A 113,854-nucleotide genomic window follows, 5' to 3' on the forward strand; every position below is an offset into this window, starting at 1 on the left:
GGCCCGCGCCCCTCCGCGGACGTGCTCTCGGCCGATGGCGAGGCCGCCGCCGATGTGCGCACGATCGAGCGGAAGGCCGGTCGGTGAGCGGCCGTCGCCGGGCAGCGGAGCCTGCGGCGGGCACGCCGCCGTTCGCGGTGCTCATGCCCATGTGGGGAAAGGACCTGCCGGAGCGGGTCGAGCTGGCGATCTCCTCGGCCACCGTGGACCAGCAGCTGCGCCCGGACCGGCTGATCCTCACGATCGACGGTCCGCTGCCGGTCGCGCTCGAGGAGCTGGTCGCTCGGGTCGCCGACGGAGCCTTCGGCCCGGCCCAGGTGCTCCGCCACGACACGCATCGGGGGGTCGCCGCCGCTCTCCAGGACGGTCTGCAGGCCTCGCCGTACGAGCTGGTCGCGCGCGCCGATGCGGACGACATCTGCCGTCCCGAGCGCTTCGCCCTGCAGATCCCGCGGATGGATGACCCCTCTGACCCGCTGGACCTGCTCGGCGGGTCGATGCGCGAGTTCGACGACAGCATCGCGCCGGGCACCGGGCCGCTGCGCGAGCGGCCGCTGACCCACGACGCGATCGTCGAGTACCTGCCCCATCACAGCCCCTTCCACCATCCCGCCGTGGTGATGCGCCGTGCGGTCGCGCTCGCCGTGGGCGGGTACCGGGACCTGCCCCTGCTGGAGGACTACTGGCTGTGGGAGCGGATGATGCTCGGGGGCGCCCGCATGGGCAATCTGGAGCAGGTGGTGGTCGACTACCGCGTGGACCAGGACCTGTTCGCGCGCCGCGGGGGATGGCGGCTGTACGCGAGCGACCTCCAGCTGCAGCGCCGCTTCATGCTCGACCGGGTCACCACCCCTACCCAGTTCCTGCGCAACGTCGTGATCCGAGGCGCATACCGCTTCGCACCGGGGAGCCTGCGACGATTCGGCTACCGAAAGTTCATCGAGAGTTCGACATGAGTGTGACGTCCTCGTCGTGCCCGCCGACAGCGGCCTGAGAACGGCGCCGGGCCTGCGAGGCTCGGCTACTGTGATTCCCCGGTGGACCACTGCCCGCTTCGAAAGGATTGCCTGTGTCGACTCCTGACCTCCTGATCGTGGGTTCCGGCCTGTTCGGTCTGACCATCGCCGAACGAGCCGCCGTCGAGCACGGCGCCAAGGTGACCATCATCGATCGGCGCCCGCATGTCGGCGGCAACGCCTACTCGGAGATCGACGAGCAGACGGGCATCGAGGTCCACAAGTACGGTGCGCACCTCTTCCACACCTCCAACGAGCGGGTCTGGGAGTACGTCAACCGCTTCACGACGTTCACCGGCTACCAGCACAAGGTGTACACGACGCATCAGGGCGAGGTGTTCCCGATGCCGATCAACCTCGGCACCGTGAACCAGTTCTTCCGCGCCGCGTACACGCCCGACGAGGCACGCGAGCTGATCGCCGAGCAGGCCGGAGAGCTCGCGGGCACCGACCCGGAGAACCTCGACGAGAAGGGCATCTCCCTCATCGGCCGCCCCCTGTACGAGGCGTTCATCAAGAACTACACGGGCAAGCAGTGGCAGACGGACCCCAAGGATCTGCCCGCCTCGATCATCTCGCGGCTCCCGGTGCGCTACACCTACAACAACCGGTACTTCAACGACACCTTCGAGGGCCTGCCCACCGACGGCTACACCGCGTGGCTCGAGCGGATGGCGGACCACCCGAACATCGAGGTCCAGCTGGAGACCGACTACTTCGACACCTCCCAGCCGCTGAACAAGGACTCGACCCGAGGGAACATCCCGGTGGTGTACACCGGTCCCGTGGACCGCTACTTCGACTTCGAGCTCGGGGAGCTGGGCTGGCGCACGATCGACCTGGAGACCGAGCACCTCGACGTAGGCGACTTCCAGGGCACCTCGGTGATGAACTACGCCGACGAGGAGGTCCCCTACACGCGGATCATCGAGCCGCGCCACTTCCACCCCGAGCGCGACTACCCCAAGGACCGCACGCTGATCCAGCGCGAGTACTCGCGCTTCGCGGACTCGGGGGACGAGCCGTACTACCCGATCAACTCCGGTACCGATCGCGAGCGGCTGAAGGCCTATCGCCGGCTCGCCGACGCCGAGCCGCGCACCCTGTTCGGCGGGCGTCTGGGCACCTACCAGTACCTGGACATGCACATGGCCATCGGATCCGCCCTGTCCATGGCCGACAACAAGCTGCCTGACCTGCTGCGGGCCTGAGAAGACCGCCCCGCCGTGCAGCACGGGGCCTCCGCAGACCGCCGACGAGGAGCATCATGAACGCCGCCACCGCCGAGACCGCAGCCACCACCGCATCGCGAGAGTCCGGCAGCACGCCCGAGATCGCGCCGCAGCGTCTGCTGCAGCGGCTGATCCTTCCGTACGAGGCCTCCCCGGACATCGTGCCTCTGTACATCGAGGCCGAGGACGCCCGTTCGGGCGCCACCGGCGGAGCCTTCGGCCTGGGTGGGGCCTCGGACCGTGACATCGCGGATCCCGGCGGCTCGCCGCGCGGGGCCAGTCCCGCGCAGGTGGACGTCAGCGAGCTGAGCGACCGCCATGCCGCCCGGATCCCCGCGCACTCGATGCGGTCCTTCGGCACGTACTTCAACGCCTTCCCGGCGAGCTACTGGCGCCGTTGGACCCCGGTGCGCCGGATCCGGCTGACGATCCGCACCGCCGGCAGCGGCCACCTGATCGTCATGCGATCCACCGCCCGTGGCACGCTGCAGCGCCAGGAGTCGCGAAACGTCTCGGGCGGTCCCGCGGACCAGGTCTTCGATCTGCCGCTGACCGCCTTCGGCGACGGCGGCTGGTACTGGTTCGACGCCTACGCCGGCCAGGAGCCGCTGACGATCCTCGGTGCGGAGTGGACGGCCGACGCCGATCTCGCCCGCACCGACGGCACCTTCTCGATCAGCATGACGACGATGAACAAGGTCCCGTACTGCCTGGACAACATCCGCACGATCGCGGAGGATCCGGACCTGCGCGAGCTGCTGGACGTCATGTACGTGATCGACCAGGGCTCGGATCGCCTGCGTGATCATGCGGGCGAGCTCGACCCGTTGCAGGAGACGCTCGGGGAGCAGCTGCAGATCATCGAGCAGGGCAACATCGGTGGCTCCGGCGGCTTCTCCCGCGGCATGTACGAGGCCTCGACCGGCGGTGCCTCGACCTACGTGATCAACTGCGACGACGACATCGTGCTCGAGGCCGAGTCCCTGATCCGGATGACCACCTTCGCGGACTTCGCGACCCGGCCCACGATCGTCGGCGCCCACATGTTCGACCTCAACAACCGCAGCGTGCTGCACACGTTCGGCGAGGTCGTCGATCCCTGGCGCATCCAGCCGGCGCTCGCGAATCCGGGCGCGGAGATGGGCCACGACTTCGCCCTGGACCCGCTGCGGTCGACCCCCTGGCTGCACCGCCGTGCCGATGTCGACTACAACGGCTGGTGGAGCTGCCTGATCCCCACCGAGACGGTGCGGGCGATCGGCTTGAGCCTGCCGGTGTTCATCAAGTGGGACGACGCCGAGTACGGCCTGCGCGCGAAGAAGGCGGGCTATCCGACGGTGTCGCTGCCCGGCGCCGGCGTGTGGCACATGAGCTGGGTCGACAAGGACGACCTGGTGGGCTGGCAGGCCTACTTCCACGAGCGCAACCGCATCATCACCGCCCTGCTGCACTCCCCGTACAGCCGCGGCGGCCGGGTGATCAAGGAATCGCAGTTCATGGACGTCAAGCACCTGATCTCCATGCAGTACTACACCGAGGCCGGGCGCCTCATGGCCCAGCGCGACGTGCTCGAGGGGCCTGATGCGCTGCACCCGTCGATCGGCACGAAGCTCCCCGAGATCCGGGGGATGGCCGCGGGCTTCGACGACGCGGTCTCCCGGAAGGATCAGGACCTGTATCCACCGGTCCAGATCGACAAGCCGCCCCGCAAGGGGAGGCCGTTCAGCGAGCCCGGGCGCCTCAAGCTGCCGGTGTGGACCGTGAAGGCCCTCGCCAAGCAGCTGGTGAAGCCGACGAAGGCGCAGGCGGAGGAGAACCCGCAGGCCGCGATCGCGCACATCGACGCCAAATGGTGGCGTCTGTCCGCCTATGACAGCGCCCTGGTCTCCAACGCCGAGGGCACGCAGGTCTCCTGGTACAAGCGCGATCCGCGCCAGGTGCGCGAGATGCTCACCGGTGCCATCGGTGCCCACCTCGATCTCCACCGTCGCTGGCCCGAGCTGCAGAGCACCTACCGTCGCGCCGCGGCGCACCTCACGTCCTTCGAGGCGTGGGAGCGGACCTTCGCCGAGAACCCCGCGCCGGTGCGCGCTCAGGACGCCGAGCAGAGCGGGTCCTCCGGGGCAGGCGCCACGACCACCGGAGGCTCGCCCGCGTGACCGAGCACGGCGACGCCTCCCGCCCGGACGCCCTGACGGTCCCCACCCGCGCCGAACAGGCGCAGGGGTGGAGGGCGCCCGGTCAGGACGCCGGCTGGCTGAACCCGATCCGGGAGCGCTTCCTGCTGCGACTGCTGGTGCGCAAGGAGCTGCGGGTGCGCTATCGCGGCAGCATGCTCGGCATGCTGTGGAGCTACGTCAAGCCCGCGGTGCAGTTCATCGTCTTCTACATCGCGCTGGGCGTGTTCCTGCAGCTGTCGAAGGCGACCCCCGCCTATGCGGTGTACCTGTTCAGCGGCATCGTGGTGGTCAATCTCTTCGGCGAGATCTTCGGCAACGCCACGAGATCGATCTCTGGCAACGGCGCGCTGGTCGCGAAGATCTATCTGCCCAGTCAGCTGTTCCCCTGGTCCAGCATGATCGTCGCCCTCGTGCATTTCGTGCCCCAGCTGCTGGTGCTGGTGGTGGGTGCGCTGCTGTTCGGCTGGCTGCCCTCGCCCACGGCACTGGTCGCCTTCGCGCTGGGCATGATGATCCTCGTGATCTTCACGATGGGTCTGGGCATGCTCACGGCCGCGCTGAACGCCGCGTTCCGGGACGTGGAGAACTTCGTGGACCTCATCGTCATGGTGGCCACCTGGCTCTCCCCGGTTCTCTACCGGATCTCGATGGTCCAGGAGGCGATCGACGGCACGATCTGGTGGTGGCTGTACCAGCTCAATCCGCTCACGATCGTCGTGGAGCTGTTCCATGTCGCCTTCTGGCGGTTCTCGCCGGAGGTGGTCGAGGCGATCCCGGCGGACCCGTCGCTGGTGCTGCCCGGCGAGCCCTTCGGTCTGTGGTGGGCCGGACTGCTGATCGCGGTGGCCACCTTCGTCATCGGCACGGTCGTCTTCGAGCGCTCCAAGCGGCGCTTCGCGCAGGAACTGTGAGGGGAGCAGAACGATGAGCCCGAACCTCAAGGATGTTCCGGAATCCGCCGCGGTCCCCACCGACCGCGAGATGGTGCGCATCCAGCACGTGTCCAAGCAGTTCTCGCTGCGCCACGACCACTCGCTCAAGGAGCTGGTGTTCTCCGCGCTGCAGAAGAAGAAGCTCGCGGACACCTTCCTGGCGCTGGACGATGTCGACCTGACGGTGCATGCGGGGGAGACCGTGGGCCTGATCGGTTTCAACGGCTCCGGCAAGTCCACGCTGCTCAAGACGATCTCCGGAGTGCTGTTCCCCGATCACGGCCGGGTGCTGCTGCGGGGCAGGGTCGCGGGTCTGATCGAGGTCGGTGCCGGGTTCCATCCCGATCTCTCCGGTCGCGAGAACGTCTACCTCAACGGGGCCATCCTCGGGATGACCCGGGAGCAGATCGATGCCAAGTTCGACGAGATCGTCGCCTTCAGCGAGATCGAGGAGTTCATCGACACCGACGTGAAGTACTACAGCTCGGGCATGTTCCTGCGCCTGGCGTTCTCGGTCGCGGTGCACACCGAGCCGGACATCTTCCTGGTCGACGAGATCTTGTCGGTGGGCGACGAGCCGTTCCAGCGCAAGTGCCTGGAACGCATCCGGGAGCTGCAGGCCGCCGGCCGCACGATGGTGGTCGTCTCGCACGAGCTGGAGATGCTCCAGAAGCTGTGCACCCGCATCGTCGTGATGCGCTCGGGGAAGGTCGTCTTCGACGGCGATCCGCGCGAGGCGGTCGCGACGCTGCGCGCCAGCTGACCTCGCATTTGGTGGGCCGAGGCACGGGGCGGGGCCGGTCCGCGCAGGCCCGTCCGTGCGGACTGATCCGGCGGCGCCGCCCGCACTCGCGGCGAACGAGCTCGCTCAGGCGCGCCCGGTGACCGATTCGTCGGCAGCCCGGCGCTCATCCACCGCGCCGGCCGGGGCGACGATGCCGCCCCCGGCGAGCAGCGCCTCAAGGACATTCGGCACGGCGGTGAGTCCGTCCTCCTGCGCGAGCAGACGCGGCGGCGCAGCCGCCGACGGCTCCGACGGGTCGCTCGGAGGGAGCTCCACCGACGGGGAGGGGCCGCTCCAGCCCGGCAGCGGGACTCCGAGCTGATCGGGGTGGGCGCGCACCTCGCCCACCCAGTCGTGAGCGAGCGGCGGGAGCTCGCCGTCGAACCGGGGCGCGAGGGAGACGGGCTGCACAGCGAGCACCTCGTCCGCGTCCGCCGCGAGCGGTGAGTCCGGGCGGTCGGTGGCGACGACGCGAGGGGACGGCGGCAGAGCCGGTGAGCTCTCGGCAGCCCCGCCCTCCGGGCCGTCCTCGCCCTCCGACCCGCGGTCCAGCACGGTGACCTCGGCGCCGAGCGACCAGGCGGCCAGGGCCAGGACCAGTCGCTTCCAGTGCGGGGGCAGGTCGAGCACGACGGCGTCGCCCGGCTCCAGGGCGATCTCGTCATGGAAGTGTCCGATCGACTTGATCACCCAGTTCGCGAGCACATGCCCGGACAGCTCGATCCGCGAGGACTCGCCGTACCAGGCGAGGGCGGGCTGGGGTCCGGTCCGCTCCAGGGCGGCGAGGAGCTGGACGCTGGTCTGGGGGGTCATCGGGAGTCCTCCTGACCGTCCGGACGGACGATCTCGACAGTCAGCAGGTGCAGCGGCGCCCCGAGGGCTTCCGCGCCCAGCGCCGTCCGGATCCGTTCGGCGAGGGTGCCGGCGGCGATCCAGGCGTCGGGGCCCGTCCCTGCGGGCGTGACCAGGATACGGCCCGATCCGCTGGTGCCAGTGCCAGTGCCGGTGCCGGTGCCAGTGCCAGTGCTGGTGCCCACGCCTGTGCCTGTGCCGGCGGTGGTGCTGGTGCCGGGGTTGGAAGCGATTCCGGCCCTCCCGTGAGAGGCGTCCTCGGGCGCTGCGGGCACCCAACGGGCCGTGGCGTCGCGGCCGGTCTCGTCCTTCCGGGGGAGTGCGGCGACCGCGAGGGCCCTCTCGATTCGCTCGGCGGCCGGCTCCGGGGACATCCGGGCGACCGGCTCCTGCGCTGCGGTGAGGCCGAGGGCGACCCAGACCGACTCCAGGCTGGGGCGTCGGAACCAGTCATCCTCCCCGGTGCGCGAGAGGGCCCGTGCGGGCACGTCGTCCGTCGTGGCCCCGGGGACGCCGCGCACGATCGCCGCCGGCACGCCGCCGGCCTTCCCTTTCACGAGGTCGGAGGCCGCGGCCAGCTCGTCGGCCAGGTTACGCACGGTCACCGTGAGCGCGCGTCCGTCGGCATCCGTGCCCCCGCGCAGGTCCTGCAGGGAGGCCACCCCTGCGGCGCCCAGGGCGATGTCGCCGACGCCGACGCGCCAGATCCGCGAGGAGGTGTCGGTCAGGAGGACGCCGAGGCGGACGCCGAGCATCGTCACCAGTCGATCGCGCAGGTCGAGGGCGCAGCCGTCGGGGTCCTCGGGCAGGAGAAGCGGGCCGTCGGGAGCGTTGGAGGAATCGACGCCGGCGGCGGCCATCACCGGGCCCGAGGGAATCTGGACCACCGAGGTGACCAAGCGGGTGTGGCGCCGGCGGGCCACCGTGCGCACCGCGGCGGCTTCGATCGCGGCGTCGCGCTCGGCGGGGTCCACCCGCAGTCCGAGGGACTTCGAGACGATCTTGGTCGAGATGCACAGCACATCGCCGTCGCGCACCTCGAGAGCGCACAGAGAGGGTGCGAGGATGGCGGCGAGGTCGTCGCCGTGACGGATCTCGGGGATCCCGGTCACGGGAAGGACCTGGACTGTGCCTGGTCGCGTGCTCGGGGGGTCGGCGAGGCCCGATCCCGGTGGGACCTGCGATGATTTCTCGATGCTCACAGGATCCTCCCAGATCAGTGATTCGGTGCGGCTGGGGGCCGCGACGCGCCGGTCCCGCTTGACGGGCCATAACTACACGGGTGTATTTTAGAGCGGCAACAGGCCTTCGGTGGTCCCCGCAGCGGAAGGAGAGGTGACGATGGACGAGCAACCCGTCAAGGATGACGCGCGTGCAGAGCTGTCCTTGCTCGATCTCGCCGGTCAGGATGTCAACGAGACCGGGTTCTCGTGGCAGGACGTCGAGGACGATGCCGAGCTGTCATGGCAGGAGCGCGCCCTGTGCGCGCAGACGGATCCGGAGGCGTTCTTCCCCGAGAAGGGCGGCTCCACCCGCGAGGCGAAGAAGGTGTGCGTGTCCTGCGAGGTCCGCGCAGAGTGCCTCGAGTACGCCCTCGAGAACGATGAGCGTTTCGGTATCTGGGGCGGTCTGTCCGAGCGCGAGCGTCGCAAGCTCAAGCGCCGGGCGGTCTGACATCCTTCCTCGGTGAGCACCCGTCACGTCACGGCTGTCGTCCTGCTGAGCGGGCCGGCTGCTGAACGTTCCCCTCAGGGCGTCATCGAGGCCGTGGCCGGGCAGACCCGGCCCCCCGACCAGCTGATAGCGGTCGCCACGTCCGAACTCTCCGCTGACGTCCTCGGCGTGCTCGAGCAGCACGTCGGCGACGGGCGTCTCGACGAGCTCCAGACCGTCTCCGCGAGCGCCGGACGCGCCGGTGCGGTCCGCGAGGCGCTGGACCTGCTGGAGAGTCGCGCACGGTCCCAGGTCGACGAGACCGCGCAGAACAGCCCCGTCCACGGCGCCGACGGCGATGGCTCCGACGGCGACAGCTCCTCCGCCGAGGCGTCCTCCGCCGAGGCGTCCACCGCTGATAAGTCCTCCGCCGACGAGTCCGCCGTCGGCGGCACGGACCCCACCGGCGGCGACGCGCACCGTCACGGCGCGCAGGTCGTGAGCAGCCAGGAGCGTCGCTCCTCCGGGCGCTCGGGCCGCCGTGCCCGAGCAGTGGACAGCGCGATCGTGGAACGCGAGCGCACCCAGCGGGCCGAGGACCTGGCGCGGGTCCCGCAGCGACTGCGCGAGGACCGCCACCGTCCCGGCCGCCGGATCGGTCAGGTCGCCGACGGCGAGAGCTGGCTGTGGTTCGTCGTCGCCGGAGCGACCCCCGAGCCGGATGCGCTGGAGCGTCAGCTGACGATGGCCGCGGAATCCCCGAACACCGGGGCTGTCGGCGCGAAGCGCGTGCGTCCTGTGCTCGCACCCTCCGCGCACGACGGCGTCCCGTGGGAGGACCATGCGCAAGTCGGCGCCGACGCGCTCGTCGACGTCGGCCTCACCCTGACCCACGGCGGGCGCATCATCACCGGTGTCGACCCCGGGGAGATCGACCAGGGCCAGGCCGACTGGCGCCAGGACGTCCTCGCCGTCGCGCTGCCCGGCATGCTCGTGCGCGAGGAGGTCCTCCGTGAGGTGGGCGGGCTGGATCCCGACCTTCCCGAGCCGTGGGCCGAGATCGACCTGTGCCGACGGATCTGGCGCTCCGGCGAGCGGGTCGCGGTGCAGTCCGCCGCCCGAGTGCTCTCCCCGCACCCGACGCGCCCTCGTCTGGAACGGCTGCAGGAGCAGCGCACCGGGCAGATCCTGCTCCGGCTCAAGCATCGTCCCCTGCTGATGGCGCTGCTCATGCTCGTGGCGCTGCCCGTCGCGACACTGCTGCGGATGCTCGGTGCGATCGCGGCGTCGCAGCCGCGCAGCGCCATGATGGAGCTGCGGGCCTGGGCGGCGGCGATGCCGCGGGTGCCCAGGGTGCTGTCCCGCGGGCGAGCGGATCGTCGCCGCGCGCGCGTGCCGAGCGGACGCCTCGCGCCGCTGTACCTGCCGCTCGGGGACAGCGCCCGCCGTCGACTCGGAGATGCCTGGACGCGTCTGTTCGCCACCGATGACCACACCCGCCGCATCCGCCGCACGACCTGGGGGATCGCCGGTACCCACCATGGGGCCGACGATGCCGACTACGGCCGGCACGTGATGTGGACCGTGCTGGTGGGCCTGGTCTCGACCGTGCTCGGCCTGGTCGCGCTGCGCGGGGTGTTCGGCCGGGGCGAGCTCGTCGGGCCCGGCCTGCGCGCCCTGCCCCGGACCTGGCAGGACGGCTGGGAGGCCGCCTGGGCCAGCTGGGTCCCCGGCGGCCTCGGGGAGCGCGGCCCCGGTGACCCGCTGGTCAGACTGCTGGGTTCCCTGCCTCTCGCGGGGACCTCCTTCGTCGAGGCCGTCATCATCGCCGCCGTCCCGCTCAGCGCCCTCACCGCCTGGTGGGCGGCCGGCGCGATCACCCGTGCCGTCGGCGCCCGCCTCACGATCGCGACCGTATGGGCTCTTGCGCCCGCCCTGATCTCCGCCCTCGCCATCGGCGCCTGGCCCCTGCTGCTCGTCCACGCCCTGCTGCCGCTGCTCGCGCTCGCCGTCGGCCGCGCCGTGGGCCTGCCCCACAAGGCCTCCCAGGCGAGCGTCTCCGGGGCTGCCGCCGGTGGTCTGCTGCTGCTCGTGCTCGGCGCCGTGGCTCCGGTGCTCGTGCCGCTGAGCGCTCTCGCGCTGGTGCTGATCGCGATAGCGGTCCCCGGTCGCCGACTGCGTCTGCTGTGGGTGCTGGTGCCGTCGCTGGCCCTGCACGCCCCTTATCTCCCCGTATATCTCGGCCACCCGGAGACCCTGCTCGCCGTGGGCGGCGTCCCCGCCCACGAGGGCGGGGCCACGACCACGGATCTGCTCTCCCTGTGGCCCGTCTCGCCGGGTCTGCAGGACCAGCTCGCGCCGCTGATGGGATCGACTGCCGCGCTGCTGCTGCCGATGCTCCCGGTGGCTCCGGTGGTCCTCGCCGCGCTCGTCTCCCCGCTGCTGGCAGGCAACGCCGGTCGTGCCGGTCGGTTCAGCCTGCTGATGGCCGCCGTCGGCCTCGTCCTGGTGCTGGTCACCCGCGCCACAGGGCTCGGTGCCGACGGCGACCAGCTCGCACCGCCCCCCGTCCATGCTCTGGTCAGCGCCGTCCAGCTGGCCCTCTCGATCGGTGCCGCGGCGAGTTTCGACGCGTTCGCCCGCCGGGACGAGACGGATGGTCGCGTGCGCCGAGGGGTCACCGCCGTGGTCGGCGCGCTCGTCGCCGCGGTGTGCGTGGTGACGGTGACCGGGTGGACCCTGCTGCTGCCCGGTCAGCTCCGTCTCGACCGTGCCGAGAGCGGTGAGGTCTCGGCCGCCGCCGCGGACCAGGGCCGCACCGACGCCCGGTCCCGCGTCCTCGTGCTCGAGCAGCAGGACGACGCAGCGGTGCAGGCGCGGCTCGTCGTCCACGGCGGCGACAGCGTGATCCAGCACGCCGCGGTCGTCGATGCCCGCAGCGCGGAGACCGCGCGAGCCGGCGAGACCGTCGACGGCGACCCGGCCGACGACGCCCTGCGCGAGGCCGTCGCCCGGATGCTCTCCACCGACGCCGGCTCCAGCGGGTCCGACGAGGTCGAGCAGACCACCGAGGCCCTCGCGATCGCCTATGTCGTCGTCGAAGGGGACGTCGAGGAGCAGGCGTCGCTGATGGCGTCCCTGGATTCCTCCTCGACGCTCGAGAAGGTGACCGAGGGGACGCGCGGAGGCATGTGGCGCGTGATCGAATCGGCGCCTCGCGCCGTCGTCGTCGGCGGTGAGGAGCCTGTGGCGCTGTCCAGCGGCGTCATCGATGCCTCCGGTCACCTCCCGGCGTCGGACCAGGAGCGCACGGTGATCCTCTCCGAACGGGACGACGGGCAGTGGCGCGCCACGCTCGACGGCGCGGAGCTCACGCCGGTCACGGTCGACGGCTGGGCGCAGGGCTTCGAGGTCCCCGCCGGCGCGGAGGGCGAGATCGACCTCCATCGCGAGCAGCCCGCCCGCCTGGTCTGGCAGATCCTGCTCGGAGCCGCGCTCGCCCTGACCGCGCTGATCTCGATCCCCTGGCGGCCGCGCAGCCGGGATGCGGAGGAGATGTATGGCTGACGACGACACCCCCACCCCGCAGGATCCCGGGGCGGCCCACGGGCCGCAGCCCCGACTGGGCCCGGCTCCCGAGCGCGCCCAGCGTGCCGGGAACGATCAGCGTGCCGGGAGCGACGCGGACGACGGCTCGGGGCACGGCGCGAAGGCCGGCGCGGAAGCCGGCGGGGAGCGCAGCGACGACAGGCGGGCGAACCGGCCGCAGAGGCCGCGCGACGAGCACCGCGGCCCGGTGCGTCCGCTGCTCGCCCTCGCCTCGCTGCTCCCGCTCGCGGCCGCCGTCGGCGTCATCGCGATGACGCCTGCCTCCGAGCCGACCGCCGTCACCCGGGCGGAGACCGACTCCCGTCCCGGCGCGATGTCCAGCCGGTGCCCCGGGCCGCTCCAGGTGCCCGACGCCCTGCTCGAGGAAGCAGGCGATGCCGAGCTGTCCGTCGAGCCGCCCTCCACGAGCGTGGGGATCGGCTCCGTCGCCCTCGAACCCGACTCCTCCGTCCTGTTCGGGCGGGTGAGCAGCTCCGAGACCCTCCAGGAGGACGACGGCACCGTCCGCGCCCCTGTGCTCACCACAGAGGACTCCGAGGGCGACGTCGTCGAGGACACCACGGCCTCGGCCGATCTCGGCGTCGGCGTCCAGCAGGTCCCCACGCTCGAGGACTCCGCCGTGGTGCGCGCCGCCTCCGCCGAGGGGGGACGCCCGGTCGCCGATACGGCGCAGTCCACCGCGACCACCAGCGGCGACTTCCGGTCGCTCGCCCTGACCCGCTGCGCCGAACCGACCACGGACGCGTCGTTCCTCGGCGCCTCGACCGCCTCGGGCGACAGCTCCGTTCTGGTGCTGCGCAATCCGACCCAGCGCCCCGCGACGGCCTCGGTCCAGGTGTGGACCGAGGACGGGCCGGCGTCGATGGCGGGCCGCAGCCAGGTCGTCGTCGCACCCGGCGACGAGGAGCGCGTGCTGCTCGAATCCGTCGCCGGCGGGCACGAGGCCGTCGGCGTGCGGGCCTCGGTGCTCGGCGCGCCGCTGTCGATGCACATCCAGACCACCGAGCGCGACGGCCTCACCCCCGGCGGGGCCGAGATCCTCGACCCGCTCCCCGGGGCGGGCGTCGAACAGGTCATGCCGGGGGTGAACGTCCTGGGCACCGAGCCCGAGCTCGTGCTCACCAACCCCCAGGGCAGCGACACCACCGCCTCCGTCGCGGTCTCCGGGGCGGACGGCCCGATCGCCGCCGCCGGGCTCGAGGACGTCGAGGTGCCCGCGGGCACTGTGGTGCGGGTCCCGCTCACGGGGCTGAAGGACGGCTCCTACACCGTGAGCGTCACCGCGGCGGATCCCGTGCTCGCCGTGACCCGCAGCTCCGCGCTCGGCGCAGAGCTCTCGGGGGACACCCTCGGCACGCCCGTCGATTTCACACTGGTCTCCTCGGCTCCCGCACTGGGCACCAGCGGAGTCCTGGCCCTGCCGGCCGAGGGGGCAGCCGGTGGGCTGACGCTCACCGCCGAGACGGCCGGGTCCGTGAGCATCGTGCCGCTGGCCGCGGACGGCTCCGCCGGGACCCCGGTCGAGGTCGATCTCGCGGCGGACGCCTCGGTGTGGGTCTCCTCCCGGGCCCTCGCGGTCGATGGCGCCCCGGCCAGCGGACTCACTGTGGTCCCCGAGGTGCCGGGCGCCGTGCGGGCCTCCTGGATGCAGCGCGAGAGCGATGGCGCCGACGGGGTGCTGCTCTCCTCGCTGCCCGTGCTGTCCGCGCAGCAGAGCGGCGAGACGCTCACCGTGCGGGTGCAGGACTGACTCTCCCGGTCCGCAGTGTCCGCAGCGTCCGCCGGGACCGGCAGCATCCCACCGGCACCATCCACCGGGCGTGCGGTCCGCGTCCCTACTCGCTCCAGGCGCCGGGGTCGACGTCCTCCGGCTCGATGTGCAGCAGGGAGCCGATCTGCTCGGAGAGCACCTGGCGCACCAGGGTCTCCAGTTCCAGATCATCTGCGCAGCGGGTCTGGATCGGGCGGCGGTACACGATCACCCGCGCCGGATGCTCGCGGCTCGGCGGCAGCGCACGGCCCAGCAGCACCGTCGCGTCCTCCCACGGGGCAGGATCCGTCGGTGGGACCTCCTCGACCAGCACCTGGAGATGGGCCAGACGACGGGGGAAGCGTTCAGCGAGGGCCGCACCGGAATCGGCGACCAGGTCGTCGAACTGCTCCCGGCGGGTGCGATACCCGGGCAGATGCGGAGGGATCAGGTCCCAGCGGCGACCACGGCCCCGTCGATCGCGACGGCGCGGACCCTGGCGCGGGCCCGGCGACCCCGGGCGGAGAGGCTCGACATCCATGCGTTCACAGTAGCGGTCTGCGCCACGTCCGGACCGGTCAGGGCGCGCCGCCGGAGGAGCGACGCACCTCCTGAGTAGACTGCTGGGCGTGCCAGCCCGTGAATGCTCCCGAACCGCCTGCTCGCGGCCTGCCGTGAGTTCCTTGACCTTCGTGTACGAGGACTCCACCGCGGTGCTGGGCCCGTTGTCACGGGTCAGCGAACCTCATGCCTATGACCTCTGTCGCGAGCACGCGGCTGGGATGACCGCGCCGCGCGGCTGGGAGCTGCTGCGCGTGGCCGGCGGCGAGGAGGTCAGCGACGACCTGCTGGCCCTCGCCGACGCCGTGCGACCGCCCCGCGCGACCCCGCCCTCCTCACCCGCCGCCGCGTCGTCGGCGACGACCAGACCTTCCGGGGCGTCCGGCGCGGCGCACCGTGCACGCGAGAACGCGGAGACGGGGCCGAGGCACCTGCATGTGCTCAGGGGGTCGGATGACTGACCTCCGCTCCGAGCGGCCCGAGGCCGGAGGTGCCGACCTCTCGCGACTGGTGAAGGCCTACGATGTGCGCGGCATCGCCGGCGAGGAGCTGAGCGTGGACGTCGCCCGTGCCCTCGGCGCGGCCTTCGCGGACTTCCTCGAGGCGCCCGCCGTGATCGTCGCCCACGACATGCGGGTCAGCTCGCCCGAACTGGCCGACGCCATGATCGACGGTGCCGTACGACGCGGAGCCTTCGTCGCCGACGCAGGTCTCGCCTCGACGGACCAGCTCTACTGCGCCTCGGGGCTGCATCGCGCCGCCGGGGTGATGGTCACCGCCTCGCACAACCCGCCTGCCGACAACGGCCTCAAGCTGTGCCTGCCCGGAGCCGCTCCGATCAGCCGCGACACGGGCCTGGACGAGATCCGCCGCCGCGCCGAGGCCTACCTCGCAACGGGCGAGATCCCCGCCACCGGCGGGGGCCGGGTCCAGGTGCTGGACACGCTGCCGGACTACGCCGGCACCCTCCACGATCTCGTCACGATCCCCTCCGAGCGTCCGCTGCGCCTCGTCGTCGATGCTGCCAACGCCATGGCGGGCCACACGGCGCCCGCCGTGCTCGGACGCCTCGATCAGCTGGAGCTGCTCCCGCTGCACTTCGAGCTCGACGGGACCTTCCCGAACCACCCCGCCGACCCCCTGAACCGTGAGAACCTCCACGACCTGCAGGCCGCCGTGGTGCGCGAGGGAGCGGACCTCGGCCTCGCCTTCGACGGCGACGCCGACCGCTGCGTGGTGCTGGACGAATCCGGAACCCTGGTGCCGCCCTCCGCGATCACCGCGCTCATCGCCCGCCGCGAGGTGGCCCGCGCTCAGCAGGCGGGCCAGGAGCGTCCCGCCGTCGTCGCGAACCTGGTCTCCTCGCGCCATGTCGCAGAGACGGTGGCCGCAGCCGGGGGAGAGCTGGTGCGCTCACCCGTCGGCCACTCCTTGATCAAGGCGATCATGGCCGAGCACGATGCCGTCTTCGGCGGCGAGCACTCCGCGCACTACTACTTCCGGGACTTCTTCTTCGCCGACTCCGGCATGCTCGCCGCCCTGCACGTGCTGGCAGCGCTCGCCGAGACCGACGGACCACTCTCCGCCCTGGTCGCCGAGCACGACCCCTACCCCTCGAGCGGGGAGATCAACTCCCGCGTCGAGGATGCCGTCGCGGCCCGCGAGCGGGTGCGCGCACACGTGCGCGAACTGCCCGGCGCGAGCACGGATGACCTGGACGGCCTGACCGTCGTGCACTGGGACGAGGGTGCCGCACCGGAGGACCGCTGGTGGTTCTCACTGCGGTCCTCGAACACCGAGCCGCTGCTGCGACTGAACGTCGAGGCGCAGCGCGAGTCCACGATGATCCGCATCAGGGACGAGATCCTCGTGATCGCGCAGGACGAGGACCTCGCCCGGGCCGTCTCCGTATGGACCACCGACGGCGAGGATCCCGCGCACGACGGCGACGACGCGCCCGTCGAGGACGAGACCGGTGGGGCCGACGGCGAAGGCCTGTCCGCGGAGGGCGGTGCAGCGCGTGCCGACGGCACCGCCCCGGTGGTGGAGAAGACGGCCACGGAGGATCCGCGCCGACTGCCGGCCGGTGCGAGCGGTGCGGACGTTCCCGCCTGGGTGCGGTCGCTGCTGCGCTGTCCGGACTGCGGCGGCGAGCTGCGGGACGTGGATGCCGCCCTGCAGTGCGAAGGCTGCGCACGATGCCACCCGGTCCAGGACGGCATCCCGGTGCTGATCGCCGGGCGCTGACCTCCTGCGCTTGCTGCCAGCGCTGGTCTCCTGCGCTGACGTCCCGAGCGCGTCTTCGCCCACGAGGCCTGCGGGCCCTCGGCGTGCGCTCCCGCTGACCTGCGGCCCCTGAGCCGCGCGGGGTCAGGCGCTGAAGGGGAACGCGCGGACTTCGTCCGCCAGCTCCTGGCGCCGGGTCTGCGCTCGGCGCAGCCGCTCCTCGTCACGGCGGGAGCGCTCGGCGAGCACTGCGGCCAGGAACTCCTCAGGAGCCGTGCCCGGTGGCGGCGCGGGAGCGACGAACGGGAGCGTGCGCCGCAGCAGATCGCGCGAGAGCTGCAGACGCGACTCGGGGTTGATCCGGGCCGCGCGGGGCAGGAACGAGCGGATGTCCTGCAGCAGCGTCACCGGAAGCCGTCCGACGTCAGCAGACTCCGCCCACGGCAGCAGGCACTCGGGCACATCGGGGCGCTGCGGCTCGAGGGCCGCCATGCGCTCCTGGATCACGATCGTCCCGGCCAGCAGGTCGCCCAGGCGACGAGACTTGCGGTCGAGCACCGCGCAGGTGAGCGCGAGCGAGCCAGCGGTCGACCAGATCTCCAGCATCGCCATCACGGCGCGCAGCAGGCTCTGACGCACATGGACCGGCCCGCCGTCGTCCCGTACCACGCGGGTGCCCAGCGCGAGTCGGCCCACCGAGCGGCCGCGCATCAGCAGTTCGCACAGGACGGGATAGCCGACGTAGGCGGTGACGGACACCGTGATGACCGCGGCGGTGATCAGCCCGTCGTCGAGATCCGCGCGGGCGGCGGTGGCGACCACCGCGACGGTCCCGAGCGTGAGGAGCACCAGCTGGATCGCTCCGTCGATCGCCGCCGCGAGCATGCGCGAGGGGAAGGACGCGGTGCGCAGATCCAGCAGCACGGCGTCCCCGGTGATCATCGCGTCTGCCTCGGTGCGGTGCAGGACCGGTGCGGCGGAGCCCATCGTTGCCATGACCCCATCCTGTCAGCAGCGCGCCCGGGCAGTGAGCACCGACCGTCGGCTTCCGGAGCATCGGCCTCCGACTTTCGTCGGCGGTCGTGGGCGTGGCGAGAACCTACGCTGAGGTGGTGGACACCGACGCATTCATCGCCGTGCACCGACCGCAGTGGGAGCGGCTCGCGACCCTGACACGAGCCCGCCGGCTCGATGCGGCCGGCATCGACGAGCTGCTCGCCCTGTACCAGGAGACGTCCACCCACCTGTCGACCGTGCGCTCGACGAATCCGGACCCGGCGCTCACGGCCCGGCTCTCGCTGCTGCTGCACCGGGCTCGCCTTCGCATCACGGGTGCCCGGACCCCTCTGTGGAAGCACGCCCGCACGTTCCTGTGGGAGGACCTCCCCGCCGGGCTGTACGAGGCTCGCTGGGCGGTGGCGCTCTCCGCAGCGATCTTCCTGGTCTCGGCGGTCCTGACCGGCGTGTACTTCGGCACCGATTCCGTCGCCCGCAGCCTCGTGCTGCCCGAGGAGGCGCAGCGCTCCCTGGCGGAGCGCGATTTCGTCTCCTACTACTTCGAGGGGCAGGCCTCGGGGTTCGCCGCCCAGGTCTGGACGAACAACGCCTGGATCACCGTGCAGGCCGTGGTGTTCGGCGTGACCGGGTTCTGGCCGCTGATCATGCTGGTGCAGAACGGCCTGAACGTGGGGCTCTCCGGTGGCGTGATGGGCGCTTACGGCGGACTGGACACCTTCTTCGTGTACCTGCTGCCGCACGGCCTGCTCGAGATCACCGCGGTGCTCGTGGGTGCCGGCGCCGGGCTGCGCACCTTCTGGGCCTGGGTGCGCCCCGGCTCTCTGCCACGACGGTGGGCGCTGTCGCATGCCGCGCGGGCACTGGTGACGGTCGCGATCGGTCTGGTTCCGGTGCTGCTGATCTCCGGCGTGCTCGAGGCGTTCGTGACCCCCAGCTCGCTGCCGCCCGCCGTGCGCATCGGCCTGGGCGTTCTCGCATGGGCGGCCTTCATGGTCTTCATGCTCGGACGCGGCCGTCAGGTGCATCGTCGCGGAGTCACCGGAGACCTCTCCGAGGAGCTGGTGGGCGACAGCGTCGCCACGGCCGGCTGACGGAGACCCGAGGCTCGCGCCGCGCCACGCCACGGCCGGCTGACGAGTACCTGTGGCTCGCGCCGCGCCGCGCCGCGCCGCGCCGCGCTTCGCCTCGCCGCGCCGCGCTTCGCTTCGCCTCGCCGCGCCGCGCCGCGCCGCGCCGCGCTTCGCCTCGCCGCGCCGCGCTTCGCCTCGCCTCGCCGCAGGCTCTCAGAGCCGCCCGGCGGCCTTGAGGGCGAGGTAGGTGTCGGCGAGGGCCTGGGGTGCGTGGTCCGGGGCGGCATCGACGACGTGGGCACCCACCCGCTCGAAGGCGCGGGAGACCCCGGTGCGCTCGGCGCGGGCGCGCTCGGCGGCCGCGGCACGATAGACCGACTCGATGTCCCCGCGCCCCGCCGCGAGCTGCTCGAGGGCCGGGTCGGCGACGGAGGCCACCACCAGCGGATGGTCCTTCGCGATCCGGGCGGCGACCGGAAGCAGGCCGGTGTGCATCACGGAGGCCTCCACGGGCGTCACCAGCACCACGAGGGAACCGCGCCGGGAACGCTCGGCGATGGCGGCGGCAGCGAGCTCCCAGTCCGTCTCGACCAGCGCCGGATCCACCGCCGCGGTGGCGGCGACGACGTCGTGGAGCACCTTCGTGCGGGTCGAGCCGAGCACCGAGACGTGGGCGATGCGGTCGATGCACAGCAGATCCACGCGGTCGCCGGCCTGGCCCGCGAGGGCCGTGAGCAGCAGGGCCGCGTCGAACGCGGCGTCCAGCCGGGTGGACTCGCCCAGCCTGCTCGCCGACGTGCGGGAGGTGTCCACCACGATCAGCACATGCCGGTCGCGCTCGGGGCGCCACGTGCGTACCACCACGCTGCGGCGTCGGGCGGTGGCTCGCCAATCGATCGAGCGCACGTCGTCGCCGTCCACGAAGTCCCGCAGCGAGTCGAACTCGGTGCCCTGACCGCGCTGGTGGACCGCTGCGAGACCCTCGATCTCGCGCAGCCGCTGGACGCGGGAGGGCAGATGGCGTCGGGAGCCGAAGGGGTGCAGGGCGAGAAGACGGCCCTGGGCATCGGCCGGAGCAGTGCGTCGGGCCAGCCCCCACGGCCCGCGGGAGCTGATGAGCAGCGCGCGCGAGGAGTGCTCGCCGCGGCGGGCCGGGGTGAAGGTCTGCGCGATCGCACGGCGCTCGAGGGAGGGGACCAGCACGGTCGAGCGCTGTGCGGCGAGCCCCGCGGTGGGGTTCCAGGCATCGCGCACCTCGAGCCGACCCAGGCGCGAGGTCGGGTTGGTCAGCAGCAGCCGGCCCGTCGCCGACCTGCCGAGCCTGACCTGCACCGGGGACTCGCGGCGCACCCGGATCGACGCCGGGTTCGCGGCACGGAAGGCGTCAACGAGCACCACGAGAGCCCACAGCACGAACATCGCCAGCAGCGTCCACCATCTCGGCCACAGCACGATCACCGGCAGCGCCAGGAGCGCGACCAGGGCCGCGCGCGGAGTCAGGGAGATCCTCATGGACGGGGCCTCAGCGGGGCACCGGCACGGAGGCGAGGGTCGCAGCCAGCACGGACTCGACCTGGGTTCCTTCGAGCTCGGATTCGGTGGTCAGACGGACGCGGTGGGACAGCGTGGCCGGGGCCATCATCTTGACGTCGTCCGGGGTGATGAAATCGCGCCCGGTGAGGTACGCCCAGGCCCGCGAGGTGCGCAGCAGCGCGATCGCACCACGGGGCGAGACCCCGAGCGACAGGCTGGGCGAACGACGGGTGGCGCGGCACACGTCGACGATGTACTGCACGACGGGATCCTCGGCGACCACCTGGGAGACGTCCTGCTGGGCGCGGTGCAGCGACGGCACGTCCACCACGGGACCCAGTCCCATCGCGGCGAGGTCGGTGGTGTCGAAGCCGTCCGCATGCCGGCGCAGCACTCCCACCTCGACCTCGCGATCGGGCAGGGGCATGACGGCCTTGAGCAGGAAGCGGTCCAGCTGTGCCTCGGGCAGCGTGTAGGTGCCGTCGAACTCGAGCGGGTTCTGGGTGGCGATCACCAGGAACGGATCGGGCAGCGGGCGGCTCGCACCGTCGACGGTGACCTGCCGTTCCTCCATCGCCTCCAGGAGGGCCGACTGGGTCTTGGGCGGGGTGCGGTTGATCTCGTCGGCCAGCAGCAGATTCGTGAACACCGGACCCTCTCGGAAGACGAGATCGCTCGTGGTGTTGTCGTAGATCAGGGAGCCGGTGATGTCGCCGGGCATCATGTCCGGCGTGAACTGCACGCGACGCATCGTCACGTCGAGGGCGGCAGCCATGGAGCGCACCAGCAGCGTCTTCGCGACGCCGGGCACGCCCTCCAGGAGCACGTGGCCACGGCACAGCAGCGCGACGACGAGGCTGGTCACCGCCGCGTCCTGACCCACCACGCCCTTGTGGATCTCGGTCGAGAGGCGCTGCAGGTCGGCGCGGGTGTCCTGATCGACGGACGGACCGTCGACCTCCTGCGGGTCGACCGCCTGCGCATCGGCTCCGTGCGCGCCGATTCCCTGCGCGGGGCTCGGGGCGGGGGCGCTGCCGGCCGGTTCGGGGGTCGGGGAGGCACCGGGGGTGGTGTCGGTCATCGGTCGATCTCCTTCTCGAGTACGTCGAGGTCCTGCGCCAGGCGCACGAGGGACTGGTCGTCGGGGACGGGGGTGGGGCCGAGCAGCGTGCGCAGCTGCTCGGGCGAACGGTCGACATGGGGGGCCAGCGCCATCACCAGGCCGTCGAGCGCGGATTCACGGCGCAGGCCGAGCCGGTCCGCGAGACGGGTGGCCGTGGCCGAACGCAGGGACGTCGCGGCGGCGTCCCGGGCGTCGGCCTGCTGCAGCAGCCGGGCGCGGCCCAGCACGATCTCCTGCGGGCGCACCGTCACCGGCAGCGGTTCGACGACCACCGGCCCGAAGCGGCGCGCGACGGCGATCACCGCGATCACGGCGGTCAGCAGGAGCCACAGCAGGAGGGGACCGGCCCAGTCGGGCAGGTAGGTCAGCAGGTCCTGTCCGTCGGATCCCAAGGGGTCGCCGGCGGAGGGGACGTACCAGGTGAGCTCGCCGTCGACCCCGAGTGTGTTGAGCACCAGCGCGGAGTTGTCTCCGTTCGCGACCCCGTCGTTGGTGAGCAGATCGGCGCTGCCCAGCACGACGAGTCGATCGGCACCGGCCACGAGGCCGCCCTTCTCCGCGGCGAAGCACGACCGCGCCTCCCCGCTCGCGCGGTAGAGGCTCGAGGAGCCGCGCAGCCCGTCCTCCCCGGGCACGTGCAGCGTCCGAGCTCCCTGCGAGAGATCCCCGCACTCGGGGCCCGGGGACAGATCGCTCGCGGTGCTCAGCGAGCCGGACCGCGTGATGTCCGGGGCGAGGGCATACAGCGCCTCGTCATCCGGTTGGACCAGCACGAGCCGACCCGGGCCCTGCTCGTGGGCCTCGGCGAGCGCGGCGAGCTGCGTCGACGAGAGCCCGCGCGGGTCGGTGACCAGCACCGTGCGGCCCGCACGCAGGTCCGCCGCAGCATCCGCGGTGTGCCGATCGACCTCCACGTCGACGCTGAGCCCTTCGAGCACCTGCACCACGGCCTTGGATCCCTGCCCGGTCGGGGCGTCCGGCTCGAGGGGGCCGTCGCGGTAGTAGCCACGGGCCACGGAGGCCAGCACCGCACCGAGCACCGCGAGAACCACCAGCACGGTCAGCCAGGGCCGACGCTGCTCGGTCTGTGGGGAGGAGCCGGCGGCGCGATCTGGCGACGGGGACGAGGCGGCAGCGCCCGCGGTCGACGCGGCTTCCGGGCCCCCGGTCGCGGCGGGGGCTGAGGGGAGGGGAGGGGTGCTCACGCGCCGACCTCGTTCCGGGTCGAGTCCTCGGGCGTCGAGTTCTCGGCGGCGACGTCGTCCGCAGTGGAGAGGTCCGGGGCGGATTCGGCGATGTACTCGGCGAGCCTCAGCAGATCGTCGGCCGCCTTCGCCGTGGCGGGCCGGTGCGAGTACGCGGCGGTGTCGAAGGCATCGGCCCCGCGCAGGAGGCGACCGCGCAGATCAGGATACGGAGCGGCGGCGCGGGCGGCCGCTTCGTGCGCGGTCATCCCGGAGGTGACGTCCAGCAGGGTGCGGACCTCGAGGTCCCTGACCAGGGCGCGCAGCGCGAGCACGGTGCCGTCGTCGAAGCGTCCGGCGTTCAGCGCCGTGCGAGCCTGCTCGCGCAGGTCGTGCGCGCTGAGCACGGGGTCGGCGTCCAGACCGGGAGCGACGGCCAGCGTGTGGCTGCGCCGGATCAGACCGGTGCGTCGCAGCACGAGCACGACCACCACGAGGAGCACGGCCATCAGCGCGATCGCGAGGCCCACCTGCACGGTGGAGGTGCCGTCGACGCTGTCGAAGAGGTCGGTGAGCCAGCGCTCGATCACGCCGAGCAGCCATTGGACGAATCCGGGGGAGTCGTCGTACTCGGCCTTGGAGAGCTCATCGAAGACGCGCGAGCGCGCCTCGTCCGGATCCGGGACCGGAGGGCCTGCGTAGACCGGAGGGCCTGCGTCGATCATCGGGTGCTGTCCGTCGACCAGTTCTCGCGCGAGCTGCGCATCAGGTCGATGTCCCAGGCCTCATGACGCATGCGGTTGTCCGCGTAGACCGCGGCGAATCCGGCGGAGAGGAACGGGGCCAGCAGCACGGTGGCGAGGTAGGAGCCGATCATCATGATGATCGTCATCAGGACGAGTCCCAGGACCAGGCCCTGCATGCTCGACGCCAGCAGAATCGCCACGTAGACGATCATCGCGACGACGCTGAACACGCCGGAGACCACCTGCGTGCCGAGCGTGTAGCACACGTAGAGCAGCACCCCCACGCCGAGGACCCGCCACAGCTTGCGACCGGCGGTCATGCGGAAGGATCGTGCGATGGAGCCGAACACTCCGGTGCGCTCGACCACCAGGGCGGGGATCGCCAGGAGCATGCGGGCCCAGATCCACAGGGCGAGGAGGATCCCGATCAGCACGCCGACGACGAGCGCGCCGATCGTGAGCACCGTCGGCTCCTGGAGCAGGAGGAGCGGCAGCGTGCCGAGGACGGTGGGCAGTGCGAAGGCCACCGTGCCGAGCACGCCGAGCAGCAGGCTCACGCCGATCGCGGGCAGTGCGAGACGCCGGACCGTCGCCCACATCTGCGACGTGCTCGCGCCGCGTCCGGTCGCCTCACCGATCGCCACGTGCGTCAGCGCCACCGTGACCAGGGAGGAGGCGACCATCGTGAAGATCCCGGTGATCAAGGAGGAGACGACCGTCAGGAGCATCTGCGAGGTGCCGTAGTCGCTCGAGCCCGACGCCTCGGGATCCTCCATCAGCGCCTGCACGTCCCCGAAGACGGGGATCATCCCGGCCCCGGTGGTGGCGGTGATGAGCACGAAGGCGACCCCGTAGACGATGGCGGCCAGCCCCAGCACGGTGCGAGCCCGCAGTCGATAGATGCGCAGGGCGGCGCCGAAGACCTCGCCGACGCTGAGCGGACGCAGCGGGAACAGCGGGATGTCCTGCACGAGCTCACGTCGGGGCCCCTGCGGCGCAGGAGCCCCCGACGGTGCTCCCTGCGACGGCGCGGGGTGCGGATCGACGGAGCCCTGGGGCGCCGTGGGGTCGGGCTGGGAGCTTCCCTCGGTCGCTCCCGGTGCGGTCCAGCCCGTGCTCATCTGTCCTCCTGCTGTCCGTCGGCACCCGGGATCCGGCGGCGGCCGGTGGGCGGGATGCGATGTCCTCCAGGACAACCTACGGACTCCTGGGCCCTGCACCGATCCGACGAACGTCGATGGTCATGCGTCTTCCGGACACCCCACCATCCGGGGATGCGCTCGGAAAGTGAGTGCCGGTGGCACAATGAGCCGTATGACGACGCCTTCTCGGATCCTCGTGGTTGACGACGACCAGGCGATCGCCGAGATGGTCGGGATCGTCCTGCGCGGCAAGGGCTACGAAGTGGCCACCTCGCCCGACGGCGCCTCCGCGCTGGAGACCTTCCCGCGACTTCGGCCCGATCTGGTCCTGCTCGACCTCATGCTGCCCGGAATGGACGGCATCGAGGTCTGTCGGCGCCTGCGCAGCGAGTCCGGGGTCCCGATCATCATGCTGACCGCCCGCACCGATACCGCTGATGTGGTCGAGGGGCTCGAGGCCGGAGCCGACGACTACCTCACCAAGCCCTTCGAACCCGAAGAGCTCGTGGCACGGATCAAGGCGCGGGTGCGCCGCGTGGAGCCGCCCACCACGGAGCAGCTGGCGATCGGGGACCTCTCGATCGACGTCGACGGTCACGAGGTGCGTCGCGACGGAGAGCTGATCGCCCTCACCCCGCTCGAGTTCGATCTGCTCACCCAGCTCGCGCGCAAGCCGTGGCAGGTGTTCACGCGTGATGTGCTCCTGCGGGACGTCTGGGGCTACCGCCACAGCGCGGACACCCGTCTGGTCAACGTGCACGTCCAGCGCCTGCGCTCGAAGATCGAGCACGACCCCGAGAACCCGCGCATCGTCGTCACCGTCCGCGGGGTCGGCTATCGCGCCGGGGGCGCGTCCTGAGAACGACGGACCGTCCGTGAGCACAGTGGCCGAAGGGGCGGCGGAGGTGCCCGCCTCCGTACGGCTCGCTCGCGCCGCCGACCCGCGCGGCTGGCCGCTCGCGCTGAGGGTCGTGCTGGTCACGACGCTGCTGTCGATCCTGGCCATGCTCGCCGTCGGCGCCTATCTCTCCTCCGTGATCGCCGACGGGCTGTACGAGCAGCGGCGCGACCGGGTGCTCGAGGAGACCGTCGAGGTGCGCCGTGACCTCTCCGACAGCCTCACCCAGCTCTCCAGTGCCACCAGCACCCAGCGCCAGGATGCGGTGAACGCCTTCGTCCAGTCCGCAGGCGGCCAGGGCGGCGGTGACCGCCGGGAGGTCGCCCTGCTCCCGGTGGAGACCTCCGAGACGGTCTTCCCCGTCGCCTCCTCCGACCGCACGCTGTTCGACGAGGTCGACGACGAGTTCTCCGCCGCAGTGGCCGCGAGCCCGGACTCGGTGTCCTGGCGCTCGATCGGCCGGGAGGACCCCCAGGGGCGCACGGTGCCGGCGCTGCTCGTGGGCACCCGGGTGATGGTCCCCGGGGTCGGCTCCTATGACCTCTACCTCGTGTACTCCATGCAGGAGGAGCAGGAGACCCTCGGCTTCGTGCAGAGCGTGCTCTTCGGCGGCGGCGGAGTCCTGCTGGCTCTCGTCGTCGGCATCGCGATCGCCGTGGCCCGCCTGGTGACGACCCCGCTGAAGCATGCGGCGCGCGCGGCCGAGCGCATCGCCGGCGGAGATCTCGACAGCCGCGTCGAGGTCTCCGGGGCCGACGAGCTCGCCCGGGTGGGGGAGTCCTTCAACGACATGGCGCGCAGCCTCGCGCAGAAGGTCGACGACCTCACGGAGCTCTCCCGCCTCCAGCAGCGGTTCGTCTCCGATGTCTCCCACGAGCTGCGCACTCCGCTGACCACGATCCGGATGGCCTCCTCCGTGCTCGACAGCCGTCGCCCCGACCTGCCCGGCGACCTGCAGCGCACGGCAGAACTCCTCTCCGCGCAGGTGGAACGCTTCGACGTGCTGCTCGCAGACCTGCTGGAGATCTCGCGCTTCGACGCCGGGGCCGCGGAACTGGAGGCGCATCGCGAGGATCTCGACGCCCTCGTGGTCCGCGCGATCGACGACGTACGGCCGCTGGCCGGAGCGCGCGGCTGTCTCCTGGATGTGCATCTGGCAGGGCGCGAGATGAGCGCGGTGGTCGACGCCCGACGGGTCGACCGGGTGCTGCGCAATCTGCTCACCAACGCGATCGAGCACGGCGCGGGCGGACCCGTCCTGGTGCAGACCTCCTCGAACGAGGACTCCGTCGCGGTGGTGGTGCAGGACTACGGCCACGGCATCTCCCCGAAAGATGCGCAGCACGTGTTCGACCGCTTCTGGAGAGCGGACCCCTCCCGTGCTCGGACCCTCGGCGGGACGGGCCTGGGGCTCTCGATCTCCGCGGAGGACGCGCGACTGCACACCGGATGGTTGCAGGCCTGGGGCCAGGAGGGCCGCGGTGCTGTGTTCCGCCTGACCCTGCCGCGCCGACCCGGCGGCACGATCACACGGTCCCCGCTGCGTCTGGAGCGACGTTTCGACCGCGACCTGACCGGCACCTACTCGGTCACTCCGACCGGCGAGATCCCGATCGGTCCGGGCAATCTGCCCGATTTGTCCGATGTCGCGCCGGACGCCGAACCGGACGGCGAGAACCCGATGCCAGGAGGACGAGGATGAGGCCCCCACGTCGCACCGTGCTGCACGCCGCCGGCGCCGTCACCGTCCTGGGACTCGGTGCGGCGTGCGCGCGCATCCCCACCGGCTCCCCGATCGACAGCAGGCCGCTGAGCGGTCGTGTCCAGCCCGGGGCCCCGTACGTGCAGGCGCTCCCGCCCGCGGAGGACGCCACCGCGCAGCAGGTGGTCTCCGGATTCGTGCAGGCAGGTGTGGGCTCGGAGGAGGACTTCGCCGTCGCCCGCTCCTATCTCACCGATGAGCTGAGTGCGCGCTGGCGGCCCGCCGCCGGGATCACGATCTACTCCAGCAGCCAGGAGCTCGAGGTCAAGGAGGTCGACGAGACCTCGATGGTGCTCGTGCTCCAGGTGGTCGCCGTGGTGGACGGCTCGGGTGTGCGCAGCGTCCTCTCAGGCCCTGTCTCCCAGAACGTGGAGGTCACGATGGAGCAGGTCGAGGATCAATGGCGGATCGGTGAGGTGCCGGATGGGATCTTCCTGTCCGAGGCGGCGTTCGAGACGCTCTTCGCGCCCGCACGTCTGTACTTCCTCGACGCCCGCGGTCGCCATCTCGTCCCCGACCACCGCTGGTTTTCCCTGCAGCGCGGTGCTGCCGCCGTGCTCGAGGCGCTCGTGGCAGGGCCGGCGCTCTTCCTCAAGGGCGCCGTGCGCAGCGCGGTGCCCGATGCTCCCGATGTCGCCGACGCGGTCGTCACCACCGCCGCGGACGGCACGCCGGAGGTCGACGTGCCCCGGTCGGTCCTCGCCCTGCGCCTCGAGGAGCGGGCCCAGGCCCTGGCACAGATCGAATCCTCACTGCGTTCTCTGCGCTCACTGTCGGGAATCCGCCTTGTGCGCAACGGTGAGGAGTACTCGGCCGGTGAGGAGCACACGATCGAACGGGCGCTTCCCGGACACCGCCCGATCGCGGCCGGCCCCACCGGCATCATCTCCCTCAACGATCCCAGCATGGACGCGCCGGCCGCCCAGCTGGTGCCGGACCTCGCGGAGCAGGCCCTCACCTCTCCGGTGATCGCGCAGGAGGGCGGGCTCGCCGCCGCGCTCACCGATGACGGCACCGTGGTGCTGCTCGCCTCGACCGACGGCTCGGTCCCGCCCCGAGAGGCCGCGACCGGCGGTGAGTTCGTCCCGCCGCGTGTCGATGACGCCGGGCTGGTGTGGACCTCGACCGTGCGCAGCGCGGGCGTGATGCTCGCACTGGCCGGCAGCGGGCCGGGCCAGGACGTGAAGGTCGACGTGCCGTGGCTCCGTGGCCGTGAGGTGAGGGCGCTGGACATCGCCGCCGATTCGACCCGGATGATGGTGCTCTCGACCGATTCGGCCGGATCGCAGCTGGACCTGTGCGCCGTGATCCGGGATGCGGACGGGGTGCCGAGCTCCCTCACCCAGCCGGACCAGGTGCGCACCTTCCTCTCGGACGTCACCCAGGCGAGCTGGTACGACGAGGTGGGGCTCATCCTGCTCGGCTCCGACCCGGGCACCGGGGAGCTGCGCGGGCAGATCCTCGATCTCACCTCCGGTCGCGACCCGCTGCCCTCCGTCCGGTCGACGACCGATCGCATCGCAGGCACCGTCGTGGGGGAGACCATCTGGGCCGGGACATCCGACGGGGATCTGCTGCGCAGTGATGGCAGCCGGTGGTCCGTCGTCGATCTCGAGGCCCACGACCCGTCGTTCTACTGAGCCGTCCCGAGCGCTGCAGCGTCGCTCGTCGCTCGTCGCTCTTCACTCGCCCCTTGTCTCTCGCCCTTCGCCCTTCGCCGCTCGCCGCTCGCCGCCTCGTCCCGCGTCTCTTGCCTTCGTCCCGCGGCCCGGCTCGACCGTTCCTCCCCACGGGCCCGGCATCAACACTCGCGGGCAGCTCGAGCACGTGGCGCCCGCGACCTGCTGGAATCCGGTCATGGACGAGCAGGGCTACGCGAACGGAGCCGGCGGCAGGGGCGAGGCCGCGGGCCGGAGCCCGACCCCGCCCACGGGCGGGCGCAGAGACCGGCGTCCGGGCAGGCGCACAGACGCATATCCGGGCAGGCGCAGAGACGGTCCTCCGGACAGGCGCCGAGCGGAGCCTCCTCTGTGGTGGGAGATCATCGCCCAGACCTGCTCGCTCATCGCTCCTCGGCAGTGTCCCTGCGGCGCGGAGGGCTCCTGGCTGTGCCCGGACTGCACCGCGCTTCTCGCAGCCCCGCCGATCCGCGTCGACTCCGCATGCGACGCCCTGCAGCATCTCACCGCCGCACGAGTCCACGAGCAGGAGCGCGACGGCCTGCTCCTGCCGGCCGGGGTGGACCATTCCCCAGTGCTTCCGGTGCTCGCTCTGGGGGAGTACAGCGGGCCCCTGCAACGGCTCGTGCTCGCCTGGAAGAACGGCGGGATGCTCCACCTCGGGGCGCCGCTGGCACGGGCCCTGGGTCCGGCGGTCGCAGCGCTTGCCGAGGACGCCGAGGTGTCCGAGCCGGCGCTGGTGCCGGTCCCGTCCCGTCTCGGCGCCCGCCTGCGACGGGGCGAGGACCATACCGTCGAGCTCGTGAGAGGCCTCAGCCGTGCGGGGAGCGGCACTCCGCTGCTGCTGCGCTCCGCACCCACCACCGCTCAGGAGGGGCAGGGTGCCCGGCAGCGAAGGACGCGGGAGATCCGCGTGACCGGTCGCAGAGCTCACCGCGCCGGGCAGAGCGCCACCTCTGTCGTCATCGTCGACGACGTCGTGACCACCGGGTCCACACTGCGCGGGACGCATGAAGCGCTCACCGAGGCGGGGATGGACGTGCTCGGGGCAGCCGTCATCGCGTCCGCAAGGATCCCACCCGCCCACAGCGCACAGCTGCCCGCCTGACCATGCAGGTCGCGTCGATCCGGTCGCAGTCCCGCGAACCCGTCCCGAGGCGAGGGCATCGTGACTCCACGGGGCGCACGAGCAGACACCTCGTGAATCCACAGGACGGACCACCAGACAACTCGGAGGAAAACATGGCATGCTGACGTGACCCGGCACAGTCCGCCGGTCATCCTCTCCCCAGGAGGTGCGCACCCCAGCCGAAGAGCCACTGCGGCCGGGCTCAGAGCGGCCGCACCCGGATAGGAGGAGAACACCTCATGGAGATCAATGTCGTCGGACGCCATATGGACGTCCCGGACCGATTCCGTCGTCATCTCACCGACAAGCTCGATAAGGTCACCCAGCTCGCGCCCGCAGCGCTGAGGGTGGACGTGGAGATCTCACAGGAGAAGAACCCCCGGCAGGCCGAACTCAGCGACCGCGTCGAGCTCACCGTTCACGACAGCGGCTCCATCGTCCGTTCGGAAGCCCGCGCGGATGACCTCTACGGAGCCCTCGACATCGCTTACGGGAAGCTGCTCGAACGTCTGCGCCGCGCACGGGACAAGCGCAAGGACCACCGTCGTGGTCGGGACCGCTCTCGTCAGGGATCGGGCGAGAGCCTGCGCACCCTGCCCGCTGATCAGGAACTGCCGGCCGCGCTCCAGGAGACCCCCTCGGAGCCCGCCGCGGAGACCTCGGACCCCACCGCGCCGCACGAGACGGACCTCGCCGATTCCGGCAGCCCGGTCGTGATCCGCGAGAAGAAGCACGCGGCGAAGCCGATGAGCATCGACGACGCGCTCTACCAGATGGAGCTCGTCGGCCATGACTTCTTCCTCTTCGTCGACGGGGATTCCGGGAATCCCAAGGTGGTCTACCGCCGCAAGGGCTGGAACTACGGCGTGATCGAGCTCGACGCCGAGCTCCCGTCGTCCTCCTGACCCTGCTCGACCGGTCCGGGTGGGAGATGCGCACGTGCTCTCCCGCCCGGACCTCGGTCCGTCCCGATCCGACCGGAGCCCACCACTGATGACCGCGACCCTCAGCTGGACGAACGCACGGCGGATAGCTCTGCGTGCCCAGGGCATGGGACGGGCCCGACGTATGGCGCTCCCGTCCGCCGCGGTGAGCCGACGCGCACTGCGCGCCACGCTCGAACGCACCCATTTCCTCCAGATCGACTCGGTGAACATCTTCGAGCGGGCCCATCACCTGCCGGTGTTCACCCGCACTGGCAGCTGGGACACGGCCGCCCTGGAGCGCGCCTCACGACCCGGCCGATCCCGCCTGGTGAAGGAAGCGCTCGCCCATGAGGCCACCTTCGCCACCGAACACGTCCACGATCTGCTGGATTTCCGGCGGCGCGCCGCCGCGACGCGAGACTGGGGCCGCATCCGCGAGGCCGCGGCCTCCTCGCCCGACCTGTTCGCCCGGATCCTCGCTGCGTGCGACGAGCTGGGGCCGGTCAGCGCGGCCGCCCTCTCGCGGCATCTGGGGGACACCGAGCGCGGCGAGGGCTGGGGGTGGCGGCGCACCGCGAGCCAGTGGACCGTCGAGTACCTGTTCCGCGCCGGGATCCTGGACTGCGTGGGCCGCAACAGCCAGTTCGAGCGGCTCTACGTGCCGGTCCCCGGCGCCTTTCAGCGGCTCGACGAGCTCGCAGCCTTCGACCCCTCGTCCCCCACGGCGCCTCACGACCGGCAGGACCGGACGAGCCACGAGCAGCTCATGGCGCTCGCAGCCCGCTCCTCGGGCATCGCCGAGCCCGCCTCGCTCGCGGACTATTTCCGTCTTCGCCTGCGGGATGCCCGCCCCGCGATCGAGCAGCTGCTGACCTCGGGTGAGGTGACGGAGGTGCAGGTCGAGCATCCGGCAGGCCGGCGCACGATGCTGCTGCACCGCGATGCTCCCGCTCCGACACCGCTGCGGACGGCCGCGCTGGTCAGCCCCTTCGACCCGATCGTCTTCCATCGGCCGCGCCTGGAACGACTGTTCGACGTGGACTACCGGATCGGGATCTATACGCCCGCCGCGAAGCGGACCAGCGGCTATTACTCCCTGCTCTTCCTCCTCGGTGACGTGTTCCCCGCCCGCGTGGACCTCAAGGCGGACAGGACCCGGGGAACGCTCGAGGTGCGCGGGGTCTTCCGGGAGGAGCTTCCCCATCTGCCCACCCGCCAACGCCCGGCCGACGAGGCCGTGGTCGCAGCGCTGGCCGTCGAGCTGCGCCGTGCCGCCACCTGGCAGGGCCTGGAACGGATCGAGGTCGACGCGGCGAGTGGGGACCGGGAGCTCTCGGCCGCGCTCGCGGCCCACACCGAGGCGGCGAGCGAGCGCGGAGACGCGGCCGCGAGCCACGCGTCAGCGTGAGGATGCGCGCACGTCGTCACCTCTGAGCGAGGTGACGCTTACGATGGGTCAGGCACCAGCCGTCCGTCAGGACACATTCCAGAACTACGGGAGCACGAGTGGTCAACCTCTTCGACAAGATCCTGCGCGCCGGCGAAGGCCGTGAGCTGCGCCGGCTCGAGTCCATCGCCAAGAAGGTAGGGGAGGCCGAGGACGTCTTCACCGACCTCACCGACGATGAGCTGCGCGGGGAGACCGACAGCTTCAAGGCCCGGCTCGAGGACGGCGAAACCCTTGACGACATCATGGTCGAGGCCTTCGCCGCTGTCCGCGAGGCGGCCCACCGCACCCTGGGCCAGCGTCCGTACGACGTGCAGGTCATGGGCGGCGCCGCGCTGCACCGAGGGCGCATCGCCGAGATGAAGACCGGTGAGGGCAAGACCCTGGTCGCCACGCTGCCGGCCTACCTCAACGGGCTCTCGGGCAAGGGCGTCCATGTGGTCACCGTCAATGACTACCTCGCCGGCTACCAGAGCGACATCATGGGGCGCGTCTTCCGCAGCCTCGGGCTCACCACGGGCGTGATCAAATCCGGGATGACACCGGAGGAGCGTCGCGAGCAGTACGCGGCGGACATCACCTACGGCACGAACAACGAGTTCGGCTTCGACTATCTGCGTGACAACATGTCGCTCTCGCCCGATGATCGCGTCCAGCGCGGCCACAGCTTCGTGATCGTCGATGAGGTCGACTCGATCCTCATCGACGAGGCCCGCACCCCGCTGATCATCTCCGGACCCGGTTCGGGCGACGCCAACAAGTGGTTCAGCGAGTTCGCGAAGGTCGTCAAGCTCCTGCGTCGTGACCGCGACTACGAGGTGGACGAGAAGAAGCGCACCGTGGGCGTGCTGGAGAGCGGCATCGACAAGGTCGAGGACCACCTCGGCATCGAGAACCTCTACGAGTCCCTCAACACCCCGCTGATCGGCTTCCTCAACAACGCCATCAAGGCCAAGGAGCTCTTCAAGCGCGACAAGGACTACGTCGTGCTCAACGGCGAGGTCATGATCGTCGACGAGCACACCGGCCGTATCCTCGCCGGCCGTCGCTACAACGAGGGCATGCACCAGGCGATCGAGGCCAAGGAGGGGGTGAAGATCAAGGCGGAGAACCAGACCCTCGCCACGATCACCCTCCAGAACTACTTCAAGCTCTACGACAAGATCTCGGGCATGACCGGTACGGCCGAGACCGAGGCCGCCGAGTTCATGAACACCTACGACCTCGGCGTGGTCCCGATCCCCACGCACCGCGAGATGCAGCGCGCGGACGAGCCGGACCGGATCTACCGCACCGAGAAGGCGAAGTTCGATGCGGTCGTCGAGGACATCGTGGAGCGCCACGACCGCGGCCAGCCCGTCCTCGTGGGCACCACCAGCGTCGAGAAGTCCGAGTACCTCTCCAAGATGCTGACCGCGCAGGGTGTGGACCATGAGGTCCTCAACGCGAAGAACCACGCCGGCGAGGCCGCGATCATCGCGATGGCCGGCGCGAAGGGCTCGGTCACCGTGGCCACCAACATGGCCGGCCGAGGCACCGACATCATGCTCGGCGGCAACGTCGAGTTCATGGCGCACGCCGCTGTCGAGAAGCGCGGTCTGGACTCCGAGGAGGATCCCGAGGGCTATGAGGCCGCCTGGGACGAGGAGATCGAGAAGGCCAAGGCGGCCGTGGCGGAGCAGCACGACGAGGTCGTCGAGCTCGGCGGTCTGTACGTGCTGGGCACCGAGCGTCACGAGTCGCGTCGTATCGACAACCAGCTGCGCGGCCGTTCGGGACGTCAGGGCGACCCCGGCGAGTCCCGCTTCTACCTCTCGCTGCAGGATGACCTCATGCGGCTGTTCAACTCCGGGGCCGCCGAGTCCCTGCTGGCCCGCGGCGGCGTCGACGAGTCGATCCCGCTGACCGGTCGCATGGTCTCCGGCGCCATCCAGCGTGCGCAGAACTCGATCGAGTCCCGTAACGCCGAGATCCGCAAGAACGTCCTGAAGTACGACGACGTCCTGACCAAGCAGCGCAAGAAGCTGTACGAGGAGCGTGCGCGCATCCTCGAGGGCGAAGACCTCGATGAGCACGTCGAGCGGTTCATCGACGAGGTCATCGGCGGCACCGTCGACTCCCACACCAAGGGGAAGAACGCCGAGGACTTCGACCTCGAGGAGCTGTGGGGCGCCCTGCGGCCCGCCTTCCCCGTCTCGATCACGGCGGAGGAGCTCGTCGACGAGGTCAACGGCCAGGAGAACCTCGGAGCGGACCTGCTCCGCGAGGAGATCCTCGCCGATGCTCGCGTCGCCTACGAGAACCGTGCTGAGGAGCTCGGCGAGGACGGCATGCATCAGCTGCAGCGCCGCGTGCTGCTGTCGGTGATGGATCGCCGTTGGCGCGAGCACCTCTACGAGATGGACTACCTCAAGGAGGGCATCGGTCTGCGGGCGATGGCCCAGCGTGATCCGCTCATCGAGTACGAGCGCGAGGGCCACCTGATGTTCAACGAGATGATCGCGGGCATCAAGGAAGACGTGGTCGGCTACATCTACAACCTCGAGGTGCAGGTCCAGAAGGCGGAGCCCGTGGTGCCGAAGGCCGTCAGCGACCTGCTGCGCACCACCACCGCGACCGGTGCGGCACTGGCTGCCGCGGCACAGCGGGTCGGCGAGCAGAAGACGGCCGATGGCGCCGTCGAGCCCGCCTCCGCGTCGGAGCCGGGCTCGGACGAGGAGGACCCCGTCGACGAAAACGGCATCGTGCTGACCGCCAAGGGACTGGATGACGGTCCCCGCTCGGGGCAGCTCCGCTACTCCTCGGCCGAGGGCAGCGGTGTGCAGGACGAGGGCAGCCTCTCCCGCGCCGAGCGCCGTCGACGAGCCAAGCAGGCCGGTTCCACAGGGGCCTCCGCTGCGGGCAGCACGACCTCGGACAAGCCAGAGGGCGCTCCGGCAGAGAACCGCGGCCCCCGCGGGGCCCGCCGGCGCAAGGGCTGACCCCTCGGACCGGCGACGAGCCAAGCGCTGATGCCGGGACGGGCGGATGCGTCAAGCGTCGGCGCCGGGGACGGGCGATGAACCACGCGCTGACCGGAGGACTGGCGAGGTGAACGGCCCCGCCGGGTGGGCTGCACGTCGCCCGGCTCCCCGATTGTCCTTATGACGTGCAGACGCACGGTGCCGGCACAGGATCATCTGTGGCGGCACCGTGCGTCTCTGCGTCTCTGCGTCTCTGCGTCGTGTGTTCGTAGTGCGTCTGTTTCTCTGTGCGTCGTCCGAACGGCTGACGTCACCCGATCTCGAGCACCGTGACCCGCCAGCCCGAATGGCGCAGTTCCCACCGCATCGCGAGGAAACGGGCACGGCCGGGCTCGCGCAGCACACAGCTGGCCTCGACCGTCTGCTCGTTGACCACGCAGGTGCGCACCCCGCTCACCTGCATGCGCTGAGGCGGCGCATACCCCGTGGTCGCCCGCAGGCGCCGCGTCAGCGCGGCGCGCCGCGACAGCAGCTTGCCCACGTCCGGTGTGACGATCCGGGCCAGGGCGTTCTCGGGTCGCATGTCCCGGACGATCTCCACGGCCCGCCGAGCCACTGGAGCGACCATCCGCTCCACGATCCGCGGATCGTCGAGGTCCAGGTTCTCCGTCGACTCACCACCGGTGACGACGCGCTGATCGGTGGTGGTCATGACGACTCCTGAGAGGTGAGGGGTGCGGGCACGGTGAGTTCCTGTCCGGGTTCGAGATGGTCGGGGTTGTGTCCGATCACGTCGCGGTTGGCCTCGTGGAGAAGTGGCCAGGCCGCAGCGATCTCGGACGGGTCCTCCGGAGCCGGACCGAGCAGATCGTCGGTGATGCTCCAGAGTGTGTCCCCGGCGTGCACCACGACGGTGCCCGGGGAGGAGGGAGCATCGGCCTCGTGCAGAGGGCCCTGCTGTTCGGCCGATGCTTCCTGCTCGAGGGGTGCTGCGCCGGGGGTGCCGGTGCCCTCCGTGGGGTCGTCGGCGAGGTCCGCGGCGAGAGGCTGCTCCTCGGGTTCGGGCACGCCGGCGGCACTCTCACCCCAGCCGAGGCCGGGGCGCGGCGCCTCGGCATCGTCCGGGCTCACGGTGGGAGCTGAGGCTTCCGGGTCCGGATCGGATCCGACGGGCAGGGCGGGCGTCAGCTCGGAGGAGATGGCCACGGCGTCGACGCTCCGACCCGAGCCGGCCGACGGCCCCGTGGTCGAGGCACTGGCCGGGACGAGCGCCAGACCGGTGGCCGTGGTGGCCAGGACGGTGCCGACGAGGATCCGTCGTGCCAGCTGCGGTGCGAGGATCCGCAGCGCGCCGAGCAGGGCAGTGCCTGTTCGGCTCGCCGGCCCGATCATGAGCACGAGGCCCGCCAGAGACCAGATCACTGCCAGATACAGGCACAGCGCTGCGCCCGTCGTCGCCGCCGCGACGAGCACCCAGGCGATCAACCCGGCCTGTCCGTGTCCGTCGATGGCGGCTGGCCAGAGCGCCGAGGCCGTGGCGGCCATGGCGAGTGCCCCGGCGCCTGAGAACCCTCCTCCGCACAGCGCTCTCGCCGGATGAGCGGCGCGGACCGCTTCCGTTCTGCTCTCCATCGATCCCCCTCGTCGTGCCCCTCACACCCCGCACGCTGTCATTTGATGCAGTTTGATGTCGTTGGCTTCTGAGAGAGAAAAGTAATGTGCGGTGGGTCATAACGCAAGGGGCGTCCGGAGGTGTGTGGACGAGTCGTGCGGGGGAGGAGAGGTGCGCTCCTGTCGCCGTGTCGTGCGGGTGTGGCGGGCGAGGGCACTGCCCGTTGGGGGCGAATCGGCCCTGCGCAGCAACGATGCGCCTACAGTGACGGCATGCGATTCGAGCGGATCTTCGACGACCTGGAGGGTCGATTCGAGCACCAGGAGCGGGAGGAGATGCGTGCGGTTGCGGAGGATCTTGCACGCGCCGAACGTGCGCAGCTGTCCCTGGCGGACCGTCTGCGCGGCGCCGGGCGCTCGGTCCTGACTCTTCACGTCGGGACGGATCTGCGTCTCGAAGGGCTCGTCGAGGAGGTCGGAGAGGCCTGGGTGGCGTTGCGAGACCCGGAGAGCTCTCAGAGAGCGGTCATCCCGATGCCTGCGGTCTCCTTGGTCCAGGGGCTTCCCGCGCGTGCGCGCCCGGCGGAGGAATCGCTGCTCTCTCCGCTCGGCCTGGGATCAGTGCTGCGGGCGATCGCGCGGGATCGCAGCATCGTGCGTCTGGAGACCGCAGCCGGCAGGATCATGGGACGGATCGCCGCGGTCGGCGCCGACAGCCTGGACGTGCAGTCCCTGCCCACCGGCGAGCACGGGGCGGTTCCCGGGTCGGTCAGAGTCACCGTGGCGATGGCCGCGCTGCTGGCCGTGATCCCTCGCTGAGACGAGAGGGACCGTGAGATCGCACTGTGGCTGACCCGCAGCCGCGGGAACTGCTGCGGGAAATCGAGAATTCGGGACGCTGACAGGGGCGCGGCGGGCGCGGCGGGCGCGGCGGGGGACGGTATCGCGCGGGGAGCGGGGCCGGAACGTCGCGCGGGGAGCGGGGCCGGAACGTCGGGCGGGGAATGGGCGGCTCGGAAGCATCTGGCGCAGAAGTGGGCTCGGCTCAGCTCTTGCCGTCGGACTTCTGGCGCTCGAGCTCGCGCTCAGCCTCCAGGATGTGGGCCGTCGCCGCGTAGCTGCGCTCGATATAGGACTCGATCTCCGAGACCTCCACGCGCCACTGACCGCGGCCGCCTACCTTGATGGCCCGCAGTTCGCCCGATCTGACCAGTGCATACGCCTGGGAAGCGGAGATCGAGAGCGTCTCTGCGACATCAGATAGCGGTACGAAGCGAGGAGTCATCGACGTTCCTTCCCGATCGGTTCACCTGTCACGACCCGGATAGTCTCACACCGTCCTGCGTTCTCCCGGAGAGGACGTGTGGACAACCTCGTGGGTGTCCGGCGCTCTGAGTTATCCACAATCCGTGCGCCCCTCGACTCGCAGTCGTGACGTTCCCGTAGCCTCTGGCGGGGCGCGACGCGGGGTCGGGCACAGCAGCAGGAGGAGCGCGTGGCAGTGAGTGCACCAGTGATGAGACTGCGCCGGCCTCGGTGGAAGGATCCGCGGCTGATCGTGGGCGTCGTGCTGGTCGTCGCGAGTGTGCTGATGGGAGCTCTCCTGGTCTCACGGCTGGCCGAGACCACCCCCGTGCTCGTGGCCCGCTCACCGATCGTGCCGGGCGATCCGATCGATCCCGACAACCTCACCCTCGTGGAGATGCGCCTCGGAGATCAGCACGATCTCTACCTCGGTGCGATCGAGGCGATCCCCGACGGGTCCGTCGCGACCCGCGCGGTCCAGGCCGGGGAGCTGCTCCCGCTCTCCGCTGTGGGCCAATCCGCGGACGTCCCGCTGCGCCCGATCGTCATACCCGTGGACTCGACGGTGGCGGAATCCGTCGCACCCGGGGCGAGCGTCGAACTCTGGCACACCGCCCCGGCACAGGAGAGCGGCGACGTCGAAGCCGAGCTGCTTGTGGAGCGCGGCATCGTCCGCTCGATCGACGAGGGCAGCTCGCTGGGCATGCGCTCGATGGCCGTCGAAGTGCTGGTCCCCAGCGACGATCTCGCGGCCGTCCTGCAGGTCCTCTCGCGCGACGAACGGCTCGACGTGATCGGTGTGCCCGGCGCCTATGGGGTCACCCCATGATCGACGTCGTCCTGTGCGCCTCCGGAAGCGACGAGGTGCGCATCGTCCATGACCTCGCCATCGACATGACCCGCACCGCCCGCGTGGTGCGCCGATGCGCCGACCTCGCCGAGACGCTGGCCGTGACCGCAGCCGGCATCGGCGACGTGGTGCTCATCGATCTCACCGTGCGAGGGCTCGGGCGGGATCCGCTGGCTGCGCTGATGCGCGATGCCGCGGTGGTGGGCCTGCGCTCCGATGGAGCCTCCGAGCAGACGTCGCTCGGGCTGCGCCACGTGCTGCCTGCCGACGCACCGATCGGCGAGATCCTCACCGTGCTCACCTCCGCCGTCGCCTCCGAGGAGGACCAGGCGGACGCCTGGATGCAGGACGCCGCCCACGAGGGCCCTCATGTCCGAGGCCGCCTGGTGGCCGTCTGGGGGCCGACGGGAGCGCCGGGACGCTCCACCGTCGCCGTGAACCTCGCCGCCGAGAGCGCGCTCGCCGGACATGAGACCGTGCTCGTCGACGCCGACACCTACGGCCCCTCCCTGAGTCAGATCCTCGGGGTCCTGGATGAGACGCCCGGTCTGGTCGCTGCCTGTCGGGCCCATGACCGGGACACTCTGGACGACGACGCGCTCGACGCCCTGCTGCCTCTGGCCCAGCCGCGGCTGCGACTGCTCAGCGGGATCGGGGTGCCGGCTCGTTGGTCCGAGGTGCGTCGCACCTCGATGGACGGTGTCTGGCAAGCACTCTCGCGCCGAGGAGGACTCGTCGTCGCCGATGTCGGGCCCGTCCTCGAAGAGGATGAGGAACTCAGCTACGACACCGCGGCGCCCCAGCGGAACGCCGCCGCCATCAGCACTCTGGAGAGCGCGGACGCCGTGCTCGCCGTGGTCTCCGCCGATCCGGTGAGCATCACCCGGCTGCTGCGTGACCATACGCGGCTCCAGGAGCTCGGTGTGGAGGAGCTGCACGTGATCGTGAACCGGGTGGGCGCACCGATCCCCAGGGACCGGATCCGTGACCTGATCACGTCACGGATCCCAGTGGCCACGCTGCACCTTCTGCCGGACGACCCCACCACCTGCCGGACGGCGTCATGGGACGGTGCGCTGCTGGCCGAGTCCGCTCCGCGTTCGAGCCTGCGCAGAGCGCTTCGTGAGATCGCGGGTTCTGCGGCCGTGCTCGGACATGCTCCCGAGGAATCCGGGACTGCGGGTGTCGATGCCGACGCGTCAGCAGCGGCCGTCCTCGCGGCGGAGTGAGCGCACGGGAGCCGGCAGCGGCGCGGAACGGCCTCCTCGCGGGGGTGAGAAGATGACCGCCATGAGGATCTATCTGCCGCTGACCGACCCCGATCGCCTCGCGCTGAGCAGTGCGAGCACCCAGCTCGAGCTGCCGGAGGGCAGATCGGCCTGGGGCGTCACTGCCTCGGCACGCACCGACCGCCCGGACCAGGATGAGGAGGATCTCGAGTACGAGGCCATCCAGGACGCCGTCCATGTCGCGCTGCTCGCCGGCGCTGCGGACGCCCGTGCCCTGGTGATCGCCGCCGATGCCCCCGACAACGCCTTCGAGGAGGCTGTCGAGAGCGGCGGAGCGTTCGGACTGCGCACTCGCGTGGCGACGCACGCACGGATCGCCAGCATGCACGTCACCGAGCTGGATGCCGCAGCGGCCGACGCGGATGACACCGATCCCGCTCTCCTGTGGTTCGACCCCAGCGAGACGGCCGATGCCCTGACCTATCTGGAGGGGAAGGCCCAGGATCCGGACGGCAGCGCCGCGCACTGACTCCTGCCGGACGTCGACTTCTGCCGGATTTTGAAACCTGCCGGACGCCGACTCCTGCCGGACCCTGACTCGCGCTCAGTCGGAGTGCTTCGCCTGGTAGGTGGCTGCGGACTTCTCCTCGCGCCGGAGCACGGTGGAGACATAGGGGACGGCAGCCTTCTCGATGCGGGAGCCGAGCAGGGGGATCTTGGCGACGAGCTCACCATCGATCTCGACGGTGCTGGTCAGCGATCCGCTAGGGACCAGCCGCACCGAGGCCGTCAACCCGGCCGGAGTGCCGGCCACGTCGAGCGACATCGTGCCGGTGCGACTGCCATCCGGCGCCGGCGCGGACCAGGCCTGCTCCTCGCGGATCGTCACGGACGATCCCACGAAGGGCCGCACGATGTCCGGGACCCGGTCTGTGGGCATGGTGAGCTCCGTGCGTACGGTGAAGGCACCGCTCGGATCCCCGTCGACGGTCGAGTCGGCGCTGTTCGCGCCGAGCGTCTCGCGACGGATCGCGGTGTAGTCCTCGTCGGCGTACATCGTGGCGACGGCGCGCACGGGCAGGGGCAGGTTCAACGTCTCGCGGAGCTTCATTCCTCGTCCTCCCTGGGGGATCGGTCCGCCACAGCCTAAGTCAGTGCCGACGCCGGTCGGCGTGCGCTGGCCCGATGATCGGCGTCTATCCTGATCACATGCCGAGCCTGTCCAAGTTCCTCACTGACGTCCGCGGTCTCTCCGAGAAGGAAGCCGACTGGCTGCAGCACCTGGTCGGGGATTGGAATCTGGTCTCCGACCTCCTCCGGTCCGACCTCGTGCTGTGGATCCAGACCCTGGAGGGCGCCCAGGCCGTCGCCCACTGCCGACCCGCGACCGGATCAACCGTGTACTACGAGGATCCCGTCGGGATCGTGCTGGACGAGGACACGGACTCCGAGATCCCCGCGCTGCTGAACGGGGCCGAGCCCACCCGTCGGCCGAGCACCATCGAACGGGAGGGCCGCGAGGCCTCGGGCCTGCTGGTCCCGGTGCGCAAGGACGGCCGCACCCTCGCGGTCCTGGCCACGGAGAGCCCGGTCCATGACGGCATGCGGTCCGCCAACGAGATCCATCAGCACGACCTCGGCAGCCGGGTGCTGCGCATGCTGGAAGCCGGGGCGTTCCCGATCGAGGGCGCCCCGATCCCGCCTCGGCGCGGAGCGCCCCGCGTCGGCGACGGTGTGGTCGAGCTCGACGGCGGCGGAGTCGTGCAGTGGGCCTCACCCAATGCGCTGTCGGCGTTCCACCGCTTCGGCATCGAGGGATCGATGGAGGGGATCACCCTCGCCGAGCTCTCCACCGAGGTGCTGCAGTCCCGTTCACCCGTCGACGAGTCCCTGCCGCTGGTGCTCATGGGGCGCGCGGCCTGGCGCTCGGACATGCAGGCGCGCGGCGGAACCCTCTCGCTGCGGGCGGTCCCGCTGACCGAGCGCGGAGAGCGCACCGGCGCGATCATCCTGGTGCGCGATGTGACCGAGCTGCGTCGTCGCGAACGGGAGCTGATCACCAAGGACGCGACGATCCGGGAGGTCCACCACCGGGTCAAGAACAATCTGCAGACGGTCGCTGCGCTGCTGCGCATGCAGTCGCGACGGATGACGTCCGACGAGGCGCGCGAGGCGGTGAACGAAGCGATGCGACGTGTGTCGACCATCGCGCTGGTGCACGAGTCGCTGCTGCAGGGCTCCGAGGAGGCGGTCCACTTCGACGAGGTGATCGATCGCTGCCTGCGGTTGGCCGTGGACGCGGCGAGCGCCAGCGTGCATCGCGAGGGGACGCCGCGGCTCACCGAGAACCAGGTCGAGGTGCGCACCGAGAAGATCGGACGCGTGGGCACGATCCGTGCCGAGGAGGCGACGCCGCTGGCCCTGGTCGTCACCGAGCTGGCCACGAATGCTGTCGAGCACGGGCTCTCGGACTGCGGCGGCACCCTCACCGTGCGCAGCGAGCGGACGGGATCGCATCTGGTCATCACCATCGAGGACGATGGCGACGGGATGGGGATGGCCAAGCCGACCGGGCTGGGCACCAATATCGCCCTGACCCTGGTGCAGGGTCAGCTGGGCGGAACCCTGACCTGGGAGAGCCGCCCCGAGGGCGGCACCCGAGCACTGGTCGAGGTGTACCTGGACCCGCTGAGCATCTGATCAGTACGGGGTCGTCCGCGGACGACGGCTGGGCTGAGCGTGCGAGATTCCTGCGGCGCCGCCCCTTGCGGAGGTGCGCCGCAGGACGGCGGGTCAGCTGGCGCGGCGGGCGCGCGCGTTGCGGCGCTTGAGGGAGCGGCGCTCATCCTCGGAGAGGCCGCCCCAGACGCCTGAGTCCTGACCGGACTCGAGAGCGAACTTCAGGCAGGCGGTCATGACGTCGCACTTCTGGCACACCGCCTTCGCCTCCTGGATCTGCGTGATCGCCGGTCCCGTGTTCCCGATCGGGAAGAACAGCTCGGGATCATGGTTGAGGCACTCGGCACGGTGGCGCCAGTCCATCGTCACTCTCTCTTTCCAGAACGCCACGCCTCACCCCGTGGGGCGTGACGCGGCGAGGGTCGCACCATCAAGGGGCGTTCTCGGATATCCGGCTCATCGTCGCGAATGCTGGTGCCGCGGACGAACCTGCGGATCGCGGCGTCGCGAGCGAGCCGACCTCCATTCTCTGGGGCGGTCGCGGACTCGACAAGGGCCTGGATGCCCGACCTGGGTGGCACTTCCCACACGGCTCCTCAGCGGCGTGATGCCCCGCACGGAAGCGTTGCGAAAGAGCGCCAGGAGTGCTTGGGGAGCGTCTCGTGGCGCGCCGCGGGAAGCCGGCACGGATACAGTTCCGTCATGCCCCGCAATGCCCAGCCCACCGGATCCAGCACGCCCCGTCGCGCCGACGGCCGACCCGCCGACGTCGAGGATCCCAGCCCGCGCCTGCGCCCGGCGGCGGCCGGGCTGCTCGGCATCGAGACGCTCCTGCTGCTCGCGGCGGCGACGTTCTGCTTCGTGATGGTCTCCGCCGGGAACCTGCATGCGCGCCTCGGGACAGGCCTGGGCATCTTCCTGATCATCTTCGCCGTCGGCACTGCGCTCGCTTCGCGTTCGGTCCTGGTCAAGGGGCGTTTCGGTCTCGGCTACGGGATCACGTGGCAGATGTTCCAGGCCCTGGTCGCCTCGAGCATGCTGCGCGGCGGCATGTACTGGCAGGGTGCGCTCGGCCTGGCCCTCGCGATCGCGGTGTTCGTGCTGCTGCTGCGCCTGGTGCGCTCGACGCCGCTGCCGGATCGCGCGAGCTGACGCGCACCTGCAGCGCCCGGACGGACGCGAAACCGGGGCCCCGCGCCTGACGCGCAACCCGAGCCCCGTGCTTGACGCACAGCCGGAGCCCCGTGCTTGACGCGCAGCCCCGGTTCCTGTCGGGCGATGCCCGGCCGACGGTGCGCGCTGCCGCATCAGACAGGCCCCGCTCCGGAGCGCTCCGGAGCGGGGCCTGTCTGATGCGGGGCCTGTGGCGTCTCAGTCCGCGTCGGCCAGGGCGGCGGCCGGAGCCGTCCGTGCGGCGGCGCGGCCCGGCAGCACCGAGGCGAGGACGCCGGCGAGGAGGGCGAGCACCAGCACGAGGCCGAGCTGGCCCCAGGGGATGGTGATCGAGACCGGGTACGTCGAGCCCAGCAGGGCATTGATGCCGAGGACCCCGTAGACGCTGCCCAGCACAATGCCGAGCACCGCCCCGACCAGGGCGAGCAGCACGCCCTCCCAGCCGAGCATCGCCCGCATCTGGCGCCGGGTGGTCCCCAGAGCACGCAGCAGGGCATTCTCCCCGGTGCGTTCGATGACGCCGAGGCTGAGCGTGTTCGCGACGCCCACGAGGGCGACCAGCACGGCGACGGCCAGCAGCGCGATCGTGATGCCGAGCAGGATCGAGAGGATCTGCGCGTACGACTCCCGCTCCGTCCCGCCGAAGTCCGCGGAGGCCTCCGAGTAGCCCTCGCCCGAGATCTGCTGGTTCACGGCGTCGACGAGGTCCAGTGCGGTGATGCCCTCGCGCGCCGCGGTGCCCGGGTCCGCGAAATCGCCCAGCACCACCGGATCGGTGCTCTTCCCGAGCAGCTGCTCGAGGGTCGCCGGGGTCACGAGCGACATCTGCAGGTTCGCGTCGACCTGCACCGTCAGCTCATGCTCCGCGCCGTCGGCGCCCTGGACCTGCAGGACCTCGCCATCGGTCACGTCGAAGCGCTCGGCCCGCTCCTCGCCCAGCAGGACGATGCCGTCGCTCAGCTCGTCGGCCATCTCGGGCCGATGGGAAACCTCCCGGACCGTCTCGGGGTCTGCGCCGTAGAGCGTCATGGGCTCCTCGACGTCGACGTCGATGTCTCCGCGGGCGGCGGCGTGGGCGGAGTCCATGCCGTCGATCTCCGCGGTCTTCTCCGCGGCGTCCTCCGGCATCTCGGCGGCGGAGACGACCAGGTCGATCGGTCGACGGGAGTCGAGCTCGGAGGTGAGCGTCGCCTCCGCGGTCCGCGCCCCGACGGCCATCATCGTCATCAGGGTGGTCCCGATCAGCAGCGCAGCGATGGTGGCGGCGCTGCGGCGGGGATTGCGGGCGACGTTCGCGCCGGCGATCCGCGCGGGCAGCCCGCCGAGACGTCCCACGATCCGCCCGGCGAGAGCGGACAGCGGACGGGTCGCGATCACCAGGGTCATCAGCACGCCCGTGAAGCTGAGGACGCCTCCCACCATCGCGAGCAGGATGCCGAGCGCGGCAGCATCGCTGGTCAGGGCGAGGGCGGTGCCGCCTGCCATGACGGCGATGCCGAGCACGACGGCGACCAGGCCGAGGATGCCGCGCACGCCCAGGCCGCGCTGCTGTGCAGGCGGTGCGGGACGCAGAGCCTGCAGCGGTGCGACCTTGGTGGCGGAGCGCATCGGGGCGAAGCTCGCCCCCAGGGTGATGGCGACCCCGGCGAAGATCGGCAGCAGCACCGACCAGAGGCTCACCGGAACGAGCACGAGACCGTCCATCCAGCCGATGCCGGCGGCAGCGGCCAGCGCCGCCTGTGCCAGGAGATGGCCTCCGAGCACGCCGAGGAGCGACCCGACCAGTCCGACCGTCAGCGATTCCCGCAGCACCACGCTGCGCACCTGCGAGCGGGTCGCACCGAGGGTGCGCAGTAGTGCGAGGCTGCGGGTGCGCTGGGCGATGGTCACGGCGAAGGTGTTCGCGATGACGACGGCGCTGGTGAACAGGGCGATCACCACGAAGACGGCGAGCACCATCGCGAGGGCACCGAAGCCCTGCATGAACTGACCTGCGGCCTCCTCCTCGGCCTCGTCGACCGTGCGCACCGTGAGGTCGCCGGCGGAGGCGTCCGCAGCGACGTCCGCGGGGTCGGTGCCTTCCGGCACGGTGGCGAGCCACTTGTCGGTGATGGTCCCGGCCGTCGGCCCGAGGAGCGTCTGGGCATCGGCCTCGGAGACCAGGACGCGCGGGGTGCCGCCGAACGCGGCGCCGTCTGCCGTCGGTGCAATGCCGACGACGGTCAGCTCCTGCTCCGTGCCGCTGGGCGAGAAGTCGGCGGGCTGGACGACGGTGTCGTCCAGCGTCACTCCGAGCTGATCCGCGGCAGAGGCGTCGAGCACGACCTCGGAGTCGGACGTCGCGGCTCTGCCCTCCGACAGATAGCGCTCGCCGGCGTCCCCCGGGGGGAGCATGGCGGTGGTGAGGAAGACGCCGTCACCGTCCGGTGAGTCGAGCTGGATGTAGTCCATCAGCTGAGGCCATACGGCGTCGGCGCCGGGCACCTCGGGCGGATCCAGCGGGTCCTCGGAGGACCAGTCCTCGTCGGAGAGGGGGCGTTCGATCTGGAGGTCCGCGCCGTCGAACTGCTGGGCGGCCTGGGAGCGCAGCGAGGACTGCATGAGGTTCCCGGCCAGCACCATGACGGCGACGAAGGTGCAGGACAGCGCGATGGTGAGGACGGCGGCGAAATGTCGACGCAGCGGGGTGAGCTTCACGGGGGTACGACGGGCCATCAGCGCTGCCCTCGCAGGTCCTCGTCGTTCGCGATGCGACCGTCGGCGAGGGTGAGGATCCGGTCGGCGCGCTCGGCGGCGTCGCGCTCATGGGTGACCATTACGACGGTCTGCCCGAACTGGTCCACGGACAGCCGCAGGAACTCCAGGACCTCCTCGGTGGTCTGGGAGTCGAGGTTGCCGGTGGGCTCGTCGGCGAACACCACCTCGGGGGAGGTCACTAGGGCGCGCGCGATCGCGACCCGCTGGACCTGACCGCCGGAGAGCTGGGAGGGCAGATGCGAGAGCCGGTCGCCGATCCCGAACGCTTCGGTGATGGTCTCGAGCCAGGCGCGGTCCACGCGCTTGCCGGAGAGCTCCAACGGCAGCAGGATGTTCTGCTCGGCGCTCAGCATCGGCAGCAGGTTGAAGGACTGGAAGACGAAGCCGATGCGCTCACGGCGCAGCACGGTCAGCGCGTCGTCCGACAGGTCGGTGATCTCCGTGTCGCCGATCCGGATCGATCCGCCGTCCACGACGTCGAGCCCGGCCAGGGTGTGCAGGAGCGTGGATTTGCCCGATCCCGAGGGACCCATGATCGCGGTGAAGGCTCCACGGACGACGTCGAGATCGACGTGGTCCAGCGCCGTGACGACGCCGGCCCCGGTGCCGTAGGTGCGGGTGATGCCGCGGGCGATGATCGCGGGAGCTTCCGTGCCGGTGGCGCCGTGCGCGAGGGCGCCCGCCGCCGTGCCGGTCGAGCCGTCGGGACCGTCGGACGGGGTCGAGCTGGCGAGATGCTGGGAGGTCATGGGGATCCTTCGGAGGGGGTGTCGGGTCGATGTCGATCCTCTCCTGGGCAAGCTCCCGGTTCGTCAGCCTCCGGTCTCGTCAGGTGGCTGGTGTCGAGACCTGAGGATGGTGCCTCGTCATACCAGGGGTGGACGACGCCGGGGCTACTCAGCGCCGGGGGAGACCAGGCCGGTCTCGAAGGCGATGATCACGGCCTGGACGCGGTCCCGGGCCCCGAGCTTGGAGAGCACCCGGCCCACATGGGTCTTCACCGTCGCCTCGGCGACGAACAGCTCGGCGCCGATCTCCTGGTTCGAATACCCGCGCCCCATGAGTGTGAGCACCTCGCGCTCGCGCTCGGTGAGCGCCTCGAGCATCGAGGTGTCCTTTTCCTGCGGTTCCGGGGTCGCGACGACGCGTGCGAGCAGCCGACGGGTGGCCGACGGGGCGATCACCGCGTCCCCGCTGTGGACCGTCCGGATCGCGGCGAGCAGCTCTTCGGGCTGTGCGTCCTTGAGCAGGAAGCCGCTGGCACCGGCCCGGATCGCCGAGACCACGTACTCGTCGAGGTCGAAGGTGGTCAGCACGATGATCTTCGGAGCCCGACCCTCCGGTGCCTGGGCGAGGATGCGGGAGGTCGCCTCGATGCCGTCCATGCGCGGCATGCGCACGTCCATGAGCACCACGTCGACCGTGCGGGCGCGCAGCTCCTCGACCGCTGCAGCGCCGTCGGCCGCCTGCGCGACGACCGACATGTCGTCCTGGGAGTCGATCACCATCGAGAATCCTGCACGCACGAGAGGCTGGTCATCGACCAGGACGATGCGCAGGGGACGGTCCAGCGGTGCAGTCATCGGAGAACTCCTCGGTGAGGGTGGGGAAGGGGATCAGGGGGGGGGCGAGGGTCGGGTGATCCGCGGGATCGGATCAGAAGGGCGGTGGGGAGCGAGGAGGGTCATCATCGCCGGGGGAGGGCGCTCCGGCAGCATCGAGGGGGACCGTGGCGAGAACGCGATATCCGCGGCCCGGCAGAGGAGCGGCCTGCAGGGTCCCCCCGAACACGGACATCCTCTCGCGCATACCGGTGATCCCGTGACCCAGCCCGTCGGACTCGGGATCGGTGCCCTGTCCGTCATCGAGCACCTCGATCTCGAGACGCCCGGCGGCGCGGGAGATCCGCACTGCGGCGGAGGCGCCGGGGCCGGCATGCTTGAGCGTGTTCGTCAGCGACTCCTGGACCAGGCGGAACACGGACATGCCGAGGGCCTGGGGGAGATCCTCCAGCGGCTCCTCGATCTCGAGCGTCACGTCGAGCCCGGCCGCTCGCACCCGTTCGAGGAGGTCGTCGAGCATCTCCGGGCCGGGCTGGGGTCCGAAGCTGGTCTCGTCCTCCTGGCGCAGCACCCCCAGCAGGGACCGCATGTCCGCGAGCGCCGCGCGGCCGGTCTCCCCGATCGTCCCGAGGACCTCGACGGCCATCTCGGGCTTCTGGGAGGCGACGAACCTCCCGCCGTCGGCCTGGGCGATGATCACCGAGAGCGAATGGGCGACGACATCGTGCATCTCGCGGGCGATGCGGGCGCGCTCGTCGGCGACGGCGAGCGCCGTGCGCTGCTCGCGCTCCCGGACCGCCTGCTCTGCGCGGTCACGCGTGAGGGCGAGCTGGCGGACCCGTGCCCGCTGGAGGTTCGCCAGCGCCCAGACGGCGACGATGGTGATCGTGCCGACCACGCACAGCCCTCCGAAGGTCAGCGCGGCTTGGAGCGGGCCGCCGTACTCGTCGAAGAAGGTGACGATGCTCCAGTACCCGGCCTGCGCCAGCACTCCGAGGAAACCGGCGCCGACGCCGATCGCGTGCACCGCCGGCCCGCCGTAGGCGACGGCGCAGAACATCGCATAGAAGGTCATGATGTCGCCGCCGACGACGGGCACACCCAGCAGCATGTGGGAGATGGCGAGCACTCCGATGACGATCACGCCGATCAGCGGGCGCACCCGGCAGATCGCGGCGGCCGCGATCATCGGGACCGTGAACAGCGTCCACCAGCCGAAGCTGCCCGTCCAGACGCCGAAGGCGAAGGTGAGGAAGGCCAGCCCGCCGAAACCGATCAGATCGACGGTGCCGGGGTTCTCGATGATCCAGCGGAATGGGTCGGAGCGCCGGACGGGCCCGCTCGGCTCCTCCGGGCGTGCATCGGATCCGGTGGTCATGGGCACGAGCGTACGGGGGAGAGGGCTCCGCGTGCGTCAGACCGCGGTCTGACCCGCGGGTGGGACCGGTCCGACGCAGGGTGCGGGTGCCGGTGCGGATCTGCCGGGAGGCACCCGGTCGCCGCAGGCGCCGGCACGGTCAGAGCAGGCGCAGCGGCGCTTCGAGCAGCTCGGGGCCGTCGTTGCCGACCGCACCGACTGCGGGATCCACCTCGCGGATCTCGAGCGCGGCATCGTCCAGCAGGTGGGTGTCGTCCAGGATCCACTCCTGGGCGGCGTGCCGGTCATCCATCGAGCTGTCGAGCCACACATCGAGCTCGCTGCGGCGCAGCATCACCGGGGTGCGGTCGTGGAGGTCGCGGAGCTCCCCGACGGCCTCGCGGGTGATGATCGTGGCGCTGAGCAGGAAATCGCCGTCCTCGCTGGCGGCCGGGCCCGCGTGGTGCCCGGGCCCCTTCCACCAGGAGACCAGCGCCGCCATGTACAGCGGGGAGCCGTCGGCCGGGGCGATGAAGTGCGGCTGCCCGCGCCTGCCCTGCTCGTCGCGCACCCACTCGTAGTACCCGTCCATCGGGACGATCGCACGCCAGCGGCCGAGGCTCCCGCGGAGGCTCGGCTTCTCTGCGAGGGTCTCGCGGCGGGCGTTGAAGGTGCGTGAGGAGAACGAGGAGTCCGTCGCGAACGGGGGCAGCAGGCCCCAGCGGGCGACACGCAGCGCGCGGGTGATCGTCCGGGAGCCCGGGTCGATCGATTCGGTGACCACGTGGATCGGCGCCGTCGGCGGGATGTTCCACCGGCTGCGCAGCTGCGGATCCGCGAGGTCGACGGCCCCGAGGTCGTCGACCAGCGGATCGATCTCCTGGAAGAACGCGAAGCGCCCGCACATGTCAGGAGCCCTTCGGATCCTCGGTGGGCTCGCCGGTGGTGGCCTGATCGGCGGTGGGGCCCTCGCTGCCGTCGACGGAAGCGGGATCGACCGTCGGCACGCCGTGACGCGGGGTGAGGCGGGCGTCCTCGCCGGTGTAGGCCTCGGCGTCGCGGTGGAAGTTCTTCAGCCTGATGTCGCGGCCCTGATCGATGATGTCCTCGCGCTTGGCCTCGGCCTTCTCCGCCGCCTTCGAGTCACGCATCGGGAGGGTGAGGTCGTCCTCGGCGGGCTTGCCGGACTCCAGCTCGCGAGCTCGCTCGAACTCCGCGTCCACCTCGGCACCGAGGATGATCACGATGTTGATGATCCACAGGGCGAACAGGACGGCCATGATGCCGCCGATGGCGCCGTAGCTCGAGTACCCGGCCACGGTGCCCATGTAGATCGACAGGGCGACCGCGGCGATGGCGATGCCGATGATCGCGAACACACCGCCGGGGGAGATGAGGCGGAACGGCTTGGCGATGTTCGGGGCGCCCCAGTACAGCAGCGAGATCAGTGCGAAGGCGATCACCAGGATCACGGGCCACTTCACCCAGGCCCAGACGGGCAGGAACGATCCGGTCAGGAAGGTGAGCACGCCCTGGGCGCCGAAGGCGGAGGCGATCGGGCCCAGCAGCCCGTCCACGAGCGACTGGTTCAGCAGGATCGACACGAAGATCAGGAGGATGCCGAGGATCATGGCGATCGTCAGCCCGAGCATCGAGAGGATCAGGCGGACCGGTCCTCGGCCCTCAGGGATCTCGTAGACCTGGTTGGCGACGCGGCCGAACGCCTTGATGTACCCCGAGGCGGACCACAGGGCGGTGGCGATACCGATGATCAGCGCGACGGTGCCGCCGGTCGCCGAGCCCATGAGGGACTCGACGGTCGACGCGACCGCATCGCCGGCACCGAGCTCGGAACCGCTCGCGGCAGACTCGATCGCATCGGTGATGAGCGCGGCGATCTGGTCCTTGACCGGGGCGAGCAGGAGCGTGGCCAAGGAGAACAGCGCCAGCAGCGTCGGAGCGATCGACAGCACCATGAAATAGGTGAGCTTCGCGGCCTGGTCCGTGCCCCCATCGCGGGAGAACTCCGAGAGCACACGTTTCGCCATGTACTTCACGGTGGGGCGGCTGAGGCGCGAGGAGGACGGATCGGGGGAGTCGGCCATGAGGAAGGGCTCCTGGTAGTGGGGACGATCTCTGGGACAGGCGTCACGTCATCCTGCCATGGTCGGACCCTGGGAGAGTTGTCCACAATTCCTGACTTCGCGCGGCGCGGCACGGCTGATCCCTCTACAGTGACCGCGGATGTGCTGCGCAGCACATTGCGACTGGAGGGACCGGTCGGTCGGGTCGGGAGGGGACTGGATGGAGACCGCCACCATCATCGAGGCGGAATCGCGGGAGCTGATCCGCCGTCGGGGACTGGACGTGCGTGCCGACCAGCTCGAGCCGCTGATCCGGGAGGTCGTCGCGGACTACGACTACCGCTCCTCCTCCGGAGAGGTGCCGGTGCTCCACGACGGCGACACGATGGTGGCCGAGGTAGCCGCACGCATCGGCGGTTTCGGACCGCTCCAGGAGATGCTCGACGACCCCACGGTCGAGGAGATCTGGTTGAACTCGCCGAGCCAGGTCTTCTGCGCGCGCAACGGACGCAGCGAGCTCACCACGATCGTCCTCTCGGACGCCGAGGTCCGCGGCATCGTCGAGCGGATGCTGGTGAGCTCGGGCAGGCGCCTGGACATGAGCACCCCGTTCGTCGACGCCCTGCTGCCGGACGGATCGCGCCTGCACGTCGTGATCCCCAGCGTCACGCGCACCCACTGGGCGATCAACATCCGCAAGTTCGTCGCCAAGGCCATCGACCTCCAGGGCCTGGTCGCCCTCGGATCGCTGACCGCTCAGGCCGCGGACTTCCTCGACGCAGCGATCAGCTCGGGACTGAACGTGATCGCCAGCGGCGCGACCGGGGCGGGCAAGACCACCTTCCTGCGGTGCCTGGCGCAGTCGATCGGTGCCCGCGAACGGGTCGTCACCATCGAGGAGGTCTTCGAGCTGGATCTGGGCCTGCGCGACGTGGTCGCGATGCAGACGCGCCAGGCGAACCTCGAGGGCACAGGGGAGATCTCGATGCGCCGCTTGGTGAAGGAGGCGCTGCGCATGCGTCCCAGCCGGGTGATCGTCGGGGAGGTCCGCGAGGCCGAGGCACTGGACATGCTGATCGCGTTGAACAGCGGCCTGCCCGGACTCGCGTCGATCCATGCCAACTCCGCGCGCGACGCGGTCACCAAGCTCTGCACGCTGCCGCTGCTGGCCGGGGAGAACATCTCCAGTCGCTTCGTGGTGCCCACCGTGGCCAGTGCGATCGACCTCGTGGTGCACCTGGACATGCTCGCGGACGGGCGCCGCCGGGTGCGGGAGATCGCAGGGCTCAGCGGTCGGGTGGAGGACGAGGTCATCGAGATCTCCGAGCTGTTCACGCTGCGCGGGGATCGTCTCGTGCGCGGGGAAGGCCATCCTCCCCACGCCGAACGTTTCGCACGTGCCGATCACGATCTCCATGCCCTGCTGGGGCGTCCGGAGGCAGCATGAGCGACGGAGCATTCCTCGGGTTGATCGCCGGCCTCGGTCTGCTGTCGATCTGGTGGTCGCTGTGGGAGCAGGACGGTCACTCGGTGCGACGGGGACGTATCGGTCGGGCGATGGATCGGATGCGCGACGACCTGGTGACCGTCGGGCTCACCTCCGTTCCGCCGGCTGCGGTGCCGGCCCTGAGCGCAGGACTGGGCCTGGTGGTCTCGGCTGCTCTGTGGTCGCTCTCCGGCGCTGTGGTCCCTTCCGTGACCATCGGCGCGGCATCGATGGCCCTGCCCATCGTCTTCCTGCGCTCCGCGGCCCGCCGTCGCACCACTGAACTGCGCGAGGTCTGGCCCGAAGCGGTCGATCACGTCAACTCCGCCATCAGAGCCGGCCTCTCCCTGCCCGAAGCGCTGGTCCAGCTCAGCCACAAGGGGCCGGAGGGGCTGCGGCCGGCATTCCACGAGTTCTCGCTCGACTACCAGGCCAGCGGCGACTTCGCTGCCTGCCTGGACCGACTGAAGACCCGCCTCGCCGATCCTGTCGGAGATCGGATCGTCGAAGCCCTGAGGATCACGCGCGACGTCGGAGGTACCGATCTCGGTGGACTCCTGCGCACCTTGGCGACCTTCCTCCGCGAGGACGCCCGCACCCGCGCCGAGCTCGAGGCCCGCCAGTCCTGGACGATCAACGCGGCACGCCTCGCGCTCGTCGCCCCGTGGGCCGTGCTGGCGCTGATGTCGACCCGTCCGCAGGCAGCGCAGGCATACGACTCCCCGATGGGAATGTCGATGATCCTCATCGGAGCAGCAGTCTCTCTGGTCGCCTATCGCGTGATGCTGCGTATCGCGCGTCTGCCGCAGGACGAGAGGGTGCTGCGATGACGACCTCCGGAATCGCCCTCCTGGGAGCGCTCCTCGGTCTCATGCTCGGGATCGGGCTCGCCCTGGTGGCAGGCCGCCTGCCATGGCTGCGCTCCCGCGATCTCGGCGCGCGCATCGACCCGTATCTGCGTCGTTCCCGCTCCGCCTCCCTGTTCAGCGCCCCAGCGAGCACCAGCAGGACGCGACTCGTCGCCGAGAACCTCTTCGGCCCGATCGCGCACCGCGGCCTGGGTCTGCTCGAACGCCTCACCGGCGGGGCGGACCAGCTCGAACGGCGGCTGCGCCTGGCGGGGAAACGCTCTTCCGTGGATTCGTTCCGCGTCGAGCAGGTGGTCTTCGCTGTGCTCGGCCTGCTCCTCGGCCTCGTGGTGGCGCTGCTGGCGATCAGCTCCCGCGGCGCGAGCCCCGTGCTGGGACTGTGCATCGTCGCTCTCGGCACGCTGCTCGGAGTGCTCCTGCGCGACTACCTCCTGGGACGGGAGATCACGCGCCGTGCCGCCCGGATGGCGCGGGAGTTCCCCACGGTCGCGGACCTGCTCGCGCTCGCCGTGGCTGCGGGCGAGAGCCCCATCGCGGCGATGGAACGGGTCGCGCACACCTCCACCGGCGCCCTGCCCGAGGAGTTCGCGGCCACCGTCGCGGACATCCGCTCAGGCACCTCCGTCGCCCAGGCGCTCGCTTCCCTGGGGACACGTACGCCGTTGGCCTCGCTGGGGCGTTTCGGTGAGGGCGTCTCCGTGGCGATCGAACGCGGCACGCCCTTGGCGGACGTGCTGCGCGCCCAGGCACAGGATGCCCGGGAGGCGTCCAAGCGCGATCTGATGGAGATCGCCGGTCGCCGCGAGATCTACATGCTGATGCCCGTCGTGTTCTTCGTGATGCCGCTCGTGGTGGTCTTCGCGATCTTTCCGGGAATCGCCGTGCTGGAGATCGCCCTGTGAGGGCGCCGATGCCGCCGGGAGGCGCCCGGCACCTCTCGCTGCCGGGAACTGCCCGCCGACCCCCTCCGGTCCTGCCCGTCGAGGCCGGCCGCCGGCTGCCTCTCCAGATACCTGAACGAGCACGCCCCGCACCGCCGACCCGATCCCGAAGAAACACTCCGGGATCCTTGCCGAGGAGCCAGACATGACCATTCACCGCACCACTCTCCACCGTCGGTCCCGCCGAGGGCGTGTCGCATACCGCGGCCCGCGGCACGGCGCAGCGGTCGAGCCGCAGAGCAGGACGTCGCAGCTCGTCGAGCGTCTGGGTTCCGATCGCGGCGACGTGCCCGGATGGGTGCTGATCACGCTCATGACTGCCGGGATCGTCGTCGCCCTCTGGGCCGTGGCCTCAGAGCAGATCGTGCAGATCTTCGAGAACGCCATGGCGCCGTTCCTCGGCGGAAGCCTCTGATCGCCGTCGCTCCCGAGTTCTCACCGTGATCACCGCACCGTCCTCGACACTCGTGGCATCACCCTGCCCTCCGGCCCGACGCGGCCGATCGCGCACGGGCCCCGGTCGGCAGCTAACGCGCGACCTGCGCCGGGAGGAGGGCTCGGCGGTGGCGGAGTTCCCGATGGTCGCGGTGCTGATCATCCTCATCGCGCTCGCCGTGGTGCAGGCCGCCCTCGTCCTCCACACCCGCAACACGCTCATCGATGCCGCCGTCCAGGGCGCCCACCACGCCTCCCTGGTCGGAGCCGCCCCCGACGACGGTGCCGCACGGGCGGAGCAGCTCGTCCAGCAGCGGTTCGGGAGCTCGTACCAGGTCGCCGCCACGGCGTCGGAGGACGCCGACGGCACCATCACGGTCCACGTGCGCGCGACCCTGCCTCTGGTGGGACTGTTCGGCCCCGCGGGGACGCTCCGCGTCGAGGGACGCGCACTGGATGAGGAGGCATGGTGACGCTCGTCGCGCCCTGCGCGATCGGCCCTCGGCATCGCCGATGCAACGGCGCACGGAACCGCCTGCGCGACGAGGACGGCAACACGATCGTCGAGTTCGTGGCGCTTTCGGCCGCGCTGCTGATCCCCTCCCTCTACCTCGTGCTCACGCTCGGGTCCGTCCAGGCGGCAGTCTTCGCCGCCGACACCATTGCCCGGGACGCAGCCCGGATCCACGCCGTCGACGCCGATCCCGAGAACGCCACCGCGCGAACTTGGCAGCACACCACGATGATCCTCGAGGATTACCGCCTCCCCGTGAGCGACGTCGTGGAGATCCGCTGCAGCGAGGACCCGTGTGCGACCGCGGGAGGGACCGTCACCGCGCGGGTACGGATCCCGGTTCCCGTCCCCGGTCTCGGCCCGATCCTCGGTGATACCGGACCGGTCACGGTGGGATCCGCGCACGCCGTCCAGGTCGACCAGTACGGGGAGGGGGCCCCATGAGCGGACACCACGAGCCGACCGTGCACGGGTTCGAGGCGCCGACCGTGAACGGGACCGAAGCGCCGACCGTGAACGGGACCGAAGCGCCGACAGTGAACGGCACCGAGGACTCACGTCGGGGCCGGTGCCGGGTACTCTCCAGGCTGCGCGATCCCCGGGGGTCCATGACCATCCTGACCACGGGAGTGCTCGTCGTGATCCTCATGGTGATCGGCGTCGGCACCGCCGTCACCGGGGTCCACCTGGAGCGCAATGGCCTGCAGGCCGCTGCGGACAGCGCCGCGCTCGCCGCCTCGCAGGCGGTGGACCCCGCGCGGCTCTACACCACCGGCGACGGCAACGCCCTCCACGCCGGTTTCGCGCGTCGTGCCGCGCAGGAGCAGCTGCGCAGATATCCCCTGGACACGACCAGCACCGAGGACGTGCAGGTGCTCGACGTCTCCGTCGACGGGGACGGGACCGTCCGCGTCGTGGTCACCGCTCGCACCCATCCGCCCTTGGCAGGATGGTTCACACGAAGGACGGGGCTGTCCGTCCCTCTGACCGTTCAAGGAGAGGCCAGATCGCGATGACCACCCCGATCACGACCGCACTGCTCGCCCCCGATAAGTTCAAGGGAACGCTCGGCGCCGCAGAGGTGGTCGAGGCGCTCGCCCGCGGGATCCGGGACACGGCACCCGACGTCGAGCTGCTCGCCTGCCCGATCGCCGACGGCGGCGATGGCACCGTGGACGCCGCGCTCGCCGCCGGCGGCACGGAGCGCACGAGCCTCATCACCGGGCCGACGGGGGAGCCCCGCAGTGCGCGCTGGGCGCTCTCGGACGGGTTGGCCGTCCTCGAGCTCGCCGAGGCCGTCGGCCTCCGCGCCCTCCCCGGTGACGAACTCGCCCCCCGCGCGGCCTCCACCCGTGGTCTGGGCGAGCTGATCCTCGCCGCCGTCGCCGCCGGGGCTCGCTCGGTCATGGTCGGACTCGGCGGCAGCTCCTCGACCGACGCCGGGGCCGGTCTGCTCCAGGGCCTTGGCGGGCGGCTGCTGACCGCCGCCGGGGAGGACATCGCTGCAGGGGTCGACGGCCTGGCGACTCTCGCCTCGGTCGACCTCGCCCCGGCGCTCGAGGCGCTGGAAGGGATCGAGCTGATCGCCGCGAGCGACGTGACCAATCCGCTGCTGGGAGACGACGGCGCCACCGCGGTGTACGGACCGCAGAAGGGGATCCCGTCGGAGGACATCGCGGTGGTCGACGCGGTCCTCGGCGCCGCTGCGGAGATCCTGGACCCCGCGCATGCGTGCCGGGACGCCGCCGGTGCCGGCGCCGCCGGCGGCACCGGGTTCGCACTGTTCCTGCTCGGTGCCGCCCAGCGCTCCGGGGCCGACGCCGTGTTCGAGCTCGCCGGCGTCGAGTCCCTCCTGGCCCGCGCCGACGTCGCGGTGACGGGGGAGGGGAAGCTCGATGCACAGACGCTCCAGGGGAAGGGGCCTGCCGAGATCGCCCGTCGCGCCCATGATCTGGGGCTCCCGGTGGCGGCGGTCGCCGGAGCGATCACCCTGTCCGAGGACGAGCTGCACGAGGCCGGGATCACCAGGGCGTGGGATCTCACCTCGCGCGCCGGATCCGTCGAGAAGGCGATCGCCGATCCGGCGAGGTGGCTGGTCGAGGTGGGGCGCGACCTCGGCACCTGGCTCGTGGATGCCCCGCAGCAGGAGCATGCTGCCGCGCGCGACGGGTCGGGCGCTGCAGGCCGCTGAACGATACCGGGAGAGCCCGGAACGCTCCCGGGGAGCCCCGGGACGGACCGATTCGTCGGCCCGGTCCAGGCTCCTGCCGTAGACTCGGGCCTCGTGACTTCCATCGACTTCTCCGTAGAGATCCCCCAGCTCCGCTCGACCCTGTCGTCGATCGAGCAGGTGACCGACATCGAGGCGCTCGACGCCAAGATCGCCGACCTCGAGAAGCAGGCATCGTCCCAGGACCTGTGGGACGACGTCGACAACGCGCAGAAGGTCTCCTCGTCCCTCTCCCACGCGCAGTCCGAGCGTCGACGCATCAGCCAGCTCTCCTCGCGCATCGAGGACCTCGAGGTCATGGTCCAGCTCGCCGCCGAGGAGGACGACGCTGACACCCTCGAAGAGGCCGAGCAGGAGCTGGTCTCGATCCACAAGACGCTCGACGAGCTCGAGGTGCGCACCCTGCTCTCGGGCGAGTACGACGAGCGCGACGCGGTCATCACGATCCGCGCCGGCGCCGGTGGCGTGGACGCCGCGGACTTCGCGGAGATGCTCATGCGCATGTACCTGCGCTGGGCGGAGCGGCACGGCCACGCGCACAAGGTCATGGACACCTCCTACGCGGAAGAGGCGGGGCTGAAGTCGGTCACCTTCGAGATCTCCGCACCCTTCGCCTACGGCACCCTGTCCGTCGAGGGCGGCACCCACCGCCTGGTGCGCATCAGCCCCTTCGACAACCAGGGGCGTCGCCAGACCTCCTTCGCCGCCGTCGAGGTCATCCCGCTGATCGAGTCCACCGACTCCATCGAGATCCCCGACAACGACCTCAAGGTCGACGTCTTCCGCTCGTCGGGCCCCGGCGGGCAGTCCGTGAACACCACGGACTCCGCAGTGCGCATGACGCACCTGCCCACCGGGACCGTCGTCTCCATGCAGGACGAGAAGTCCCAGATCCAGAACCGTGCCGCCGCGCTGCGCGTCATGCAGTCTCGCCTGCTGCTGCTGAAGAAGGCCGAGGAGGCCGCTGAGCGCAAGGAGCTCGCGGGCAACGTGAAGGCCAGCTGGGGCGACCAGATGCGCTCCTACGTGCTGAACCCGTATCAGATGGTCAAGGACCTGCGCACCGAGTACCAGGAGGGCAACCCCTCCTCGGTGTTCGACGGTGAGATCGACGAGTTCATCGACGCCGGCATCCGGTGGCGCGCCGAGCAGGGCAAGCTGCAGGACTGATCAGCGCCGTCGGGGGCCTGCAGTCCGCTGATCCACCTGGTGTGAGCACCGGCACCAGACCTTGACCAGGTTTTGACCTCGTTCACGAGTCAGCCTGCGGCGATTCGCGCGTCGGCGACCCTACTCTGGGACAGAACGCCTCCCCCGATGTGAACAGGCACCCGTGATCCGTTTCGACAACGTCACCAAGACGTACATGCGTGGCCAGCACCCCGCGGTGGAGAACCTCGACATCGAGTTCGCCCGCGGGGAGTTCGTGTTCCTCGTCGGCGCCTCGGGCTCCGGGAAGTCCACCATGATGCGCATGGTGCTCAAGGAGACCGCCCCCACGCTCGGCACCGTCTACGTGGCGGGCCGGGACCTCTCCCGCATCCCGTCCTGGAAGGTTCCCGCACTGCGCCGGGACATCGGGATGGTGTTCCAGGACTTCCGCCTGCTGCCGTCCAAGACGGCCTACCAGAACATCGAGTTCGCGTTGGCGGTGATCGGCACGCCCCGCAAGGTGGTGCGCCGACTGGTGCCCGAGATGCTCGAGATGGTGGGTCTGGAGGACAAGGGCAAGCGACTCCCGCACGAGCTGTCCGGCGGTGAGCAGCAGCGCGTCGCCATCGCCCGCGCCTACGTCAACCGACCCTCGATCCTCCTGGCCGATGAGCCGACGGGCAACCTCGACCCCTCGACCGCGGAAGGGATCCTCGATCTGCTCAGCGAGATCAACGAGCGCGGCACCACCGTGGTCATGGCCACCCACGACCACGGCGCGGTGGACCGCATGCGCCGCCGCGTGGTCGAGATGGTCGGGGGCCGCGTCGTGCGTGACGAGCGCGAGGGCCTGTACGAGAGCGAGACCCCGGTCAGCGTGATCTCCGGGCACCTTCCCGATGACTCCGCCCACCGCTCCGAACTGCCGTCCGCGCTCCTCGTGGACGAGGGCGAGCAGCCTGCGTCAGAGGACGGGCCTGCCGGGGACGTGCTGGAGGAGGAGCTGATCGACGAGCGCGATGCGCTGCTGGAGCAGCACGAGGACGCGTTCGCCGAGGACGAGGACGGGGAGGCTCTGCGATGAGGATGCGCTACATCTCCGGGGAGATCCTCTCCGGGCTCTGGCGGAACATCGCCATGGTCATCTCCGTCGTGATCGTGACCGCGGTGTCCCTGACCTTCGTGGGCACGGGACTGATCATGCAGAAGCAGATCATGGACATGAAGGACACTCTCGTCGAGCAGTCGCAGGTGACGATCTTCCTGTGCTCACCGCATTCCACCGCCGCCTCCTGTGCCGGCGGCGCGGCCACCGACGCGCAGATCGACTCGGTGCGCGAGGCGTTGGACGGCGACGTGCTCTCGCCCTACATCGCGTCCTACGACGAGCGCTCCCAGGACGAGGCGCTTGGGATCTATCAGGAGCAGTTCGCCGGGGAGGGGTTCGTCTCGAACTTCACCGCCGAGGACATGCCCGTCTCCTTCCACATCACCCTCCAGGACGCCGACGAATCCGCTGCGGTCGTCGAGTTCTTCCAGGGTCGCGACGGGGTCGACGAGGTCACCGACCTCCTCAGCACGTTCGCCCCGTTCATCGATGTGCTGAACCAGTCGACCCTGTTCGCGCTCGGGCTCGCGGTCCTGATGCTGATCGCCGCGCTGCTCCTGGTGGCCACTACCATCCGGATGTCGGTGGCGAACCGTCGCCGCGAGATCGCCATCATGCGGCTGGTCGGCGCCTCGAACCTCTTCATCCGCCTCCCGTTCCTGCTGGAGGGGGCGGTCGCCGCGATCATCGGCGGCGTGATCGCCTCCGGCATGCTGTGGCTGGGCCTGGACTACATCGTCCAGGGCTGGCTCGCGCCGACCCTCGGCAGCGACCTGATCACGGTGGGCGTCGCCGACCTGATCTGGGCCGCGCCCGTCCTCGTCGCGCTCGGCGCGATCCTCTCGATCGCCTCGTCGGTGGTCTCCCTGAACCGCTATCTGAAGGTGTGAGCATGTCCCCGAGCATCCTGCGCCGTCCGCTGACTCTCGCCGCGACCGTCCTGCTGGTCCTCACGCCCTCGCTTGCCGGACCGCTGTCGCCGGCCTCGGCCGAGGGCACCAAGCAGGACAAGATCGCCGAGCGCGAGACGGTCGACCAGCAGCTCGAGGACCTCCGCATCGATCTCGGCGGGGTGAACGATGAGCTCGCCGACACCTACATCGCCCTGGCGGAGACGGAACTGCTCATCCCGGAGGCGCAGCAGGATCTCGAGGACGCTCAGGCCGAGCTCGCGGCCGCCCGTGAGGACGATCGGCTCACCGGGGAGCGCCTCACGGCCGCCCAGGACGAGGAGAAGCAGCTCTCCGGAGAGGTCGAGACCGGTCAGGAAGAGGTCGACCGCAGCGACGACGAGCTGGCGCAGGTCGCTCTGGACGCCTACAAGGGCGGCGGGCTGCCCAATCCGTCGACCATCTACACCGGCGGGCAGGACCCGCAGGACGCGGTGGATCGCTCGATGAACTACCGCCTGACGATGTCCTCCCAGGGGAGCCGCCTGGACACCCTGCGCGCCGACCAGGCGGTCACGGAGAACTCCGCGGACCGCCTCACCGCAGTGCGCGAGGAGATCGACGCACTGAAGCTCGAGTCCGAGCAGGCCGTCCAGCGCACCGCCGACGCGGAGGACGCCGCCGCCGCCGCGAAGGCCGACCTCGACGACCTCTACGCCACGCAGAAGACCCAGCGTGACGACCTCGAGGCCAAGAAGACGAAGTACCAGGAGGACGAGGCGAACCTGGAGGATCGCAGTTCGACCCTGGACACGGAGATCGAGGAGCTCGCCCGCCAGGAGCGCGAACGCGAGCAGAAGGCGGCCGAAGCGGCCAAGAAGAAGAGCAGCAGCGGGAGCGGCACGGGCAAGAAGAGCAGCAGCGGCGGCTCCGCGAACACCGGCGGAGGCTGGAACTACCCGGTGAATTCGCGCATGAACTCGAACTACGGCTGGCGCTACCACCCGATCTACCACACGCGGAAGCTGCATGCCGGAGTCGATTTCCCGGTCGCGTGCGGGACCTCGGTGGGGGCGACCCATTCCGGTCGCGTCATCGCTCGCACGCACAACAGCGGTGCGGGCAACAAGATCATCCTCAGCCACGGCATCCACAACGGGAAACTGGTCACCAGCTCGTACCACCACCTGCAGGGCTTCGCGAAGCCGGTGGGCGCGCAGGTCTCCGCCGGTGACACCGTCGGCTACGTGGGCACGACGGGCTCCTCGACCGGCTGCCACCTCCACTTCGAGATCCAGGAGGACGGGAACTCCGTCAACCCCGCGAACTACCTGTGACGCAGAGCGGCGCGTGACCGGGCCCGCCCGCGTCGGGACGGTCGGCGTCGAGCGGGCCATATTGTCTCGCGTCCTGCGGTGATCACCGCGTAAGCTTGGTCTTCGGTCGCGGTACGAGCCCGGCCGGCACCTGGCGCAGATCGACTGCGGAACGGAGGGACTCCATGGCGGCGAAGAAGAAGACGGCGGCGAAGAAAGCCGCCAGGGAAGACGGTCCCGAGAAGAAGCTCATCGCGTCGAACAAGCGTGCTCGGCACGACTACTACATCGACGACACCTGGGAAGCGGGAATCGTCCTGTCCGGCACCGAGGTGAAGTCGCTGCGCGATCGCGGCGCCTCCCTGATCGACGGCTACTGCTTCGTGGAGGGCCGTGAGGTCTGGATGGACGCCGTCCACATCGCCCCGTACGTCAAGGGCACCTGGACCAATCACGCAGCCCGACGCAAGCGCAAGCTGCTGCTGCACAAGCAGGAGATCGAGCGCCTGGCGAGCAAGTCCCGCGAGAAGGGCTTCACGATCGTCCCGCTGGAGATGTACTTCCTGGGCTCGCACGCGAAGGTCGTCATCGGCCTGGCGCGCGGCAAGAAGGAATGGGACAAGCGGCAGACTCTGCGCGAGCAGCAGGACCTGCGTGAGGCGCAGCGCGCCATGCGGCAGCGCGAACTCGCCTGACCTTCCTGTCGGAACGCACCGCCAGCGCTGAGGGAGGCGCTCCTCGCACGCTGAGGGTGACGGGCCGACGCGAATTCACGCGCTCCGGCCCGGACGATCACGCCGTCTGGCGCTCCGAGGCCTGTCCTGGACCTGGTCAGTCGTCGCGCTCGAGCCGGGCCACGGTCTGTCGGCTCGACTCCAGGATCCCCTCGTCGCCGGCACCGAGCATCTCGCGCATCACCAGCGCCCGGCGCGCATCCTCCAGGGCCAGGCCCCGAAGCCCCGTCGCCGAGACCTCCCGGCCCGAGCGCAGCTCCCGGAGACCGTGCTCGAAACGGCATTTCGCACGATGCTGGAACACCGCAGCGAGCACGGACAGCGAGGAGGGGGAGGTCGGATCCTCGAAACCGGTCTCCTCGGCGGCGAGGTCGAACTGCTCCTCGGCCGCGGTGAACGCGCCCTGCCACTGCAGCACGTGGGCATACCTGGTGCGTCGCACCGCGCGCATGAGAGGCGGCAGAGCCGGGTCCTCGAGGGAGCGCCGGGCGGCGATCGCTGCCTCGTCGAGACGACCCAGCATGCGCAGATGAGCAACGACGCGGGGATCCTCCGGGTTCTCCGTGCACCAGCGCGCGAGGGCCTCGGGATCGGCGACCACCTCCCGCAGGGTGTCGTCATCGACCATGACCTGCACTCCTGCTGCGGTGAATCCGACCATGGGATCATGATGGGCTCTGCGGCCGCGTGCGGTCCAGGGATGACCGCTTCGCCGTGAGCTGAGGGATATTCGCTTCAGTTCGACAGGCAGTCGCGGTAGACTCAAGGAACGGCATGCGGGGAGACCCGGTGCTCGTGGCTGTTTGACAACAGAATCGTGAGTGCAAGGGCGATCCCTCGGGATCGCCGATATCTGTGCTGCAGACCCACGCTGGGGGCCGATCGGTTTCGACGGTAGTTGTCCAGCAAGGGGAAGCGGGCCGAGAAGCCAGAGTCATCTCGTTAACGTCCTCTGGAAACCAATAAGTGCCGAATCCAAGCGCACTGACTTCGCTCTCGCTGCCTGATCAGCGTTAGCAGTCTGGAACCCCGGGCTTGCTCCTGACCCGGATCGTTCCATCATCTAAGGAGCCACTGCTGCCGACCCTCGTCATCGGGGAAGGATGAACACTTCAGAGTGACTGAGTCCGTCGACGACGTGTTCGTGCGAGCGTCGGGACTGAGAAAACGATAATACGGACTGCGCCCGGAGAAGCTCTTGCTCCGCACTATCGGACGCGGGTTCGATTCCCGCCGGCTCCACCATTGCACTCACCACGAAAGGCCCCCTCACCTGCGTTGCTGCGCGGGGAGGGGGCCTTTTGCGTGCCCGGTGCCGCTCAGGCGACGTCGTACGTGAGCCCGTGCCCCAGCTCGTAGCGGTTGCCGTCCGCATCGACGTAGACGTAGGGGCGGCCGTCCATGTGCCGCTCCTTGGCGTAGCCCGGCACGTCGTTGGGGGACGCGCAGCGGCCGTCCGCATCCACCGCGATCGCGTCGGCGTCGATCGGGAACGTGATCGGCAGGCGACCGCTGGGGGAGTACTCGCCCAGCACCGCGTCGACCATCGTCTCGTAGCGGGACTCGAAGCCGACCAGCAGGCCGTCCGCCAGCGGCTCGATCGCGTCGAGCAGCCACGGGTACATGGCGTTCAGCCCGATCACCAGGGTGTCGACGCTCTCGCGGATGCGGCGCACCTTCTCGATGTCGACGTGGGAGTGGTCATCGATGGCGAGGTCGGCGACCCCCACGAACTCGAAGTACGCGCCGACGAAGGGCTTCATGAGCACGATCGCGACGTCCGCTCCGCGATGGTCGGTGGTGAACGCGACATCCGGATGCGCCTGCTCGATCCGGGACCGCAGGGCGTCGAGCTCCTTGACCGTGAGCTCCTTGGCCATGAGCTCGACGTACACGCGCTTGCCGGTGAGGGAGGCAGGCGTGAGCGGCAGCACGGCGTCGTGGTTCTTGGCGAGGACGACGGAGCGTCGGTGGGCATCCTCCGCCGCCGCAGCTGCCTCCGTGTTCCGGACGATGCGGTCCGCCTCGGCGGGGTCGGCGTAGGGGTTCTCGAACAGTCCGAGGGTGAACAGCTCCTCGAGCAGCAGCTGCGCCGCCTCGTCGAGCCGCGCGGAGGTGAAGAAGCCGGAGACGAAGGCATCACGCACGGCGTCGACGTCGTTGGTGTCCGCGAACATGTCGGTGCCGGCCATCACGGCCAGGCCCACCCGCTGGGCCGTGGTGAGCTCCTCGGCGCCCCAGGCCATCTTCGAGAGGATGCCCGAGTCGGAGTTGATGTAGCCGCGATGGCCCATCGACCGCAGCAGGTCCAGGATCTCCTTGTTGAAGGCGAATCCGAGCTGCTCGAACTGCGTGACCCGACCCTGCGGGGTGGAGGACTTCTCGTCCGACGGGATCGCGTAGTAGGGCATGACCGAGGAGGTCCCGGCATCGATCGCCGCCTGGAACGGAGGCAGGTGGTACTCCTCGAGGGACCCTGGCGTCGGGTAGATGTTGAAACGGCCCTCCGCGTAATGGGGATCCGTGCCGTTCTCCCGGGCGCCGCCGCCGGGGAAATGCTTCGTGGTCAGGGCCACGCCGTCGGCCGCGAGGCGGTCGCCGCCCTGGAAGCCGCGCACGATCGCGTCCATCGCGCGGGAGACGAACTCGGGATCCTCGCCGAAGGTTCCGTGGCCGCGGAACCAGCGCGGGTCGGTGAAGACATCGGCCATGTACATGTAGCCCTTGCGGAGCCCGGAGGCGAGCCACTCGGCCCGCGACTGGGCGGCGAAATCCTCGATGACGTCGAGCGACCCGGTGGCGGCGAGGCCGAGTGTGCCCGGCCATTGGGTGAACGGGAGGTCCTCGGGTGTGGCGCCCATCTTGAACCCGCCGGCCTCGTTCTTGGAGTTCGCGGCGACGATCACGGGAACGCCCCATCGGGTGTCCTCCGCGATCTCGTTCATCGCGTTGATCCAGGTCGCGATCCGCGATCCGGTGGGCTCCTCGCGCATGATGAAGTGGCGCATGTGCATGCCCCGGATCATTTCGGTGGTGCCCTGGAAGGGGATGCCTGCGCTGGTGTGCGGGTCGAGCTTGAGCGGCAGATGCTGCTCGTCGACCGCCCCGTCGTGACTGGTGAGCTCCGTGTCGTGCTGCGAGATGCCCATCGGTCGCGAGCTGATCACCATCAGCCCCAGCTTCTCGTCCGGAGACATCCGCGAGACCAGGTCCGCCGCCCGCTCGGCCGGGGCCAGCCGCCAGTCCTCGAACGGGGTGAGCTCGCCGTCCCCATCGAGGTCCCGGAACTGCAGCCCGTCGACCTCGATGATCTGCTTGACGCGGCTGGAGAGGGGGACCTGCTGGGTCATGAAGGCTCCTGTGGGGTGGGTCCGGAGAAGGGGGCGAAAGACGGCGACGGCCACGGCACGGCATGGCCTGATGAGTGTGGCCGCTGCGTCGTGTGGCGTGTGGCGTGTGGCGTGTGGCGTGCGGCGGTGGAGCAGCCGATGGACGGGTGGATCAGCCGCGGGACGGTCGGGTCAGCCGGTGATCAGTGCGCCGAAGCCGAGCGAGACGAGGTGCTCACGGCTCATCGTGAGGGAGTCGAAGATGTCACGGCCGTAGGTCTGGTCCTGCTCGATGAGCAGGTGCTGCGCTCCGGAGGCGAGGGCCTGCTCGATGACGGGCTTCCAGTCCAGCGTGCCCTGGCCTACCTCGGCGAACTGCACGATCTCCCCGCCCCAGAAGCGGGTGAACGCGGACCGATCCCCGCCGGCGGCCGCGGCGAGCACCTCGGTCGGCGGCAGGGTGATGCGGTAGTCCTTGAGGTGGACGAGGTCCAGCACGCCGTCGAAGTCGGCAAGGGTGCGCTCGGGATCGCGGCCGCCGCGCTGCACCCAATGGCAGTCGATCTCGTAGCGCAGGTGGGGCGCCTTCTGACGGAGCTGGTCGAGCAGCGTGACGCCGCCGAGCTTCGCGAACTCGACGTGGTGGTTGTGGTAGCTGAGGCGGAGGCCCGCGTCCGCCATGCGTCGGGCATATCCGTCGGCCTCGGCGGCGAACGCGTCGAAGGCCTCCTGGGACGCCATCGCGCTCAGCGGCATCATGCCGATCCGCAGATGCTTCGTGCCCAGACGGCGGGCGTGCTCGACGTGGAGGTCGAAGTGCTTCGCCAGCGTCAGCTCGTCGCTGTCCTCGGGCGCGGAGGTCTTCGCGGAGATCGCCGCGAAATGGATGCCGAGCTCGTCGCGAGCGGCTTCCATGCCGGCCACGTTCTCCTCGGTCATGGGGATCTGGGACACCTCGACGACCTCGAAGCCGGTGTCCTTCACACGCCTGAGCACGGGCAGGATGCCGTCCTGGGCGACATGTTCCTTGAGCATCATGAGCTGGATACCGATTCGTGCCATGCGAACCTCCTGGGGTGTGTCCGGGCCGCATCGCCCGGGGGCGAGTCCTCGTCGCCCGTCGCCATCCACGCTATCCAGCGCGGGCGAGGCGTTCAGGATCTTGCCGATGGTTGCCCGGTGCGGCGGCCTCGCGGGCTCGTAGTCTGGGGCGATGTCGCAGCCCGAAGCAGGACGCCTCCACCGCGCAGGATCGGCAGGCGAGGGCCCGGCTGCCCGGGCTGCGCCCCGGCCGCCCGCGGCGGACCTCCCGGTGGATGTGCAGGCAGTCGGGGCGCTCCAGGGATTCTGGCTCCCCGAACCCGGAATCTCGCTCGAGCACTGTGTGTGGAGGCTGGGTGCGCAGCCTCTGGGGGAGGGCTGGGACAACGTGCTGTGGCCCGTGGGCGAGGCCGACGGGACGACCCTGGTGGCGCGGGTGGTGCGGCGCAGGAGCGCACGACCGCTGCTGGCACGCGAGGTGACGGTGCTGAGGCATCTCGCTGCACGGAGCGACCAGCTCGCGATGCGCGTCCCCGCCCCGCTCGCGACTGCTAAGGATGCACTGCTGATTCCCTGGCTGCCGGGCATCACCGCCGCGGAGGCGGACTCCGCGGGGCGGATCAGGGCGGGGGAGCAGTTGGCGCGGATGCTCGCCCAGGTGCATTCCTCCGAGGTGCCGCTGATGGAGCGCAGCACGGTGCGTGGGGTCCCGCTCTCGACCCGCGCGCACGCCTTCGCCGAGGACCTGGAGCGGGCAGAGCTTCCCCCGCGCTGCGAGGCGCATGCCGTGGATCGTTGGGAGCGCGGGCTGGCAGCCCGGGCGTGGACCGGCGAGGATCTGCTGCTGCACGGTGACCCGCACCCGGGAAACGTCGTGGTCGACGACGCCGCCGAGGGGAACCGCGTCGTCGCCGCGCTCATCGACTGGGGCGACACCACGGCCGGTGACCCGGCGAGCGATCTCGGCGCACTGCTCCTGCACGGGCTCGGCGCCGCGCCCCTCGAGACCTACCGCGCGTCCGCGAGCTGGGAGGGCATCGAGGTCGACGAGATCTGGGGCCCGCTCGTCGCTCGCGCCCACGCCTGGGCGACGCGCATGGCGTTGAGCCTGACCGGGGCGTACCCGTCGAACCATCCCTTGGGGCAGGTCGCTGGACGGCTGCTTCGAGGCTGAGACGCCCGGCCCGGCCCGGCCCGGCCGGACGTCACGGTCACCAGAGTCCCTGAGGAGGGCGTTCAGATCGTGTCCGTCGCGTCGGCGCGCGGTCCGGGATCCACGGCCGCCTGCCACTCGGCGCGGTTCTTGCCAGGGGGAATGGCGCTGATGCCGTACCAGAGGGTCAGGATCTCCAGCCATTGCTGCTCCGCTGCGCCGATCGGGGAGATCGACTCGTAGCCGGCACGGAGGGCGGCTCGCGCGGCGGCCGGAGTCGGGGACCAGTCGGTGAACCGGGTTGCCAGGTAGACACTCGCGCGGGCCAGATCATCGATCCGGGGAGCCCTCCCCACCTCCTCGAAATCCAGGACTGCGACCACCTGTCCAGCACGAGTGAGGATGTTCGCGGCGCGATAATCATGGTGGACGAGCTGCTGTGCGGCCGGTGGCGGCGGCGCGGAGGCAAGAAGCTGCCGCAACCGTGCCGAGGCCTCCTGGGCCAGTCCCCGGTCGGATCGTTCCCACCACTCGTCGAGCCGCCGGGGGAGCGCTTCGCCCGGCCCGGGAACTGCGCTCTTCCCGGGGTCGTGACGCCGCAGCGCGTCGTGGATCCGCGCCAGCATCTGCCCGGCTGAGCGCACGGCCCGCTCATCGGCCACGTCGAGCCAGTCGCCGTCGATCTCAGGCAGGACGGCGACGGACAAGGGCCCCGACGGACCGTCGAGCTCGAGGCGCACCTCCCCGTCTGCCGAGGGGATCGGTGCAGCAACGAGGATGCCCGGCTCCGCGATGTCTCGCACCAGGGCGGTCGACGCCCGGAGTGCGTCAAATCGTTCGGGATCCCCCGACCACTTCACGATGAACCGTCCGCCACCGCCATCACGTCGCGGCTGCTCTCCCTCGCCAGCTGCTTCTCTGATCCAGCCGGGACCCATTGACACCCCGGTCACCCAGGCGATGACGTTCTGGTCGCTGATCACCAGACGCGGGCAGTCGTGCACGGTGATGCCCCAATGGGCGCGCAGAATCGTCGTGATCCAGTCGCGGGCGCCCCCAAGACCGTCGAAGCCGAAGCGCGCACGCAGAGCTTCGCGGGGATCCGTCGTCTCCCAGAGCATGGACAGGCCCGGTTCGAGCATGGTGTCCCTCGGCACGCCGGGGTCAGTTCTGCACGGCGGCACGGGAGGCGACGAACGCCTGGACCGCCGCCTCGACGTCCTCCTCGGTATGGGCGGCCGAGAGCTGCACCCGGATCCGGGCCTTGCCGCGCGGGACCACCGGGTAGGAGAACGCGGTGACGAACACGCCTCGTTCGAGCATCGCGTCGGCGATGCGTCCGGCGAGCGCGGCGTCGCCGAACATCACCGGCACGATCGCATGCTCGCCCTCGAGCAGCTCGAACCCCTCCTCGGTCATCCGACGACGGAACAGCTCCGCGTTGCGGAACAGGGCGGCGCGCAGGTCGGCGCTGCCGGCGACCAGGTCGAGGGCGGCCAGCGTGGCGGCGACGATCGACGGTGCCAGCGAGTTGGAGAACAGGTAGGGCCGGCCCGTCTGGCGCAGCAGCGCGACGATCTCGCCGCGACCGGAGACATAGCCGCCGCTGGCCCCGCCGAGGGCCTTGCCGAACGTGCCGGTGTACAGGTCGATCCGGTCCGAGACCCCGAAGTGCTCCGGGGTGCCGGCGCCGGTGGCGCCCATGAAGCCGACGGCGTGGGAGTCGTCCACGAGCACCAGCGCACCGAACTCGTCGGCCAGATCGCAGATCCCGTCCAACGGGGCGAGGTAGCCGTCCATCGAGAACACGCCGTCGGTGACGATGATCGTGCGGCGTGCGCCGGCGCCGTCGTTCTGGGCGCGGGTGGACTCGAGCTGGGCGCGCAGGTCCTCGAGGTCGGCATTGCGGTACCGGTAGCGGACCGCCTTGGACAGGCGGATCCCGTCGATCAGGGAGGCATGGTTCAGCGCATCCGAGATGATCGCGTCCTTGGGGCCGAACAGCGGCGCGAACACGGCGCCGTTGGCATCGAAGCACGAGGAGAACAGGATCGTGTCCTCGGTGCTCAGGAACGCCGAGACCTTCTTCTCCAGCTCGAGGTGGAGGTCCTGGGTGCCGCAGATGAAGCGCACGGACGCCATGCCGAAGCCGCGCTCGTCCAGCGCCTGCTTCGCCGCCGCGAGCAGGTCCGGATGGTCGGCGAGCCCCAGGTAGTTGTTGGCGCAGAAGTTGAGCACCTCGGCGCCGTCGCGGCCCAGCGGACCGGCGGTGATGCGGTTGCTCTGCGGGGTCGAGATGACGCGTTCGTGCTTGAAGGTGCCGGCCTCCTGGATCTGTGCGAGTTCGGCGGTCAGCTGGTCCTTGAGGTCCGTGTACACGGGGGCCCTTCCATGGTCGGTGCGTTGTGCGTTGTGCGTTGTGCGTTGTGCGTTGTGCGTGGTGCGTGTGCGTTGTGCGTGGTGCGTGTGCGTGGTGCGTGCGGTGCGTTCTCGACGAAGGGCGCTGGTTGCTTCGTGAGGGTGCGGGACGCGGGTTCGGGGTGCGAAATGCGGGGTGCGAAATGCGGGGTGCGAAATGCGGGATGCGGGATGCGGGCTGCGGGTTTTCGGGGCGCGGTGGGCCGACTGCTGGCCCGATGAGCGGGATGTGGGCCGTCGCAGAGGGGACGACGGCTCTCGGCGCTCAGCGCGTCAGTCGATGTTCTCCCAGTCGAGGAGCACTTTGCCGCCTGCCCCGGAGCGGGCGATCTCGTAGGCGCTCTCCCACTGCGAGGCGGGAACGACGTCGGAGACCGTCGCGAGCACGCGTTCGCGCAGCACGGGGCTGGTGGAGATCATCGCGCTCATCGCGTTCCACGTCTCGTACATCTCCCGACCGTAGATGCCCTGCAGGGTGAGCATGTGGGTGATGACGGTGGTCCAGTCGAGCTCGAAGTGGTGGGAAGGCAGGCCGAGCAGGGCGATCCTCCCGCCGTGGTTCATGTTCGCGATCATCTCCTGCAGGGCGCTGGCCTGCCCGGAGATCTCCAGCCCCACGTCGAAGCCCTCCTTCATGCCGAGCTCACGCTGCGCCTGCGTCATCGACGTGGTCGCGACGTTCAGGGCGAGGTCCACCCCGGCTGCGCGGGCCATCTCCAGGCGGTGCTCGTGGACGTCGGTGATCGCCACGTAGCGGGCCCCGGCGTGACGGGCCACGGCCGCGGCCATCAGACCGATCGGCCCGGCCCCGGTGATCAGCACGTCCTCACCGATCAGCGGGAACTTCAGCGCCGTGTGGACGGCGTTGCCGAAGGGGTCGAAGAGGGCTCCGAGCTCAGGGGTGATGAGAGCGGTGCCGCCGGAGCGCTCATGCACCCAGACGTTCAGGTGCGGGATCACGACGAACTCGGCGAACGCGCCGTCCCGCTGCACGCCGACGCTGCGGGTGCGGATGCACATCTGCTTGCGACCGGCGCGACAGTTCCGGCACACCCCGCACACCACATGCCCTTCGCCGGAGACCCGATCGCCCACCTGCACGTCCAGCACCTCGGGGCCGACGCCCACGACCTCGCCGTAGAACTCGTGCCCGGGGGTGAACGGCACGGAGTCGCACATCGCCTCCGCCGAGTCGTCCCAGGCCAGGATGTGGAGGTCGGTGCCGCAGATGCCGGCGCGGAGCACGCGGATCTTCACGTCCCACGGGCCGCACTGCGGCTCGGGAAGGTCCACCATGGACAGCCCGGGCCCGGGCTCCGTCTTACGCAGCGCACGCATCATCGCGGTGTCGGCTCTCCTTCGGCTCCTCACGTCCGCATGCGCGGACGCCGTCTCCCGATCGTAGACCGCGCGTCCGGTCCCAGGAGACGGTTCCGCACGGGCCGTCGGCCCCGCAGCAGCGTCGGCCCGGCCCGGTGCCAGCGTCGGTCCGGGCGGCGGATATCACCGCGACCCGGGCCGCGCGGCCACGTAGAGTGGTCGGGCCATGACCACGCCTTCCACGCCGCCGACCTCGACCTCCATCGAGGCTCCCGGCCCGCGCATCTCCTATCCCGCCGAGCTCCCCGTCTCGGGTCGACGCGAGGACATCATGGAGGCGATCCGCGACCATCAGGTGGTGGTGATCGCGGGAGCCACCGGCTCGGGCAAGACCACCCAGATCCCCAAGATGCTGCTCGAGCTCGGATACGGCCGGAAGAACCGGCTGATCGGCCACACCCAGCCCCGACGGATCGCGGCGCGCTCCGTCGCCCAGCGCATCGCGAGCGAGCTCGGCGAGAAGCTGGGGGAGGGGACCGTCGGTTTCCAGGTCCGCTTCACCCGCGAGACCGGTCGCGGCACCCGGCTGAAGCTCATGACGGACGGCATCCTGCTCGCCGAGATCGGCCGGGACCGGCTGCTGAAGCGCTACGACGCGATCATCATCGACGAGGCCCACGAGCGGTCGCTGAACATCGACGTGATCCTCGGCTACCTCCGCCAGATCCTGCCCCAGCGCCCGGACCTGAAGATCATCATCACCTCCGCGACCATCGATCCCGAGCGCTTCGCGGAGCATTTCGGCCACGTCCTGCCCTCGGGCGAGCGCGTGAACGCCCCGATCATCGAGGTCTCCGGCCGCACCTACCCGGTCGAGATCCGGTACCGGCCGCTCGTCCTGGAGACCGAGCTCGACGAGGATGCCGAGGACGACGAGCTCGAGGACATCCACTCCGTCGAACGCGACCTCACCGAGGCCATCACCGACGCGGTCGACGAGCTCGCCGCAGAAGGCCCCGGGGACATGCTCGTCTTCCTGCCCGGGGAGCGGGAGATCCGCGAGATCTCCGAGGCGCTCAGCACCCACCTGGAACGCGGCACGAAGGGTCGCTCCTCATTGCCGGTCGAGGTGCTGCCGCTGTTCGGACGGCTCTCCGCCCAGGACCAGCAGAAGATCTTCACCCCACCGGCGTCGGGCACCTACCGTCGGATCATCCTGTCCACGAACGTCGCCGAGACCTCGCTGACCGTTCCGGGGATCACGTACGTGATCGACGCAGGGCTCGCCCGCATCTCCCGCTATTCCCAGCGCACGAAGGTGCAGCGCCTGCCGATCGAACCTGTCTCCCAGGCCAGCGCGAATCAGCGCTCGGGCCGATCCGGCCGCACCTCGCCGGGCATCGCGATCCGGCTGTACTCCGAGGAGGACTTCGAGGGCAGGCCCGAGTTCACCGAACCGGAGATCCTGCGCACCTCGCTCGCCTCCGTCGTGCTGCTGATGACCTCGCTGGGGCTCGGGGACGTGGAGTCCTTCCCCTTCGTCGAGCCTCCTGCCTCCCGCGCCATCACCGACGGTGTGCGCCTGCTCGACGAGCTCGGCGCGATCGAGGCCGCCCCCCGCGAACCGGGCGGGCGTCGCCTGACCCCGGTGGGCACGGCGCTGGCCCGCTTCCCGCTGGATCCCCGGATGGCCCGCATGCTGATCGAGGGCCATCGCCTCGGTGCGCTGCGCGAGGTGCTGATCATCGTCGCCGCCATGTCGATCCAGGACCCGCGCGAGCGGCCGCTGGGCCAGGAGCAGCAGGCCAAGGAGAAGCACAAGCGCTTCGAGGACGAGACCAGCGACTTCCTCTCGTACCTCAACCTCTGGAACCATCTCCAGGCGCGACGCAAGGCGCTGTCCTCCTCGGCCTTCCGGCGGGAGGTGCGGGCCGAGCACCTGCATTACCTGCGGATCCGCGAATGGTGGGACCTGCACTCGCAGCTGAAGGACATGGCGAAGGACTCCGACCTCTCGCGCAACGACAACGACGCCTCGCCGCAGGCGATCCACCAGGCTCTGCTCGCTGGACTGCTCTCGCACGTGGGACTGCTCGATGACCGCACCCGGGAGTACTCCGGAGCACGCGGGGCGCGCTTCGCCCTGTGGCCCGGCTCGGCGCTTGCCAAGAAGCGACCCGATTACGTGATGGTCGCGGAGCTGGTGGAGACCTCACGGCTGTGGGGCCGCATCGCGGCCCGGATCGATCCGGCCTGGGCGGAGGAGACCGGTGCGCACGTCGTCAAACGCTCGTACTCCGCGCCGCACTGGTCCTCGAAGCAGGCCTCCGCGATGGCGCACGAGAAGGTCACCCTGTACGGAGTGCCGATCGTCGCCGATCGCGTGGTCGGATACGGCCGCATCGATCCGCAGGCCGCGCGCGACATCTTCCTCCAGAACGCACTCATCGAGGGGGACTGGCGCACTCGTCACCACTTCTTCCGCGACAACCGCGCGCTGATCGCCCAGCTCGAGGAGCTCGAGGCGAAGACCCGGCGCCGCGACCTGCTGATCTCCGATGACCAGCTGTTCCGCTTCTACGACGAGCGGATTCCCGCGAAGGTGGTCTCCGGGAGCCACTTCGACAGCTGGTGGAAGAAGCAGCGCCACGAGACCCCGGACCTGCTCACCCTTACGGAGAAGGACCTGCTGGCGGCCGATGAGGACGTCGCCGAGGCCATCGGCGCCGACTTCCCCGACACCTGGGTGCAGGGCGACATCACCCTGCCGCTGAGCTACTCCTTCGGGGAGGTGGGCGCGAAGGGCACCGACGGCGTCACCGCCACCATCCCGCTCGCGGTCCTGAACCGCCTGCAGGTGCGCGGCTTCGACTGGCTCGTGCCCGGGATGCGCGAGGAGCTGGTGACCGAGCTGATCCGCTCCCTGCCCAAGCCCGTCCGCCGCCACCTGGTGCCCGCGCCGGAACGTGCGAAGACCGTCGCGGCGACCCTCCACGACGACGATCCCGACGCCGGCGAGGTGTTCCTCGAGGCCGTGGCCGACGAGCTCGTCGCCCTGCCCGGCGTGCCCGATGACCTGCCCCTGTACGGGCCGGAGTTCGACACCTCGAAACTGCCCGCCCACCTGCGCATGCACTTCCGCGTGGTGGACGACAAGGGCCGCCAGATCGGCACCGGCGATGATCTCGAGGTGCTCAAGGACCGGCTGAAGAAGCGGGTGGACGCCTCGGTCTCCTCCCAGGCCGACGGGCTCGCGCGTACTGACCTGCCCGGCTTCCCGGACGAGGGTGTGCCGAGCGTGCACGAATCCACCGTCGGCGGGCTGAAGGTCACCGGGTACCCGGCGCTGGTCGCGCGGCGCGGCGAGGACGGCCGGCTCCTGCGCGTGGACCTCGCCGTGCTCGCCACCGCGGACGAGCAGGTGCTCGCTCACCGGCAGGGCGTCATCGCCCTGTTGGACCGCGAGCTGGGCACCGACCTCTCCGGAGTGCTGAACGCGCTGCCCAACCCGACCAAGCTCGCGGTCGCCGGCTCCGACTACGCCTCCACCTCGGCCCTGCTGGCCGATGCGTCCAGAGCAGCGACGGTGCACCTCGCGGGCGACGCCCAGGTGCGCACCCGGGCCGAGTTCGACGCGCTGCGGGAGCGGGTGCGCGGCCGGCACGACACCGTCGCCGCCCAGGCCGTGAAGGATGCCGCCGCCGCGCTCGCCACTTCCGCGAAGCTCCACAAGGAGCTGAGCCGCGTGCCGTCCCTCGCGGTGCTCTCCCATCTCACCCAGATCCGGGAGCATGCGGCCTCGCTGCTCGGGGACGGCTTCGTCTCGCGCACCGGCATCGAGCACCTGCCGGACCTGCGCCGCTTCCTCGAGGCCGATGCGATCCGTCTGGACAAGCTGCCCGAGAACCCCCGCCGCGATGAGCAGCTCGCCTGGCAGATCCGGGATCTCGAGCAGTACTGGGACAAGGCGAAGGCGAAGCTGTCGGCCCGCCGCAAGGCCGAACCGGACGCCCGCGAGATCGACTGGATGCTCGAGGAGCTGAGGGTGAGCCTGTTCGCGCAGACGCTCGGGACCAAGCAGACGGTCTCCGACAAGCGGATCCGCAGGGCGATCAACACCCTGTCCTGAGACAGGGGCCGAGCCCCCGCCCGGGGCTCAGGGGCCCGAGCCCTCGCCCGGGACTCGGGGACCTGACCTCCCGCCCGGATCCGGAGACCTGGGGCCTCGCCCGGGGACTCAGGGAGCTGAGCCTTCACCCGGCACGGATCTCGTGGCGCGGGGCACGCCGAACCCGCGTGCACGGTCACCATGGAGAACTTTTACCTTCTCCTCGCGCACGGCCCGGCGCCCAACGCCCCGAGACCGTTCAGCGACCGAAAAGGTCCACGACGACCGGCGACGACGCTCTTCCGCCATCGGATATTGCCCAGGGAGAGTTCCGGTCATGTCCTCCAAAAGTCGGCCGATGAGTACGAACCCGCAGGCAGGAGTGGCCTTCCCATGCCGTAACCAGCTCGTTACGTTGGCCCGGCCCGGTTCGTTCCGGGCAGCGCCCATCGCTCCCGGACCCGCAAGGACTCCTGCACCATGGCTGACACCCTCACCTCTCCGCTCTCCCGGCGACGCCTGTTCATCGCCGGCGCCCTCGGCCTCGCCTCCGTCGCGTCGCTGTCCACGATCGCTCCGGCCAGCGCGGCGGACAAGGACTGGACCGAGGAGTTCCTGACGCGCTCGGAGACCCGGGAGGGCTTCGTGGTCGACGACATGGACGACTGGCAGATCGAGAACGCGAAGTTCCTCATCGCCGCGGTCAAGGGGCACGACCTCGGGAAGGACGCCGCCACGATCGTGCTCATCACGGCGATCGTCGAGGCCTGGCTGTACAACTACGAGCCGGCCGTCGACGCCGATTCCGGCGGGCTCTTCCAGCAGCGTCCGTCGATGGGCTGGGGAACCTACGACGAGGTGCGCCACAAGAAGCGCGCCGTCGACGCCTTCCTCGGGCTCGGCGACCACTCCTCGGCGCCCGGCCTGCTCCAGGCCGTCCCGGACTACGACGACTGGGAGCCCGGCGCTGCCGCCCAGGCCGTGCAGGCCTCGGCGCACCCCGAGCGCTACGCCGAGCAGGTCGCTGCCGCGCAGCTGATCTGGGAGCGCTACGCCGACGACGTCGAGCCGTACACCGACTGATCCGTTGACCGCGGCGGGGCCGTGACCCGGTGCTGCGCGCCGGACTTCAGCTCGGACCCGAGCCGCCCCGCCGCGTCCTGTCGCTACGAGGGCGCCGACCTCGTTAGGCTGTGCCTCATGTCACCGTTGCCATCCGTGAGCTACTCCATCACGATCCGACTCGAATTCGCGGCGCGATCCGCTGCAGTCAGCGACATCACCGGCCGTATCGAGAAACGCGGCGCGACTGTCACCGCACTCGACGTCTCCGCCTCCGGGCCGGAGCGGATGCGAGCCGACATCACCGTCCTGACCGCGGGCCACGACCACGCCATGGAGGTCGTCGATGACCTCAAGGAGCTCGAGGGGGTGGAACTCGGCAAGGTCTCGGACCGCACCTTCCTCGCCCACCTCGGCGGCAAGCTGACCGTCGAATCGAAGCTGCCGATCCGCCACCGCGACGACCTCTCGATGATCTACACCCCCGGGGTGGCCAGGGTCGTCAAGGCGATCGCCGAGAACCCCGAGGACGCTCGTCGTCTGACCATCAAGCGCAACACCGTCGCCGTGGTCTCCGACGGATCCGCGATCCTCGGGCTGGGCGATCTCGGGCCGCTGGCGGCGATGCCCGTCATGGAGGGGAAGGCCGCCCTGTTCAAGCGCTTCGCCAACATCGACGCCTTCCCGATCTGCCTGGACGCGCACTCGGTCGACGAGATCGTCTCCCACGTGAAGGCCATCGCCCCGGTCTTCGCGGGGATCAACCTCGAGGACATCTCCGCCCCGCGCTGCTTCGAGATCGAGGATCGCCTGCGCGCGGAGCTGGACATCCCCGTCTTCCACGACGATCAGCACGGCACCGCGATCGTCGTGGTCGCGGCACTGCGCAACGCGCTGCGCGTGGTGGAGAAGGACATCTCCACCGCCCGGATCGTGCTCTCCGGAGCGGGCGCGGCCGGTACCGCGATCCTGCGTCTGCTGCGCGCCGCCGGTGCGCGCGACGTGGTCGTCACCGACATCGACGGCATCGTCCACGAGGGACGGGAGAGCCTCGCGGGCCGCCTGCCCTGGATCGCGGAGGTCACCAATCCTCGGGAGCTCACGGGCAGCCTGCACGATGCGGTCGCGGGCGCGGATGTCTTCATCGGGGTCAGCGCCGGGGACATCCTCACCGGCGAGGACGTCCGGACCATGGCCGACCGGTCCATCGTGTTCGCGATGGCCAACCCCACCCCGGAGATCGACCCCGCCATCGCCGCGCAGCATGCCGAGGTCGTCGCGACCGGACGCAGCGACTTCGCGAACCAGATCAACAACGTGCTCGCCTTCCCCGGCGTGTTCCGCGGGCTGCTGGACGCCCACGCCACGCGCGTCTCCGACCGGATGCTGCTCGCGGCTTCGAAGGCACTGGCCGATGTGGTCTCGGCCGACGAGCTCAACCCGACCTATATCGTGCCCAGCGTCTTCCACGACGGCGTGACCAAGGCTGTGGCGACCGCCGTGGAGCAGGTCGCTCGCGAGGAGGCCGGCACGGTGGACACGATCACCGGGATGATCGGCGCGGTCTACGCCGACGAGATCACCCTGGAGGGCTGAATCCGGGCACGGGGCGCTGACACGCCTCGCCGGACCCTCGCCCCGACGGCACCCAGAGGTGGCGCGCATGCTTCCGTGCGCGCCGCCTCTGGGTGCCCTCGGTCAGCGGACGACGCACCACGCCGACATGCGTAACCGGGTTACGTAAACGGGTTTCTTTCGGTAGCTTCGGTCTATGTCATGTGAGTCACAGCCCCGTACCGGTCTGGATCGTGTGCGCACCGACCCGGATCTCCTCGCCCCGAGCAGGGTCGGCCTGCTCACTCATTTCGCCGCTGTCACCAGTGATCTGGCGCGAGGAGTCGACGCCCTGATCGCGGCGGGCGTCGACGTGCGTTGCCTGATCTCCCCGGAGCACGGGTACTGGGGGACGGGCCAGGCGGGCACGGGCAACGACGAGGACCAGGACCCTGCCACGGGGCTCCCCGTGCTCGACGCCTACGGGCTGCAGGGGCGACCGCTGGAGGAGCTGCTCGCCAGTGCAGGCATCGACCGGGTGGTCGTGGATCTTCAGGACATCGGATGCCGGTTCTACACGTACATGTGGAGCATGGCGGACGTCATGGCGGCCTGCGCGGGCCTCGGCTTGCCGGTCACGGTGCTCGACCGGCCGGCTCCGCTGGCCACCACCGCGCTGGGGCCCGGGCTCGATGCGCGCTGCGCGAGCTTCGTGGGCCGCCTCGGTGTGCCGCTTCGCCACGGGGCCAGACTGGGCGGCGTCGCTCGCACCATCGCGGCCGACCATCTCGAGAAGCCGTTGGACCTCCAGGTCGTCGACGCCCCCGGCGAGGACGGCTCGGCGCCATGGATCGCGCCCTCGCCGAACATGCCCACGCTGACGACCGTGGCGCTCTATCCCGGCATCGGACTGCTCGAGGGAGCGACCCTGAGCGAGGGCCGAGGCACCACCATGCCCTTCGAGGTCTTCGGCGCCCCCTGGTGCGGCCCCGAGCTCACCGCGGCGCTCCGGGAGCGCGCCCTTCCCGGGGTGTGCTTCCGGGAGGCGAACTACCGTCCCACCCACAGCTCCTTCGCCGGGGAGCGGGTGCAGGGCGCACAGGTGCACCTCATGGAGGGTCCCCATGCGGCTGCGGCGGATGCGGGGGCGTTCGATCCCCTGAGGGTCGGTCACATGATCCTCAGCGTGGTCGCCGAGCTGTACCCCGATCAACCCCTCTGGCGCGAGAGCGCTCCGGACAGGCCGGAGTTCATCGACCTGCTGTGGGGATCGGATGTGCTGCGCACGGGCATCGCTGACAGGGCGAGCTACGAGGAGATCTGCGCCGCCTCTCCTGCCCCGATCGGACTGCAGCGATGAGCCGGGACGTCCCCATGGACCGGTCCGCACTGCAGGGCTCCGTCGCCTCGACGACCCGCCCCGCAGGAACGGGAGATCTCCACCTGCGCACCGGTCTGCGGGCGGGTGACCTCGCCGCGCTCAGCGCGTTGACCCGGACCTCCGGCACGGCTGTGCTCGGTCCGGGGCTGCTGCAGGACCTTGTGGAGGCAGGCCGGGACGAGGACACGGTCGTGATCGTCGCCGAGCGCGACGACGTCCCGCTGGGCTGCGTCCACCTCGACATCCCGTGGCACGCCGCGGAGGGATGGCTGGTCAGCGGCGCTGTCGATCCGGAATGCCGTCGCCAGGGGGTGGGCACCGCGCTCCTGGACGCGGCAGTGCGGACGGCGAGGGAGCGCGGCGTCCCCGTCCTGCGGATCAGCGGCCGCCCGCACGGCTATGCCGCTCCGGGGGTCGACCCGGAGGGTGATCCGGCGACGGCGGCGTTCCTGGTCTCCCACGGCGCCCGGCCGGCCGGCTCCGCGCTCGCGATGCACCGCACGCTGCACGACCTCGACCGCGCGGTCCCGACGGCGATCGACGTCGGACCCTGTGAGCCTGGGGAGCGCGATGTGCTGCACGAGCTCGTCCAGGAGCATCTCGCTGCGGACTGGGCGGAGACGCTGCGGGCCTTCGTGCAGCGCGGCGGACCACCGGAGCGGATCCTCGTGGCGCGCGACGCATCGCAGGAGCTGCTGGGCTTCGCATGCTGGGGAGTCGTCGGCCGGGACCCGTCCCGTTTCGGGCCCTTCGGCGTGGCCCCCTGGGCCCGCGGCCACGGGGCCGGCGGGGCGCTGCTGGACGCCGCTCTGCTGCGGATGGCCGGAGAGGGTCTCGCGCACGCCTGGTTCCAGTGGACCGGCAGAGATTCCCCGGCACACCGCCTCTACACCTCGCGGGGCTTCGTCCCGCTGCGCACCTTCACCCCCTACACGCTGCCCACGGGACACGTCGACGTGGACCGCAGTCAGGAAGGAATCGCTCGATGACACCAGAGGTCACCCGCCGTGCGCTGATGCTCGGCACCGCAGGCGCTGCCGGCACCGCGGCCCTCTCCGGATGCTCCCGGGGCGGTCCGGCAGATCAGGACCAGCCGTTGCGCATCCACGCCAATGACTCCACGACGTTCCAGCCGAACTTCAACCCCTATGGGGGTGTTCCGCTCCAGGGCGCGAGCGGATTGATCTACGAGAACCTTCGGCTCGCGACAGCGATGTCGCCGGGCGAATCGGAGCCGTGGCTCGCGACCGAGCTGGAGTGGAACGAGGACGGCACGGTGCTCACGGTGACGCTGCGCGAGGATGTCGAGTTCACCGACGGAGAGCGCCTGGACGCCGAGGACGTGGTGTTCACGTTCCTGATGCACCGTGATGTCCCGGCCACCAACACAGTGGCCCTGGGCATCGCGGACGCCATCGCGCTGGATTCCCGCACGGTGCAGATCGAGTTCGACGGAACGTCCTTCGCGCAGGAGGCGGACATCTGCACGCGGCCGATCGTGCCCGAGCACGTGTTCTCCGCTTTCGAGGACCCCTCCACCGAGCAGGTCGCCGACCCGGTGGGCAGCGGCCCCTACCAGCTCGAGCGATTCTCCGATCAGCTGTACACCTTCGTGAAGAACGACGGGCACTGGGCGGCCGAGGAGTTCGAGCCGCGTGAGCTCGCCTGGCCGTCCTTCACGACGCAGACCATGAACACCGCTCTGCAGGCCGGGGAGATCGACTGGTCCGGCGGGTTCATCGCCAACATCGACCAGATCTTCGTGGACCACGACCCCGAGCACCGTGGCTACTGGTATCCGGGCAACGGCACTGTCAACCTCACGTTCAACCTCGAGAAGGAGCTCTTCCAGGACCTGGAGCTGCGACGGGGGATCAGCCTGGCCGTGGACCGCCGCGAGATCGCGGAGATCGCGTACCAGCAGTACTTCGGTCCACCCCACCCCACCGGCCTTCCTCGCCCCACCTTCGAGGAGTTCATCGCGGAGGAGTATCGCGACCTCGAGTTCGAGGTGGATCTCGAGGAGGCCGAGAGGGTGCTCGACGAGGCCGGGTACGAGCGCGGGGGCGACGGCATCCGCGTGGCCCCCGATGGCACCCCGCTCGTCTTCGAGCTGCCGATCCCCTCGAGCTACAACGACTGGGTGACCACGAGCCAGATCCTCGGCTCCCAGCTGTCGAAGGTGGGCATCGCGCTGACCCCTCGCGGCATCTCCTTCGAGCAGTGGCTCGAAGCCCGCGACACCGGCAACTTCTTCGTCACGATCTCGACGGCCGGAGCAGGCCAGAACCCCTGGTACCTGTATCGCTCGATGCTGTCGTCGGAGTACCGCACCGAGGGCGACGAACCGGTGGTGGCGAACTTCCAGCGTTGGTACGACGAGGAGACGGACGAGCTGCTGAGCTCCTACGCCGACACCGACGACGAGCAGGAGCAGCGTGCCGCCGTCGAGGGGCTGCAGCGGATCATGATCGAGCAGATGCCCACGCTGCCGATCGTCACCGCGCCGAACTGGTTCAACTTCAACACCGAGCTCTGGACCGGGTTCCCGGACGAGTCCGACCCGTACGCGCTCGGGGCACCCGTGCAGAACGCCGACCGGGTCATGGTGCTGCGCAACCTGACCAGGACCACGAACTGAGGCGGAGGAGAGACCGATGAGATATCTGCTGAAGAAGCTCGGCCTGTACGCGTTCATCGCCTGGGCCGCCCTCACCCTGAACTTCCTGATCCCCCGGCTGATGCCCGGTGACCCCGTGCGCGTGCTCATCGCCGGCTCCGAGGGGCAGATCGAACCGGAGGCCGCCGAGGCGATCGCCGCCCAGTTCGGCATCTCCGACGACCCGCTGATCATCCAGTACGGCCGGTACCTCGCGGATCTCGCCCGCTTCGACCTGGGCGTCTCGCTGAGCAACTATCCGGTGCCCGTCATCGACATCATCACCGGTGCGATGCCCTGGACCGTGATCCTGGTCGGCGTCTCGACCGTGGTCAGCTTCCTGCTGGGCACCGCACTGGGCGTGCTGCTCGCCTGGCGGCGCGGCACCTGGTCCGACCACGTGCTGCCCGCCCTGACCTTCCTCAATGCCATCCCGTACTTCTGGATGGCCTTGATCCTGGTCCTGATCCTCGCCGTGACCCTCGGCTGGTTCCCGTACGCGGGCGCCTACGACCGCACCATGTTCCCGGAGCTGTCCGCGCCGTTCATCGGCTCGGTGATCTTCCACGCCGCGCTCCCGGCGCTGACGATCGTGATCGGGTCCTTCGCCGGCTGGGTGCTGCAGATGCGGAACATGACCGTGACGATCCTCGGCGAGGACTACGTGTCGATGGCCGAGGCGAAGGGCCTGCCCAGCCGGATGGTGCTGTTCGGGTATGCCGCCCGCAACGCCATCCTGCCGAGCATCACCGGCTTCGCCCTGGCGCTCGGTGCGGTCGTCGGCGGCTCGATGCTCACCGAGGTGATCTTCAACTATCCAGGACTGGGATACACGCTGTTCCAGGCGGTGTCGGCTCAGGACTTCCCGCTCATGCAGGGACTGTTCCTGATCATCTCGCTCGCGGTGATCGTCGCGAACCTGATCGCCGACGCCGCCTACGTGTTCCTCGATCCGCGTACCCGGCAGGGGGCCTGAGCCATGTCCATCTCCTCACTGATCCCGCGCAGCGGGAAGGTCCGCGTCGGACTCGTCATCGTGATCATCTTCGTCGTGCTCGCAGCGTTCGGGCCGCTCATCTCCCGTCACGACCCCAACGCGACCTCCTTCGACATGCTCGAGCCGCCGTCGGGCCGGCACTGGCTCGGCACCACCCAGACCGGTCAGGACGTCTTCGCCCAGTTCATGACCGGCGCGCGCACCTCGCTCCTGGTGGGTCTGCTCGCCGGTGTCGTCTCCCAGGTGGCGTCCGTGGCCGTCGGCCTGCTGGGCGGATACCTCCGCGGGGTCGCCGACGACCTGCTGTACATCCTCACCGCGGTGTTCCTCGTGATCCCCGGGATGCCGCTGCTGATCGTCCTCACGGGCTACCTGCCCTCCCGCGGGCTGCTCTCGATCGCCATCGTCATCGCGATCACCTCCTGGGCCGGTTCGGCTCGCGTGATCCGGGCGCAGACCCTCTCCCTGCGCAACCGGGAGTTCATCGAGGCCGCCCGCGCCACCGGCGAGAGCCGCATGCGGATCATGTTCTTCGAGGTGCTGCCCAACATGCTGCCGCTGGTCGCCTCCGGCTTCCTGTTCTCGGTGATCGGGGGCATCCTCTCCGAGGCGGGACTCGCCTTCCTCGGACTGGGCTCGCTGACCACCACGAGCTGGGGCTCGATGCTCTACTTCGCTCAGAACTCCCAGGCGCTGCTGGCCGGCGCCTGGTGGTGGTACGTGCCGCCGGGCCTCGCGATCGCCGTGATCGGCGCCGGGCTGGCGCTGATCAACTTCGCGATCGACGAGTACTCCAACCCGCGCCTGCGCACGGGCTCAGCCACGAAGGGGACGACGAGCAGCCGTGCCGCCGGTGGTGATGCGACGTCCGCGAACGCCCAGGTGTCGGGCATCGGATCCAGCGCGACCCCCGCACCGGGCGGCGCGACGGGAGCGACGGCCGAGCACGTGGCCCTCACCGAGGAGCGCGCCGCTGAGGCCGATCCCGAGCTCGTCCCGCATGTGCGTCCGTCCCCGATGCCGGGCGCGCCGATCATCGAGGTCGACTCCCTGCGGATCGACTATCCGACGGCTTTCGGCACAGTGCATGCGGTCCAGGACGTCTCGCTCACGCTGCGCCGCGGCGAGGTCCTGGGCCTGGCCGGAGAGTCCGGATCCGGGAAATCGACGCTGACCAACGCCGTCACCCGCCTGCTGCGGCCCCCGGCGGACGTCGCCGGAGGGGCGATCACGTATCGCGCCGAGGACGGTACGGCCACGGACCTCCTGCACCTGGAGGACCGCGAGCTGCGGGCCCTGCGCTGGAACGAGATCGCCGTGGTCTTCCAGAGCGCGATGAACGCCCTGAACCCCGTCACCTCGATCCATGCCCAGTTCGACGATGTGATCCGCGTGCACCGGCCGGGTCTGCCGCCCGCCGAGCGCACCGCGATCGCGAGGGAGCACCTGGAGCGGGTCGGGATCGATGCCGAGCGCATCGACGCCTATCCCCATGAGCTCTCCGGCGGCATGAAGCAGCGCGTGGCGATCGCGATCGCCCTGGTGCTCGAGCCCGACGTGATCTTCATGGACGAGCCGACGACCGCGCTGGATCTCCTGGTGCAGCGGGACGTGCTCGATCAGATCATGCGGCTCCGGGACGAGTACGGGTTCGCGATCGTGTTCACCACCCACGACCTCGCCCTGCTGCTGGAGATCTCCGACTCGATCGCGGTGATGCGCCACGGCGAGCTCGTCGAATACGGGCCCGCTGTCGACATCTACCGCGATCCGCGGCATCCGTACACCAAGAACCTGCTGTCCTCGCTCGCAGAACTGGGGAGCCTCGCATGACCATCACCGACACCACGAACGATTCCGCTGGGAAGCCCGAGGCCCGTGCGGTGCTGGAGGGCCGGAACCTCGTCAAGGAGTACCCGGTCGGGTCGCGCAGCGGTCTGCTGCGCCGCCAGCAGAGGATGCGCGCGGTCGACGACGTCTCGATCGCCCTCGCCCAGGGCCGGACCACCTCCCTGGTGGGACAGAGCGGCTCGGGCAAATCGACGCTGGGCCGGATGCTCGCCCGTCTCATCCCGGCCACCTCCGGGCAGATCCTGCTGGAGGGCCGTGACGTGCCGACGACGGGCAGCGCCGGGCATCGGGCCTACGTGGGGGATGTGCAGCTCACCCTGCAGGATCCCTTCGCCTCACTGAACCCGCTGCGCCGGATCGCCTACACCCTGGGCCGTGCGGTGCGGATCCATCAGGACGCGCGCGAGGAGGCGGCGGTCCACGATCGCTGCCTCCGGCTGCTGGAGCGGGTGGGCCTCACCCCGGCCGACAGGTACCTGGACCGTTTCCCTCACGAGCTCTCGGGAGGGGAGCGCCAGCGCGTCTCCTTCGCGCGTGCCCTCGCCGCGTCCCCGAAGGTGCTGATCGCGGACGAGCCGGTCTCCATGCTCGACGTGACGATCCGCAAGGAGATGCTCGACCTGATCGACTCGCTGCGGCGGGACGAGGACCTCGCGGTCCTCTACATCACCCACGACCTGGGCAGCGCCCGCCGCTACTCCGACGAGGTCATGGTCATGCACCACGGCCGGGTGGTCGAGGCGGGAGAGAGCCGCTCCGTGATCGACGATCCTCAGGAGGAGTACACGAAGCGCCTGCTGGCTGCCGCTCCGAACCCGGCGGCCCGCCTGCGCTGAGGGGCCACGGGCGGGCGCCGGCGCGACGGCTCCTGACCGGGCCCGGTCAGGCGAAGGCGATCAGGGCGAGCTCCCGCCGGGCGCGGTCGACCGTGAAGCGCGTCCGGTGGGGATGGACCCGATTGGTGAGCAGCGTGGCGACGGTCCCGGTGCCCGGATCCGCGAGGATCGAGGTGCCGGTGAAGCCCGGATGCCCCACGACGCGGGGGAGCACGGCCCCCGGGGCCGTCTCCTGGCCGACGCGCAGCCCGAAGGCCTGCCGCCACGGGGCACCCGTGCCGACCTCGGCAGGCAGCTGATCGCTCGTGAGCAGGGCCCGCACCGGCGCGGAGAGCGTCGGCCCCGGGCCGCGACCCGCCAGCACCCGTCCGAGCGCCAGGGCGTCGTCGAGGGTCGCGAACAGTCCGGCATTCCCGGCGCCGCCCAGGGACCAGGCGGTCTCGTCGTGCGTGGAGCCCCGCACCAGCCCGCGCGGCGGATCGTCCTGATACTCGGTCGCCGCCGCTCGGGAGGCGTCGAGCTCCGACGGGGACCACCCGGCCGTCATGGCGCCTGCGGGATCGAGCACCCGGGTGCGGGCGAGTTCGGGCAGGGGCGTGTCGGTGAGTCCCTCGAGCAGGCTGCCCAGCAGGATGAAGCCGATGCAGGAGTAGGAGTGGGCCGTGCCCGGCTCCGCGTCGAGCTGTGCTCGGGTCACTGCGGCAAGGCGTGTGTCGCGATCCCCGTCGATCGTCCACAGCGGCATGACCGGAGGCAGGCCCGACGTGTGCGTGAGCAGATGCCGCACCGTGATCGCCGGATGCGGAGAGGGGAGATACTCCGCGACCGGGGTCTCCGGATCCAGCATGCCGTCCTCGATCAGGGTGGCGGCGGTGAGCGCCGTGACGACCTTCGTCACGGACGCCATGTCGAACAGGGTCCCGGCCTCCACGGAGGTGACCTCCGGCGACCCCTCCGGGAGGACGGAACCATCCTCCGCGCACAGCGCGGTGGACCCCGCGAGAGCGGTGGCGCGGTGATGTCCTGGACGGTCCACCCCGGCGACGGCCGCCGCAGAGCCCTCGCGGGGCTCGCCAGCGGCAGGAGCGCTTGCCGCCGACCGGGTCAGGCCGGCGACGAGCTCCTCGAGCAGGCTGTGGTCAGCCTCGCCGCCGGCGGTCATGCGTCCCGGTTCTCCGGAACGCCGTCGTCCAGCGGCTCGCCGTCCTGCACTGCGTCCGCCGGCAGCCCGTCGCCGTACCGATCATCGTCGAGGTCCGCCCCCGACGCGATACCGCGGCTGCGCAGGCGCTCGCCGATCCACAGCCCGAGACCCAGTGCGATGCCGATGACGTCGAAGAGCACATCGGCGGATTCGGCGCCCCGCTCCGGCAGCAGTGCGAGCTGCACCAGCTCGATGAACACGGCGTGGACGAACGCGATGATCACGATCCACCCCATGGGGAACCGTCGCCGTGGCGCCAGCAGACGGCCGGCCGCCCACACGGTCAGGGCGAACACCACGAGGTGGACCACCTTGTCCAGACCGGGCACCCCTGCACCGGGCAGGCCCGAGGGGAGCGAGGGCAGGTAGAAGCCGAGGTTCAGGACGAGCGCCAGCACCAGTGCGCCGACGCGCCCTGCGAGGGAACCGCCCGCGCCGGCGATCTCGTGCGGTATTCGACGGAGGAATTCGGCGACAGCGTCCATGTGGCCAGTGTTCCAGCGCGGGCGGCTATCACCGTGGAGGCAGGGCCGCTAGGCTCACGGCAACGATCACGACAGAGGGAGCAGCCATGTCCTCCACCTCCGACCCGTCCCGGATGGACCCCTACAGCGACGACCCCGGTGCCGCCCCCGGCAGCACCGCGGTGCTCGATCGCCAGCTGCAGGAGCAGGAGCAGAGCACCGACGACGGCGACCACGATCGGTACGCCCATTACGTCCGCAAGGACAAGATCACCCAGGCCGCCCTCGGCGGCACCCCGGTGATCGCCCTGTGCGGCAAGGTCTGGGTGCCGGGCAGGGATCCGGAGAAGTATCCGGTGTGCCCGGAGTGCAAGGAGATCTACCAGGGCCTGCGCGAGCCGCAGGACGGCGACGGCGGCAAGGGCGGAGGCTCGGGCCGCGGCGGCGGATTCCGCGGCTTCTTCGGCGGTCGGCGCTGACCCCACGTCTCCGGGCCGCAGAGCGACCCGTTCGTCGTGCGGAGATGATCCAGGGTGGTCCGGGCTCGTGCCCGGGCCACCCTCTCGTCGTGCCCGCCTGCGCCGCCCCCGATGTGCTGGAGACCGCCGCGTGGGCTGGTCACGGCCTCGCGAGGGCAGGTCGCCGCCCTCGGCGGAGGGGGCACGACACGCGCGGGGGCTTCCTCACATCGGATCTGTCGGCGGGTCGTCGCACCGCAGCGGTACGGTGGTCCACGCCGTGAATACCACCCCCTCCCTGTTCTCCACGAACGATCCCCGTCAGCCCTCCGAGGCGGCCGCGCGATCGTTGCCGCCGGCCTACCCCGAACGTGCCGCCTGGGGCACCGTCCCCAAGCTGCGTGCCTGGCAGTCCGAGGCCCTCGAGCTGTACCGCAGCCGCGCACCGAAGGACTTCCTGGCCGTCGCGACCCCCGGCGCCGGCAAGACCACCTTCGCGCTGCAGATCGCGGCGTCCCTGCTCGCCGAGGGCACAGTCCGCCGGATCACCGTCGTCGCGCCCACCGAGCACCTGAAGACCCAGTGGGCCGATTCCGCGGCGCGCGTGGGCATCTCGCTGGACCCGAACTTCACGAACGCCCAGGGGACCCACGGTGCCCACTACCAGGGCGTCGCGCTGACCTACGCGCAGGTCGGCATGCACCCGGCGCTGCACCGAGCACGCACCGAGGCGGACCGCACGCTGGTGATCCTCGATGAGATCCACCACGCCGGTGACTCGCTGACCTGGGGCGACGGCGTGCGCGATGCCTTCGATCCGGCGGTGCGAAGGCTGTCGCTGACCGGCACCCCGTTCCGTTCCGACTCCTCCCAGATCCCCTTCGTGGTCTACGAGGAGGACGGCGAGGGCTTCTCCCGCTCGAAGGCCGACTACACCTACGGCTATGGCGAGGCGCTGCGCGACCACGTCGTGCGCCCCGTGCTGTTCATGACCTACTCGGGCCGCATGCACTGGCGCACCAAGACGGGGGACGAGGTCTCCGCGCAGCTCGGAGCGCTGGAGACCAAGGACATCACCCAGCAGGCGTGGCGCACCGCCCTGGACCCCGACGGCGAATGGATGCAGTCGGTGCTCTCGGCAGCGGATCGTCGCCTCACCGAGGTGCGGCGGCACGTGCCCGACGCCGGCGGCCTCGTGATCGCGACGGACCAGAAGGCGGCCCGCGCCTATGCCGCGACGCTGCAGCGGATCTGCGGGCAGGCGCCCACGGTGGTGCTCTCCGACGATGCCGGCTCGGGCCGGCGCATCGACGACTTCTCCGCCTCCGACGATCGCTGGATGGTCGCGGTGCGCATGGTGTCCGAGGGTGTCGACGTGCCCCGCCTGTCGGTCGGGGTCTACGCCACCTCGACCGCCACGCCCATGTTCTTCGCCCAGGCCGTGGGCCGCTTCGTGCGGTCGCGGACCCGCGGCGAGACCGCGAGCATCTTCCTGCCCACGGTGCCGATCCTCATGGCCCACGCCGCCGAGCTGGAGGCCGAGCGCGATCACGTGCTGGACCTGCGCCCGGCGACCGGGGACGAGGAGACGGGCCTGGACGAGAGCCTCCTGGAGGAGGCGAACCGCTCCGAGCAGGCCAGCGACCAGCTCGAGATGAGCTTCGAGGCGCTCGAATCCGAGGCGTCCTTCGACCGCGTGCTGTTCGACGGTGGCGAGTACGGCGCCGGCGGCATCGCGGGCAGCGAGGACGAGCAGGAGTTCCTGGGGATCCCCGGCTTGCTCGACGCCGATCAGATGCGCACGGTCCTCCAGCAGCAGCAGGCCCAGCAGCAGGCACGACGCCAGAAGAGCGGCGGCGCGGACAGCGCCCCGCCGACCGGCGTGGTGGATCACCGCAAGCTGATGGAGCTGCGCAAGGAGCTCAGCACCCTGGTCTCCGCGTGGGCCCGCAAGTCCGGCACCCCGCACGGATCCGTGCACAACACGCTGCGCAGCCGCAGCGGCGGCCCGGCGGTCGCGCAGGCCGACGCCGAGCAGATCCAGGAGCGGATCAGCATCGTGCGCGGCTGGTTCGTCGGCCGACGCTGAGCGCTCGCAGGCGACGCTGATCGCTCGCAGCCGACGCTGAGCGTTCGCGATCGCTCGCAGACTGATCGCTGCTCGGTCAGCGCAGGACGCGGGCCGCCTCGATGCCGTCGGTGACGGTCGGGATCGCGATCGGACCGTCGGGGCCGTCCTCGACGTCCAGCGCGAGCTCCGCGACCGAGGCCGCATGGCGCGCCCGCGCGGCCTCGACCTGCTGCGGTGCGCGCAGGGACTGCACGGGCTCACCGCCGCGGATCATCGGCACCTGCAGCGGCCGCAGGTTCGTGCGGCGCCACTCGGGGGAGGCCTCTGCGGAGATCAGCTCCGCGGTCAGCTCCCGCTCGAACTCGGCGATCTCGGCCTCGCCGGGCAGCACCAGCTCCGCATGGGCGCGGTCGCCGACGAGCATGCGGAAGGCACGTTTGCCGGCGCCGAGGGTGGCCTTGTCCTGGGACCGCTTGCCCACCGGGTGCATCTGCCCGTCGGCGCCCTCGCGCTCGACCAGCTTGTAGACGAAGCCGGGGGCGGGATGCCCGCCGCCGGTGACCAGGCGGGTCCCGATGCCGTAGCCGTCCAGCGGGGCCTGCGCGAGCTCCTCGACACGGAACTCGTCGAGATCGCCGGTGGCCGTGATCTTGGTGGAGGTCGCACCGAGGGAGTCGAGCAGGGCACGCACCCGGATGGACTGGGCACCGAGGTCCCCGGAGTCCAGGCGCACCGCGCCCAGCTCCGGCCCCGCGATCTCGACGGCCAGGCGCACGGCGGCGTCGACGTCGTAGGTGTCCACCAGCAGAGTGGTCCCCACCCCCTGCGAGGCGATCTGAGCACGGAACGCCTCCTCCTCGGAGTCGAACAGCAGGGTGAAGGCATGCGCGGAGGTGCCGGCGGCAGGGACCCGGTAATGGGCCCCGGCGGCGAGGTTCGAGGTGGACGCGAACCCCACGATGTAGGCGGCGCGGGCAGCGGCGATGGCGGCGTCCTCGTGGACGCGTCGCCCGCCCATCTCGATGCAGGGCCTGCCCCGAGCGGCGGTGATCATCCGCGATCCGACGGAGGCCACGCCGCTGTCGTGGTTGAGGATCGACAGGATGACCGTCTCCAGCATCACCGCGTCCTCGAAGGTGCCCTCGAGGCGCATCACGGGGGAGTTGGGGAAGAAGAGCTCGCCCTCCTCGTAGCCGTGCACGTCGCCGGTGAAGCGATAGTCGGCGAGGTGCGCGAGGGTCTCCTCGTCGAGCACGCCGGTGCGGCGCAGATAGCGCAGGTCGGCCTCGTCGAAGCGGAAGTCCGCGATGGCGTCGAGCACGCGCCCGGTGCCGGCGAGCACGCCGTAGCGGCGGCCCTCGGGGAGGGAGCGGGTGAACACCTCGAACACGCTGCGGCGCGAGGCGGTGCCCGCCTGGCGGGCAGCCTGGAGCATCGTCAGCTCGTAGAGGTCGGTGAGCAGGGCAGAAGTCACAGTGTCCACCGTAATGCGTGCCGGGCCGACCGGCTGACGGGGACGCCCCGTAGACTCGTCCGAGCCGCTTCCCGGCGGACGATCTCACGGACCGGGGCGCGGTGGAACAGAGAAGGAGCACGAATGCCGGTGGAGCAGCGGCGGGCCGGTTCCGGGACGAGCTCGCTGACAGACCTCGACCGCAGCACCCAGGTGGACGCCGAGACGGACGGTCCCTGGTGCACCGTCGTCTGGAACGACCCCGTGAACCTCATGAGCTATGTCGTGTTCGTCCTGCGCCGCCACTTCGGCTACTCCCGCCTCGTCGCCGAGCAGCTGATGATGCAGGTGCACGAGGAGGGCCGTGCGACGGTCTCGCGCGGCTCGCGCGAGCGGATGGAGACCGACGTGCAGGCGATGCATTCCTTCGGCCTGCAGGCGACCTTGGAGAGAGTGGGGGAGGGCTGATGGCGCACGCGTTCAGGCGTCGTGCCGACGGCAGCCTCGCCTGCCGGCTCGACAGCGAGGAGAAGGCGATCATCTCCCAGGTCGCGCAGGAGACGGCGGACCTCATCCGTGCTGACCTGGGCATCGACCGGGACCCGGAGGTGCTGCGCAAGGCCGCGGCGAGCGAGGATCCGCTGCGCCGCCTGGAGGCCGAGTTCGCCGGGCAGGACGCTCGCGAACCCGCCGACTCCGCCGTCAAGCGCCTGTTCCCCGCCGCGTCCGAGGACGAGACCCTGGCCGGCGAGTTCCGTCGCTTCGGCCAGCAGGAGCTCGCCGACGGCAAGCTCACCGACCTCACCGCCGTGATCTCGCTGCTGGACGCGAGCGGGCCGGGCCACGGCGAGGTGGTGCTGGACGACGAGCAGGCCCTGTCGATGCTCCGCGCGCTCAACGACGTGCGGATCGTCCTGGCGGACCGTCTGGATCTCCAGCGCGACGGCGATTTCGACACGGTGCGGATGCTGCAGCAGATCGGCGAGCGCGTGGAGGAGGCGAGCTCGGAGGACAGCGACCAGGTGGGCTCGGACATCGTCATCGCCGTGTACGAGCTGCTGTCCTGGCTGCAGGAGAGCCTGCTGCGGGCGCTCGACTGATCGTTGCCGTCCTGTGACCAGACTGTGAAACTGCACCCAGTGCGCGAGGCATCACTGCTCTTGAGCAGTAACGACACTAGCCTTGCCGAGATGAACAACGCGCCGATCGGGATCTTCGACTCCGGGGTGGGCGGGCTCACCGTCGCCCGAGCCATCCTCGACCAGCTGCCTCAGGAGGAGCTGGTCTACATCGGCGACACCGAGCACGGGCCGTACGGCCCACGGTCGATCGCCGAGGTGCGCTCCCTGACGCTGGACATCATGGACAACCTGGTCGAGCACGGCGTGAAGATGCTCGTCATCGCCTGCAACACCGCCTCCGCGGCTGTGCTGCGCGACGCCCGTGAGCGCTACGACGTGCCCGTCATCGAGGTCATCCAGCCGGCGGTGCGCCGCGCCGTGGCCTCGACCCGCAACCACAGGGTGGGCGTGATCGCCACCGAGGGCACGGTCACCTCACGCGCCTACGAGGACGCCTTCGCCGCCGCCCCCGAGCTGGACATCATCACTCAGGCCTGCCCGCGCTTCGTCGAGTTCGTCGAGAACGGGGTGACCACCGGCGAAGAGGTCATCGAGGTGGCCGAGAGGTATCTGGCCCCGGTGCGCGAGGCCGGCGTGGACACCCTGGTGCTCGGCTGCACCCACTACCCGATGCTCGCCGGCCCCATCAGCTATGTCATGGGTCCCGACGTCTCGCTGGTCTCCTCCGCCGAGGAGACCGCGCTGGACGTGTACCGCCAGCTGCGCGGCGCGTCCCTGCTGCGGGAGTCCTCGGACGCCCCGCGGCACGTCTTCGCGCAGACTGCCGAGGGGCCGGGCAGCGCCTCCTTCGTGCGCCTGTCGCGGCGGTTCCTGGGGCCGATGCTCGACATGACCGCGAGCCTGCCGGTGGTGACGTCATGAGGATCCACGTCATCGGCTGCAGCGGCAGCTTCGCCGGTCCCGGAGGCGCGGCCTCCAGCTACCTCCTCGAGCAGGAGGACGAGAACGGGCGCGTCTGGCGCGTGCTCATGGACCTCGGCTCCGGAGCGTTCGGACCGCTGCAGTCCGCCATCGATCCGGCCGACCTCGACGCCGTGCTGATCTCCCATCTGCACCCCGATCACTTCCTGGACCTCACCGGTCTCGAGGTCTTCTGGGCCTACCACGAGCGCGATGATCTGCCGCAGCTGCCGATCCACGCTCCCGAGCCCCTCCCGGAGCGGCTCTCGGCGGTGCTGGGCCGCAAGGGCCCGGTGCCCGACGGTGTGGACTGCGTGCCCTTCGACTACCACGTGCTCCGGGACCACCAGCAGTTCTCCATCGGACCGTTCGACATCCAGGTGCGCGAGGTGGTCCATCCCGTGGAGGCCTATGGCTTCCGCATCACCGCAGGCGGCGACGTGCTCGCCTACTCGGGGGACACCGACACCTGCCAGGCCCTGGACGATCTGGCCGTCGGAGCGGACCTTTTCCTGTGCGAGGCCGGATACATCGAAGGGCGCGACGACCGCTTCACCGGCGTGCACCTGACGGGTCTGCGGGCCGGTGAGGCCGCGGTCACCGCGCAGGCGGGCCGGGTGGTGCTCACTCATATCGCCGCGTGGACGGACCCGGCGGTGCCGCTGGCCGAAGCGCGCAGCGTGTACCCCGGTCCGCTGGAGCTCGCGACGCCCAAGGCCGTCTACGACACCAGCCGGTCGGAGTCCCCCTCCTGAACCGCTCTGTGTCCGGGGCCGGCAGGGCCCGGCTCGGGGCGCCGCCTCGCCGATCACGGCTATCCTCGATCAGTACGCCTGAGCGACACGGAGGAGAACCCGCTCGATGAGCACCCAGAACCCCACCCCGGCCGGCGACCGCGTCGACGGCCGCACCCCTGACCAGCTGCGTGACGTGCATATCACCCGCAACTGGCTCGACCATGCCGAGGGCAGCGCCCTCATCGAATTCGGTCGCACCCGCGTGCTGTGCGCGGCCAGCTTCACCGAGGGCGTCCCGCGGTGGAAGAAGGGCTCCGGCTCCGGCTGGGTCACCGCCGAGTACGCGATGCTGCCGCGCGCCACCAACACCCGTGGAGCCCGCGAGAGCGTCAAGGGCAAGATCGGCGGCCGCACCCACGAGATCTCCCGCCTGATCGGGCGTTCCCTGCGCGCGATCATCGACCTGGACGCGCTCGGTGAGAACACGATCCAGCTGGACTGCGACGTGCTGCAGGCCGACGGCGGCACCCGCACCGCCGCGATCACCGGCGCCTACGTGGCGCTGGCCGACGCGATCGCCTGGGGCAAGCAGCACGCCGCGGTGCCGGCGGCGAAGCAGGTCCTCACCGATTCCGTGAGCGCGATCAGCGTGGGCATCGTCGAGGGCCGGCCGCTGCTGGACCTCGAGTACCGCGAGGACGTCACGGCCCAGACCGACATGAACGTCGTGGTCACCGGATCAGGATCCTTCGTCGAAGTGCAGGGCACCGCCGAGGGTGCCCCCTTCGACCGCACCGAGCTCGGCGCTCTGCTGGATCTCGCCACCGGCGGCTGCGCAGAGCTCGCGCAGATCCAGCGCGACGTCCTCGCCGAGCAGCGATGAGCGCTGCCGACAGCACCGCCCGAGCCGACGTGCCCACCGGGGCACGCGTGATCCTCGCATCCCACAACGCCAAGAAGCTGCGGGAGCTGCAGCGGATCCTCGCCGCCGCGGTGCCGGGTCTCGACCCCGAGCAGGTGATCTCCTCCGCCGGGATCTCCCTGCCCGACGTCGTCGAGGACCAGGTCACCTTCGACGGCAATTCGCTGCTGAAGGCGCGCTCCGCCGCGAAGGCGACGGGCCTGCTCGCCGTCGCCGACGATTCCGGCCTGGCGGTGGACGTGCTGGGAGGGGCCCCGGGGATCTTCTCGGCCCGCTGGAGCGGCCGGCACGGGGACGACGAGGCCAACAACGACCTGCTGCTCGCCCAGCTCGGCGACATCGCCGACGAGCATCGTGGTGCACGCTTCGTCTGCGCCGCGGCCCTGGTGGCGCCCGACGGCACCGAGGTGGTCGAGCGCGGCGAGATGGTGGGGCGGCTGCTGCATGAGCGGCACGGCGAAGGAGGGTTCGGGTACGACCCGCTGTTCCTCCCCGACGGCCAGACACGCAGCGCCGGTGAGCTCGCTCCCGAGGAGAAGGACGCGATCTCCCATCGTGGCAAGGCCTTCCGGGCCCTCGCGCAGCACGTGGCGCGGCTCCTCGGCTGACCCGACCGCGACGCCTGCCCCTCGGCGAGCGTCCTGTCGTCCCGCCGACGAGGTGCGGTGAGGCCCTGCGGCCGCTCACCGTCACCCTCGCCGTCGGACCCTGAACTGTCGAGCCCCTGAACTGTCGACTCGGGCAATGAGCGAGCGCCCCTGACCCGTCGTGGGTCAGGGGCGCTCGTCGTCGGACGCAGGAGCCGTCTCAGGCAGCGCCCACGTGCGCGAGCGCCCGACGCACGATGAGATCGTGGCCGCCGCTCATCTCGTCCAGCGGCGTGAACTCCTGCTGCAGTTCGTCGATGCCGAACCAGGTCAGCTCCAGAGCATCCTCCTGCGGCGCGGTCTCCCCGTCGACGGGGACCACATAGGCCATCGAGATCGCATGCTGGCGCGGGTCGTGGAAGGGGGAGATGCCGGGCGTCGGGAAGTATTCCGCGACGGTGAACGGCACCGGGGAGACCGGGATGCGCGGCATCGCCATCGGCCCCAGATCCTTCTCGATGTGGCGGGAGATCGCCTCGCGGATCGTCTCGTGGATCATGATCCGCCCGGAGACGATGGCGCGCACGATCTGCCCGCTGCCGGACGCCCGGAGCAGGAGCCCCACTTCGACGACGGCACCATCGACATCGGTGCGCACCGGCACGATGTCGAGGTAGGGGATGGGCAGGTGGCGACGCAGCTGGGCGATGTGCTCCGGCTCGAACCAGGAACCCTCGGCGTCGACGGCGGTGCGGTTGGACATCAGGAGACCTCCTCGTCGGGTCCGGTCAGGTCGCTGTCCTCACCAGGGGCGGCCGCCACGACCTGCGACGGTGCCAGCTGGGACTTCTCCACATGGAAGCGCGGGTTCTGCTCGCGGGTGGCGACCTTCACGGCATGGTCGACCTCCTCGCCCGCGATCATCCGGACGCGCCAGGTCGTGTCCTCGAGCTCGACCAGCGACAGCGTCGCGTTGGGGATCGAGGGCAGCGGCTGCTCGATGATCCCCGAGAGGATGAAGCGGATCAGGGTGCCGTGCGCGACCACCAGGACCTTCTGCCCCGGGTAGCGCTCCTCGAGCGCCTCGAGTCCGTCGTAGCCACGATCGGCCACCGCCTGATGATCCTCACGGCCGGGAAAGGAGCGCTCGGGATACCGCTGCTCCATCTCCTCCACGGCCTGTCCCTCGGCGATGCCCCAGTCGATCTCCACGAATCGCGGATCGGTGCCGCCGAAGGGGATGTCGTGGTCCTCGCCGATGATCCGGCCCGTCTGCTCGGCCCGCTTCAGCGGTGAGGTGACGATCACGTCCCAGTCCACCGGCGGCAGCTGAGCGAACGCAGCATGCGCCTGGGCGATCCCGGTCGCATTCAGCGGGATGTCCGAGGACCCCTGGAAGCGGTTCTGCAGGTTGTAGTCCGTCTGCCCATGGCGGACGAGCCCGAACAGGGTCATGGAGCGTCTCCTCATCGCGGGGGTGATACGTGCGCGAGAAGGGACTCGAACCCTCACGCCCTGGGGGCACTGGAACCTAAATCCAGCGCGTCTACCGATTCCGCCACTCGCGCGCCCGCCCAGCCTATCGGGCCGCAGGGCATGCTCCGGTAGGCTGATGTCCCTGGTGGCGCGACGCACCCGGCCCGACGCGGGCGGTGCATGCGCCCGCCCCTGACATCGACACCACGAACCCCCCGCAGCACAGGAGACCTTCATGAGCGCCCTCGAAGGCAAGACCGCCGTCGTCACCGGATCCTCCCGAGGAGTCGGTGCGTCCACCGCGAAGCTGCTCGCCGAGCAGGGCGCGAACGTCGTGATCAACTACCGACAGAAGGCTCCCCGCGCGAACAAGGTCGTCGCCGAGATCGAGGCCGCCGGCGGCAAGGCCCTCGCGGTCGGCGCCGACCTCACGGTCCCGGACGACGTGCGGGGCCTCATCCAGGCCGCGATCGACACCTTCGGCAGCCTGGACCTGCTGGTCCTGAACGCCTCCGGCGGGATGGAGGCGGATCTCGGCGAGGACTATGCGATGCGCCTGAACCGTGATGCACAGTCCGACGCCCTGACCGCAGGGCTGGAGCACCTGTCGGTCGGCGGCCGCGTGGTGTTCGTGACCAGCCACCAGGCGCACTTCATCGACCAGGTCGAGACCATGCCCGAGTACGAGCAGGTCGCCCGGTCCAAGCGGGCCGGCGAGGATGCGCTCACCGAGCGTCTCGGCGAGATGTCCGAGAAGGGCATCTCCTTCGTGGTCGTCTCGGGCGACATGATCGAGGGCACCGTCACCGCGACCCTGCTGAACCGTGCCCGTCCCGGCGCGCTCGAGGAGCGCCGCGAGGCCGCTGGCAAGCTCTACTCGGTCGACGAGTTCGCCGCCGAGGTGGCCGCTATGGCCACGGCCGACGTGCCGACCGGGCACGTCGAGCTGGTGGGCGGCGCCGACGACTTCCTGTCGCGCACGCAGGGCTGAACCGGTCGGCCCGCCTGTGAGGGCGGGCCGCGCCGACGGCCCGAGGGTCCACGGAACGGACCAGAACGGTCGAGGAGGCGAAGCGGATCGCCTGCTCGCGATACGATCAGCGTGATCAAGCCCTGACGACACCCGGAGGCAGTGGTGGCCAAGAAGAACAGCCTGGACGACATGCGCGACGAGGCCTACCGACGCCAGGACAACCTGGCGTCGGACATCGACGAGCTGGTCGATCGCGTGAACCCGAAGAATGCGGTGACCCGCTGGAAGAACGAGCTCGTCGGTTCGGTGAAGGGTTTTTCCGAAGCCGGTGACGAGAAGTCCTCCCCGGTGCCGCTGACAGCGGTCGTGGGAGGCGTCATCGGCGTGGTCGTGCTCGGAGCAGGCATCGCCGTCGCGGTCGCTGCCTCCCGGCGCGAGCCCACTCGGGGTGAGAAGCTCGCGAAGACCATGCGCGAGGCGCGCCGGTCCACCGAGCGCTCGGCGAAGAAGAGCGCGAAGTCCCTGAAGAACTCCTCCCTGCCCCGCTCGAAGGATGCCGAGAAGTACGCGGCAGAGCTCGGCTCGATCCTGCAGGATGCGGCCAAGAACGCGGAGAAGAAGGTCGCGGCGTCCGGCCGCTGATCTCGCAGGCCTCCCAACGGACGGCCTTGACGCCCGACGGACGCCCCCGTGCCTATTGCCCGGGGGCGTCCCTCATTCCTGTGCGCTGACGTACAGCCACGCACCACCCTCCCGCACGAAGCGTGAGGTCTCGTGCTGTCGGTGCCGACCCTCGGGCGTGCGCGCGATCGCCAGGAACTCGACCGTGCCCTCGTCATCGAAGGGGCCGCCGTCAGAGGTGGAGAGGATCTCCAGGCGCAGCCAGCGAGTGCCGTCCGTGAGGGAGGCGTCGAGCTCTTCGCGCGGGGGCCTCTCCTGCGGATGCCAGGACCGCAGCAGATGTTCGACGTCCCGCACGGCGAAGGCCGTGTACCGCGAGCGCATGAGCGCTTCAGCGGTCGCGGCGCGGCGCTCCTGGCGCAGCACCGGCCCGCAGCAGGCGCCGTAGACGTCGCCCAGGCCGCAGGGGCAGCGGGAGCCGTCGGAAGGGGGAGCGGGTACAGAGGTCGCAGACGTCATGGCATCAGTATCCCGGGCTCTGCGCCGCGGCCCCCATGATCATGCCGGGGGCGTGCCGGGCACGGGCCGTACGAGGTCAGCGGCGGGACCAGCCCGGCGTCGACGGGCCGACCGTCGGCCGCCATCCGGTCTCGGACATGAAGCGCACCGAGGAGACGCGCAGCGATCGACGCTGGGTGTCCAGTCGGGTGCCGACGATCGCCTGGGTGATCTCCGGATAGAACTTCGCAGGGTGCTCGACACCGGCCTCCGCGGCCAGATCCTTCGCCCAGCGGGCCTTGGTGATCGGCTCGCCCCCGACGTTGTAGAAGCCGCTGTCCGCGCGCAGAGCCGCCACGAAGGCCCGGCCCGCGTCGGTGTGGTGCAGCAGCGTCACATAGTTCTCGGGCTTGCCCAGCAGGATGGGATCGCCCGAGCGCGTGGCCTTCAGCGCATGGGTGGTGTGCTGGTCGCGGCCGAAGAGCTGGCCCAGGCGCAGGATCACGGAGCTGCGACCGGCCGCGGCGAAGTCCACGGCGGCACGCATCTCGGCGACGCGTGGGCGGAACGCCTGGTTGCGCACGCTGAGCGGCTGGTCCTCGCCGATCCAGTCCGTCCCGTTGTCCGGGTACAGGTAGATCGTGGACTCCTGGATCAGCTTGCGCACGTTCGCGTCGGCCGCGGCGCGGGCGATGGCGACGGAGGCCTCGAGGTGGAGCTTGTCGTCCTCGCGCCAGGACAGCGGGCGCAGGCCCGCCATGCCGACGGGGACATGGGCGAGGGTGTTGATGACGACCTCGTACCCGCGGAAGGCGCGGGCCAGATCGGTGCGGTCGAAGACGTCCGCCACGACGGCTCGGCCGCCGCGACCCTCGATGATCGGGACCCCGGAATCGCGTCGGGTGATGCCGGTGACCTCGTGGCCGGCGGCGACGAGCGCCTCGACGGCTTCCTGGCCGAGCACACCTGTGGCACCGGTGACCGCGATCCTCACCCTGACCTCCTTCGCCGACGATCCGTGGACCCTCGCGCGTCGACCTTCCTGAACACGTCGAGTCTATGTGATCGCGAGGCCCGCCCCGGTCCGAAGCCGCGATACGGGAGCTGCTGTCGGCTCGCTCACAGAGAGTGCTCTCGAGTTGGCAGGTCGGTGCCCGAGGGGTAAAGTTCTTTTTTGTTCGGCGCCATTAGCTCAGTTGGTTAGAGCAGCTGACTCTTAATCAGCGGGTCCGGGGTTCGAGTCCCTGATGGCGCACCGACAGTCGAAGCCCCACCGGTCAACCGGTGGGGCTTCTTCGCGTCCCGGAACGTTCCGGAGCGGGAGGCGCGGGTTAAGTGCCAAAGCGCGTGTATCGGGCTCATCGCATTTAAAGGTGTAGCAGTGGCCTGAATCCTCCGGTGTCGAGAAGCGAGCGGATGATGTAGTGGGTGAGGGTGTGGAAGCCGAGGGCGGTGCCGCGGAGGTGCTCGAGGCGGCCGTTGAATCTCCTATGTTTGTCAAGCGGTGAGTCGGGCACGGGCTGCGGTGGTGAGGTGACGGTAGATCTCGCGGGCGGGGTAGCGCTTCAGGCAGCGGCGAATTTCGCGGAGGGTGCGTCCTTCAGCAGTGCGGCGCTCGACGTAGGCGCGAGTTCTTGGGTCCATGCGCATGCGAGCGACGATGGCCATGTGGAGGGCGCGGTTCAGACGGCGGTCACCGCCGCGGTTGATGCGGTGCCGCACGGTGTTGCCCGAGGACGCGGGGATCGGGCTGGCGCCGGCGAGTCTGGCGAACGCAGCCTCGGATCTGATCCGACCCAGATGCGACCAGGACGTCAACGCGATGGCGGCGGTGACCGGGCCGATGCCGGGCTGGTCGAGCAGGCCACCAGCGGGGCTCTGGCGAACAAGGTCTGTGATGCGCTTGGTGATGTCCTTGAGCTCCTTGTCGAGCGCGGCGACTCGTTTAGCGAGCCTGGTGGCCTCGCCGCGTGCGGTCGCTGTGGCGAGGGCTTCATCGCGGGCTCGCCATGCGGCAGTTGCGTCGATTTGGGCCTGGGTGAGCGGGCGGCGAGCAGCACCTTGACAGCCGCGCGGACGCCGTCGTCAGCGCGCGGTTCGCGCAGCTGCGTCTCGTGCAGCGGGAGGGCTGCGGCAGCGATACGGCGTGCATCGAGCGGGTCAGACTTGCCGATCGTGCGGTTCGCGCGGGCGTTCATCCGCGGAGCCTCGACGACCGTGTATCCGGTGTCCGCGGCTACTGCGCGCAGACGAGCACCGTAGGTACCGGTGCCCTCGATCGCCCAGAGCACAGTGACGTCACCGCCGGTGCGGTGCCCGGCCCACGACACGGCCCGAGACAGGCCTGCGGCGGTGTCTGGAAACTGGGCCTCATCAACGATCTCGCCGGTCGGGCAAGCGAGAATTGAGACGGCGTGGTTGCGGGCGCGGGTGTCCACGCCGATGACGAATGGACGAGCATGCGCGACGATAGCCATGGCGATCGACGCTCCCCTCCGCGAGACGGACATGGTCACGGTCGCTGAACGGCCGGCGCCGGTCCGGGAAGAGGTCACTTCGGGGCGAATCTGTGATGGGCCACGACCCGAGGGTCGGGCAGTCTCCTGATGAGGTCACCGAGATGGGCTGGACGGCGCCGGCCGGGCCGCACCGAGCGGACAATTCAACGGGAAGACACCGCAAGCTGCGGGCCAATTGCTTCGAGAGTCACACCCGGTTCGACACGACCGGTATCCATCCTGACCAGCCGATCCCAGATCAGCCAGAGCCAGACTCACAGATCGCTTCGGTGGGTCCGTTGCTGGTGCCGGGCCGGTCGAAGTAGGCCAGCACGTCCTCGGCCCGGCGTTTCAGGGTGCGGCCGAGGGTGATGACCTCGGTCAGCGAGGGAGGGACGTCGCCGGCGAGGTCCGTGATCGCGCCGGCGAGTTGCTGCTTCGCGGCGGCGCGGTCGGGGTTGCGGTAGGCCTGGACGATCCGCTGGAAGATGCCACAGGTGGGGTGACCGTGGCGTGCTCATCGGCGGCGAACACGCTGTTCAGGCGGTCGCATTGACGGCTTGTGAGGAGCTCTGCACCGGTGCGGAGGGTTCGGCGGATCCCGTAGAGAGGATCCCCAGAACGGCCGCGGTGCCCGCGGGTGACCTGCTGGATCCGCTGCCGGCACTGGTCCAGTGCATCACCTGCCAGGGCCACAACGTGGAAAGGATCCATCACCGCGACGGCCTGCGGGATCTCTTTCGCAGCGGCGGTTTTGAATCCGGTGAACCCGTCCATCGCGACCGTCTCGATCCGGTCCCGGAAGACGGGCTTCTGCTCCTGGAGCCAGGTCTTGAAGACCTTCTTCGAGCGGCCCGGGACCATGTCCAGCAGCCTCGAGGGGCCGGTGCCATCGCGGATCGGAGTGAGGTCGATGATCACGGTGACGTACTTGCTGCCGCCACTGGTGTGCGACCAGACGTGCTCATCGACGCCGATCACTCGGACTCCGTGAAGCCGGGCAGGATCATTGATCAGCAGCTCGGAGCCGGCGTCGAGGACAGCGTCGTTCACGGTATGCCAGGCAGTGCCGAGGTTCTCGGCGACCCGGGAGGTCGACATCCGGTCGATGACCACGCTCTTGAACGCCCAGTAGATCGCGGCCCGGGAGAGCTTCTCCCGGGCCGCTGCAGTTTTCGACGTGTCCTGCCGCCATATGGTGCAGCAGTCAACGCAGCGATAGCGCCGCACCCCAACCGGCAGCAGAGTTGGCCGCCAGCCCAGTGGAGTGTGCACGATCGTCCTGGTCACTGTGCCACGAGGAACACCCGCCTGGCCACAGCGATGGCACCACTGGTCATCCTCGAGGACCCGACACTCCAGGACCGCCGTGCCGGGCTCGATGCGCTGACCGGTGACTGTGAGCCCCAGCCCGTCCAGGCCGCAGAAGGCATCGAGGGCAGGGCTCGAGAAGGTAGCGTTGAACATGTCGAGGTCTTCCAGATGGCGAGCGTCATAACTTCCATCATCGGGAGACCTCGACACATATCCCCGCACCGACGCGCCCACCCCGCCACCGGCCGCTACACCCTCACCTGCGAAAAGCCCGTTTCGGGCATATTCCGATTCTCTTTCGCGAGACTCGGAACGGAACCCAGGGCGCTTCATCCGGGCCGACCACAACAAACACCTACAGCCTGTTCAACGCCGATTTACCGAGTGTGGCCGGGGTGCGTGATGGTAGGGCGGGAGCGGGCGCGCTGCTGCTGCATGATCCGGCCAAATTCGTCACACCAGCTAGGAGACAGGATGTATCCGTTCCGGAGGCTTTCCTCCACAGTGAGTTCGGTGGGGAACCCGAAAGTGTCGTACAGGGTGAATACGTCTGCCCCGGTCATCCCTGCAGGGCCTCGCCGGTGCAGTTCCTCCAGGCCTTTGCGGAGGGTGCGCCGGAATGAGCGTTCTTCTTTCTCGAGCACCGTCACGATTGTCTCGTACTGCTCGTCGAGCTCCGGGTAGTCGCGGGTGTAGAGGGCGGTGATCACCGGGATCGTGGTGGGTAGGAAGCTGCCCTGGATGCCAAGATCCTGTGCGTACCGGATCGCCCGGCGCATCAGGCGGCGCAGCACATACCCGCGTTCCTTGTTCCCCGGCCGCACCCCGTCCACGGTCATGAACACCGCCGCACGCAGGTGGTCGGCGATGACGCGCATGCTCGCCGTCTTGTCCTGGTAAGAGCGGCCGCTGAGCTTCTCCAGGTGGTTGATTATAGGGCGCAGCACACTGACCTGGAACACGTCAGGGTCGTTGTTCGCGGCCGCGGCGATCCTTTCCAGGCCGCCGCCAAAATCCACGTTGCGGTGAGTCAGCGGGGTGAAGGAGCCGCCGGGTTGGCGCTGATATTGCATGAACACCTGGTTACCGATCTCCATGAACCGGCCGCTTTCGCTAGCCGGATGTGCGAGACCATAGGTCGGGTTGTGGTGCTCGGGTCCGAAGTCGTAGAACACTTCGCTGTCCGGTCCGCATGGGTCCCCGATCGGGGTGCCAGCCAGCCCTCTGCCACGACTCCACCAGTTCTCCTCATCACCGTAGAAGAAGATCCGCTCGCCCGCCTGTATGCCACGGGCGTCCCCGTCGGCTTGGCTGCCGATCACCGCGACCTGGGCATCGATGCCGTGTTCGGCGAACACCTGCTGCCAGATCTGCACCACCTCATCATCCCGCGGGATGCCCGCCTGCGCGTCGCCGGCGAACGCGGTCACATACAAACGATGCGGGTCCAACCCAACGATGCGGGTGAGGAAGTCGAAGAACCAGCGGATCTGCTCAGTTTTGAAGTAGTCGCCGAGGCTCCAGTTGCCGAGCATTTCGAAGAATGTCGTGTGACGGTTGTCGCCCACATCCTCGATGTCCTGCGCCCGCACCGCTGGTTGACTATCCGCCAACCGCATCCCGTCCTGGTGCGGCGCCCCCAGAAGGTATGGCATCAACGGTTGCATGCCGCTTCCGGTGAACAGGGTGGTGTCATCCCGCTCCGGGATCAGGCCGGCGCGGGGGATAAGGGTATGACCGCGTTCCTCGAAGTAATGCAGGTAGGCGGTGCGGATCTGGTCTGTTTTCAAAGGCATGAGCGGTGTCGTCCTGAAGTGAGTGAGGGGGGAGGCTGCTCGGCGCAACGGGTGTTTTCAGCGGTTTGCCCGATCCTGCCCGCGCCAAGCGTCGCTGGAGTCGATCTTGGGGGCGGGTTCGGGCTGGGATCCGTATCGTCGCCCGCTACTGTGCCTACGCTCGTCGTGGAAGTGGCATCTGCAAGCTAATAGAGCGGGACCGGTTCGGGAAGGGGGCCGGCGGCGGTGACAGTGCGGCCCTAGAGGGCGCGGCACGACTGCTGGGCCCCGATTCCGCCCCATGATCATTGTCGTTGCCGAGTGGGTCGGTTGGCAAGAAATCGAGCGCGTCCGCCCCTGGATGGCGTTCTCACCCGCGGCCAGCGGCAAGCCGAAGTAGGGGTCGTTGCATCGTCAACGTACATGTTCACTCTTCCGATAGCGTTGGGGATGCTGATCGTCACGTCAAAACTGACCACAAGGAAAAGGGAATTAATCCAGGTCGGGGAGAGTCGAATCCGCCCCGGGGACAGTGCGTGCTGGCGCATCCCGGGTCGGCCTCCTCGTTCAGTCGCGCGGATGGGCGTCGACGAGCTGGGTGAACCGATGCACGTAGTCGCGGAGGAATCCGATGGTCTTCTCGGCGGTGATGTCCCCGTTCTCATCGATCAGGGCCGGGGATCGGCCGAGGAAGACTTCGGGTTGCCCGGGTGTGGGCATGTCGAAGTAAGACAGGGCCAGCCGAAGGTTCTTCTGCGAGCTGTACCCGCCCATGCGTCCGACCGAGTGGCTGATGATCCCTGCAGGGAGGTTCTTCCAGGCGACATCGCCGTTGGGCTTGGAGCCGATGTCGATGGCGTTTTTCAGGCAGGCTGGGATGGTGCGGTTGTTCTCCGGCGTGACGAACAAGACTCCTTCGGAGGCTTTGATGGCCTCTCGGTACTGCATGTATTCCGGCGGGGTGGGTTTGTCAGTGACCTCGGGGTCGTCGTAGTCGAAGTCATAGAGAGGAAGGTCGCGGATCTCAACGATGTGTGCGTTGTAGCCTTCGGGAAAGTAGCCGATAACGTTGTGGGCGATTTTTCGTGCAAAGGAGCCGCGGCGCAGGCTGCCTACGAGGACGGAGATGTTCTTGCTCAAGGGGCTGTTCTCTTTCTATGAGGCGTATATGTGGGAGTGGCGGTTGGGTTAAAAGTCCCAGTCGTCGTCGCTGGTGTGCTCGGCCTTGCCGATGACGTATGACGACCCGCTTCTGCTGAAGAGGCCGTGGTTCTCGTCGGCGCTGGGAGCCAGAGCGGCGAGGCTCTCCGGCCTCACCGCCGTCTCGTCGCCGTTGAATCGCGCCGGGTAGCCGAGGTTCATGACGTCCTTGCTCGCGTTGTAGCGCACGAAGACTGCGACATCCTCCATGCGGCGGAGGGACTCGTGGGGCTCTCCGAGTAGGCAGCACATGAAATCTTGCATCTTGTCGCGACGCCCGGAATGGGCCTCCAGTCCGCGCTCGTACTTGTAACCCGAGTAGTAGCCGTGGACAGCTTCGTCGCCCAGGATGAGCCGGATCATGTCGGCGGTGTTGGTCAGGAAGGCGCGCACGGAGAGGTGCAACGGCAGATAGACGCCGGCGTAGAGCTGCAGGCTGTAGGGCAGGGTGGAAAAGACCTTCCGCTTCGGAGGGTCGGGTCCGTAGTAGTACTGGAGCACCTTCTTGCATCGTTGCTGAAGCAGATCGTTGCTGACCGCCCACTGGTAAGGCTCGTCGACCTCCCGGGTTCTGGTCAGGGTCGAGAACACGGAAGGGTGCGGGCGTGCATGGACGGACTGCATGAAGTAGACCGCCTCCTCGTGCTTTGTCCGGGCCCCCTGGATCTGGCAGATCTCCCCGACGGCTGCCTGCACGGTGTCCAGCATGGCGAGCCCGGTGAGCGCTCGCATGGTCAGGGTGCGCTCGTGCGGGGCAAGTGCCTGCCATTCCTGGTCGTCGCTGGATAGTGGGACCGTTTCGCGTGGCCAGAAGTGCGCGGTTAGCTGGCTCCACATCTCGAGGACTTTGTCATCGCTGATGCGGTTCCAGTGGGTCGGCCGCAGCCGAGCCGTGGGGTCGTGGCGGTATCCGGTTGGGGTGATGGACGCCGCGAGTGCCGGTACGGCGGTGGTCATGCTGTCCTCCTGTGTTTATTCGGCACGCGATCGGGCCCGCCTGTCCTCTTCCAGGAGAGATCGAGGTCTGCGTTCACCCGATCGACGTCGCACTGGGTGCCCACCAGATCGAACCTGTACAGGTCTGGGACGCCGCACTTGCGCGAGATGACGGGGTCGGCAAGGCAGTAGTGCTCGCCGAAGTTGGTGTTGCCCGCGGTCATGCCTCCGCGCGCCAGGGTCCGGTTGGTGGGGGCGTTGAGGAAGGCGATGATCCGTTTGGGAACGGCCCCGGCTTGCTCGCGCCCGCCGTAAGTCGGGACCACCGGTGCGAATGGTCGGCATGCGCGGATCTTTCCGTCCTGACGTGGGCGTAATGGGATCCTCGTCGCCGGTCTCCCGAGCCGCTGTGCGAAGCGAAGCGTGTTCGCCGAGGTGCTGAAGAAGAACGCCAGGTCTGCCGAGTCCTGTCGCGTCAGCACGCGTGTCTCGAACCTAGGTGTTGCACGTTTGATGGTCGTCTTCACCGCCCGCTACTTCGTTGTCGTTGTGTGCGGGGCAGCCCGGAGCTACCAGATGTCGGGTCTAAGTAGCTCCGTGGTGCCACATGTGGCGATATCAGGTCCGCCGACCGTCAAGTGTACGTCATGTCGAGGTCGTAGATTCGCAGTGCCGAACCATAAAGTTCGTCGAGCCGAACTTAGTCACGCACGTGGTCGTGAGAGGAGGTAGGTCGCCGAGGCGCGTGCGAGGGCGATGGAGTGCTGCGCTCGGCGTAGCCGCAGTGGGCGCAGCGCTGCTGCTCACCGGATGCTCCGGTGGATCCGGAGCGAGTTCCACGAACGGGGAGAAGCCTGTGGTGCTGACGACGTTCACCGTGTTGGAGGACATCGCGGAGAACGTTGCCGGCGATCATCCCGTGGTGGAGTCGATGACGGAGCCGGGCGCGGAGGTCCATGGGCACGAGCCGACGCCGGGAGGCATCCGGAAGGCCTCGGAAGCCGGCCCGATCCTGGACTACGGCTTGAACCTTGAGGCGTGGTTCGGTGGCTCTTCGCGGCTCGTGGTGAAGGAGAGCGTCGCGTCGCTGGCGTAGAACGGCCCGTGGTCCTGCTGTGATGGGTGTTGTCTAGACATCCACATTCCAGAGGACCACGAGCCTGTGCACGAGAATACTGGTTCGCAGCGAGATGCTGCGAGCACGATCTTCAACCTGCCCAACTACCGCGTCACAGACGCGGTCGACCTGCTCGACGGAGGTCGGCGGGTGGTGATCGCCTCGACCGTCCCGCCCGGATGTCCGTCGTGCGGGGTGCTCGCGATCAAGGTCCACTCCCGCCGGTCACAGCAGGTGCGAGACGTCCCCGTGGCCGGGGCTGTGGAGGTGGTGTGGGCCAAGCGGCGCTGGTTCTGTCTCGAGCCGGCCTGCGCCCGGCGCACGTTCTGGGAAGCGACCGACCAGGTCCCGCACCGTGCGCGCTCGACGACCCGGTTGTGGGATCAGGTTGTCTCCGCAGTGATCACCTCGGGCCGGGCAGCCTCAGAAGTCGCCCGGGCTCATGGCGTCTCGTGGTGGCTGGTCCAGGCCGCGCTGGCGGCTGCCGCAGTGGTCCTGCCTGACGTCGACGACGTGCCAGTAACGCGCCTGGGCATCGATGAGCACCGCTACCGGTCGGTGCGCTGGTTCCGCACCGACGAAGGTGCCTGGAAACGGTTCGAGCCATGGATGACGACGCTGGTCGACCTCGCCACCGGGCAGGTCCTCGGCATCGTCGACGGCCGGGACTCCACCGCCGTCGGCCACTGGCTCGCCCAGCGATCTGACGCCTGGCGGGAGCGGATAGAGATCGTCGCGATCGATCCCTCGGCCGCTTTCCGTAAAGCACTGCGGACCTACCTGCCCCGCGCCGCGGTCTCGGTCGACAAGTTCCACCTCGTGAAGCTCGGAAACGACGTGGTCACCACCGTTCGTCAGCGCCTCGCCCGCGCTCACCACGGTCGTCGGGGCCGGAAGGACGACCCGGCCTGGGCGCACCGGATGCTGCTGCTGTGTGGAGCTGACACCCTCACCCCGAAAGCGTGGAACCGGCTGGAGACGGTGTTCCGCACCGATGACCCCACCGACGAGCTCTCCGCTGCCTGGGGCATCAAGGAGCAGCTCCGCCGTCTGTTGGCCACCGACACCCTCGCCCAGGCCTGGGACGAACGGATGCGGATGGGCTACTTCGCCCAGATCGCGAACATGCCCGAGGCGACCAAGCTCTATGACACGATCGTGACCTGGTGGGACGCGATCGAGGTCCTCGTCGTCACCGGCGCGATCACCGCCCGCGTCGAGGCCGCGAACACCGGCATCAAGAACATCAAACGCACCGGCCGCGGATTCCGAAACCCGGAGAACTACCGGATGCGTATCCTGCTGGCCAGCGCCGCGAGAACCGTAGCGTGAATACCCGCCACAGCAGGGTCATTCACCACGAACCGCGAAGAGCCGGTTCGGTGAGGAGATCGATGCACCCCACCGTGGTCTCCGAGGGATCGACGCCATCGACATCACTTGGGGGCCTACGCAGGCGTGAACCGACCCGCATGCCTGGATGAGCCCGAAGTGAACCGCCCTGGGTTTCCCGGAGGGTTGGTGGTTGCGCGGCCTCCGGGACGGGGACCACGGTCTTAGCCTGCCGGTGGGTCTGCTCGAACTCAAGGGGCGGCAGGTGTCCGACGGCGGAGTGCAGCTGGTGGTGGTTGTGCCAGCGGACCCATGCGGAGACCTGCCACTCGACCTCGGCCCGGCTCTTCCAGATCGGGCCGCCGTCGTGGATCGCTTCGGTCTTGAACAGTCGGATGGTGGACTCGCACAGCGCGTTGTGCAGCGCGTCGCCGACAGTGCCGATCGAGCCGGCGATGCCGGCCACGGCGAGCTCCGCGGTCACGGCCAGCGAGGTGTACTGGCTGAGCGCCGGCGTCGCTGTGATAGGCCAGCTTGCCGACTTCCCAGTAGGCGCCGTTGCGATGGCGGGTGTCGATGGCCTGCCGCAGCGCGTCGGTGACAAGGAACGTGCGCATGCTGGTAGCGACCCGCCAGCCCAGTATTCGGCGGGAGAAGGCGTCCACGACGAAGGCGACGTAGACGAACCCCGCCAGCGTCCAGACGTACGAGAAATCCGCTACCCACAGCTGGTCCGGGCCGGTGAGGGCGTCCCAGCTCCGCTGGACCAGGTTGGGATGCCGAGCCGCCTTTTCCTCGCGCCGGGTGGTGCGCGTAGTGTGCCGGCCGCGGACGACGCCGGCGATGCCCATCAGCCGGTCGACCTGGACCCGCCCGAGCTCGAGTCCCTGGCGGCGGGCTGCGTGCCACAGCTTGCGCACCCCGTAGGCGCTCCAGATCTCCCGATGCAAGGTGACCAGTAAGTTTGCTAGGTAAGTGTCCTCCAGCTCCGCGGAAGTGACTGGCATCGAGCGGCGAGCGTAGTAGGTCGACGGCGCGATGCTGATGCCGTGCTCGGACAGCACGGCGCAGATCGGCTCGGCGCCGAACCTGGCCCAGTAGGTGTCGATGAAGGTCACGATTACTTGAGTCGGCGGTCGAGCTCTGCCTGCGCGAAAAACGCGGGTGCGGTCTTTAGGATCTCATTATCCCGTTCGAGCTCCGCGCCCCTCTTCTTCAACGCCCGCACCTCCTCGCTATCAGACGATCGGGGCGATGCGGCCGGGGCACGGGTGCCCTCTTCTCGCTCCAGGTCTTCGATCCAGTTGCGCAGCGTGGCAGGGTTGAGGTCCAGCAGCGAGCCGACGTGCCGTCTCGCGCTGAGCTCGGACTCTGTTCCTTCTGCGAGCCGTTCGCGATACATCCGCACCGCCCGCTTGCGGAACTCCTGGTCGTACTTCCGTGGTGCTGCCATGACAACGCTCTCCCTCGCTAGATCAGCGCCCTCCGGGAGCCCCCGGGCGGTTCAATACGTGCCGAGAGCCGTTTCCACCCTCGCTTCTCCGTCCATGACCTGGACGAATTTGGCCGAATCGAAGACCGCACGACGCCATCGGCAACGTCCGAATGCTTTCGATCGCGGTGACGGGGATGGGGGCCCGCACGAGCGGTGTGTCGGTTCCCTGCGCCTCGCCTTCTTCTACATTCGGCTCATGTCTGGTTTGCCTTGCCATTCATTCGCGTTGTTGTAAGGGTGGTGTCCGTTCGGGTGCGTAGCGCAGGCCGTGTCCGAATCGGAAGGTTGGGCTTTGAGTGTCGAACGGGGTGTCTTCACGGCTGTTCTCGACGGCGGTGGTCGAGGAGGGCAGGTCGAATGGGGGCTCCGTGGGGTGAGGCTTGTCCGAAGACGATGTCGAGGAATGCGGTGTCGTCGCTTCCGTAACTGGCTAGTACGGCGGCGGCGTTGTGGATGATGTCGGGGATGATCGCGGGGCGGTCGAGGTAGATGTCGACGATGGTGGGCAGCTGCGTGTAGAGGTGAGCTTGGCATGCGCGTTCTTCCGGGTTCTATTCGAGCGGGCCGGCGTGGAACATGGTCTCGAATCCGCCTGGGCGGGGCTCGGAGGGTGCTTTGAGGCGGATGAGAGCGATGTCGGCATCGGCGGGGTCGGCGGGGTCGGCGACGATGGTGCCGTATGCGGCGGCGAGGTGCGGGTCGACTCCTTCGAGGTAGATGCGCCCGGCCGGGGGTGAGGGGGAGGATGTTGTCGCGGTTGGTCAGGAGCGTGTAGGAGCGGCGCTGAGCGTCAGCGCCTTCTGCGGTGAAGGCTGCGTTTCCTACGATGTCCTGCGCACGGTCGGGGTCGACGAAGCGGTGGTCGAAGAGGCCTAGATGTAGTTGGTCATGACGTTGTCGACGCCGGTGTGGAGGCGTGAGGCCGGGGGCTGGTCGCCGCAGGCGGTGTGGGGGCGATGGTAGTCATAGTGATGGACCCAGACCGCGATGGCCTCTCGCCGTTCGTTCTCGGAGGCGTAGGCGCGGGCGTAGAGGCACTCGTCGGTAAGGATCCGCTGGTAGCGCTCGATCTTCCCGTTGTGGCGAGGCGTGTAGATCCTCGTGCGCTGGTGACGGCCGATGAACGCGCAGGTCGAACGGCGGAATGCCTTCGAGGTGTAGTTGCTGCCGTTGTCCGTGATCAGGCGGGTGATCCTGGTGATGTTGTGGGCAGCGAAGAACACCAGTGCGCGGTGAAAGAACGCGATGGTGGTGGCGGCTTTCTCGTCCTCGAGCG

At 70.0% G+C, this 113,854-nt stretch carries 98 protein-coding genes, 2 tRNA genes, 1 other RNA gene, 3 pseudogenes and 1 other annotated feature (1 of these 105 cut by a window edge); of the genes and pseudogenes, 62 read left to right on the forward strand and 42 right to left on the reverse strand.

What is annotated here, in order from left to right:
- The 6 genes from CIK71_RS01675 to CIK71_RS01700 all read left to right on the forward strand — a co-directional run.
- On the forward strand, positions 1-87 hold the end of the coding sequence (locus tag CIK71_RS01675) for a glycosyltransferase (RefSeq protein ID WP_096163455.1). The gene continues 921 nt to the left of window position 1, outside the view; 87 of the gene's 1,008 nt are visible here — the last part of the coding sequence; the start codon falls outside the window, past its left edge; it ends in the stop codon at positions 85-87.
- Between the two features lie 56 nt (positions 88-143).
- Entirely contained in the window at positions 144-956 is an 813-nt protein-coding gene (locus CIK71_RS01680) for a glycosyltransferase (RefSeq protein WP_096163456.1), read from the forward strand.
- Positions 957-1,069: 113 nt separating this feature from the next.
- A complete protein-coding gene (gene glf / locus CIK71_RS01685; RefSeq protein ID WP_096163457.1) occupies positions 1,070-2,227 on the forward strand; it encodes a UDP-galactopyranose mutase in 1,158 nt (385 codons plus the stop codon).
- A gap of 56 nt (positions 2,228-2,283) precedes the next feature.
- Positions 2,284-4,407: a glycosyltransferase gene (locus CIK71_RS01690; protein ID WP_096163458.1), complete on the forward strand. Its 2,124-nt coding sequence runs from the start codon at positions 2,284-2,286 to the stop codon at positions 4,405-4,407.
- Positions 4,404-5,339, forward strand: coding sequence for an ABC transporter permease (locus CIK71_RS01695; RefSeq protein ID WP_241964255.1), 936 nt, complete (start codon positions 4,404-4,406; stop codon positions 5,337-5,339). Before CIK71_RS01690 ends, CIK71_RS01695 begins: the two co-directional genes overlap by 4 nt.
- Before the next feature lie 13 nt (positions 5,340-5,352).
- Positions 5,353-6,123, forward strand: coding sequence for an ABC transporter ATP-binding protein (locus CIK71_RS01700; RefSeq protein ID WP_096163459.1), 771 nt, complete (start codon positions 5,353-5,355; stop codon positions 6,121-6,123).
- A 105-nt stretch (positions 6,124-6,228) separates the two neighbouring features.
- On the opposite strand, the gene CIK71_RS01705 is transcribed toward CIK71_RS01700, so the two are convergent.
- Positions 6,229-6,957, reverse strand: coding sequence for a TIGR03089 family protein (locus CIK71_RS01705; protein WP_096163460.1), 729 nt, complete (start codon positions 6,955-6,957; stop codon positions 6,229-6,231).
- Positions 6,954-8,198 (reverse strand): coenzyme F420-0:L-glutamate ligase, encoded by a 1,245-nt coding sequence (cofE, locus tag CIK71_RS01715; protein WP_275542438.1) that lies wholly within the window; start codon positions 8,196-8,198, stop codon positions 6,954-6,956. The genes CIK71_RS01705 and cofE overlap by 4 nt, the downstream gene beginning before the upstream one ends.
- A gap of 139 nt (positions 8,199-8,337) precedes the next feature.
- Here cofE and CIK71_RS18125 point away from each other — a divergent pair, with 139 nt between their 5' ends.
- Genes CIK71_RS18125 through CIK71_RS01730 form a run of 3 tightly spaced genes read left to right on the forward strand, consistent with a single transcriptional unit; the run spans position 8,338 to position 14,008 of the window.
- Entirely contained in the window at positions 8,338-8,670 is a 333-nt protein-coding gene (locus tag CIK71_RS18125) for a WhiB family transcriptional regulator (RefSeq protein WP_096163461.1), read from the forward strand.
- A 12-nt stretch (positions 8,671-8,682) separates the two neighbouring features.
- Positions 8,683-12,216 (forward strand): glycosyltransferase family 2 protein, encoded by a 3,534-nt coding sequence (locus CIK71_RS01725; RefSeq protein WP_096163462.1) that lies wholly within the window; start codon positions 8,683-8,685, stop codon positions 12,214-12,216.
- Positions 12,209-14,008 carry a DUF5719 family protein gene (locus tag CIK71_RS01730; RefSeq protein WP_220222624.1) on the forward strand — a complete coding sequence of 600 codons (1,800 nt, stop codon included), beginning with the start codon at positions 12,209-12,211 and terminating at the stop codon, positions 14,006-14,008. The genes CIK71_RS01725 and CIK71_RS01730 overlap by 8 nt, the downstream gene beginning before the upstream one ends.
- An 85-nt stretch (positions 14,009-14,093) precedes the next feature.
- On the opposite strand, the gene CIK71_RS01735 is transcribed toward CIK71_RS01730, so the two are convergent.
- A complete protein-coding gene (locus tag CIK71_RS01735) occupies positions 14,094-14,549 on the reverse strand; it encodes a metallopeptidase family protein (RefSeq protein ID WP_096163463.1) in 456 nt (151 codons plus the stop codon).
- A 133-nt stretch (positions 14,550-14,682) separates the two neighbouring features.
- On the opposite strand from CIK71_RS01735, the gene CIK71_RS01740 reads away from it, so the two are divergent.
- Together CIK71_RS01740 and CIK71_RS01745 are read left to right on the forward strand one after the other, a co-directional pair.
- On the forward strand, positions 14,683-15,030 hold the full coding sequence (locus CIK71_RS01740; protein WP_245857255.1) for a DUF3499 family protein: 348 nt from the start codon (positions 14,683-14,685) through the stop codon (positions 15,028-15,030).
- Positions 15,023-16,816: a phosphomannomutase/phosphoglucomutase gene (locus CIK71_RS01745; RefSeq protein WP_096163465.1), complete on the forward strand. Its 1,794-nt coding sequence runs from the start codon at positions 15,023-15,025 to the stop codon at positions 16,814-16,816. Before CIK71_RS01740 ends, CIK71_RS01745 begins: the two co-directional genes overlap by 8 nt.
- A 123-nt stretch (positions 16,817-16,939) precedes the next feature.
- Here the strand turns inward: CIK71_RS01745 and CIK71_RS01750 are convergent, their stop codons facing one another.
- Positions 16,940-17,791 carry an RDD family protein gene (locus CIK71_RS01750; protein ID WP_096163466.1) on the reverse strand — a complete coding sequence of 284 codons (852 nt, stop codon included), beginning with the start codon at positions 17,789-17,791 and terminating at the stop codon, positions 16,940-16,942.
- A gap of 116 nt (positions 17,792-17,907) precedes the next feature.
- On the opposite strand from CIK71_RS01750, the gene CIK71_RS01755 reads away from it, so the two are divergent.
- Positions 17,908-18,903 (forward strand): stage II sporulation protein M, encoded by a 996-nt coding sequence (locus tag CIK71_RS01755; RefSeq protein ID WP_096163546.1) that lies wholly within the window; start codon positions 17,908-17,910, stop codon positions 18,901-18,903.
- A gap of 192 nt (positions 18,904-19,095) precedes the next feature.
- Here CIK71_RS01755 and CIK71_RS01760 read toward each other — a convergent pair whose 3' ends face one another.
- The 5 genes from CIK71_RS01760 to CIK71_RS01780 are packed head-to-tail and all read right to left on the reverse strand — an operon-like array spanning position 19,096 to position 24,589.
- A complete protein-coding gene (locus tag CIK71_RS01760; protein WP_096163467.1) occupies positions 19,096-20,394 on the reverse strand; it encodes a DUF58 domain-containing protein in 1,299 nt (432 codons plus the stop codon).
- Between the two features lie 10 nt (positions 20,395-20,404).
- A complete protein-coding gene (locus CIK71_RS01765; protein ID WP_096163468.1) occupies positions 20,405-21,496 on the reverse strand; it encodes an AAA family ATPase in 1,092 nt (363 codons plus the stop codon).
- Entirely contained in the window at positions 21,493-22,743 is a 1,251-nt protein-coding gene (locus CIK71_RS01770; RefSeq protein WP_096163469.1) for a DUF4350 domain-containing protein, read from the reverse strand. Before CIK71_RS01770 ends, CIK71_RS01765 begins: the two co-directional genes overlap by 4 nt.
- The gene (locus CIK71_RS01775) at positions 22,740-23,447 is read right to left on the reverse strand and encodes a DUF4129 domain-containing protein (protein WP_096163470.1); all 708 of its coding nucleotides are present in this window, start codon (positions 23,445-23,447) and stop codon (positions 22,740-22,742) included. Before CIK71_RS01775 ends, CIK71_RS01770 begins: the two co-directional genes overlap by 4 nt.
- Complete coding sequence (locus CIK71_RS01780; protein ID WP_096163471.1) at positions 23,444-24,589, reverse strand: glycerophosphodiester phosphodiesterase; 1,146 nt, start codon at positions 24,587-24,589, stop codon at positions 23,444-23,446. Before CIK71_RS01780 ends, CIK71_RS01775 begins: the two co-directional genes overlap by 4 nt.
- Before the next feature lie 184 nt (positions 24,590-24,773).
- Here CIK71_RS01780 and mtrA point away from each other — a divergent pair, with 184 nt between their 5' ends.
- The 7 genes from mtrA to secA all read left to right on the forward strand — a co-directional run bounded on the left by mtrA (position 24,774) and on the right by secA (position 35,432).
- Positions 24,774-25,469, forward strand: coding sequence for an MtrAB system response regulator MtrA (gene mtrA / locus CIK71_RS01785; RefSeq protein WP_096163472.1), 696 nt, complete (start codon positions 24,774-24,776; stop codon positions 25,467-25,469).
- 16 nt (positions 25,470-25,485) lie between these two features.
- Positions 25,486-27,210 carry an MtrAB system histidine kinase MtrB gene (mtrB, locus tag CIK71_RS01790; protein ID WP_096163473.1) on the forward strand — a complete coding sequence of 575 codons (1,725 nt, stop codon included), beginning with the start codon at positions 25,486-25,488 and terminating at the stop codon, positions 27,208-27,210.
- A complete protein-coding gene (locus CIK71_RS01795) occupies positions 27,207-28,910 on the forward strand; it encodes an LpqB family beta-propeller domain-containing protein (RefSeq protein WP_096163474.1) in 1,704 nt (567 codons plus the stop codon). Before mtrB ends, CIK71_RS01795 begins: the two co-directional genes overlap by 4 nt.
- Before the next feature lie 613 nt (positions 28,911-29,523).
- On the forward strand, positions 29,524-30,057 hold the full coding sequence (locus CIK71_RS01800) for a ComF family protein (RefSeq protein WP_241964104.1): 534 nt from the start codon (positions 29,524-29,526) through the stop codon (positions 30,055-30,057).
- A gap of 260 nt (positions 30,058-30,317) precedes the next feature.
- On the forward strand, positions 30,318-30,983 hold the full coding sequence (gene hpf / locus CIK71_RS01805; protein WP_096163475.1) for a ribosome hibernation-promoting factor, HPF/YfiA family: 666 nt from the start codon (positions 30,318-30,320) through the stop codon (positions 30,981-30,983).
- An 88-nt stretch (positions 30,984-31,071) separates the two neighbouring features.
- The gene (locus tag CIK71_RS01810) at positions 31,072-32,412 is read left to right on the forward strand and encodes a winged helix-turn-helix domain-containing protein (RefSeq protein ID WP_096163476.1); all 1,341 of its coding nucleotides are present in this window, start codon (positions 31,072-31,074) and stop codon (positions 32,410-32,412) included.
- A 98-nt stretch (positions 32,413-32,510) separates the two neighbouring features.
- Entirely contained in the window at positions 32,511-35,432 is a 2,922-nt protein-coding gene (gene secA, locus CIK71_RS01815) for a preprotein translocase subunit SecA (protein ID WP_096163477.1), read from the forward strand.
- 292 nt (positions 35,433-35,724) lie between these two features.
- Here the strand turns inward: secA and CIK71_RS01820 are convergent, their stop codons facing one another.
- Complete coding sequence (locus CIK71_RS01820; protein ID WP_096163478.1) at positions 35,725-36,126, reverse strand: Rv3235 family protein; 402 nt, start codon at positions 36,124-36,126, stop codon at positions 35,725-35,727.
- The gene (locus CIK71_RS01825; protein ID WP_141393678.1) at positions 36,123-37,046 is read right to left on the reverse strand and encodes a LysM peptidoglycan-binding domain-containing protein; all 924 of its coding nucleotides are present in this window, start codon (positions 37,044-37,046) and stop codon (positions 36,123-36,125) included. The genes CIK71_RS01820 and CIK71_RS01825 overlap by 4 nt, the downstream gene beginning before the upstream one ends.
- A 252-nt stretch (positions 37,047-37,298) precedes the next feature.
- Here CIK71_RS01825 and CIK71_RS01830 point away from each other — a divergent pair, with 252 nt between their 5' ends.
- Entirely contained in the window at positions 37,299-37,844 is a 546-nt protein-coding gene (locus CIK71_RS01830; RefSeq protein ID WP_096163480.1) for a hypothetical protein, read from the forward strand.
- A 226-nt stretch (positions 37,845-38,070) separates the two neighbouring features.
- On the opposite strand, the gene CIK71_RS01835 is transcribed toward CIK71_RS01830, so the two are convergent.
- Complete coding sequence (locus CIK71_RS01835) at positions 38,071-38,310, reverse strand: helix-turn-helix transcriptional regulator (protein WP_096163481.1); 240 nt, start codon at positions 38,308-38,310, stop codon at positions 38,071-38,073.
- A gap of 216 nt (positions 38,311-38,526) precedes the next feature.
- On the opposite strand from CIK71_RS01835, the gene CIK71_RS01840 reads away from it, so the two are divergent.
- The 3 genes from CIK71_RS01840 to CIK71_RS01850 are packed head-to-tail and all read left to right on the forward strand — an operon-like array spanning position 38,527 to position 40,938.
- Positions 38,527-39,159: an SAF domain-containing protein gene (locus tag CIK71_RS01840; RefSeq protein ID WP_241964103.1), complete on the forward strand. Its 633-nt coding sequence runs from the start codon at positions 38,527-38,529 to the stop codon at positions 39,157-39,159.
- On the forward strand, positions 39,156-40,409 hold the full coding sequence (locus CIK71_RS01845; protein ID WP_096163483.1) for a CpaE/TadZ family protein: 1,254 nt from the start codon (positions 39,156-39,158) through the stop codon (positions 40,407-40,409). Before CIK71_RS01840 ends, CIK71_RS01845 begins: the two co-directional genes overlap by 4 nt.
- Before the next feature lie 52 nt (positions 40,410-40,461).
- Complete coding sequence (locus tag CIK71_RS01850; RefSeq protein ID WP_241964102.1) at positions 40,462-40,938, forward strand: DUF6912 family protein; 477 nt, start codon at positions 40,462-40,464, stop codon at positions 40,936-40,938.
- Between the two features lie 75 nt (positions 40,939-41,013).
- Here CIK71_RS01850 and CIK71_RS01855 read toward each other — a convergent pair whose 3' ends face one another.
- Positions 41,014-41,520 carry a DUF2505 domain-containing protein gene (locus CIK71_RS01855; RefSeq protein WP_096163484.1) on the reverse strand — a complete coding sequence of 169 codons (507 nt, stop codon included), beginning with the start codon at positions 41,518-41,520 and terminating at the stop codon, positions 41,014-41,016.
- Between the two features lie 98 nt (positions 41,521-41,618).
- Here CIK71_RS01855 and CIK71_RS01860 point away from each other — a divergent pair, with 98 nt between their 5' ends.
- Entirely contained in the window at positions 41,619-43,109 is a 1,491-nt protein-coding gene (locus CIK71_RS01860; protein WP_096163549.1) for a sensor histidine kinase, read from the forward strand.
- Positions 43,110-43,202: 93 nt separating this feature from the next.
- Here CIK71_RS01860 and CIK71_RS01865 read toward each other — a convergent pair whose 3' ends face one another.
- Positions 43,203-43,451, reverse strand: a complete 249-nt coding sequence (locus CIK71_RS01865; RefSeq protein ID WP_010549779.1) for a WhiB family transcriptional regulator — start codon at positions 43,449-43,451, stop codon at positions 43,203-43,205.
- A gap of 339 nt (positions 43,452-43,790) precedes the next feature.
- Between CIK71_RS01865 and CIK71_RS01870 the strand changes: the two genes are divergently transcribed.
- Entirely contained in the window at positions 43,791-44,240 is a 450-nt protein-coding gene (locus CIK71_RS01870) for a hypothetical protein (protein WP_096163485.1), read from the forward strand.
- Positions 44,241-44,459: 219 nt separating this feature from the next.
- Here the strand turns inward: CIK71_RS01870 and CIK71_RS01875 are convergent, their stop codons facing one another.
- The 6 genes from CIK71_RS01875 to CIK71_RS01900 form a co-directional block, all read right to left on the reverse strand.
- On the reverse strand, positions 44,460-46,976 hold the full coding sequence (locus CIK71_RS01875) for an FtsX-like permease family protein (RefSeq protein WP_096163486.1): 2,517 nt from the start codon (positions 46,974-46,976) through the stop codon (positions 44,460-44,462).
- Positions 46,976-47,767: an ABC transporter ATP-binding protein gene (locus CIK71_RS01880; RefSeq protein WP_096163487.1), complete on the reverse strand. Its 792-nt coding sequence runs from the start codon at positions 47,765-47,767 to the stop codon at positions 46,976-46,978. The genes CIK71_RS01875 and CIK71_RS01880 overlap by 1 nt, the downstream gene beginning before the upstream one ends.
- Before the next feature lie 144 nt (positions 47,768-47,911).
- Positions 47,912-48,601: a response regulator gene (locus CIK71_RS01885; protein ID WP_096163488.1), complete on the reverse strand. Its 690-nt coding sequence runs from the start codon at positions 48,599-48,601 to the stop codon at positions 47,912-47,914.
- Positions 48,602-48,674: 73 nt separating this feature from the next.
- Positions 48,675-49,958: a sensor histidine kinase gene (locus CIK71_RS01890; RefSeq protein ID WP_096163489.1), complete on the reverse strand. Its 1,284-nt coding sequence runs from the start codon at positions 49,956-49,958 to the stop codon at positions 48,675-48,677.
- Between the two features lie 139 nt (positions 49,959-50,097).
- Entirely contained in the window at positions 50,098-50,844 is a 747-nt protein-coding gene (locus CIK71_RS01895) for an SOS response-associated peptidase (protein ID WP_096163490.1), read from the reverse strand.
- A gap of 1 nt (position 50,845) precedes the next feature.
- A complete protein-coding gene (locus tag CIK71_RS01900; RefSeq protein ID WP_096163491.1) occupies positions 50,846-52,042 on the reverse strand; it encodes a YihY/virulence factor BrkB family protein in 1,197 nt (398 codons plus the stop codon).
- 199 nt (positions 52,043-52,241) lie between these two features.
- On the opposite strand from CIK71_RS01900, the gene CIK71_RS01905 reads away from it, so the two are divergent.
- The 13 genes from CIK71_RS01905 (at position 52,242) to smpB (ending at position 63,657) form a co-directional block, all read left to right on the forward strand.
- Positions 52,242-53,468 (forward strand): TadA family conjugal transfer-associated ATPase, encoded by a 1,227-nt coding sequence (locus CIK71_RS01905; protein WP_096163492.1) that lies wholly within the window; start codon positions 52,242-52,244, stop codon positions 53,466-53,468.
- Positions 53,465-54,337: a type II secretion system F family protein gene (locus CIK71_RS01910; RefSeq protein ID WP_096163493.1), complete on the forward strand. Its 873-nt coding sequence runs from the start codon at positions 53,465-53,467 to the stop codon at positions 54,335-54,337. Before CIK71_RS01905 ends, CIK71_RS01910 begins: the two co-directional genes overlap by 4 nt.
- Positions 54,334-55,278 carry a type II secretion system F family protein gene (locus CIK71_RS01915; protein WP_096163494.1) on the forward strand — a complete coding sequence of 315 codons (945 nt, stop codon included), beginning with the start codon at positions 54,334-54,336 and terminating at the stop codon, positions 55,276-55,278. The genes CIK71_RS01910 and CIK71_RS01915 overlap by 4 nt, the downstream gene beginning before the upstream one ends.
- 184 nt (positions 55,279-55,462) lie before the next feature.
- Positions 55,463-55,732 (forward strand): hypothetical protein, encoded by a 270-nt coding sequence (locus tag CIK71_RS01920; protein ID WP_096163495.1) that lies wholly within the window; start codon positions 55,463-55,465, stop codon positions 55,730-55,732.
- Positions 55,733-55,880: 148 nt separating this feature from the next.
- The gene (locus tag CIK71_RS01925) at positions 55,881-56,225 is read left to right on the forward strand and encodes a TadE family protein (RefSeq protein WP_096163496.1); all 345 of its coding nucleotides are present in this window, start codon (positions 55,881-55,883) and stop codon (positions 56,223-56,225) included.
- Positions 56,219-56,710 carry a TadE/TadG family type IV pilus assembly protein gene (locus CIK71_RS01930; protein ID WP_241964101.1) on the forward strand — a complete coding sequence of 164 codons (492 nt, stop codon included), beginning with the start codon at positions 56,219-56,221 and terminating at the stop codon, positions 56,708-56,710. Before CIK71_RS01925 ends, CIK71_RS01930 begins: the two co-directional genes overlap by 7 nt.
- A gap of 164 nt (positions 56,711-56,874) precedes the next feature.
- On the forward strand, positions 56,875-57,282 hold the full coding sequence (locus tag CIK71_RS01935) for a pilus assembly protein TadG-related protein (protein ID WP_245857256.1): 408 nt from the start codon (positions 56,875-56,877) through the stop codon (positions 57,280-57,282).
- Positions 57,279-58,457, forward strand: coding sequence for a glycerate kinase (locus tag CIK71_RS01940; RefSeq protein WP_096163498.1), 1,179 nt, complete (start codon positions 57,279-57,281; stop codon positions 58,455-58,457). The genes CIK71_RS01935 and CIK71_RS01940 overlap by 4 nt, the downstream gene beginning before the upstream one ends.
- Before the next feature lie 93 nt (positions 58,458-58,550).
- On the forward strand, positions 58,551-59,666 hold the full coding sequence (prfB, locus tag CIK71_RS01945) for a peptide chain release factor 2 (RefSeq protein WP_096163499.1): 1,116 nt from the start codon (positions 58,551-58,553) through the stop codon (positions 59,664-59,666).
- A gap of 163 nt (positions 59,667-59,829) precedes the next feature.
- The gene (gene ftsE / locus CIK71_RS01950) at positions 59,830-60,732 is read left to right on the forward strand and encodes a cell division ATP-binding protein FtsE (RefSeq protein ID WP_096163500.1); all 903 of its coding nucleotides are present in this window, start codon (positions 59,830-59,832) and stop codon (positions 60,730-60,732) included.
- Positions 60,729-61,646 carry a permease-like cell division protein FtsX gene (gene ftsX, locus CIK71_RS01955; protein WP_096163501.1) on the forward strand — a complete coding sequence of 306 codons (918 nt, stop codon included), beginning with the start codon at positions 60,729-60,731 and terminating at the stop codon, positions 61,644-61,646. Before ftsE ends, ftsX begins: the two co-directional genes overlap by 4 nt.
- A gap of 2 nt (positions 61,647-61,648) precedes the next feature.
- Positions 61,649-62,983, forward strand: a complete 1,335-nt coding sequence (locus tag CIK71_RS01960) for a murein hydrolase activator EnvC family protein (RefSeq protein ID WP_096163502.1) — start codon at positions 61,649-61,651, stop codon at positions 62,981-62,983.
- 164 nt (positions 62,984-63,147) lie between these two features.
- Positions 63,148-63,657 carry an SsrA-binding protein SmpB gene (smpB, locus tag CIK71_RS01965; protein WP_096163503.1) on the forward strand — a complete coding sequence of 170 codons (510 nt, stop codon included), beginning with the start codon at positions 63,148-63,150 and terminating at the stop codon, positions 63,655-63,657.
- 136 nt (positions 63,658-63,793) lie between these two features.
- Here smpB and CIK71_RS01970 read toward each other — a convergent pair whose 3' ends face one another.
- Positions 63,794-64,357 carry a hypothetical protein gene (locus CIK71_RS01970; protein WP_096163504.1) on the reverse strand — a complete coding sequence of 188 codons (564 nt, stop codon included), beginning with the start codon at positions 64,355-64,357 and terminating at the stop codon, positions 63,794-63,796.
- A 213-nt stretch (positions 64,358-64,570) separates the two neighbouring features.
- On the opposite strand from CIK71_RS01970, the gene ssrA reads away from it, so the two are divergent.
- Positions 64,571-64,941: a transfer-messenger RNA gene (gene ssrA, locus CIK71_RS01975) on the forward strand.
- 74 nt (positions 64,942-65,015) lie between these two features.
- On the opposite strand, the gene CIK71_RS01980 is transcribed toward ssrA, so the two are convergent.
- Both CIK71_RS01980 and CIK71_RS01985 read right to left on the reverse strand, forming a co-directional pair.
- Positions 65,016-67,046, reverse strand: a complete 2,031-nt coding sequence (locus CIK71_RS01980) for a glycoside hydrolase family 3 protein (protein ID WP_096163505.1) — start codon at positions 67,044-67,046, stop codon at positions 65,016-65,018.
- 171 nt (positions 67,047-67,217) lie between these two features.
- Positions 67,218-68,087: a sugar phosphate isomerase/epimerase family protein gene (locus tag CIK71_RS01985; RefSeq protein ID WP_096163506.1), complete on the reverse strand. Its 870-nt coding sequence runs from the start codon at positions 68,085-68,087 to the stop codon at positions 67,218-67,220.
- Positions 68,088-68,238: 151 nt separating this feature from the next.
- On the opposite strand from CIK71_RS01985, the gene CIK71_RS01990 reads away from it, so the two are divergent.
- On the forward strand, positions 68,239-69,240 hold the full coding sequence (locus CIK71_RS01990; RefSeq protein WP_096163507.1) for a phosphotransferase: 1,002 nt from the start codon (positions 68,239-68,241) through the stop codon (positions 69,238-69,240).
- Between the two features lie 62 nt (positions 69,241-69,302).
- Here CIK71_RS01990 and CIK71_RS01995 read toward each other — a convergent pair whose 3' ends face one another.
- The 3 genes from CIK71_RS01995 to tdh all read right to left on the reverse strand — a co-directional run bounded on the left by CIK71_RS01995 (position 69,303) and on the right by tdh (position 72,975).
- The gene (locus tag CIK71_RS01995; protein ID WP_217990137.1) at positions 69,303-70,361 is read right to left on the reverse strand and encodes a phosphotransferase enzyme family protein; all 1,059 of its coding nucleotides are present in this window, start codon (positions 70,359-70,361) and stop codon (positions 69,303-69,305) included.
- Between the two features lie 22 nt (positions 70,362-70,383).
- Positions 70,384-71,598, reverse strand: a complete 1,215-nt coding sequence (locus CIK71_RS02000) for a glycine C-acetyltransferase (protein ID WP_096163508.1) — start codon at positions 71,596-71,598, stop codon at positions 70,384-70,386.
- A 312-nt stretch (positions 71,599-71,910) separates the two neighbouring features.
- Positions 71,911-72,975 (reverse strand): L-threonine 3-dehydrogenase, encoded by a 1,065-nt coding sequence (tdh, locus tag CIK71_RS02005; RefSeq protein ID WP_096163552.1) that lies wholly within the window; start codon positions 72,973-72,975, stop codon positions 71,911-71,913.
- A 208-nt stretch (positions 72,976-73,183) separates the two neighbouring features.
- On the opposite strand from tdh, the gene hrpA reads away from it, so the two are divergent.
- From hrpA to CIK71_RS02050, 9 genes are all read left to right on the forward strand, one after another.
- Positions 73,184-77,086: an ATP-dependent RNA helicase HrpA gene (hrpA, locus tag CIK71_RS02010; RefSeq protein WP_096163509.1), complete on the forward strand. Its 3,903-nt coding sequence runs from the start codon at positions 73,184-73,186 to the stop codon at positions 77,084-77,086.
- A 459-nt stretch (positions 77,087-77,545) separates the two neighbouring features.
- Positions 77,546-78,148, forward strand: coding sequence for a hypothetical protein (locus CIK71_RS02015; protein WP_096163510.1), 603 nt, complete (start codon positions 77,546-77,548; stop codon positions 78,146-78,148).
- A gap of 117 nt (positions 78,149-78,265) precedes the next feature.
- Positions 78,266-79,723: an NAD-dependent malic enzyme gene (locus tag CIK71_RS02020; protein WP_096163511.1), complete on the forward strand. Its 1,458-nt coding sequence runs from the start codon at positions 78,266-78,268 to the stop codon at positions 79,721-79,723.
- A 175-nt stretch (positions 79,724-79,898) separates the two neighbouring features.
- Positions 79,899-81,041, forward strand: coding sequence for an exo-beta-N-acetylmuramidase NamZ family protein (locus tag CIK71_RS02025; RefSeq protein ID WP_096163512.1), 1,143 nt, complete (start codon positions 79,899-79,901; stop codon positions 81,039-81,041).
- 14 nt (positions 81,042-81,055) lie between these two features.
- Positions 81,056-82,051, forward strand: a complete 996-nt coding sequence (locus CIK71_RS02030; RefSeq protein ID WP_096163513.1) for a GNAT family N-acetyltransferase — start codon at positions 81,056-81,058, stop codon at positions 82,049-82,051.
- Positions 82,048-83,703 (forward strand): ABC transporter substrate-binding protein, encoded by a 1,656-nt coding sequence (locus tag CIK71_RS02035; RefSeq protein WP_096163514.1) that lies wholly within the window; start codon positions 82,048-82,050, stop codon positions 83,701-83,703. The genes CIK71_RS02030 and CIK71_RS02035 overlap by 4 nt, the downstream gene beginning before the upstream one ends.
- Before the next feature lie 16 nt (positions 83,704-83,719).
- Complete coding sequence (locus CIK71_RS02040) at positions 83,720-84,697, forward strand: ABC transporter permease (RefSeq protein ID WP_096163515.1); 978 nt, start codon at positions 83,720-83,722, stop codon at positions 84,695-84,697.
- 3 nt (positions 84,698-84,700) lie between these two features.
- Entirely contained in the window at positions 84,701-86,551 is a 1,851-nt protein-coding gene (locus CIK71_RS02045; protein WP_096163516.1) for a dipeptide/oligopeptide/nickel ABC transporter permease/ATP-binding protein, read from the forward strand.
- Positions 86,548-87,405, forward strand: a complete 858-nt coding sequence (locus tag CIK71_RS02050) for an ABC transporter ATP-binding protein (protein WP_096163517.1) — start codon at positions 86,548-86,550, stop codon at positions 87,403-87,405. The genes CIK71_RS02045 and CIK71_RS02050 overlap by 4 nt, the downstream gene beginning before the upstream one ends.
- 46 nt (positions 87,406-87,451) lie before the next feature.
- Here CIK71_RS02050 and CIK71_RS02055 read toward each other — a convergent pair whose 3' ends face one another.
- Together CIK71_RS02055 and CIK71_RS02060 are read right to left on the reverse strand one after the other, a co-directional pair.
- Positions 87,452-88,567 carry a serine hydrolase domain-containing protein gene (locus CIK71_RS02055; RefSeq protein ID WP_096163518.1) on the reverse strand — a complete coding sequence of 372 codons (1,116 nt, stop codon included), beginning with the start codon at positions 88,565-88,567 and terminating at the stop codon, positions 87,452-87,454.
- The gene (locus CIK71_RS02060; RefSeq protein ID WP_096163519.1) at positions 88,564-89,094 is read right to left on the reverse strand and encodes a VanZ family protein; all 531 of its coding nucleotides are present in this window, start codon (positions 89,092-89,094) and stop codon (positions 88,564-88,566) included. Before CIK71_RS02060 ends, CIK71_RS02055 begins: the two co-directional genes overlap by 4 nt.
- A gap of 86 nt (positions 89,095-89,180) precedes the next feature.
- Between CIK71_RS02060 and CIK71_RS02065 the strand changes: the two genes are divergently transcribed.
- Both CIK71_RS02065 and CIK71_RS02070 read left to right on the forward strand, forming a co-directional pair.
- Positions 89,181-89,552, forward strand: a complete 372-nt coding sequence (locus CIK71_RS02065; RefSeq protein ID WP_096163520.1) for a DUF3039 domain-containing protein — start codon at positions 89,181-89,183, stop codon at positions 89,550-89,552.
- Between the two features lie 277 nt (positions 89,553-89,829).
- A complete protein-coding gene (locus CIK71_RS02070; RefSeq protein ID WP_465251277.1) occupies positions 89,830-91,620 on the forward strand; it encodes a DEAD/DEAH box helicase in 1,791 nt (596 codons plus the stop codon).
- A gap of 76 nt (positions 91,621-91,696) precedes the next feature.
- Here the strand turns inward: CIK71_RS02070 and CIK71_RS02075 are convergent, their stop codons facing one another.
- Positions 91,697-93,076 carry a nicotinate phosphoribosyltransferase gene (locus CIK71_RS02075; RefSeq protein ID WP_176485498.1) on the reverse strand — a complete coding sequence of 460 codons (1,380 nt, stop codon included), beginning with the start codon at positions 93,074-93,076 and terminating at the stop codon, positions 91,697-91,699.
- Between the two features lie 123 nt (positions 93,077-93,199).
- Here CIK71_RS02075 and clpS point away from each other — a divergent pair, with 123 nt between their 5' ends.
- The 6 genes from clpS (at position 93,200) to rdgB (ending at position 97,364) form a co-directional block, all read left to right on the forward strand.
- Positions 93,200-93,523, forward strand: coding sequence for an ATP-dependent Clp protease adapter ClpS (gene clpS, locus CIK71_RS02080; protein ID WP_096163523.1), 324 nt, complete (start codon positions 93,200-93,202; stop codon positions 93,521-93,523).
- Positions 93,523-94,155, forward strand: coding sequence for a DUF2017 family protein (locus CIK71_RS02085; protein WP_096163524.1), 633 nt, complete (start codon positions 93,523-93,525; stop codon positions 94,153-94,155). Before clpS ends, CIK71_RS02085 begins: the two co-directional genes overlap by 1 nt.
- 90 nt (positions 94,156-94,245) lie before the next feature.
- Entirely contained in the window at positions 94,246-95,058 is an 813-nt protein-coding gene (gene murI / locus CIK71_RS02090) for a glutamate racemase (RefSeq protein ID WP_096163525.1), read from the forward strand.
- A complete protein-coding gene (locus CIK71_RS02095; protein WP_096163526.1) occupies positions 95,055-95,852 on the forward strand; it encodes an MBL fold metallo-hydrolase in 798 nt (265 codons plus the stop codon). The genes murI and CIK71_RS02095 overlap by 4 nt, the downstream gene beginning before the upstream one ends.
- A 106-nt stretch (positions 95,853-95,958) precedes the next feature.
- Complete coding sequence (gene rph, locus CIK71_RS02100; RefSeq protein WP_096163527.1) at positions 95,959-96,717, forward strand: ribonuclease PH; 759 nt, start codon at positions 95,959-95,961, stop codon at positions 96,715-96,717.
- Positions 96,714-97,364, forward strand: coding sequence for an RdgB/HAM1 family non-canonical purine NTP pyrophosphatase (rdgB, locus tag CIK71_RS02105; protein ID WP_096163528.1), 651 nt, complete (start codon positions 96,714-96,716; stop codon positions 97,362-97,364). The genes rph and rdgB overlap by 4 nt, the downstream gene beginning before the upstream one ends.
- A 199-nt stretch (positions 97,365-97,563) precedes the next feature.
- Here the strand turns inward: rdgB and CIK71_RS02110 are convergent, their stop codons facing one another.
- The 3 genes from CIK71_RS02110 to CIK71_RS02120 form a co-directional block, all read right to left on the reverse strand.
- Entirely contained in the window at positions 97,564-98,106 is a 543-nt protein-coding gene (locus CIK71_RS02110; RefSeq protein WP_096163529.1) for an NUDIX hydrolase family protein, read from the reverse strand.
- Positions 98,106-98,798: a histidine phosphatase family protein gene (locus CIK71_RS02115; protein WP_096163530.1), complete on the reverse strand. Its 693-nt coding sequence runs from the start codon at positions 98,796-98,798 to the stop codon at positions 98,106-98,108. Before CIK71_RS02115 ends, CIK71_RS02110 begins: the two co-directional genes overlap by 1 nt.
- A 30-nt stretch (positions 98,799-98,828) precedes the next feature.
- Positions 98,829-98,911, reverse strand: a tRNA-Leu gene (locus CIK71_RS02120).
- Between the two features lie 143 nt (positions 98,912-99,054).
- On the opposite strand from CIK71_RS02120, the gene CIK71_RS02125 reads away from it, so the two are divergent.
- Positions 99,055-99,810, forward strand: a complete 756-nt coding sequence (locus tag CIK71_RS02125; protein WP_096163531.1) for an SDR family oxidoreductase — start codon at positions 99,055-99,057, stop codon at positions 99,808-99,810.
- A 144-nt stretch (positions 99,811-99,954) separates the two neighbouring features.
- Entirely contained in the window at positions 99,955-100,434 is a 480-nt protein-coding gene (locus CIK71_RS02130; RefSeq protein WP_096163532.1) for a hypothetical protein, read from the forward strand.
- A 72-nt stretch (positions 100,435-100,506) separates the two neighbouring features.
- On the opposite strand, the gene CIK71_RS02135 is transcribed toward CIK71_RS02130, so the two are convergent.
- Both CIK71_RS02135 and CIK71_RS02140 read right to left on the reverse strand, forming a co-directional pair.
- Positions 100,507-100,932: a YchJ family protein gene (locus tag CIK71_RS02135; RefSeq protein ID WP_096163533.1), complete on the reverse strand. Its 426-nt coding sequence runs from the start codon at positions 100,930-100,932 to the stop codon at positions 100,507-100,509.
- A gap of 76 nt (positions 100,933-101,008) precedes the next feature.
- Complete coding sequence (locus CIK71_RS02140) at positions 101,009-101,905, reverse strand: NAD-dependent epimerase/dehydratase family protein (protein WP_096163534.1); 897 nt, start codon at positions 101,903-101,905, stop codon at positions 101,009-101,011.
- Between the two features lie 187 nt (positions 101,906-102,092).
- On the opposite strand from CIK71_RS02140, the gene CIK71_RS02145 reads away from it, so the two are divergent.
- Positions 102,093-102,166, forward strand: a tRNA-Lys gene (locus CIK71_RS02145).
- A gap of 242 nt (positions 102,167-102,408) precedes the next feature.
- Here the strand turns inward: CIK71_RS02145 and CIK71_RS02150 are convergent.
- From CIK71_RS02150 to nrdI, 6 genes and pseudogenes are all read right to left on the reverse strand, one after another.
- Positions 102,409-103,388: pseudogene (locus CIK71_RS02150) on the reverse strand (IS110 family transposase).
- Between the two features lie 301 nt (positions 103,389-103,689).
- Positions 103,690-104,876, reverse strand: a pseudogene (locus CIK71_RS02155) (ISL3 family transposase); the annotation flags it as partial.
- Between the two features lie 224 nt (positions 104,877-105,100).
- On the reverse strand, positions 105,101-106,519 hold the full coding sequence (locus CIK71_RS02160; RefSeq protein WP_096163535.1) for an alanine--tRNA ligase-related protein: 1,419 nt from the start codon (positions 106,517-106,519) through the stop codon (positions 105,101-105,103).
- Between the two features lie 546 nt (positions 106,520-107,065).
- Complete coding sequence (locus CIK71_RS02165) at positions 107,066-107,638, reverse strand: NADPH-dependent FMN reductase (RefSeq protein ID WP_096163536.1); 573 nt, start codon at positions 107,636-107,638, stop codon at positions 107,066-107,068.
- 48 nt (positions 107,639-107,686) lie between these two features.
- Positions 107,687-108,655 carry a ribonucleotide-diphosphate reductase subunit beta gene (locus CIK71_RS02170; protein ID WP_096163537.1) on the reverse strand — a complete coding sequence of 323 codons (969 nt, stop codon included), beginning with the start codon at positions 108,653-108,655 and terminating at the stop codon, positions 107,687-107,689.
- Positions 108,652-109,161 (reverse strand): class Ib ribonucleoside-diphosphate reductase assembly flavoprotein NrdI, encoded by a 510-nt coding sequence (gene nrdI, locus CIK71_RS02175; protein ID WP_377805590.1) that lies wholly within the window; start codon positions 109,159-109,161, stop codon positions 108,652-108,654. The genes CIK71_RS02170 and nrdI overlap by 4 nt, the downstream gene beginning before the upstream one ends.
- A 332-nt stretch (positions 109,162-109,493) precedes the next feature.
- Here nrdI and CIK71_RS18240 point away from each other — a divergent pair, with 332 nt between their 5' ends.
- A complete protein-coding gene (locus tag CIK71_RS18240; RefSeq protein WP_420807325.1) occupies positions 109,494-109,730 on the forward strand; it encodes a metal ABC transporter solute-binding protein, Zn/Mn family in 237 nt (78 codons plus the stop codon).
- A gap of 66 nt (positions 109,731-109,796) precedes the next feature.
- The gene (locus CIK71_RS02185; RefSeq protein WP_096163539.1) at positions 109,797-111,083 is read left to right on the forward strand and encodes an ISL3 family transposase; all 1,287 of its coding nucleotides are present in this window, start codon (positions 109,797-109,799) and stop codon (positions 111,081-111,083) included.
- A 211-nt stretch (positions 111,084-111,294) separates the two neighbouring features.
- Here CIK71_RS02185 and CIK71_RS02190 read toward each other — a convergent pair.
- Positions 111,295-112,536 (reverse strand): annotated as a pseudogene (locus CIK71_RS02190) (IS3 family transposase); the annotation flags it as partial.
- Positions 112,115-112,246, reverse strand: a sequence feature (AL1L pseudoknot). (Overlaps the previous pseudogene by 132 nt.)
- A gap of 914 nt (positions 112,537-113,450) precedes the next feature.
- A partial coding sequence (locus CIK71_RS02200; RefSeq protein ID WP_141393679.1) for an integrase core domain-containing protein occupies positions 113,451-113,854 on the reverse strand: 404 nt, incomplete at its 5' end.

It is taken from the genome of Brachybacterium alimentarium, from assembly GCF_002332425.1.
Classification (GTDB): domain Bacteria; phylum Actinomycetota; class Actinomycetes; order Actinomycetales; family Dermabacteraceae; genus Brachybacterium; species Brachybacterium alimentarium.

What these genes read in the sequence shown, in the direction of transcription:
- CIK71_RS01895 (WP_096163490.1), bottom strand. Translation starts at nt 50,844, where the DNA reads ATGTGCGGGCGCTTCGCGTTCTTCCAGGAGATCGATCCGCTGGTCGAC.
- clpS (WP_096163523.1), top strand. Translation starts at nt 93,200, where the DNA reads ATGCCGGTGGAGCAGCGGCGGGCCGGTTCCGGGACGAGCTCGCTGACA.
- CIK71_RS01860 (WP_096163549.1), top strand. Translation starts at nt 41,619, where the DNA reads ATGCCGAGCCTGTCCAAGTTCCTCACTGACGTCCGCGGTCTCTCCGAG.
- hpf (WP_096163475.1), top strand. Translation starts at nt 30,318, where the DNA reads ATGGAGATCAATGTCGTCGGACGCCATATGGACGTCCCGGACCGATTC.
- CIK71_RS01830 (WP_096163480.1), top strand. Translation starts at nt 37,299, where the DNA reads ATGCGATTCGAGCGGATCTTCGACGACCTGGAGGGTCGATTCGAGCAC.
- CIK71_RS01960 (WP_096163502.1), top strand. Translation starts at nt 61,649, where the DNA reads ATGTCCCCGAGCATCCTGCGCCGTCCGCTGACTCTCGCCGCGACCGTC.
- CIK71_RS02095 (WP_096163526.1), top strand. Translation starts at nt 95,055, where the DNA reads ATGAGGATCCACGTCATCGGCTGCAGCGGCAGCTTCGCCGGTCCCGGA.
- CIK71_RS02015 (WP_096163510.1), top strand. Translation starts at nt 77,546, where the DNA reads ATGGCTGACACCCTCACCTCTCCGCTCTCCCGGCGACGCCTGTTCATC.
- CIK71_RS01995 (WP_217990137.1), bottom strand. Translation starts at nt 70,361, where the DNA reads ATGCTCGAACCGGGCCTGTCCATGCTCTGGGAGACGACGGATCCCCGC.
- CIK71_RS01930 (WP_241964101.1), top strand. Translation starts at nt 56,219, where the DNA reads ATGGTGACGCTCGTCGCGCCCTGCGCGATCGGCCCTCGGCATCGCCGA.
- tdh (WP_096163552.1), bottom strand. Translation starts at nt 72,975, where the DNA reads ATGCGTGCGCTGCGTAAGACGGAGCCCGGGCCCGGGCTGTCCATGGTG.
- CIK71_RS01780 (WP_096163471.1), bottom strand. Translation starts at nt 24,589, where the DNA reads ATGAGCACGGGCTGGACCGCACCGGGAGCGACCGAGGGAAGCTCCCAG.
- CIK71_RS02040 (WP_096163515.1), top strand. Translation starts at nt 83,720, where the DNA reads ATGAGATATCTGCTGAAGAAGCTCGGCCTGTACGCGTTCATCGCCTGG.
- CIK71_RS01820 (WP_096163478.1), bottom strand. Translation starts at nt 36,126, where the DNA reads ATGACCACCACCGATCAGCGCGTCGTCACCGGTGGTGAGTCGACGGAG.
- CIK71_RS01935 (WP_245857256.1), top strand. Translation starts at nt 56,875, where the DNA reads ATGACCATCCTGACCACGGGAGTGCTCGTCGTGATCCTCATGGTGATC.
- murI (WP_096163525.1), top strand. Translation starts at nt 94,246, where the DNA reads ATGAACAACGCGCCGATCGGGATCTTCGACTCCGGGGTGGGCGGGCTC.
- CIK71_RS02030 (WP_096163513.1), top strand. Translation starts at nt 81,056, where the DNA reads ATGGACCGGTCCGCACTGCAGGGCTCCGTCGCCTCGACGACCCGCCCC.
- CIK71_RS01825 (WP_141393678.1), bottom strand. Translation starts at nt 37,046, where the DNA reads ATGGAGAGCAGAACGGAAGCGGTCCGCGCCGCTCATCCGGCGAGAGCG.
- CIK71_RS01765 (WP_096163468.1), bottom strand. Translation starts at nt 21,496, where the DNA reads ATGACCGACACCACCCCCGGTGCCTCCCCGACCCCCGAACCGGCCGGC.
- CIK71_RS01845 (WP_096163483.1), top strand. Translation starts at nt 39,156, where the DNA reads ATGATCGACGTCGTCCTGTGCGCCTCCGGAAGCGACGAGGTGCGCATC.
- CIK71_RS02065 (WP_096163520.1), top strand. Translation starts at nt 89,181, where the DNA reads ATGTCCTCCACCTCCGACCCGTCCCGGATGGACCCCTACAGCGACGAC.
- CIK71_RS01690 (WP_096163458.1), top strand. Translation starts at nt 2,284, where the DNA reads ATGAACGCCGCCACCGCCGAGACCGCAGCCACCACCGCATCGCGAGAG.
- rdgB (WP_096163528.1), top strand. Translation starts at nt 96,714, where the DNA reads ATGAGCGCTGCCGACAGCACCGCCCGAGCCGACGTGCCCACCGGGGCA.
- CIK71_RS01910 (WP_096163493.1), top strand. Translation starts at nt 53,465, where the DNA reads ATGAGCGACGGAGCATTCCTCGGGTTGATCGCCGGCCTCGGTCTGCTG.
- CIK71_RS01915 (WP_096163494.1), top strand. Translation starts at nt 54,334, where the DNA reads ATGACGACCTCCGGAATCGCCCTCCTGGGAGCGCTCCTCGGTCTCATG.
- rph (WP_096163527.1), top strand. Translation starts at nt 95,959, where the DNA reads ATGAGCACCCAGAACCCCACCCCGGCCGGCGACCGCGTCGACGGCCGC.
- CIK71_RS01985 (WP_096163506.1), bottom strand. Translation starts at nt 68,087, where the DNA reads ATGGCACGAATCGGTATCCAGCTCATGATGCTCAAGGAACATGTCGCC.
- CIK71_RS01730 (WP_220222624.1), top strand. Translation starts at nt 12,209, where the DNA reads ATGGCTGACGACGACACCCCCACCCCGCAGGATCCCGGGGCGGCCCAC.
- CIK71_RS02135 (WP_096163533.1), bottom strand. Translation starts at nt 100,932, where the DNA reads ATGACGTCTGCGACCTCTGTACCCGCTCCCCCTTCCGACGGCTCCCGC.
- CIK71_RS01680 (WP_096163456.1), top strand. Translation starts at nt 144, where the DNA reads ATGCCCATGTGGGGAAAGGACCTGCCGGAGCGGGTCGAGCTGGCGATC.
- CIK71_RS01745 (WP_096163465.1), top strand. Translation starts at nt 15,023, where the DNA reads ATGACTGACCTCCGCTCCGAGCGGCCCGAGGCCGGAGGTGCCGACCTC.
- CIK71_RS02060 (WP_096163519.1), bottom strand. Translation starts at nt 89,094, where the DNA reads ATGGACGCTGTCGCCGAATTCCTCCGTCGAATACCGCACGAGATCGCC.
- CIK71_RS02160 (WP_096163535.1), bottom strand. Translation starts at nt 106,519, where the DNA reads ATGCCTTTGAAAACAGACCAGATCCGCACCGCCTACCTGCATTACTTC.
- CIK71_RS01850 (WP_241964102.1), top strand. Translation starts at nt 40,462, where the DNA reads ATGACCGCCATGAGGATCTATCTGCCGCTGACCGACCCCGATCGCCTC.
- CIK71_RS01885 (WP_096163488.1), bottom strand. Translation starts at nt 48,601, where the DNA reads ATGACTGCACCGCTGGACCGTCCCCTGCGCATCGTCCTGGTCGATGAC.
- CIK71_RS02050 (WP_096163517.1), top strand. Translation starts at nt 86,548, where the DNA reads ATGACCATCACCGACACCACGAACGATTCCGCTGGGAAGCCCGAGGCC.
- CIK71_RS01700 (WP_096163459.1), top strand. Translation starts at nt 5,353, where the DNA reads ATGAGCCCGAACCTCAAGGATGTTCCGGAATCCGCCGCGGTCCCCACC.
- CIK71_RS01835 (WP_096163481.1), bottom strand. Translation starts at nt 38,310, where the DNA reads ATGACTCCTCGCTTCGTACCGCTATCTGATGTCGCAGAGACGCTCTCG.
- CIK71_RS02045 (WP_096163516.1), top strand. Translation starts at nt 84,701, where the DNA reads ATGTCCATCTCCTCACTGATCCCGCGCAGCGGGAAGGTCCGCGTCGGA.
- hrpA (WP_096163509.1), top strand. Translation starts at nt 73,184, where the DNA reads ATGACCACGCCTTCCACGCCGCCGACCTCGACCTCCATCGAGGCTCCC.
- smpB (WP_096163503.1), top strand. Translation starts at nt 63,148, where the DNA reads ATGGCGGCGAAGAAGAAGACGGCGGCGAAGAAAGCCGCCAGGGAAGAC.
- CIK71_RS02025 (WP_096163512.1), top strand. Translation starts at nt 79,899, where the DNA reads ATGTCATGTGAGTCACAGCCCCGTACCGGTCTGGATCGTGTGCGCACC.
- CIK71_RS02085 (WP_096163524.1), top strand. Translation starts at nt 93,523, where the DNA reads ATGGCGCACGCGTTCAGGCGTCGTGCCGACGGCAGCCTCGCCTGCCGG.
- CIK71_RS01990 (WP_096163507.1), top strand. Translation starts at nt 68,239, where the DNA reads ATGTCGCAGCCCGAAGCAGGACGCCTCCACCGCGCAGGATCGGCAGGC.
- CIK71_RS01705 (WP_096163460.1), bottom strand. Translation starts at nt 6,957, where the DNA reads ATGACCCCCCAGACCAGCGTCCAGCTCCTCGCCGCCCTGGAGCGGACC.
- CIK71_RS01970 (WP_096163504.1), bottom strand. Translation starts at nt 64,357, where the DNA reads ATGGTCGGATTCACCGCAGCAGGAGTGCAGGTCATGGTCGATGACGAC.
- CIK71_RS02115 (WP_096163530.1), bottom strand. Translation starts at nt 98,798, where the DNA reads ATGACCCTGTTCGGGCTCGTCCGCCATGGGCAGACGGACTACAACCTG.
- CIK71_RS01875 (WP_096163486.1), bottom strand. Translation starts at nt 46,976, where the DNA reads ATGGCCCGTCGTACCCCCGTGAAGCTCACCCCGCTGCGTCGACATTTC.
- CIK71_RS01900 (WP_096163491.1), bottom strand. Translation starts at nt 52,042, where the DNA reads ATGGCCGACTCCCCCGATCCGTCCTCCTCGCGCCTCAGCCGCCCCACC.
- CIK71_RS01855 (WP_096163484.1), bottom strand. Translation starts at nt 41,520, where the DNA reads ATGAAGCTCCGCGAGACGTTGAACCTGCCCCTGCCCGTGCGCGCCGTC.
- CIK71_RS01775 (WP_096163470.1), bottom strand. Translation starts at nt 23,447, where the DNA reads ATGATCGACGCAGGCCCTCCGGTCTACGCAGGCCCTCCGGTCCCGGAT.
- mtrA (WP_096163472.1), top strand. Translation starts at nt 24,774, where the DNA reads ATGAGCCGTATGACGACGCCTTCTCGGATCCTCGTGGTTGACGACGAC.
- CIK71_RS01750 (WP_096163466.1), bottom strand. Translation starts at nt 17,791, where the DNA reads ATGGCAACGATGGGCTCCGCCGCACCGGTCCTGCACCGCACCGAGGCA.
- CIK71_RS01735 (WP_096163463.1), bottom strand. Translation starts at nt 14,549, where the DNA reads ATGGATGTCGAGCCTCTCCGCCCGGGGTCGCCGGGCCCGCGCCAGGGT.
- CIK71_RS01870 (WP_096163485.1), top strand. Translation starts at nt 43,791, where the DNA reads ATGCCCCGCAATGCCCAGCCCACCGGATCCAGCACGCCCCGTCGCGCC.
- ftsX (WP_096163501.1), top strand. Translation starts at nt 60,729, where the DNA reads ATGAGGATGCGCTACATCTCCGGGGAGATCCTCTCCGGGCTCTGGCGG.
- CIK71_RS01865 (WP_010549779.1), bottom strand. Translation starts at nt 43,451, where the DNA reads ATGGACTGGCGCCACCGTGCCGAGTGCCTCAACCATGATCCCGAGCTG.
- CIK71_RS02170 (WP_096163537.1), bottom strand. Translation starts at nt 108,655, where the DNA reads ATGACCACCGCCGTACCGGCACTCGCGGCGTCCATCACCCCAACCGGA.
- CIK71_RS01920 (WP_096163495.1), top strand. Translation starts at nt 55,463, where the DNA reads ATGACCATTCACCGCACCACTCTCCACCGTCGGTCCCGCCGAGGGCGT.
- CIK71_RS18125 (WP_096163461.1), top strand. Translation starts at nt 8,338, where the DNA reads ATGGACGAGCAACCCGTCAAGGATGACGCGCGTGCAGAGCTGTCCTTG.
- CIK71_RS02055 (WP_096163518.1), bottom strand. Translation starts at nt 88,567, where the DNA reads ATGACCGCCGGCGGCGAGGCTGACCACAGCCTGCTCGAGGAGCTCGTC.
- CIK71_RS01760 (WP_096163467.1), bottom strand. Translation starts at nt 20,394, where the DNA reads ATGAGGATCTCCCTGACTCCGCGCGCGGCCCTGGTCGCGCTCCTGGCG.
- CIK71_RS02110 (WP_096163529.1), bottom strand. Translation starts at nt 98,106, where the DNA reads ATGTCCAACCGCACCGCCGTCGACGCCGAGGGTTCCTGGTTCGAGCCG.
- CIK71_RS01890 (WP_096163489.1), bottom strand. Translation starts at nt 49,958, where the DNA reads ATGACCACCGGATCCGATGCACGCCCGGAGGAGCCGAGCGGGCCCGTC.
- CIK71_RS02020 (WP_096163511.1), top strand. Translation starts at nt 78,266, where the DNA reads ATGTCACCGTTGCCATCCGTGAGCTACTCCATCACGATCCGACTCGAA.
- CIK71_RS01980 (WP_096163505.1), bottom strand. Translation starts at nt 67,046, where the DNA reads ATGACCCAGCAGGTCCCCCTCTCCAGCCGCGTCAAGCAGATCATCGAG.
- CIK71_RS01810 (WP_096163476.1), top strand. Translation starts at nt 31,072, where the DNA reads ATGACCGCGACCCTCAGCTGGACGAACGCACGGCGGATAGCTCTGCGT.
- CIK71_RS01795 (WP_096163474.1), top strand. Translation starts at nt 27,207, where the DNA reads ATGAGGCCCCCACGTCGCACCGTGCTGCACGCCGCCGGCGCCGTCACC.
- CIK71_RS02125 (WP_096163531.1), top strand. Translation starts at nt 99,055, where the DNA reads ATGAGCGCCCTCGAAGGCAAGACCGCCGTCGTCACCGGATCCTCCCGA.
- CIK71_RS02035 (WP_096163514.1), top strand. Translation starts at nt 82,048, where the DNA reads ATGACACCAGAGGTCACCCGCCGTGCGCTGATGCTCGGCACCGCAGGC.
- CIK71_RS01940 (WP_096163498.1), top strand. Translation starts at nt 57,279, where the DNA reads ATGACCACCCCGATCACGACCGCACTGCTCGCCCCCGATAAGTTCAAG.
- CIK71_RS01905 (WP_096163492.1), top strand. Translation starts at nt 52,242, where the DNA reads ATGGAGACCGCCACCATCATCGAGGCGGAATCGCGGGAGCTGATCCGC.
- CIK71_RS01880 (WP_096163487.1), bottom strand. Translation starts at nt 47,767, where the DNA reads ATGACCTCCCAGCATCTCGCCAGCTCGACCCCGTCCGACGGTCCCGAC.